Below are 84,279 nucleotides of genomic sequence, written 5' to 3'. Positions count from 1 at the left end.
GGGAGGGTGGGTGGTGCGGTGAGTCTGCGTCGGGGTGGGGGCGAGAGAGACTCACCGGTGGTGGGAGGGTGGGTGGTGCGGTGAGTCTGCGTCGGGGTGGGGGCGAGAGAGACTCACCGGATGGGGGTGGGCGCGGTGGGTGCCGGCCGATTGCGGGTCGGGGCACACGCGGTACGCTCGCTGCTCGTGCCATCTCCCGAGTCGCTTCCCCGCCCGTCGTTCAAGCGGATCCTCTTCAAGCCCTCGGGTGAGGCGTTGGCCGGCGGCTCGGGCAAGGGACTCGACGGTGACACCCTCGATGCGACGGCGACGGAGATCATCGACCTCCGGGCCAATCTCGGCGTGGATGTCGCGGTGGTCGTCGGCGGTGGCAACTTCTGGCGGGGCCGCGAAGGCTCGATGAAGGGGATGGACGCCACCCAGTCCGACCACATCGGCATGCTCGGAACGGTGATGAACGCACTCGCCCTCCAGGATGCGCTCGAACGTCAAGGTCAGGAGACCCGAGTCCAGTCGGCGATCGAGATGCCCCGGATCGCCGAGGGCTACATCCGTCGGCGTGCGGTGCGCCACCTCGAGAAGGGTCGGGTGGTGATCTTCGCAGCCGGCACCGGTAACCCGTTCTTCACGACCGACACCGCTGCCGCGCTGCGCGCAGCGGAGATCGAGGCCGATGTCGTCATCAAGGGCACCCACTCCGGGGTCGACGGGATCTACTCTGCGGACCCGCGCACCGACCCCACCGCCGTCAAGTACGACGAGGTGTCGTACATGGAGGTGATGACCAAGGACCTCAAGGTGATGGACACCACGGCCATCGCGTTCTGCCGGGAGAACGACATCCCGATCGTCGTGTTCGACATGTCCGTGGAGGGTTCCTTGCGCAGCATCGTCCAGGGTGGACCCGAGGGCACCCTGGTGCGGCGGTGACCAGGGACTAGCCTGCGATCTGTGATCGAAGACACCCTGCTCGAGACGATGGACAAGATGGAGAAGGCGGTGGAGCACACCCGTTCGCAGTTCTCCACCGTGCGCACGGGCCGCGCCACACCCGCCCTGGTCGACCGGCTCACGATCGACTACTTCGGAGCCCAGGTCCCGCTGCAGCAACTGGCGTCGATCTCCGTGCCCGAGGCTCGCCAACTGCTGATCAAGCCCCACGACCGGAGCACTCTCGAGGCGATCGAGAAGGCGATCCGCGAGAGCGACCTCGGCGTCAACCCCAACAACGACGGTATCGCGATCCGACTCTCGCTGCCGCAGTTGACCGAGGACCGTCGCAAGGAGTACGTCAAGGTCGCCAAGGCCATGGCAGAGGACGGCAAGATCACGCTGCGCAACCTGCGGCGCGACGCCCGCAAGTCGATGGAGGCCGAGGAGAAAGAGGGCGAGGTCTCCGAGGACGAGTTGGAGCGGGCGGAGAAGGAACTCGACAAGGTCACCACCGAGCACGTCGACCAGATCGACGCGGCGCTCGACAACAAGGAGCAGGAGCTGCTCGAGGTCTGACGACCGCCGATCGAGCGAGAGGAACCCATGAGTGACGACATCTGGCGCAACGACAGCACAGGGGATCAGAGCGAGGGCGGCCGACGGCCGGGCCGCTTCGAGTCCTCGATGGACGAGTTCGGTGACGACGAGTTCGGGGGACCGCTCTTCGGTGACGATTCCGGCGGTGTGATGAACCCCGACAGGTCCGCACCGCCAGGGGCGCCCGCCGAGCGCGAAGGGCTCAGTTTCGGTGACGATGCCACGGGCCCACTTCCGCACTGGACCGAGCCTGCGACGGGTGAGATGCCCAAGATCGATGCGGTCCAACAGGCCCCGGGCGAGAACGACGATCTCGATGTGTGGTCGACCTTCACGTCGGAGTCGCCGGTGTGGAAGGAGGGCGACAGCGTCGACCAGCCGTCGGGCACGCTCACCACTCCGGGCGCAACCGCACCCCGGGTCCCCGAGATCGCCGACCGACCGTCGGATCCGACCGGGGAGTTGAGCTGGGAGGACGATCCCGCCGAGTCCGACGTGGTCGAACCTCGGGTGATCGACGACGCATTCGCCGCCACGACCGTCACCGACGCGATCATCGCCGATCGTCCGCCGCGCGAACCGGGCCGGATCACGATCGGGACGGATCCCTCCGGGATGCCGCGCCGACCCGAACCGTCACGCCGCGGGGGAGCTCAGCAGCGGCCACCGTCGGCTGGGAACCCGGTCGCCGGTGGCGACAGTCGCAACCTCCCGGTGGCGATCGCCACCGGTGTGGGCCTGGCGGTCGTGTTCCTCGGGCTCACCATCTTCGTCGGACCGCTCGGAGCACTGCTGTTCGCCACCGTCGTGCTGGCGCTCGCCGGCATCGAGTACTTCGGCAAGGTCACGGAGAAGGGCTACCGCCCGGCGGTGGCACCCGGCGTCACGGCGATCGTCGTCGCCCCACTGGCGGGCTACTGGGTCGGAGAAGCGGGGGTCACGATGGTCGTGGCGTTCGCCTTCCTCGCCGGCGCACTCGGGTTCATCGGAGCGTCGTCGATCGAGTCGGGGCCGATGCCGAACATGGCCATCACCACGCTCGGCGTGGTGTGGATCGGCGTCCTGGGGGCCTACGTCGGCATGCTGCTCGACTACTCCAACCTCTCCTCGTCCCTGTACGCCGACGGCACGCCGTGGGGTACCGACACGCTGGTCCTCCTCGCCGTGGGCGTGGTCGCCAACGACGTCGGGGCCTATTTCCTCGGCTCGGCGTTCGGTCGTACGCCGCTGCGCGGCTGGATCAGCCCCGCCAAGTCGCTCGAAGGCGCTCTCGGTGGCACGATCCTCACGCTGTTGGTGATGGTCATCGTCGGGCTCCGCGACCTGAGCGACACCTGGAGTTCGATGAGCCACCTGCTGATGCTCGGCATGGTCATCTCGCTGCTCGCGCCGCTCGGCGACCTCACGGAGTCGATGTTCAAGCGGAACCTCGACGTGAAGGACTTCGGCACGATCGTCAAGGGCCACGGCGGTGTGCTCGACCGCTTCGACGGCTTCCTCTTCACCCTGCCCGGCGTGTACTACCTGTTCCTGGTCGTCACGCCGTGGACCGAGTTCGTCCCGGCCGTCGCCGGTACCTGAACGTGGCGTCCGCACTCGTGTCCGCCTGTGACGTGGACACGACTGTTCGATGACCACACGTGTGGCGATCGCCGGGTCGACCGGATCGATCGGCACGCAGACCGTCGAGGTCGTCGCGGCCGAGAACGAACGCGAGCCGGGTGCGTACGAGGTGACGGCGCTGAGTGCGGGCTCGTCGGTCGACGTCGTGGTGGCCCAGGTGGAGGCGTTGCGTCCTCGGTTGGTGGCGATGGCCGACGAAGCGGCACGACTCGAAGTGCAGCGGCGTTGTCCGGGCGTCGAGGTGGTCGCCGACTCGGCCGATCTCGTGGAGGTCGCCGACGTCGTGGTCAACGGTGTGGTGGGATTCGCCGGACTGACGGTCACCATCGAGACGCTGCGCGCCGGCAAACGGCTGGCGCTCGCGAACAAGGAGAGCCTGATCGCGGCCGGTCCGGTGGTGCAGCCGCTCCGGGCCACACCGGGCGCCGAACTCGTACCGGTCGACAGCGAGCACTGTGCGCTGCACCAATGTCTCCGCTCGTCGTACTCGCCCGATCGCGAGGTCAGCCGACTGCTGCTGACCGCCAGTGGGGGTCCGTTCCGCAACAGGACCGCCGACGAACTCGCGGAGGTGACGGTCGAGTCCGCGCTCGCTCATCCGACGTGGGCGATGGGCCCGAAGATCACGGTGGACTCCAGCACGTTGATGAACAAGGGCCTCGAAGTGATCGAGGCGCACGAGCTCTACGGCACTTCCTACGACCGGATCGACGTGGTCGTCCACCCGCAGTCCGTCGTCCACTCGATGGTCGAGTTCAGCGACGGTTCCACGATCGCTCAGTTGTCGATGCCCACGATGCACCTCCCGATCGGGTACGCACTCGGCTACCCGGACCGGATCGCCACGCCGTTCGGAACCATCGACTGGACCACCCTGTCGCGCCTCGACTTCGAACCACCTGATCGGACGACCTTCCGCTGCCTCGACCTCGCCTACCAGGCAGGACGCGCCGGCGGCACCGCTCCGGCCTGGCTGAGCGCTGCGAACGAGGTCGCCGTCGAAGCTTTTCTTTCCGGAAACGTCGCATGGAATGCCATTGCTGACGTCTGCGTTGACGTACTGGACCGCCATGATGGTGCAACCCCCACGTCCGTCGCCGACGTGATCGAAGCCGATCAAGTCGCCCGGAGAATTGCCGAAGAGATCGTCGAGAAGCGATGACAGATCAACTTTCACCAACCGACCGGGTCGAACCCCTCCCGCCACCCACGCCGTTGACGGCGCCGCCCGTCGCCGCGTCCCGGATGGACAGGATCCGCAGCGAGATCGTCGCCGGAGGCGCCGCCGAGGAGGTCGACGACGATGAACTCGCCGACGGGTGGCGCGGAAAGGTGGCGATGCTCGCCCTCGCCGGGTTGTTCGTGTGGCTGTACACGCTCAACGTGTGGTGGTTCGTCTTCGTCGTGGGCCTCGTCATCTCGATCTTCCTCCACGAGGCCGGGCACTTCCTCACCGCCAAGTGGACCGGCATGAAGGTCACTCAGTTCTTCATGTTCATGGGACCACGCCTCTGGAGCTTCCGCCGGGGCGAGACCGAGTACGGCGTACGACTCGTGCCGCTCGGCGCATTCGTCCGCATCGTCGGGATGCACAAGATGGACGCCGACGTCCCCGAGGCCGACGAAGAGCGCACGTACCGACAGAAGAGTTTCCCCCGACGCCTCCTCGTGATCTCGGGCGGCTCGCTGATGCACATGATCATCGCGATCTGCCTGCTGTTCGTCGTCTACGTCGGCCAGGGTGAACGATCGATCGCTCCCGAGGTGTTCATCAGCAACGCAGAGCAGGGTCTGCCTGCCGAGCAGGCGGGGCTGCGGGTGGACGATCAGGTCGTCTCGGTCGGCGGCATCGAGGTCTCGAGTTCGGTCGAACTCGGCGAAGCGGTCCGGTCCTTCGCACCCGGCGACGTCGTCGACATCGTGATCGTCCGTGACGGCACCGAGCAGACCGTTCCGGTGGGTCTCGCCGCTCGCACCGACGTCCCCGAGAACGACCCTGCGTTCGGTACCACCTACCTCGGAGTGGGTTCGGGGAGCCCGGTCGAATTCATCCAGCACAGCGTCCCCGCTGCGGCCCTCAACGCCGTCACCGACATCGTCCCCACGGCCTGGGAGTCGACGCAGGGTGTGTTCAAGGCGCTGAACCCGGTCAACCTGGTGACCCACGTCAACGGCTCCAACGACGACCTCGCCACTCGTCCGGTCACGCTGGTCGGAGTGACGGGACTCTCCGACGACGTCGGTGACTCCGAGGGGATCTTCGGCGTGCTGTGGCTGCTGGCCGTGCTGAACGTGTTCGTCGGTGTGTTCAACATGTTCCCGTTGCTCCCGCTCGACGGCGGCCACGCCCTGATCGCCGTCTACGAGCGGATCCGTGAAGGGATCCGAGGCGGCAAGCAGCGGTACTTCGCCGACGTCGAACGGCTCATGCCCTTCGCCATGGCGGTGGTCGTGTTCCTCTTCATGTTCATGTTCGCGGGCCTGTACCTCGACATCTCCGATCCTCTCTGACCCCACCGCCCGCCCTCGGCGCTCCAAGCCTCGCTGCGCTCGGCGTCGCTTTCAGACCCTGACGGACGTCGAGCGGGTGCTCGGGTGCGGGGGACCTTCTGCTGTGCGAGCGGCCACTCGGTTGGTGGGGTGGTTGACTGTTCTCATGGAAGTTGTTCCCGCTGCTGAACGCAAGGTCACGAACCAGATCACCGTCGGTGATGTGCCGGTGGGGGGCGATTCGCCGATCACGGTGCAGTCGATGACGATCACCAAGACCGCCGACGTCGAAGGCACCCTGCAGCAGATCTACGCGCTGGCGGCCGCCGGTGCCGACATCGTGCGCTGCACCTGCAACGAGATCGAGGCCGCCGAAGGGCTCGCCCAGATCGTGCCCCGGTCGCCGGTGCCGATCATCGCCGACATCCACCACCAGTACAAGATGGCGATGGCGGCGATGGAGGCCGGGGTCGACGGGCTGCGGCTGAATCCGGGCAACATCCGCAAGCCCGAGCACATCAAGGCAGTCGCGCGCGAAGCCAAGGATCGCAACCTGCCGATCCGGATCGGTGTCAACGCCGGGTCCCTCGACCCGAAGCTGTACGAGAAGTACGGTTCGGCCACGCCCGAGGCGATGGTCGAGTCGGCCCAGACCGAGATGCGGTACTTCGACGAGGTCGGCTTCGACCTGATCAAGATCTCGGTGAAGGCGTCGTCGGTGCCGCTGATGGTCGAGTCGTACCGGGCGCTGAGCGAGGTCACGAAGCATCCGCTGCACCTCGGGGTGACCGAGGCCGGTCCGCCCCCGGCAGGGCTGATCAAAGCCACCGCGGGCATCGCCACGCTGCTGATGGAGGGCATCGGTGACACGATCCGCTACTCGCTCACGGCCGACCCGGTGCAGGAGGCCAAGGCCGGACGTCAGCTGCTCGAGGCTCTCGGTCTGCGCGAACGCAAGAACGTCGACCTGATCGCATGCCCCTCGTGCGGCCGCGCCGAGGTCGACGTGATCAAGGTCGCCAACGAGGCCATGGAGGCCTTCGGCGAGCGTGAGTTGCCGTTGCAGGTCGCCGTGATGGGGTGTGTGGTGAACGGTCCTGGTGAAGCCCGCGACGCCGACATCGGCATCGCGGCGGGCAACAAGCGCGGTCACCTGTTCATCAAGGGTCAGAACGTCGCGGTCGTGCCCGAGGACGAGATGGTCGACCAACTCGTCGAATGGGCCGAGTTCATCAACGAGCACGGCATCGACGCCGCGTTGGAGCGCGCCGACTTGGACAAGGCGAAGCGCGAAGCCGACAAGGACCGGGCGAAACTGCTCGAGGAGCAGGGCGACGACGTCAACGCAGCGAACGAGAAGATCGTCGAGATCCGCAAGAAGTAGACGACCCGACGCCGCGCAGGGCGATCGTGACGAACGCCTGCGAGGTCGGTCCGGGGTTCAGGGGGTGGTCACGACGAACGTCGTGCTGTCGACGAACACCGAGGTGCCGGGGGACAGGTACAGCGTGGTGCCGTCGAGGCCGATCGCGAGTTCGTGACCGGTCGACCGATGCGACGCTCCCGGATCGAGGCGCACGAGGATCACGCCGGCCTCGGGGAGCGGGTATCGCCCGTCGGTGCCGGCCATGATCGGCCGTTCCAGCGGGGTGGGGTCGACGACGTCGAGGAGCAGATCGACGTCGACATGCTTCGAGGTGAATCCGCCGCGCACGACGTTGTCCGACGCAGCCATCAACTCGATGCCCGACCCACAGAGGTAGGCGTGGAGGTTGCCGGCGGTCAGGTGGAGCGCGTCTCCGGGCTGGAGGACCACGAGGTTGAGCAGCAAGCTGACCGCCACGCTCGCCTCACCCGGATACAGCTCCTCCAGCCGGTTCACCCAGACCGCCTCGGGCTCACTCCGGCCCGTACACGCTGCGATCGTGGACGCCGGGTCGATCGTCGAACGGTAGAGACCTCGCATCGCAGCACCCGATCCGTCGGAGGCGACGATGTCGGCGAGTTCGTCGGCACCGATGCCGCGCAGCAGCGCGACCGTCGCGGCCTCGGGGCGAACGCCGCACAGCGCCTCGAACTCGGTGAGCGCCACCAGGAGTTCGGGCTTGGCCTGGTCGTCGGCGAACTCCCCGGCGGCGAAGCCCGAACGGGCTTGCTCGGGGGTCGGGTGGGCCTGGAGGGACAGAGGTCGAGCGGCCGAGAGCACCTTGAGCAGGTAGGGGAGCGGCCCGCTCAGCGCGGAGAGCGGCGTCCCGTCGTCGAGCGTCGTCGGCCCGTTCGGATGCGTTCCGAGCCACAACTCGGCCCAGGGCTTGCCCCGACCGGCCAGTCCGAGCAGCTTCGGGATGAACTCCGTGTCGCCCCAGTCGTAGTGGTGGACCACTCCTTCGACGACCCGCGCCGGCATCAGCCCCGCCGCTTCGAACGCAGGTGTGTGCGTCGGATGAACCGGTTCATCCGAGGCCGAGTTCGGCGATGCGACCGACGACTCCCTGGCGTTCGGCGCCGATGGTGGTGCTGTCGCCGTGGCCGGTGTGGACGACGGTGTCGTCCGGGAGTTCGAGGAGGACGTCGCGAATGGTGGCGAGGATCGTCGGCTCGTCGGAGTACACGCGCCCTGTTGCTCCCGGACCCCCGCAGAACAACGTGTCGCCGCTCATCACTGCGCCGCTCGCGACGTCGTGGAAGCAACAGCAGCCAGGCGAATGGCCCGGGGTGTGGAGGATGCCGAGTTCGTGGCCCCCTGCTTTCACGGTGCGTCCCGGCTCGATCGGTCGGTCGAAGTCGTGGTCCGGATACACGACGTCCCACAGGAACCGGTCGAACTCGTGGAGCATGATCGGAGCGTCGACTGCGTCGCGCAACGCCACCGCAGCGTTGATGTGGTCGTTGTGACCGTGCGTGAGCACGATGGCCGCCACCCTCCGTCCGTTGACGGCGTCGACGATGGGCTGATGGTCGTGGGCCGCGTCGAAGATCAGGACCTCCTTGTCGTCGCCGACGAGCCAGATGTTGTTCTCGACCTCCCATTCGCCTCCGCCGAGGGCGAAGATGCCGTTGGTGGTGACCAGTTCGATGCTCACTGGCCGGACACCATGACGACGGACCGCAGCACTTCACCACGTTCCATCTTGTGGAACGCTTCCTCGACGTCGCCGAGACCGATCTTCTCCGACACGAAGCCGTCGAGGTCGAGGCGCCCCTGGAGGTAGAGGTCGATCAGCATCGGGAAGTCACGCTCGGGGAGGCAGTCGCCGTACCACGACGACTTGAGCGACCCCCCACGACCGAACACGTCGATGAACGGCAGTTCCAGCGTCATCTCGGGATTCGGCACGCCGACGAGCACGACCGTGCCGGCGAGGTCGCGGGCGTTGAAGCACTGCTTGTACACCTCGGGGTGGCCGATGGCATCGATGCAGACGTCGGCGCCGTTGCCGCCGGTGACCGAGCGGATGAACTCGACCGGGTCGCCGTTCTTCGAGTTGAAGGTGTGGGTGGCACCGAAGCCCGTGGCCCACTCGAGCTTGCGGTCGTCGATGTCGATGGCGATGATCGTGGACGCGCCGGCGAGTTGGGCGCCTGCGATCGCGGCGTCACCGACGCCGCCACAGCCGAACACGGCGACGCTCTGGCCGCGAGTGACGTTGCCCGTGTTCATCGCCGCGCCCAGGCCGGCCATGACGCCGCACCCGAGCAGTCCGGCGGCCTCGGCGGGAGCGGCAGGGTCGACCTTGGTGCACTGGCCCTCGTGGACGAGCGTCTTGTCGCAGAACGCTCCGATCCCGAGGGCGGGGGAGAGTTCGGTGCCGTCGGTGAGGGTCATCTTCTTGGACGCGTTGTGCGTGTCGAAGCAGTACTGGGGTTCGCCGCGCTTGCAGGCCCTGCACTCGCCGCACACCGCACGCCAGTTGAGGATGACGTAGTCGCCCACCTCGACGTGGGTGACCCGGTCACCGATCGACTCGACCTTGCCGGCGGCTTCGTGGCCGAGCAGGAACGGGAATTCGTCGTTGATGCCACCCTCGCGGTAGTGGAGGTCGGTGTGGCACACCCCGCAGGCGTCGATCGTGACCACGACGTCGTTGGGTCCGGGGTCGGGGATGACGATGGTCTCCATCGAGACCGGTTCACCCTTGGCTGTTGCGATGATGCCGCGTACTTCTTGACTCATGCGGGCCACCGTAATCGACACGTTGCGACCGGGCCCTTCTGACGAGGTCCAATCGGATGCATCCGACCGACGGGGGCTTTGTGTCCAGTTGGTTACATCCATCCGGGATGGATGTCACCACGGGATGGATGTCACCACCTCGTCCGCTTTTCCGCCGCTCATCGGGAACCGGTTGCCCTCTCCGTGCGTCCAACAGACATGGAATCAACTTTCCGACGTCGAACCTTCCTGGTCGCTGCCCTCGCAGCACCGGCTCTGGGCCTTCTGGCTGCATGCGGGAGCGACTCGACGGGCGACAGCGTGCAGAGTTCGAACACGACCGATTCTCCGCCCGGAACGAATGCCGGCCCGATCTCCGAATCGCCCGATGCTCCGCCCGAAACCGCACCGCCCACGCCACCGACGACCGAGCCGCCCGCCGACGCTGAGCAGCCCGCCCCGCCGATCCTCTCGTACACCACGCCCGGCGGATTCACGACCAGCCAGTTCGCCTTCCAGGATCCACCCATCGTCCTCGTCTCGGCCGATCGTACGCTGATCGGTCCGGGCGTCTCCACGGCGATCTTCCCCGGTCCGCTTCTGCCGGTGCACCAGGTGCAGACCGTGACCCCCGCCGGTGTCGATGCTCTGATCGCTGCGGCGGACGCAGCCGGGCTGCTCACCGATGCCGACTACTCGACCGACGCCGAGTTGGTCGTGGCGGACGCAGCGACGTCGGTCCTGACGATCACGGTGGACGGCACGACCTACCGGCACGAGGCGTATGCCCTGGGTATCGGTGGTGGCCCGGGCACCGAGCCGGCAGAGTCGACGCCGGAACGTCAGGCGCTGCTCGAATTCCTCACCACGATCCAAACCGACCCGTCATCGATCTTCGGTGACGACAACCTCGGCGGGGCGACAGTATACGAGCCGACGGCCTACCAGTTCATCGCGATGTCGATGGCGGGTGCCGACATCGTGGCCGACGCGACCGTCGTCGAATGGCCCTCCGACACGGGCATCGACCTGGCTTCGGCGACGGAGTGCGTGGAGCTCGACCGTGCCGTCATCGGCGACCTGTTCGAAGATGCGACGCAACTGACGTTCTTCGTGCAGGACGGTGAGAACTACGTGGTCACGCCCCGACCGGCCTATCCCGGGCGGAGCTGCTGACCCGAGGATCGCGATTGTATGACGTGCTGGTCTCCATCCAACTCGAGTTCGTGGGACCTCATGCCGGTCCGGGCTCAGACATGAAGCGCCGACATTGTCGATCTGCCCGTCCTGCGCTGAGGCCGACATTCGCTCTCATCCACTTGCGCGACGAGAGTGCGTCCATGAGGCACCACGGATTGGGATCACGTCACTGCAGCGTCGATCACTCGGAGACGGTCCCACGGAAGACCCGAGAGCGGGTCGTAGTCCCACCTGAACCCGATCATCTCGGCGACCGGCCCGATCTCACCGTTGCGTGCCTCGTCCTCGCGCTCGACGAACAGCGCGAGTTCCGACGCGCTCGAGTCGACGATGTAGCCGCCGTAGACCTGCAGGGCCTCGCCGACCATTCGCTCGGCGGTCGTGAGCGAAAGGGAGTCAAGATCTATCGAGGGATCGAGTTGGAGTCTGGAACCCATTTCGATGCAATCGTCAGATTCCGTGCGGCCGTCGGTCGTCCACGCGGGCGCACGCCAGGCTTGCGCACATGTCGCACTCGAAGCGATGGCGAGCGCATGAGGAATCGTTCCCGCTGCGAGTTCGTCGACCGTGATGACACCGCCGAGACGAGACACGCCCGAGCCCGAGCCCCCGTTCTCAGCGATCGCATCACCGTCGATGTCGTTGCTCGAACCCCACTGAGCGGTCCAAGAGCCATCGGCTTGCTCGGATGCACGCCACAGTTCGTGTGTCGTTCTCCCGATGGTGTCTACGATCACCAACGCACCGTCAGACCCGTCGTTCGGCGTTGCGCCGGCGGGCATCCTGATGGGGCTGAGCCGCTCAGGACCGCAGACACCACGGCCGGTGTCGGTACAGCTGATCTCGACGAGAGGTGTGTCAGGCCCAGCAACGTAGATCGGGATCCCGTAGTCGACGAGCATCGCCGATGCCGGATCGCCCGGCTGGTTCAGCCCTTCGATGATCTGCTTGCTGCGCAGATCGATCCGTGGATCGTCCGGGATGCGTTCCCGGAGGAAATCTGCCTTCGGGAACAGTTCGATCCGTCCCGAGCGATCGTCACGGCCGGTCTCGGTCGCAGGCGATTCGGCCACCTGCTCAGCCTGTTTGGTCGGCTTGAGCCCGGAGTCGATCTCGAGGCCGCTCTGTGTGTCGTTCCCGTCCGGCATGGCCGACCGGTCGATCACCGGCGAACATCCGGTGACCAGGAGGAGCGTCATTGCGACGACCGACACGATCAGACCGGAAGCGCTCGGTCTGGTCGGTCGAGAACTCATCCGGCATCCCGTGGCGAGGTCGCACGGTCGTAGATCTCCAGCAGGCGATCGACCTGGCCGCCCAGCGTGAAGAGGTGCGCGGCGCGTGCGCGTCCCGCTGCACCGTGCTCGTTGGCACTGTTCGGTTGTTCGAGGTAGGCCGCAATCGCCTCGACGAGTTGATCGGTTAGATCAGGGGTGACAAGGGTTCCGGTCGACCCATCGAGGACCAACTCGGGCACGCCACCTGTGTTGGACGCCACCACGGGCAGCTGCGATGCCATCGCCTCGATGATGACGGTCGGAAGGACATCCTGCAGGGTCGGATGGACGAATACATCGGCCGCCGGAAGGATCTCCATCACGTCAGTCCGCCGTCCGAGGAAGTGGACCCGTTCCGCGACACCCAACCTATCCGCAAGTCGCTCCAGTGCCGCTCGGTCAGGACCGTCACCGATCACCACGAGGTGTGCGTCGCCGAGAGCCGCCATCGCTTCCACCGCTCGTTGGATCCCCTTCGCCGGCCGAAGGACGGCGCAGCACATGATCACGCCGACAGTCGGCGCGAGCTCGAGCTGTTGTCGAGCAGCTCGCCGGTCTCGGGGTGAGGGAACAGGTGGAAGATCGATGCCGTTCGGGATGACCACCACGTTCTCGGGCCGGTGACCGCATGTTCTGATCAGGTGCTCACGCCCGGCGTTCGACACGGCGATGGTCCGGGCACCGAGATGTCTGAGGATCACGTGCTGCACTCGTGTTCGTGCGTCTGCGCGGCGTCCTGCATCGTCGCCGAAGACGTGTTGTGTGGACACAGCGGGGACGCCGAGGCGTCGGGCCAGGAGCGTTCCGACCACATCGGACGCTTCGAGCTGGGTGTGGATGATGCGCACCGGCCGACTTCGGAAGTAGCGGTCGAGTGCAACGAATCTGCGAGGATCGGCGATGCGGGCGAACCCGTGTGTCTCGACGGTGACTCCGCCCTCGCGGAGGATGGACGACAGTGATTTGTCGACGCGATCGGTGAGAACGTCGACGCGCACGGTGCGTCCGCGTGCGGCGATTGCGGGGGCCAGGCGCACGAGCATCTGTTCCGCCCCGCCGGATTCGAGCGAATCGATGACCAACGAGAGATCGGTCACCGCCTGCGTCACGAGGGTTACCGTAGTATGCAGCGGGTGCAGTCAGCCCGCAGCCGGAATGCTCCGTTCGATTCGAAGCTCGCTGCCCCACTGCGAGTCGCGGTGATCGAACCGGTCGGAGAGGGCGGATTGGCCCACTTCGCGGACCAGTATTGTGCTGCGCTCGCCGCTGCCGGACCCGAGGTCACACTCTTCACTTCGTCGAGATACGAATTCACGGGTGAGGAGCGTCCGTTCGCGGTCGACACCGGGATCGAGCTCTGGCCGGTTCATGAACGCCCGAGGTTGCACGCGGACCGTTCTCGTCAGTTCGTCGAGGTGTCGAGGCGGCGGCTCCGACGAGTGTTCCGTGCCGTCCGGTTGTCGCGAGCGTTGTGGAAGGCGGCGCAGAGCGCCGCACAGCTCTGTCCGGACGTGGTTCAGGTGACGAGATCGCAGCTCAACCCGGCCGGCCCGTTTGTCCGCCGGTCCCTCCGGCGTCGCGGCATCACGGTTGTGGAGCTCGTCCACGAGGTCAGTGACAGGGAACACCGCTTTTCGTCGTCGCTCTCGCTCGCGTTGACGCGTCTCGGAGACCGGATCGGTCGACTCGACGGCCACATCGCCCTGAGTCGGGTCGTCGCGGATCTGATGCTCGCTGATCGATCCATCGAGCCCGATCGCATCGCGATAGCGATCCACGGCACCGCCCCGATCGGCGAGCCAGACCAAGACGTTGTCGCTCGGCTCGCCGAGCACTTCGAACTCGACGGTCGCCTCTTGGTGCTCTTTTTCGGCGCAATCCGTCCGAGCAAGGGAATCCCGACACTGATCGACGCCGTTGCACTGTTGCCCCACGATCTCGACGTGCGAGTCGTCGTGGCCGGCCATCCCACCGCCAACGTTGATCCAGCGGCACTTGTCGCTCACGCGGAGCGACTCGGCATCACCGATCGCCTGCGGTTCGAATTCCGGTATCTGGAACAGGTGGAGGCCGCCTCGCTCCTGCGTTTGGCTTCGCTCGTCGTGCTGCCGTACCACTCCGCATCACAGAGCGGTGTTCTGCATCATGCCGCAGCGCAGGCGGTGCCAGTCCTCGCAACCCGTGTCGGATCGCTCGACAGCGAGGTTCGTGACGGCATCGACGGTCGACTCGTCCCTCCCCACGATCCTGTGGCACTCGCCTCCGTGCTCGACGAGATGGTCGTTGATCCGCAAGGGCTGGAGGCTATGGGAGAGGCGTTTCGCGACCATCTGATGGAGACAGCGAGCTGGGAGGCTGCGGGACGCACGGTGGCGGATGCAATGCTCAGGTGGGCGAGTCGGACCTGATCGACACGACCCGGTCGTACCAGCGTTCGAGCTCCGTCGAAAAGAGGCGGTCGGCCAATCGAACCCCGACTGCCCGTACCCGTCGACCCTGACCCATCGCCAGGTCGGTGCGGACGTCGGACCACTGATCGAGCATGATCGCCAGCTCGTCGAGCGCGAACAACCTCCGATCGTGGAGTCCGAAGCCCGCCATCAGAGCGCTGACGCGCCTTTCGACGCGCAGGCGGTTCGCGACGCCACCGGTCAGTGCCGCGCGCGACGTCCGAATACTCGTCGAGAGGTGCGCAACGTCGTGGATCGCAGGTGCGCGGACCAGCGCAGCGTCGACGAAAAGGGGGTCGAACGAACCGGTCATCAACACGTTGCCGAGGTGGAGGTCACCGTGGGTCGCCACGAGCGCGACGTCGAGGTCGTCCGGAACCAGTTCATCGAGTATCCCTGGCCACCATGTCGCCTTCATCGGACCGAGCCCGAAGTCGCCGAGTCTTGCTGCGTCGCCTCGGATCGCTGTGGTGATGTCGTCAGGGCTCATCACCACCGCTCCTTCGACGACGTCCGCATCGATCTCGTGCCACCGGCGACAGATCCGGCCGATTGCCACGAAGGCCCGGATGCGTTGGCGCTCGGGCACCCCCGACGACATGATCCGACGTTCCTCCACCCGCTCCATCACCAGCGCTCCGAACTCCTCCACGAGTCCATACGGTTTGGGCATCGGTATCTGGCGCGAACGCGCCAGGGTCAACGTCTCGAGTTCGAGCGAAAGGCGCTCGCGATGGTTGACTCCCTCAGCAGGTCGGACGTGGTGAGGTTCTCGAATCGACTTGACTGCGAGACGGATTCGTTCGCCAGAGCCACTCTCGACATCGACGGCGTAGATCACGCTCCACGGGCGTGCGGTCAGGAGAGTCGCAGACGTGACACGGGTACCGCCGTCGACCATTCCGGACGTGAGCACGCTCTCGCCGACTTCGTGCGGTGACGGCCAGCCACGAGGGATCGCGCGGTCGTTCATGTGCGCTGTGGACGAACGTTGCCGACGAGTCCGCGAACGAGCGTCCACATCGAACGGTCGGCGACGAATCCGACGGTGGCGGCGACCGTTCCGACGGCCACGATGATCGCAAGGCGCAACACCCCAGGTGACATCGCCGTGAGGAGCGGGACCGTCGTGATCGTGATGGCGGCGGCCGAGACCAGCGGTCCGCGCAGTGCGCCAGCAATGTCGCGGAACTGGAGCCCGACGATCCGGCGCGCGACCGTGAGATGTGTCAACGAGAAGATCGCTGTGGTGACCAAATGGACCCACGCCACGGCGACGACGCCCTCGCTGGAGGCGACGTAGAGCGCCACCAACTTCGGTACGACCATCGCCCCGATGATCCAGAGCGCGATCTCGGGCTTGTTGATCGCAAGGTAGAGATCGCCGACTGCGTAGCCGATCGACCCGATTCCGACCGAGACAGCGAGGATCGACATCGGGACGGCACTGGCCTCCCACTTCGATCCGAACAGCAGTCCAACGGTGTCCTGGGACACGATGGCGAGGCCGGCCCCGACCGTGAAACCGAACAGCGTGACAACGGTGAGGGCTTGGACGACGACTCGCCGGAGTTGGTCCTTCTCCATCGAGCGCGCCCGCGACAGGACCGGGAAAGCCACACTGCTGAAGACGTTCAAGACGTTCTCGATGAGCAGTTCGGGAAGTCGGAACGCAATCACGTAGAAACCGAGGAGCACGGCGCCGAGTTCGCGGCCGATGAAGATGTAGTCGGCGTCGGCGACGACTGCGGAGAGAAACTTCGTCAAGGTGACGAACGCACCGAACCTCATGAGCGACGCCAGCTCGATGCGCTGTATTCGGAGCCGGGGACGATACGGCACCACGATCCAGTACGCCACGGTTGCGATCGACGTACTGGCGAGGACTCCCCCGACCAGGGACCACGCCCCCGCGCCCGACACGGCGAGCGCAATCGAGACGGCCAGACGAACGATCGCCTGGACGAAACTGACCACGGTGCTCTGACGGAACATCAGGTCGCGCCGCATCAGTGCCTCGTGGATCTGGCCGAGCGATCTGAGCACTACCGACAGCGCCAGAATCTGCAGTATCTCGAAGTCGTCGGCGATACCGAGCGCCTCGGCGAGCCACGGCGACGACACGACAAGTCCACCTGTCGCGACGGTCGAGAGACACAGGTGAGTTGTGAACGCAGTGTCGACCCGACCGCCGTATCCCTCGGCCTGCTCCTGGACGATCGCCGCACCGAGACCGAGGTCGAGCACGACGTTGACGAAGCCGAGAACAACGAGCGCTGCTGCCACGGTGCCGAAGTCCTCCGGAACGAGGAGCCGGGCGAGGATGAGTGTCGTGACGAACACGACAGCGCGATTGCCGATCAATCCGAGGAACGCCCAGACGAACGACGTGACTGCCGCTCCCTTCAGGCCGCCGGTGGCGTCCCCGCTCGGTGCGTCCTGTGGAGAGACGTGCTGAGCGTCGGCCTGGTGCAGGCCGTGGTCGTTCATGACGGAATGTTACGAGACGGGCGCCGGAGTCGTTCGGGCGCCGGAACAGCGATCGATGTTTCGACCCGATGTCGTTGTCGCAGAATCTTTCGCTACCGTCCGCTCGGTGCCGACGACCCGGGGGGCCAGAACGTGAGCGTGCGGCCACCTCGCCGAGCCGTTGCCATGTACTCGTCGCTGGCCGGAGTGGCCTATGTGCTCGCCGGTTATCCGCTACTGGCGGCAATTTCGGCAAGAGTCCGCCCGCGCCCGGTCCGACGAACGGACGACACTCCGTCCGTCACACTCATTGTCCCCTGCCACGACGAAGTGGACGTCATCGCCACCAAGATCGAGAATCTTCTCCGACTCGACTACCCGTCCGATCGTCTCGAGATCGTCGTCGTCGACGACGGAAGCACAGATGGGACGGCCGATGCGGTTCGCCGTGCTCTCGATGGAGTGCGCTCCAACGTGCGCCTGCTCGAGCGTCCCGAGCGGGCAGGCAAGGCGGCTGCAATCAACGCAGCAATCGCAGAATCGTCCGGCGACGTGATCGCTCTCTCCGACGCAACCGCCGTGTGGGATCCGGGAGCACTGCGTGCGTTGGTGCAGTCGTTCGGCGACGAGGACGTCGGCGTCGTATCCGGTCGAATGAGCTACGGCGGCGACGGCGTCGGACGGGTGCTCGATCTGTACTGGAGGTACGAGGACAGCATCCGATCGTGGGAGTCGGCGAGTGGAACGACGGTCGGCGTCAACGGGAACATCTTCGCGATCCGTCGACGGGACGCCGAACCGCTCCCGGCCGGCACCGTCAACGACGAACTCACGCTGGCGCTGCGGGCCGCCATCGCCGGTCGGAGGATCGTGTTCGACCCGACCGCGTACGCCGCTGACCTTCCATCCCCCACCATGCGAGACGAGACGGCGCGCCGCTCTCGTATGACCGCCGGCCGACTACTCAGCACCATGGGCCCCGCGCGAGGGGTCTGGACGCGCCCCGGACTCGCCGTCCGCTTCGTGTCACACAAGCTCCTGCGACCGTTCGTTCCCGTGATGGGTGGTCTTGCAACGTTCGCAGCGCTGGCGACTCTGTTCACAACTCGGGCGCGGCCGATCGATCGGTTCATCGCGTCGCTGTTGACGGTTGGGACCGGGTCTGTGGCCGTCGCGTCCGGGCTGGGCCACCTCCTGGAGCGCACAGGGCGAGCAGTGCCGGTGGTCGTGCGCGGGGCGCATCTCGCCACATCGTCGGCGACTGCCTCCATCGTCGGGATCTTGCGCGCTCTGACGGGTCGGCAGCGGGCGACGTGGACCAAACGCCCGCCTTCGGCGGCGTCCGCGCTGTCACCGCAGGCGTCGTGCAGCTGAGGCGACGGGGCCGAGCATCAGGGCGAGGTGTGAGGCTTGCACCGAAGCCGTGACGTCGATTCGGTGAATGGACAGCAGGTCCTCGACGGGGAGCCGGTTCGAGCCCGGGGCTGTTGTGAAAGCCAGTTCGAATCCAGCGTCGACGATCATTCGTCGGACCGCCGGCGAGGACTGACCGGTCGGATATGCCAACGCGATCGGCGCGACCCCGAGACGACCGACGATGTCGGCGTACGACCCTGTGAGTTCGGTCTCGACCTCGCCGATCGGGAGTTGATCGAGTGCCGGATGCGTACGAGTGTGCGACTGCACGAAGTGTCCGTCGCCGAGGAAGAGCTCGAGTTGATTCCAATCCATCACCGCATTCCATGGATCCGTCTGCCCAGCATCGGCCACGACCTGATCGACGACCGAAATTGCGGCGAGGTGATCCAGCGTCTTGAGGTGGCGAGCGATCGAGTTCGACACCCACGACGCCCTCGTGGGCGAGCCATCGAGGACGAACGTTCCGATGGGAGTGGTGAGCGCCGACCGCGTCGAACAGAGAATCGACCGGTAGAGCCGATCCCACCAGAAGTCGAGCGCATCGGACCCGGGGTACGCCGTCGGGACGAAGACGGTCGCCTTGATGCCGTGACGTCGAAGGATGGGCGCAGCATGGTCGGCGAGGTCTCGGTACGCATCGTCGAACGTGACGAGCACCGCTCCGGCGGGAAGATCGTGGCCGTCGACCAACGCCGCTCGCACGTCGGCGAGCGTGACGGGCTCGTAGCGGCGGCGCAGAAGGGCCATCTGCTGTTCGAACATCTCGGGGGTCGCACTCTTCAGCACGGGGTCGAGGCAGCGGTCGTGCTCGTCCGTGGCGACGCGGTGGTAGGTCAGCACGCTCAGAACACGCGTCGGGCGGTCGATGAAGGGAGCGATGCGACGAACCACGTTGAACGTACGGTTGAACCCGACTCCGTCGGGTCGGATCATCCGGACGAGGTCGACTGGTCGGTGGGGGCCGTAGTACGCCGCCTCGGTCGCGATCGACATCTGTGCGGGTGGAAGTCGTTCGGCCACCCGTGAGCTGGCGGTCCGGGCAAGGCGGGCGCACAGGCGGTCGTCCCCGGCGAGGCGCATGATGGACCGGGCTGTTCCCTGGTGGTCGCCGACACCGACGAACTCGGCTCCCTCATCGCCCAGGAGGTCGACGAGTGCAGGCAAGCGGGACAGGATGAGCGGTCGATCGAGGGCGATCGCCTCGAGCACGACGTACGGGAGCCCCTCGCTGCTCGACACGAGAGCGACGCAGTCAGCGGCGGCAATGACGTCGACGACGTCGTGGCGATGACCGAGGAAACGTACGCGCTCGGCGAGGCCAAGGTCGGCGACGAGTTCCTCGAGGACCGGTCGTTGTGAGCCGTCACCAGCGACCACCAGATGCGCATGGGAGAGCGCCACCTCGTCTTCGGCGAACGCCCGCACGAGTGACTCGATCCGTTTCACCGGCTCGAGACGGCCGGCGAAGACCACCACGAACTCATTCGTGAGGCCGAGTTCACCCCGGATCGTGGGTCTCGCCCCAGGAGTGGCAACGGGCTGCACGGCGGCATTCGGGATGGTGACGATGTGACGAGCCGAGACGCCACAGGTCTCGATGAACCCTCCGACGCGGGACTCGACGGCGATGAACCGCGAACCGACCGCACCCGCCACGCGGATGACGCCGGAGTACAGCAGCGCTCGCGATGATCCTTCGTGCTCGCTCCGGTAGTCGCTGTGGACAGTGCAGAAGATGCGTGGCACTCGGGCCAGTCGTGCGGCGATCACGCTCCAAACTTGGGCCACGACATTGTGCGCGTCGACAACGGTCGCCTGCTCCTGGCGCATCAGGCGAAGCAGGTCGACGACGAGCCACGGATTCCAACGAGCTCGGCGCAGCGCACGTCGTCGACAGGTCGGGCTGTCGTCGAGGGCGGCCTCGAGTTCGGTCCCCGCGAGGTGGACGACGACGAGATCTCCGGGGCCACTCCATCGGCGGCACTGTTCGATGATCCGCCGCTGGGCGCCACCGGAGCGCCGTGACAGGTCCACGAGCATCACCGTGTCGTTCATGTCGACACCCGTGCGCGCTCGCCGGACGAGAGTTCGTCGGCGCCGTCGACCTCATCCGTGAGATCGAAACGTGCGACGGGTGCCCGTTCGAGCGTTCCGACCGTCGCGGAGAGCGCGACCATGATCCACAATGTGCGCGCGAAATCGGCATGGAGGAAGATCGACGTGACGGCCAGTCCCGCGCCACCGACGATCAACGACCTCGCAGACAGTCGTGTTCGTTCACCAAGGCTGCGGCTCGCCGTCCGCAACGATTGGACGGCGATGGCGGTGATGGCGGCGAAGGCGCTCAACCCGAGGAGTCCGGTCTCGCTGGCGATTTCCACGTACACGTTGTGGGACTTGCGATCCTGGCGTCGGGGATCGAGTCCGAGCTCACGCGAGTAGTCCTGATAGTTGACGGCATAGTTCCCTGCGCCGACTCCTACGAGCGGATGGTCGACGAACATCTGCAATCCGACGATCCCCTCACTCGCACGTCCGCGGACGGCCGAGTCAGCGATCGGCTGGTCACCGCCGACGAGCGGGAGCCCAGCGGTGGACTGCGTCACGCGACTGGTGAAGTCCGACGGGAGGGCAGCTGCTGACACGAGCACGATCGCAATCGCCGCCATCGTCCAGATCGGACGAGGTCGACGCAGTGCCACAACGCAGACGCACACCGCGAGCAGTGCCAGTGTGCCCCCGCGCGAGAAGGTCACCACCACGCCGAAACCGCTGACAACCGCACCAGCCAAGCCAGACATGCGAGCTCGCCGAGACTGCGAGAACACGGCACAAACGAGTGACAGTGAGAACGCAACGACGAGGACCTGGGCGAAGAAGTTCGGGTCGTCGAAGGGACCGCTCGCACGCCAGTCGTCGACTTCTCCGACGATCTGTTCGATCGTCGCTACAGCGAAGCCGCCGTACGGCGATGAGTAGCTGCCGGTGATGGCCTGGTGAACGCTCAAGGCGGCGAGAAAGACTCCGGCCGAGGCAATTCCACCGATCACCACCAGCAGGTCTCCCACGGATCCGATCGTCGCGACGACCACGAGTGCGATCAAGATGTCCCGAATGGTCCCGACGGTCACGCCGGTTGCGGCGACGGGATCATCGGCCCAGAAGATGCTGGCCAGCTGGACCGCAACATACCCGCCGAGCGCGAGAACGAGCGCTGGCTGCGGCAGCTGCACCGATATCGCAGATCGGATCGATGAGATGGCGATCGACAGAACGGCGAGAGCCATTAGCGGCTCGGTGATCGACGGGATGCCGTAGAACTCGGTGAGGACGCTTGCGGCATTTGCGACCGAGGTCGCAGCCAGCACTGCGCCGGCCACAGCAGGACGTGTCAGCATCGACGCAACGGCGGCGAAGGTCGTGAGCACGGCGACGGCGAGGAACGGCTCACCCAAACCGAGCAACGCGAACGTACCGGTGCCGATAAGAATCGAACCAGCGAGATATCGCTTCCGGATCCGCTTGTCCGCATTACGGTTCACGACCTGATGCGGCCGAGGAGAACCGCCAGGATCGTCCACAGCAGGAACGCCCCAACGAGAGCGAGGACGACCAGTTGAAGATAGGGGACTCCGACCGCGCCATCGGGGGCGGTCGGCTGATCGACGACCGTGACATCGATGATCGGGTATAGGTCCTCGAACCGCTCGATTGTGACATCGGCGAGAGCGTCGGTGAGGGCGGTCACAGAGTCGGACGACGGCGCGTGGACCATCACGGTGACGATGTTCGCCTCCAGAGCGATCGTTCCGTCCACTTCGACGTCGTCGATCAGTCGGGCGTCGAGCTGGGCCGCAGCGAGCGCGTCGACGAGCAGCGTCCGGCTCTCGGTGAGCTCGATGTAGGTTCCCTGAAGTACTCGATCGTTGAGGGTGTCGAGAGCGTCGACCTTCTCGTAAGTCTCGGGAAGGTCCGACGACGGTGCGAACACGAGGTTGACCTCCGACTGGAACACGTCGGGTCCCCTCTGGCCCACCGTCACCCCGAGACCGACGGCCACGACCGCCATAGGAAGGAGCAAGAGAAAGTAGCGCTTCAACGATCGTCCCACCTCGCTCCAATCGAGGGATGGAGAGCCGGAAACCGATGGCGGGTTCTCGTCGACGTGAGAATGCTTCATGTTGTCAGTGTTGTCCACGAGCGGAGAGAACGGCGGGGATCGTGAGCATGAGAATCTTGAAATCGAGCCACACCGAACGCTGCCTAGCGTACTGGATGTCGAGCCGAGCGCGATCGTTGAACGAGAGCTGACCGCGGTAGTACACCTGCCACAACCCGGTCAGCCCGGGTTTCACCGTCAACCGTTCGAGTTCCCACGGCAGGTGGGAGTCCACGAGATTGGATGACGGCCGCGGGCCGACCAACGCCATGTCGCCACGGACGACGTTCCAGAGCTGCGGCAGTTCGTCGATACTCGTCTGCCGCAGGAAGCGCCCGATCCGGGTGACCCGTGGGTCCTTCGACGACTTGAAGATGCCTTCGAGTTCATTCAGAGATGCGACTTCGGCGAGGCGATGCTCGGCCCCGACCGACATCGAGCGGAGCTTGTACAGCTTGAATGGTCGCCCGTTCAGGCCGGAGCGAGACTGCACGAACAGTGCGGGGCCTCCGTCGTGAAGGCGGATGACTGCTGCGGCAGCGAGGAGTACGGGGAGCGCAACGACGAGTGCCGCCGACGCGAGACCGAGTTCGAACACACGCCAGACTCCGGCGGCAACCGGTCCGCGCGCAGCTGTACGCCTTGACTGATCCGATGTCGGTTCGGCGTCATCGCCCGAAGGTTGAGCGAGCTGCGACCCGTCGGCTCGGCCGTACGGCGTCGCGGCCATGCGTTCCACAGCGAGGTCGACCAGGTGTTCCGGGGTCGCATGGTCGTGTGGAAACACGGCGGTACCGAAGCGCGCTACTTCGAGGTCGTCCTCGCTGAGCACTTGGGAGAGTCGGTTCAACGTCGTCGGCGCCGCAGCGCCGCGCGGAATCACGACCGCAGCGAGCACTACCCCCGGACGCGGGCCGAGGAGTGCGAGGTCCGTCTCGCGCACGCTCGACGCCAGGACGCGAACCGCGCGCTCCGCGGTGGTCGGCGCTCCCAGATCGAGAGCGAACACGGCAACGGATGTATCGAGTCGGGTCGCTCGCCCACATTCGCGTGTGAGCGTGGCCCACATCAATTGCTCCCGATCCTCGGAACCAATCACCGCAGTGGTAGAGACGAGATGGTGTGAACCCGAGCGGCGGGCGAGCGCTGCGAGCAGGACCGCCTGGGCGACGACGACACCCTTGATCCAGAAAGACACCGGCAGGAACAACGCCACGACGATGAAGACGGTCGCCACCGCAACAACCGGCGGTACACGGCGCACCACGTGCTTCGCCGCGCTCGACCTGGAATGAGAATTGTGGTCGGGTCGTTCGGACATCACCACTGTGATGCTCTCACCTTCGGTCGCACGTCAAACATGCGAGTTCTTTTCACCGGCGTTCATCGATCATCGATTCGACAGATGAAGACGATTACTTAAATCTCTCTTGCGAATGATTTTCGCCCGATCGCCGATCAGAACAGCTTGAGGTCGTCGGACTTCATGCCGCGCAGTTCGTCGTAGTCGACCTCGACCCAGGTGAAGCCGCGTGATTCGGCGAGCACCTTGGCCTGGGGCTTGATCGACTGAGCGACGTACACGCCGCGTACCTCGCCCAGCGACGAGTCCATGCTGAGCCGCTCGATGTAGCGCGCGAGCTGCTCCACACCGTCGATCTCGCCGCGTCGCTTGACCTCGATCGCCACGACCTGATCGGTGTGATCGCGGCAGAGGAGGTCGACCGGGCCGATCGCCGTGGGGTACTCGCGCCGCACCAGCCGCAGGCCCTCCTCGATCGTGGTCGGGTTGTCGGCGAGCAACTGCTGCAGGTGCGCTTCCACCCCGTCCTTCTGCAGACCGGGGTCGTCGCCGAGTTCGGCCGAGACGTCGCTGAGCACTTCGTGCAGCGTGATGGTCAGCGTCTCCTTCTTCGGGCTGGTGACGATCCACCGGGCCAGGCCGTCGTCGGAGACCGACGCATCGGTCTCGACGAGAGTGTTCGGAGCATTCATCCAGTTCAGCGGCTTGTACGCACCGCCATCGGCGTGGACGGCGACGCAACCGTCGGCCTTGACCATGATCAGTCGGTTTGCCTCGGGCAGGTGGGCGTCGAGCCGTCCGGCGTAGTCGACCGAGCATCGGGCGATCACCAACCGCATCAGTCGCGCCCCTCGACGTGATCCGACATCCGCTTCTGGATCAGCGCTCGCCGCTCCTGCAGTTCCCGGTAGGTCAGACCGCTCGCACTCGAGTCGAGGCCCACGCTGGCCTTGATGCCGTCCATGTCGAACTCGACGTCGTTCGGGTCGATCCCGAGTTCGCGGCCGAGGCGTTCACCGTGCTTCATCGCGAACATCATGGAGAGGTTCTGCACCTCGCCGATCAGGTCGAGGTCGGGCGCGAGCCGAGCGATGGCACCGTCGAGGAACACGAGGTTCTTCACGTACAGCATCAGTTCCTTGGGAAGCTTCGCGCCGTAGCCGAGCATCGCCTTGACGACGCGCTGCACCTCCTGCACCATCTCCTCGCCCGACAGTTGCGTGGGGTCGAGGACCTCCGTGCGGTCCAGACCGAGGTCGGACACGACGGCGGCGATGTCGGTGTCCATCGGCAGCGCCCCCAGGTCGCGCAGCGCCTCGACCTGGACCGTCGGATCGTTCGTGGTGGCTCCGAGCATCAGCCGCAGGAATGCGTTGCGGCGGCCGCCGTCCAGGCGGCCGACGATGCCGTAGTCGAGGAGGGCAGTGCGACCGTCGTCCATGACGAGCAGGTTGCCGCCGTGCAGATCGCCGTGGAAGATCCCCTCGACCACCGCGCCCTCCATGAACGCGATCATCGCGGTCCGCACCACGTCCTCGGTGTCGATCCCTGCGTCCTGCATCCCGACCACGTCGTCGAAGTTGAAGCCGTGGACGCGTTCCATCACGAGGGTGCGGCGCGTCACGAGCGACGGGTGCGGGCGAGGTGTGACGTAGCGCTCCTGCTCCAGTTCGTGGAGCATCCCCGCCACGTCGAGCATGTTCGCGGCCTCCATCCGGAAGTCGAGTTCCTCGACGATCGTCTCGGCGAACAGTTCGACCAGCGCCGGCGGGTTGGCCAGCGCTGCGACCGGGATGCGGCCGACGAGGAACGGGGCGAGCCAGGACATGACCTCGAGGTCCCTGCGGACCAGCGTCGACACCTGAGGCCGCTGCACCTTGACGACGACCTCCTCACCGGTACGCAGCCGTGCGACGTGGACCTGTGCGATCGACGCTGCGGCGAGCGCCGTGCGGTCGAACGACTCGAACACGTCGTCGAGTCGTGCGCCGAGATCCTGTTCGACAGTGAGACGGACGACGTCGAACGGTTCGGCGGGCACCTGGTCCCGACACTTCTTGAACTCCTCGACCAGTTCGGGCGGGAACAGGCCCTCGCCGGAGGAGATGATCTGGCCGAGCTTGATGTACGTCGGACCGAGCGCCTCGGCGGCTCGACGGAGCCGTCGGGAGATGTCGGCACGGCTCTCGGCGGCGTTCGCGTGGCGACCGAGCTTCTTGCGCACCATCCACGGGACGGCAGCGGCCGCGAGTCGTGCCGAGACGGTGAGGACGCGCAGTCCCGGCGGCACGCGCCGTGGCGCCGTCAGGGCAGGGACCTCGGCCTGCGCCTGGCGTCGAAGTGTGCGCGCGAGCGGCAACCAGCGTGCGTCGTCGCGTCGGATCTCCCATGGGCCGTGGTCGGTGAACGCCGCCCAGTCGTTGTCGCTCGACATCGGTGTGAGCACGTCTGCCGATTCGGTCATGACCCCATTCTGGCGGGCATGGGACCATCCCGGCGGGGGCCGCGGGCGAATCCAGAACGAATCGTGACGAATCTCTGAATCAAGTCGCGGCGGAGCCGCGCCGAAGCACTGCCATGTCCTCGATGATCCTCACCTCGGCCGAACTGGTCGTGCTCACCGTCATGCTCGCCGGCCTCGTTCGCGTCCGGTCGGCGCGCCCGGTGCCGGTTGCCGTGACCGTCGATCGCTGATCGGCGCACTACCGTCGGCCCATGAGCGCCGACCGCTGGATCACCGACCACGAGGTCTCGCCGCGGCACCCCTTCTACACGCGAGCCAACGCAGGCGAAGTACTGCCCGATCCGGCGTCGCCGCTGGGGTGGACCATCGTGTGGCAGGCGACCAACGACGGGTGGCGCGACGCGCAGATCAACGTCGGTACGTGCGAGCCCGACGAGGTCCGCTCCGACGAGGTGGTCGGCAGTTTCGGGGGGTATCTCTACATCAACGCCGCTCTCGCCCGACTCTTCGGTGTGCGTGCGCCCGGGCTCGCGCCGGAGATGATCGACTTCACGTACTTCGGTGACCATCCCGACGTGCCGCCGTACGTGGCCGAGCCGTGGCACGAGAGCGAGGCGAACACCGCAAAGGTCGGAGCGTGGATGCACCAGGTGCTCAGCGAACCGCTCGAGGTGCTGCTCGACGACCAGGTCGTGGCGAACGAGTTGCGCAGCACGCGTCCCGACCTGCGCGACCTCGCCGACCACGAACTCGTCGAGCGGGCGCGATCGATGCGGCCGCTCCTGCGTCTCTTGTTCGAGCGTCACCTCACGGTCACCGCCGGCGCGTCGATCGGACCGGGCATCATCTCCGCCGTCGCAGAAGCGCTGGGCGATCCGTCACTCGCTCTCGACCTGATCACGGGAATCGGTGACGTCGACTCTGCACTCCCGAGCCGGGCGATGTGGGCGCTCTCGCGGCTCGACGAGGAGTCCGACGAGTTCCGCGCGGGGTTCACTGCATTCCTCGCCGAGTTCGGCAGCCGCGGACCCAACGAGTGGGACATCGTCAGCGACGTCTGGGAGACGAAGCCCGAACTCGTTCTCAACCTCATCGCCGTCATGCGCAAGCAGGGCGCCGAGGGTGACCCGGCGACTCGCACCGACGCCGTCGCCGCCCAACGTGCTGCAGCCACCGACCGGGTACGAGATGCGCTCGCCGCGGACCCGGGGGCCTCGGGGCAGTTCGAGGCAGGTCTGGCATCGGCGCACCGCTACCTCGCCGGGCGCGAGCGGACCAAGACGAACATCATCAAGGTCGTCCACGAGGTGCGCGTCGCTCTGCGCGAACTCGCTCGCCGGCATCAGTACGAGGTGGTCGACTTCCACATGCTGCTCGACGAGGAACTCGAAGCGTTCCTCGCCGCCCCCGACGGCTTCCGGTCCCGACTGACCCAACGTGCGTCGGAGTACCGGGCGCTGTTCGAACTCGACCCGCCGTTCATCGTCGTCGACACGGTGCCGCCACTCTCGCAGTGGGCGAAGCGTGCCGACGCGACCGTGGCGTCGATCGCCGATGCCGGTGACGTGCTGACAGGCGTCCCCGGATGCCCGGGCACCGTGACCGGAGTCGCACGGGTCATCCTCGACCCGAGTGACCCGATGGCACTCGAACCCGGTGACATCCTCGTCGCACCGCACACCGACCCGGCGTGGACACCCCTGTTCGTCCCGGCCGCAGGTGTGGTCGTGAAGTCGGGGCGCAGGTGAGTCACGCGATCATCGTGAGCCGGGAGTTGGGGATCCCGTGCGTGGTGAGCGTGACGGGAGCGACCGACATCATTCCCGACGGGTCGACCATCACCGTCGACGGCTCGGCCGGCACCGTCACCATCCACTGACCGCTCGACCGATCACTGAGCCGATCGCTCGACTGCTGGCGATCCATCGTGTCCGTACCCGTGCCGGTGCGTCGACGTGAGCGTCGCACGGGGCGTTCATGAGCGGACGGACCGGACGCAGACGCCCACGCGACGAGGCTTGGGGGCGTCGTCGAGCGCGTGACAGGATCGAGGCATGACAGATCGACCGTTCAGGGTGCTCGGAATCCAGCAGGTGGCGATCGGTGGGTTGGACAAGGCGGCGCTGTCCGACCTGTGGACCGGCCTGCTCGGCGTCGAGAAGGTGGGTGACTACGTCGCCGAGTCCGAGAACGTCGACGAGGACATCCTCCGGCTCGGCAGCGGTCCCCATGCGGTCGAGATCGACCTGATGCAGCCGCTCGACCCCGACGTGTCACCCAAGGTCCACGTCCCGACGCTGAACCATCTCGGGCTGTGGATCGACGACCTGCACGCTGCGGTCGACTGGTTGACCGAGCAGGGAGTGCGCTTCACGCCCGGTGGAATCCGCACGGGGGCGTCCGGCCACGAGGTGTGTTTCATGCACCCGAAGGGCAACGAGGCCACACCCCGTTCCGGCGAGGGTGTGCTGATCGAACTCGTCCAGGCTCCGGCCGACGTCGTCGACGCCCTCGGCTGACCGCGAACCACACGGTGTCAGACACCGTGTGGTTGTCATTCCGTCATTCCGTGTCCGACTCCGTGTGGTTCGCATCGACGACGGACATCACGTCGAGGCCGCCGAAGTTGCCGTGGGGGTCGGGTTCCTCGACCACCCGGTCGTCGACGTCGTCGTACTCCAGGCGCAGTGCCTTGGTCATCGTCGCGTGCATCGCATAGGTACACGTGATGTACGTGAACTCGATGATCTCGACCTCGGAGAAGTGCGCCTTCAGGGAATCGAACAGCGCCTCGGGGACGCGACCGTGTTCGAGGACGAGGCAGTCGGTGTAGGCGAGGAGTGCTCGTTCCTCGACCGAGAAGCAATCCGTGCTCGACCAGGCGGGGATCGCTGCGACCTGTTCGTCGGTGAAGCCCACGTCGCGCATCGCCTTGCAGTGCTGGCTGAAGACGAACTTCGAACCGACCGCGTACCCGGCCCGGGTCTGACCCAGCTCGCGGTGCCTGGCCGACAGGACGCGGTCCGGTGACCGGTAGAACTGGAAACCGGCCGTCGTGTGGTCGAAGGCATCGGGCACCTGGGCGAACACGGTCCACCAGTCGCCCGGAGTTCCCGACGCCGTACCGGGTTCCGCGACCGGGTCGCGATCGCCGAAGATCATGGCGTAGAGGGCTTGGGCGAACGGGTGGGCGTCGACGCGGGACACCTGTCGGAGGCGTGGCATGAGTGCAGTCTCGACGAAGTCCGGCGTCGATCCGTCACGCTGGCGCGCGTCGTCGAGCCGCGGTGCGGTGTTGGCGTGACCGATGTCATCGGCCGCGTTCCGGAATGACTACGTTCCCACCATGGAGAGCACAGCGGGGCACGAAGAACTCGAGACGTTCATGGGTGGGCTGGAGAAACGGAACCCGGGGGAACCCGAGTTCCAGCAAGCGGTTCGGGAGGTCGCCGAGACGCTGATCCCGTTCACGCTCGACAACCCCAGGTATCGAGACGCCCAGATCCTCGAACGGATGACCGAGCCCGATCGGGTCATCATCTTCCGCGTCACCTGGCAGGACGACTCGGGGCAGATCCGGGCGAATCGGGCGTGGAGGGTGCAGTTCAACAACTCGATCGGCCCGTACAAGGGAGGGCTGCGCTTCCACCCCGACGTGACCCTCAGCGTGCTGAAGTTCCTCGGGTTCGAACAGATCTTCAAGAACTCCCTGACCGGCCTGCCGATGGGCGGTGCCAAGGGAGGGTCGAACTTCAACCCGAAGGGCAAGTCCGACAGCGAGGTGATGCGGTTCTGTCAGTCGCTGATGACCGAACTGCATCGATACATCGGCGACGACGTCGACGTGCCGGCAGGCGACATCGGGGTCGGTGCTCGCGAGATCAGCTACCTGTTCGGCCAGTACAAGCGGTTGGAGAACCGGTTCAACGGCATCCTCACCGGCAAGGGTCTCGCCTTCGGTGGCAGCCTGATCCGGACGGAGGCGACCGGGTACGGCGCGGTGTACTTCATGCAGAACATGCTCGAGCACGCCGGCGACTCGGTCGAGGGCAAGACGGCGGTGGTGTCCGGATCGGGCAACGTGGCCACGTATGCGATCGAGAAGCTGAACGAGTTCGGGGCGAAGGTCGTCACCGCATCGGATTCCGGCGGATTCATCCACGACCCGAACGGCATCGATGCCGAGAAGCTCGCATGGCTCAAGGACCTGAAGGAGGTCCGTCGCGGTCGGATCAGCGAATACGCCGACCACTTCGGCTGCGACTACCACGACGGCGAGCGTCCGTGGAACGTGCCGTGCGAGTTGGCGCTGCCGTGTGCGACTCAGAACGAGGTGTCGTCACGGGAGGCGCAGACGCTCGTCGACAACGGTGTTCGCGCCGTGTCAGAAGGTGCCAACATGCCGACCGAACTCGACGGCGTGCGGGCCTTCAAGCGCGCCGGGGTGCTGTTCGGTCCCGCAAAGGCGGCCAACGCCGGGGGAGTCGCGGTCTCGGGTCTGGAGCAGAGTCAGAACGCGTTGCGCATCTCGTGGTCGCGCCACGAGGTCGACACGAGACTCCAGACGATCATGCACGACATCCACGACAAGTGCGTCGAGTACGGCAGCCGGTACAGCCGGGACGGCGTCGTCGACTACGTGGCCGGCGCGAACATCGCCGGCTTCGTCAAGGTCGCCGACGCGATGCTGGCCTACGGAGCGGTCTGACACCGGCGGGTGTTCGCGCCCGAACCGCACACGGACGTCCGGGTCCGGTCGGGCGCATGGTCGGACGTCAGAAGTTCGGCGGGCGGCGCTGCGTGAACGCGGCGATGCCCTCGGCGTACTCGTCGGTGCCCATGGCTTGATCCATCAGCGCCAGTGATGCGACGACGCTGGCTTCGGGGGAGTTGCGGACCGCATCGGCGGCGAGCTGCTGCTTGGTCGTGGCGACCGCCGACGGCCCCGTCGTGGCGGCGAGGTTCGTCGCCCAGGACAGCGCGGACGCGTACGGATCCGGGGTGACACCGTTCCACAGACCCCAGTCGGCGGTTTCGGCGCCCGTGAAGACCCGCCCCGACAGGAGCAGGTCCGCGGCGCGCGTCGTGCCGACGAGGCGGGGGAGTGTCCACGACATCCCGTACTCCGCCGGCAGTCCGAGCTTGGGTGCAGCGGTCGTCATCCGTGCGTCGGGGGTGACGAATCGGAGGTCGCAGAACAGTGCAAGCGCCAGCCCGACGCCGGCGCACGCACCGTTGACCGCAGCGACGATCGGGTGCCGGTACCCCATCTGCCAGGCGAAGTCGGCATCGATACCCGACCCACCGCCGGGTCGGGCCGGGTCGGCCGGGAGGCCCGAGTCGTATCCGCCGTGTACGACGTGCGCCTCCAGTGCGGTCGAGTCGCCGCCGACGCAGAATCGGTCACCGGTCCCGGTGACGATCACCGCCCGCACGTCGTCACGATGCTCGAGCTCGGCCATGATCCAGCGGTACTCGGTGTGCATGGTGCCGGTCCAGGCGTTGGAGCGGTGCGGGCGGTCCAGCCACAGCGTGGCGATGCGATCGACGACGTCGAAGCGGGTGGCGGTGAGCTCCACGCCGGTCAGCCCCAGATCGAACGGAGCACGTCGTCGGCGAGTTCGGGACGGCACACGATGAAGTCGGGAAGCCACGGATCGCGTGCGTTGTAGACGAGTGCCGACCCGTCGAGGCGCGAGGCGTGGAATCCCGCCGCCATCGCCACGGCCGCAGGCGCAGCCGAGTCCCACTGGTACATCCCGCCGTCGTGGACGTAGATGTCGGCATGGCCCATCACGACCGCCATCGCCTTGGCTCCGGCGGAACCGAGTCGGACGGCGTCGCATCCGAGCCCTTCGGCGACGAGCACTGCCGAGTACGGCGCCCGACTGCGTGACGTGATGAGGCGCGGCCGCTCGCGCTCGACCTGGGGCAACGGCGGGGCCGGCTCGGTGGCGAACACGGCGTTGGCGGCCGGGAGGCTCACGGCGGCGGCTCCGAAGCGATCGCGCTCCCAGAGCGCCACGTGAACGGCCCAGTCCGTGCGGCCGGGTTCGCTGAACTCCCGTGTGCCGTCGAGGGGGTCGATGATCCACACCCTTTCGGCGTCGAAGCGGCGTTGGTCGGTCTGGCCCTCCTCCTCCGACAACACGGCGTCGTCGGGCCGGTGGGCGTGGAGTTCGGCGGCGAGGAACGCCTGTGCTGCGGCGTCTCCGGCGTCCTTGACCTCCCACTGGGGGGCACCGGAGGCGAACAGCGGCTCGCGGATCCCGACCAGGATCTGACCGGTCTGGACGGCGAGACGCGCCGCGAGTTCGGCGTCGGTCTCGGCAAACATTGCGGCCATCATCGCATTCGGTTCACGAAACACCTCCCTCCGACCGAAGAGCATGTATGGCTCGGCGAGCGCGACGACTGCGGTACGGCCACGCGCCGGGCCAGTTCGGTGTGCTCCACGAGCCGCACCCGTCTCGCACCGGCGGATGCGTGGTCGTCCTCGTCCACGGCGGATTCTGGCGCTGGCCGTTCAACCGGTGGGTGATGACGTTGCTCGTCCGCGACGCTCTACGTCTCGGGTACACGGTCTTCAACATCGAGTATCGCCGGCTCGGCCGATGGGGCGGCGGCGGGGGATATCCCGAGACCTTCGACGACGTCTCGGCCGCAGTCGACCTCGTCGTGCGACGGTTTCCGGATTCTGCGCGCTTCCTCGTGGGTCACTCCGCCGGCGGCCACCTGGCGCTCGTGGCTGCTGCCGGTCGCGGTGGTGAGGTCGACGGGGTCGTGGCGCTCGCGGCACCGTGCGATCTCCGACGCCTGTCCGAGGCTGGCTCGGAACGGGTCGACGAACTCGTTCGTCGCGCCCCGGTGACGCAGCGCTGGTCCCTCACGTCCCCGATCGAGATGGTGCCGATCGGCGTGCCGACCGTGTGTGTCCACGGAGCAGCCGACACGACCGTGCGTCCGCAGGGTGCCGCCCGGTTCGTGCGCGCAGCGTCGGACGCGGGCGACGACGCCCGCTTCGTCCTCGTGCCCGACGAGCGGCACCGCGACGCCCTGCGCCCGTCGTCGACATCGTGGACGACGACGATGGAGACCATCGACAGGTGGCACGAGATGGACGCCGCCTCGAGAAGTGCCCGCTCCGTGACGATGGACGGGTCGTGACCGTGGGTTCCCACAGAGCGCCTCTGATCGTGACGGGTGACCGCCTTCGTCCCGACTCGGTCGCCAACCGGATGTTCCCGAAGGTGCGGTCGTGGTTCGCGCTCGGAGCGCCGCTCGAACTCCTGAGCTCGCTGTCGGTCGCACGGATCCTGGTGCTCGTCGGGACCGCGACGTGGCTGCTCGGTGGCGCGATCGGAGCGCTCGACGCGTTCACCGGCATCGTGCTCACCGTCGTCGACGTGTGTGGGTGATCCGGTTGATGCGCCACAAGTGGCAACCGGTCGGATCGAACGTGATGCCGGCCGCCGAGACCGAACACCTCGTCCGGCATCTCTTCGCCGGCGACGACGGCCGGCGGATGGCGCATCGGATCGACCGGCGCATCGATCGCCTCCCGGGACTCGACGGACTCCGCCTGGTCGACGCCGTGCGTCGCACGGTCCACCCGCGGACGACTAGCGTCTCGCCGGGTGTCGCCCCCGTCCGCCTCAGCGCCTGACCCGCAGCCCGGGCTGCCCGTCGGCGTCGAATCCACGCTCGACTTCCGCGGTTCGCGGCGTCTCGTGGGGTGGGAGGAGTGGTTCTGGTATCTCGTCGCCGCAGTCAGCTACATCCTCCTCGGCATCTGGCACAAGTGGCTGCTCAACTGGTTCGTCGGACCGGCGTGGCTCGTCGCCTTCGTCGTGGTCGGCCCGTGGCTGACCGACCGGATCGGACTCACGAGTCGTCGAGGTGACCGATGAGTTGGGCGGCGCACCAGTTCGAGATCTACGCCGTGCAGTCGCATCTGCCGAAGAAGATGCGGGGCAAGGTCAGTTTCTGGGCGATCTTCCTCGGTGACTTCACGCCTGACTTCCTGTCCAAGTTCTGGGTCTACGGCTTCACGATCAACGGAACTCGCTACGGGTCCGACGTCCCCCATCAGTGGCATCGCGGGTTCCCCGGCATGGGTTTCACGCACACGTTGTTCTTCGGGGCGGTGCTCGCGCTGCTCGCATGGACGTGGAGGAAGAACCGCGCGTTCACGATCGGTTTCCTCCTCGGCTACGCGGCGCACGCGCTCACCGACATCAACGACTCGGTCGGTGTGATGCTCCTGTTTCCCCTGCTCACGATGAACTTCACGGCACAGACCTGGGCCTATGCGGCGACGATCGACGGAGGCAAGTACCTCGACGCCGCGGCGTACTACTCGTCGCTCGGCCTGGCGATGGACGTGTTCTGGCTGCTCGTCGTGCTGTTCTCGTGGAGGGTGCTGACCCGCGAGCACTGGCGCACGCAGATCGTGCCGGCCGACGCCCGGATCTGGGCGTGGCTGGGCCGGTGGCTCCCCGAGCGGGGACTGCTCGCCCTGTATCGGGCGACGTTCTTCTACGGCCTGTGCCGGATGATCTCGTGGAGCGCATGGGCCCGGTTGTTCGCCGATCCGGAGAAGTACGGCGAGTTCGACGTGACCTCGCGAGGTTTTCCGATGGACCTGTCGTGGACCGGCCCGTACTGGCTCGACGCCCGCTCGCTCGGACACGTCTCTCCGTGGATCGCCTACCCCGCTGCGCTGACGGTGCTCGCCGTGCTCTACGCCGTGATCGCCAGGCTGTGGGAGCCGATGGGCCGCAGACAGGCGGAGCATCGTGCGGAGCGGGCCGTCGCAACGGGGTCCCGCGGATCATCGGGGAACTCGGGACGGTCGGGCGACCCGGGACCATCGGGCGATTCCGACGTGTCGGCCCAGGCCTGAGTTCTCCACCGTTCGACGACGCGGCCCTGGCGGATCGCGGAGGAACGAGCCCGACGGGCGTCAGGAGAATGCGGTGCGGGCCGCCACGACACGATGCATGCGGTCACGGAACGGCACCCATGCGGTGTCGGGTGTCCACGCCTCGGCGGCCGCGACCGCCTCCACCCCGAGGGCCTCGACCGGATCGAGACCGACGGCCTGGAGAAATGCGACGGTCCGCACGTCGTGGGCGACCGGGTCGGGATCCGGAGCCAGGTCCAACCTCGCCAGCAGCGCGTGCACCGGTGGCTTCAGGAAGTACGTGGCAGCGATGGCCGCGACCCCGGCGGCTTCGGCGTTGCTCATGCAGTTCACGCACATGTCCACAACCTAGACCTCGTCGAGACGACGCGCGAGCACTCGAAGGACGTCACCGCCCTCCGTTGGTCACTCGACGTGGTCGGGTCGAGGGCTCGGCCGGCCTGCCCGGCGATCGGACCGGTGAGGACCGACTCAGGCGAGCTTCTTGTACTTGATGCGGTGAGGGGTGTTCGCGGCGGCGCCGAGTTCCTGCTTGCGACGTTCCTCGTACTCGCTGAAGTTGCCTTCGAACCAGCGGACCTGGCTGTCACCCTCGAAGGCCAGCACGTGGGTGGCGATGCGATCGAGGAACCAGCGATCGTGGGAGATCACGACCGCACAGCCCGGGAACGTCTCGAGTCCTGCCTCGAGTGCGCGGAGCGTGTCGACGTCGAGGTCGTTGGTCGGTTCGTCGAGCAGCAACACGTTGCCACCCGACTTCAGCAGCTTGGCCAGGTGGACGCGGTTGCGTTCGCCGCCGGACAGGTCGCCGACACGCTTGCCGTGGTCGGTGCCGCGGAAGTTGAAGCTCGACACGTACGTGCGGCCGTGGATCTCACGACCACCGATCTCGAGCACCTCGCCGCCGCCGGTGATCTCGTCGTAGACGGTGGCGTCGGGGTCGAGGTCGTCCCGATCCTGGTCCACGTAGCTGAGGTCGACCGTGTCACCGATCTTGATCGAGCCCGAATCGGGCTCCTCGCGCCCCGCGAGCATCTTGAACAGTGTCGACTTGCCGGCACCGTTCGGGCCGATGATCCCCACGATCCCTGCGGGCGGGAGCGTGAACGAGAGGTCGTCGATGAGCAGTTTGTCGCCGAATCCCTTCCGGAGGTTCTCGACCTCGATCACCTGGTCGCCCAGTCGACGACCGGACGGGATCGTGATCTGCAGTTCGGCGTTGCGGGTCTCGGCGGCCTTGGCCTCGGCGTGCAGCCTCTCGTAGGCGTTGAGGCGCGCCTTGCCCTTCGACTGGCGGGCCTTCGTGCCCATGCGCACCCATTCGAGTTCGCGGGCCAGGGTCTTGCGTCGGGCGTCGTTGCCGCGCTCTTCGCGCTCCAGGCGGTCGTGCTTCTGCTCCAACCAGGAGGAGTAGTTGCCCTCGAACGGCAGGCCCTTGCCGCGCTCGAGTTCGAGGATCCACTGGGCGACGTTGTCGAGGAAGTACCGGTCGTGGGTGATGGCCACGACGGTGCCGGCGTAGTCGCCGAGGAACCGTTCCAGCCAGTCCACCGATTCGGCATCCAGGTGGTTGGTGGGCTCGTCGAGCAGGAGCAGGTCGGGACGGCTGAGCAGGAGGCGGCACAGCGCGACTCGGCGACGTTCACCACCGGAGAGCACGGTGACGTCGGCGTCGTCGGGCGGGCAGCGCAACGCGTCCATGGCGATGTCGACGTTGCGTTCGAGTGACCAGGCGTCGGTGGCGGCGATCTTGTCCTCGAGGATCGCCTGCTGCTTGCCGATCTTGTCGTAGTCCGCATCGGGGTCGGCCCACTTGGCCATGACGGCGTTGTAGTCGTCGATGATGCCCTGGACCTCGGCCACGCCGTCCATGACGTTGCCCTTCACGTCCTTCTCCGGGTCGAGCTGAGGCTCTTGAGCCAGGTACCCGACGGTGAACCCGGCGGTGAGGCGTGCCTCGCCCTGGTAGCCGTCGTCGAGGCCCGCCATGATCTTGAGCAGCGACGACTTGCCCGCCCCGTTCGTTCCGAGGACGCCGATCTTCACCCCGGGGTAGAACGACAGCGAGATGTTCTCCAACACCGTCTTGTCGGGAGGGTAGATCCGGCTCAACTTGTAGGCCTGGTAGATGAATTCGTGCGCCATGGTGCGTGGATCGTACCGAGGTCGCCGACGCAGGGCGCTCGGCTACGGTCCGGAGATGCAGCGACCCGTCCGGTTCGGCGCCCAGATCCGGGCGAACGGCGAGCTCGATCCGATCGATGCCGCCCGACGAGCCGAGCAGGCCGGATTCGACGTGGTGCTCGTACCGGATCACGTCGGCCCGGGCCGGTCGCCGATCCCCGTCCTGTCCGCGATCGCGGCGGTCACCGACCGCATCCGAGTCGGCACGTTCGTCCTCAACGCCGACATGCGCAACCCCGTCCAGTTGGCATGGGAGGCAACGACGCTGGATCACCTGTCGCGCGGCCGATTCGAACTGGGCCTCGGCGCCGGTCACACGCCGCAGGAGTATGCGCGGACCGGGATCGAGCGGCGTCCGGCCGCGGAGCGCAAGGCGGCGTTGCGCGAGTACGTCCGGATCGTGCGGGGTCTGCTCGACGGCGAGACGGTGTCCTTCCACGGCGAGTACCACCGCGTCGAAGGTGCACACGTCGAACGGTCGCTGCAGGAGCGGTTGCCGATCCTCGTCGGCGGCAACGGTCGAGCCCTGCTGGAACACGCCGGCGCCCACGCCGACATCGTCGGCCTGCAGGGTCTCGGTCGGACACTCGCCGACGGGCACAGCCACGAGGTCCGATGGACGACCGACCACCTCGACGCCCAGATCGAGGAGGTCCGGGTCGGGGCCGCACATCGATTCGACGATGTCGAACTCAACGCACTCGTCCAGGTCGTGGCGATCACCGATGACCGGACATCAGCGTTGCGTGAGTTGTCCGACGAGGTGGACGGGGTCGACATCGACGAACTCGATGCGAGTCCGTACGTGCTCGTCGGCTCGGTCGACGAGATCGCCGACAAGATCCTGCGCTGCCGGGAACGCTGGGGGATCAGCTACTTCGCGGTGCGGACCATCGAAGGGTTCGACGACGTGATCCGCGCCGTACGCGACGCGAGCTCGGACTGACCCTCACGTGACCACGAGGGGGAACCGCGGATCGTCACCCAGTGGGCCGCCGACCGTGAGACCGTCCGCCGCGTAGGGCGGCGACACCTCCCAGGGGCGTTCCGCGAAGGTGGCGTCGTCGCCGATCCAGCGGAAACTGACGGCGCGGCGTCGAGTGTCGAGCACGTTGCCCGGTGCGTCGTGAAGCGTGCGGTAGTGGAAGGCGACCACGTCACCGGGCTCCACGTCGAAGCTCAGCACCGGCGCTCCGTCGGAGATCAACGCGTCGACGTCGGGCACCAGTTCGTAGCCGTCGTCGGCTGCTGCGTACGGGGTGTGGTCGACGAACTTGCGAGGCACGAACCAGCGGTCCCATCGGTGGGATCCGGCGAGGAATCGCATGCCGCTCGATGCCGGGACCCGGTCGAGAGCGACCCACAGACTCACGTTCTGGTCCCCGTTCACGCAGTAGTAGGGCTGGTCGTGGTGCCACGGCGTGCGTTCCGTCGCACCGGGCTCCTTGACCAGCACGTGCTCGTGGAAGAACCGCACGGTGTCCGATCCCATCAGCGTGCCTGCGGCAGCGGCGAGGGGGCTCTCGAACGCGACGCGTCGGTACTCCTCGACATCGGGCCACGTGACGTAGTCCGTCCAGAATCCGACCGCCGCGTCGGGCCGCGTGTACCAGTGCGACCACGGCGAGGGGTGCGCCGCGTTGTGTTCGACACCCGCCGCGATCATCTCCAACCACGTCGGTCCGAGCAGACCCCGCAGCACGGTGGCTCCGTGGGCTCGGAACTGTTCGAGTGCGCCCGGGTCCATGCCGCAGTGTCGCACGGACGTGCCCGCCGCACACGTCCGTAGCGTGGGCGACATGACGACCGCGCACGCCACCGATGTCGCACTCCGACGACACCTCCGCTCGTGGGTCGGTGGGTGGCCACCGCCGTCCCCGGGCATCCACGTCGTCGGTGACCCGGCCCGTCTGGAACCGACATGGGACGGCGCACGGCGCCCGCTGCAAGGCGTGGGCGACGGAACGGGCACCGTCCTGGCCGTTCCACCGGACTCCGTGGAGCGCGTGCGCGCCGCGCTGTCCGGCGGCCTCGACCGTCCGGGCCTCGGCGACGAACTCGGCGAGATCCTCGCCGTCGGTCCGTCGAGCTTCGGGACGGGGGTGTTCCGCACGGCGGTCCACGTCGCCGACGATCTGGACGACGTGGGGGAGTGGTTCGAGGAGTTCGACGAGCGACTCCCCGAATGGCTGCGACCGTTCAACGGCCCGCTCCTCGTCGCCTTCGACGACGACGGGGTGACACCGATCGCGGGGGTCGGCATCAAGGTCCACGACCGGTACGGGCAGGAACTGGCCGTGGTCACCGAGGAAGCGGCGCGCGGGCGTGGGCTGGCCCGTGGCCTCGTCGCCACGGCGGCGCGACGGATCCTGGCCGAGGGCTCGGCACCGACCTACCTGCACGAACGCTCGAACGCCGCCAGTGCGCGGGTGGCGGAGGCGGTTGGATTCCACGATCGGGGCTGGACCGTCCACGGTCTGTGGCCGCGGCGCTGACGACGGTCGATCGGTCGCGCCGAATCTCGCCGGTGCCACGCACGTGAGGCGCTCGGAGGGTCGCGGTGCGCGACGATGGGGGGATGTTGCCTCGCGCTCCCTTCGGTCGAACCGGCCACGATTCGACCCGTGTCATCTTCGGTGCCGCTGCCCTCGGAGGGATGAGCCAGGAGCGCGCCGACGCCACGATGGCGAACGTCGTCGAGTGGGGGATCGATCACATCGACACGGCGGCCTCCTACGGAGCGTCGGAGGACCGCCTCCGGCCGTTCCTCGCCGAACACCGAGCGTCGGTGTTCCTCGCGACCAAGACCGGCGAACGCACGGGAGCCGCCGCTCGCGCCGAACTCGAGAAGTCGTTGGAGCGGATGGACGTCGACCACGTCGACCTGATCCAACTGCACAACCTGGTCGACCCCGACGAGTGGGACACGGCGTTCTCCCCCGGGGGAGCCATCGAGTCGCTCGCCACCGCACGCGACGAGGGACTCGTCAAGCACATCGGCGTCACCGGGCACGGAGTGCCCATCGCCGGGATGCACGTGCGCAGCCTCGAACGCTTCGACTTCGCGTCGGTGCTGCTACCGATCAACTTCGTGATGCTCGACAACCCGGCCTATCGCTCCGACGTGGAGCGCCTCCTCGACGTGTGCGCCGACCGCAAGGTGGCGGTGCAGACCATCAAGTCGATCGCTCGAGGCATGTGGGCCGACGGCGACACGAACCGGTTCAGTTGGTACGAACCGCTGACCGACCCCGAACCGATCGGTCGCGCGGTGCGCTACGTCCTGTCGCACCCGCAGATGTTCCTGAACACCACGAGCGACGCGCGTCTGGTCCCGATGATCGTCGACGCAGCTCGGGGCGACCTGTCGGCGCCGACGGACGACGAGATGCGCGCCGACGTGGAACGCGAAGGGATCACGCCGTTGTTCGTCGACGGTGAACGCTCCCCGATCTGAATCCCGCCCGATCCGAGCGACTCGCCTCCGCCATGTCCGCGATCCCTCCGCCCGCCGGTGACACGGCAGCGACCTCGACCGTCCCGGATTCCACGGCGACGTCCCCGCCGCCGTTCGATCCGTGGGCGGAGCAGGTGCGACGTCAGGCTCTCCATCACGCACAGCGGCGACGGCGTCGTCGCAGGCAAGCGGCTCCCCTGATCGTCCTCGCGGTCCTCGTCGCCGGTGTCGCGGCCGCCTCCGTCGTGATCGACCGACGGTCCGACGATCGGTCCGACGACGCGTCGACGCCCGCCGATGTCGCGTCGACCGCCGTCGATGCCGTGGTGCCGGCCGCGCCCGGATCCAGCGCACCCGCACCCACGTCGGCGCCCGACGAACTCGTCGAGGTGGACGAGGTCTGGCTCGTCGACCGGGGTGACTCGACGTTCGACTGGGGTGTCAGCGTCCGCACACCACCGTCGGCTCCGAGGCGCAGCGGCGTGGTCATCGACGTGTGGCTGACCGACGCCGACGGTGCCGTCGTGCACACGGCGAGCGGGGAGGTCGACGGCATCGGGCCCGAGTCGACCGGCGCGGTCGCGGGCCGGCTGACAGCGCCCGTGAGCGATCCCGTGCGCATCGAGTTCGACGTGGCCGTCGGCGTGGAATCCAACGATCGAGGGATCGGGGAGGTGCTGTCGGTCCGGGCGCTCGAACGCACGCCCGACGGGGTCAGCGGTCGGATCGCGACGACCACGACCGAACCGATCGAGGACTTCACCATGGTGCTGCTCTGGTTCGACGAGGCGGGCGAGGTCGTGGCCGCCGTCCCGCAGCGGGTCGACCGGGTGCGGCCCGGGGTCGAAGCGCGCTTCGACATCGACCTGAGCACCGAGCCGGTCCCCGACGGAGACCCGGATTCGGTGGTCTGGACGAGGTAGGTCGCACATCGCTCGACGCATGGCGAATTGGAGGGTGCGGAATCCTGCGGTCCCTGGCAGAATGTTGCGCCCCGCTCCTCATATCCGAGCGGGTCGTGGTGGTCATAGCTCAATTGGCAGAGCACCAGGTTGTGATCCTGGCGGTTGGGGGTTCAAGTCCCCTTGGCCACCCTGCGCAGCAATGCGTTTCGGCGTCGAGGCCGGTAGCCTCGATCGCCGCATTGCTTCTCTAGCTCAATTGGCAGAGCAGTGGACTCTTAATCCATTGGTTCTGGGTTCAAGTCCCAGGGGAAGCACCAACAAAGAAGCACGAGCAACGAGCCACCCACGTGGTTCCACGACAGCCCGCTCCTCGGAGTGGGCTGTCGTCGTTCTCAGCTCCAGCTGCGCTGATCGCGGTATCGCGACGTGGCGAGGGGCGTGGAGCGCTGACGACGTTGGCGGCGACCGCTGGTGAGCAGGATCGTCGCCCCGCCGACGGCGACGAACGCGAACGCACCGATCAGGGTCGCCGAGAACCGGTGTTTCGCGAGTTGGGGGAACACGCCCATCCACGTGTCGTCGGAGATCGACGGGAGCACGAACGCCGGGACGAGGTATCCGAACAGGAAGAGCAACGCGCCGGTGGTCGCGGATCCGGCGCCGAAGGCGAAGGCCAGTTCACCCCGTTCGGGTCGCAGGATGATCCCGAGCAGCAGCGCGAGCACGCCGAGACCGAACGAGATCAACCAGAACCACGTGGTGACCGACGCGATCACGGCCACGGCACCCACCTGCTCGACGGGGAGTCGGATCGCCGGGAGCACGGCAGCACGTTCGGTCCGGGTGATCTGCACCTGTTCGGCGGGGGTGATGTCGACGGGTTCGTCGCGATCGCCGATCAGGCGCGCATGTGCGTCGGCGGTGAACTGGCGCATCTCGGTCGCCCCGTCGCGGATCCTCGTGATCGACACGACGAAGTCGCGCAGGTCGTTCGCCGACATGCCGAGATCGCTCGCGGTCGCGCCGGCGACGATGCTCGCCAACTGCAACCGGATGTCCTCGTCGCCCATGATCGAGTAGGTGGCGTCGGTGTCGACGTCGGGCGTGAACGCCACGCGATCGAGCCAGAACACGCTGATCGCCAGGGCGAACAGGGCGCCGGAGGCGAGCAGGATCAGGCCACCGACGGAACGACGCACCGGGAGAGTCTGCCAAACGCAGCCCTACGCTGCGAACATGACGCGATCGAGTCTCGCGAGGATGTTGCTTCGTGGGGCGATGCGTCGGTGCCCGTGGTGTGGTGGTCGCGGTGCTTTCTTCACCTCGTGGTTCTCGAAGGGACCCGCGTGTCGCACGTGCGGCTTGAAGTGGAGGCGCGGCGACGTGGGCTTCGAACTCGGTGCCGCTGCCATGGCGGCCGTCATCGTCCTGGGTCCGCTGATCCTGGCGCTCGGCGTCGTTCTGGCGTTCACGTGGCCCGAGGTGCGTGTCGTGCCGATGATGGTCGTGTTCCTCGCCGCCGGCATCGTCCTCCCCGTCGTGCTGTATCCGATGTCGTACACGATGTGGCAGGGCGTCGATCTCCTGATGCGCCCGGTGGAGCCGGAGCACTTCGTCCTCGAGCACCTGGAGCGATCGGGCGGTGCGGAGCTCGATTCCGGTGCGGTTCCCGACGCCGACTGACCCCGCGGCTCGCGTGCCCCTCGGCCCGTGTACGCCGTTCGTTCGATCGATACTTGCCCGAACGGCTGTTCGTTGTGTACGATCTCGAATCACACCGGTGAAGTTCCGCATCACCACGACGGCGTCCCACGGTCGGCCCCGGAGAAACTCTGGAGTACCCCTTCGCTTGAATGAGATGCACAACCCCTTCACCCACCGTGAACGCAACGAAAGAGAGACACGACATGGCCAAGCAGAACGACCGCTCCAAAGCACTCGACATGGCACTGCAGCAGATCGACAAGCAGTTCGGTACGGGGGCCATCATGAAGATGGGCGACCGCACCAACATGAACATCAAGGTCATCCCGACCGGGGCCTTGGCGCTCGACCTCGCGCTGGGGGTCGGAGGCCTGCCACGTGGCCGTGTCACCGAGATCTACGGCCCGGAGTCCTCCGGCAAGTCCACCCTCGCCATGCACGTCGTGGCCGAAGCGCAGCGCAACGGCGGTGTGTGTGCCTACATCGACGCCGAGCACGCCATGGACCCGGTGTACGCCGCAGCCATCGGTGTGGATGTCGATCAGCTCCTCATCTCGCAGCCCGACACGGGTGAACAGGCCTTGGAGATCTGCGACATGCTCACCCGCTCCGGTGCGATCGACGTGGTCGTGGTCGACTCCGTTGCAGCGCTCACGCCTCGCGCGGAGATCGAAGGTGAGATGGGTGACACCCACGTCGGGCTCCAGGCCCGCCTGATGAGCCAGGCACTGCGCAAGCTCACCGGCAACCTCTCCAAGACCGACACGATCTGCATCTTCATCAACCAGCTGCGGGAGAAGATCGGTGTGATGTTCGGGTCGCCCGAGACCACCCCCGGCGGCCGGGCGCTCAAGTTCTACTCGTCGGTGCGTCTCGACATCCGTCGCATCGAAACGCTCAAGGACGGCACCGATGCCGTCGGCAACCGCACTCGGGTCAAGGTCGTCAAGAACAAGGTGGCGCCGCCCTTCAAGCAGGCCGAGTTCGACATCATGTACGGCAAGGGCATCAGTCGCGAGGGCTCACTGCTCGATCTGTCGGTCGACCTGAGCATCGTCAAGAAGTCCGGTGCGTGGTTCACCTACGAAGGTGAACAACTGGGTCAGGGTCGGGAGAAGGCGAAGGACTACCTGCGCACCAACCCCGAGGTGATGATGGAGATCAGCGACAAGGTGCTGATCGCCGCCGGCCTCAAGAAGGATCCGAACGCCGTCGAAGAAGGCGTCGAGATCGACGAGGTCGAGGCCGACGATGTCTTCAGCGAGGCCGACGAGCAGCCCATCGCCCTCGACTGAGCACAAACGCTCCGGTGTGCGTGACGCTTGAGGCGGTCGGGACAGCCGAAGGCGTCACGCAGACCACAGCAAACGATCCCACGGAGCGAACGGCCCGGACATTCCGCCCAGGTGGAGTGACCGGGTCGTTGCGCGTCTGCGCTCACGCACGTCGAACGTGGGAAAGTCCGGATCGTCGACACCACGGCCGGACTCGCTGTGAGCCCCGGACCGCGATCTCGCGGTCGACAACTCACAGATGCTGGATCGAACGGGTTCGAGTTGGCGAAGTGTGAGACCGTGACCGCGAAATCGCGGTCCAGGGCTCACACTGATCCGAGGACCCAGCGCGGTCAGGTGTTGATGACGTAGGTGCCGTCGACGAACGGCTTGAAGATCATCAGCCAGAGGCTCGTCACGAAGACGAGGTGGGTGATCCCGATGCCCATCGACATCTTCTTCGTGGAGTCCTCCGACGAGTCGGCGATGGCCGGGCGGATCAGGAACCAGCTCACCGCCAGAGCCGCGAGCCACAGGACGATCGTGATCGTGATCCACCACATCTCGGCGAGGGCGAACTTGCCGACACCGGCCATGCCCATGCCGGCCACCCAGAGGACGACGAGGGCCGGGAAGACCAGCTTCATGTGGAGCGCTGCGATCGCCGACGTCTCTCCTGCGCGCTGCATCCGCGGATAGAGGAACAACGGCCCGAACGCCGCCACGATCGAGACGATGTGGACCAGGTAGAGGATCCGGTAGAGGGTGAAGTTCTCGGCTTGGAAGATGGCGATCACGAAGACGAACCATACCGGTGGGCCGAACCCGCTCGTTGCGACCGTCGGCTCCGGCGGCCAGGCCTACGATCGTGGTGTGAGTGAGTTCGCGCCACCCCCGGGTCCACCGCCGTCCGCGCCGAGCGTCGTTCCCGGGTGGTACTTCGACGGACGCGGTCAGCGCTGGTGGGATGGCACCGCGTGGGGGCCCGTGGCTCCCGACGGCAACGACCGGATGCTGGCGACGCTGTCTCACCTCGGCGCTCTGCTGGGTGGATTCATCCTGCCGCTCGTGCTGTACCTGATCAGCGATGACGAGAAGCGCCCCGAGACCCGTCACCATGCGCGTGAGGCGCTCAACTTCCAGATCACCTTCGCCATCGTCTACCTCGTCGGATTCGTTGCGATGTTCGTCGGTCTCGCCGCAGGCGGCCTGCTCGGCACTTCCGACGACACGGCCACGACCGGCGCCGGCTTCGGGCTCGGCATCAGTGTCTTCTTCGGGTTCTTCGCGTTGATCTTCGCCGTGTCGATCGGGTCCCTGGTGTTCGCGGTCATCGCGGCAGTCCGAGCCAACAAGGGGGAGCGGTACCGCTATCCCCTCTGCATCCGCTTCATCGGTTCCTAGCCTGGGTCCATGACCGACCGGCCACACGACGACCAGCTCGCCGGCGAGCGACCCGAGAGCGTGTCGCCCGGGGACGCGCGGCGCAGGTACGTCGTGCACACGTACGGCTGCCAGATGAACGAACACGACTCCGAACGGATCGCCGGCCTGCTCGAAGCCGACGGACTCGTCCGAGCCGATTCCGACTCCGATGCCGACGTCGTGGTCCTGAACACCTGCTGCATCCGCGAGAACGCCGACAACAAGCTGTACGGGAACCTCGGGCACCTCAAGACGTGGAAGGCCGAGAAGGACGGCCGTCAGATCGTCGTCTCGGGATGCCTCGCCCAGAAGGACCAGGACAAGGTCGCGGCTCGTGCCGGCCACGTCGACGTGGTCATGGGGACCCACAACGTCCACCGCGCCGCGGAACTGCTCGAGGCCGCTCGGTCGTCGGACGCGCCGATCACCGAGATCCTCGAGGCCGCGGTGGTCGACGACCACGCGATGTTCCCGTCGGCTCTGCCCGTGCAACGCCAGAAGGCGTACAACAGCTGGGTCACGATCCAGATCGGGTGCGACAACCATTGCGCGTTCTGCATCGTTCCGGCCGTGCGCGGTGAGGAGATGAGCCGCCCGTACGCCGACATCGTGGCCGAGGTCGAACAACTCGCGGCCGACGGAGTCACCGAGGTCACGCTGCTCGGCCAGAATGTCAACAGCTACGGCCGTGACCTGCAGCTCGCCGCACGCCAGGCCGGCGACGAGTCGGCGCGTCTGCGACCACTGTTCTCCGACCTGCTGCGCGACGTCGGACGGGTGGACGGGATCCGTCGCGTCCGGTACACCAGCCCGCACCCGAAGGACATGCGGCCCGACACGTTCGCGGCGATGGCCGAGACGGCGGCGGTCTGTGAGCACCTGCACTACCCGCTGCAGTCGGGCAGCGACCGGGTGTTGGCGCTGATGCATCGCGGGTACACCGCCGAGCGGTACCTGGAGCGCCTCGCCGAGGCGCGTGCGACGATCCCGGATCTCGCCGTGTCGACGGACATCATCGTCGGATTCCCGGGGGAGACGGACGACGACTTCGAGCGCACCCTGGAGGTCGCGGCGGCGGCGGAGTACGACTACGCCTACACCTTCCTGTTCTCGCCGCGCGAGGGCACCGAGGCCGCCGGAATGGAGTCCGACTTCGTCGATCCGGCCGTTGCGGGGGAACGATTCGAACGACTGCGGATCGTCGTCGAGCGGTCGGCGGTCGCCAAGCACCAGGCGCGTGTCGGTCGCATCGAGGAAGTGCTCGTGGAAGGTCCGTCGAAGAAGGACCCGGGTGTGTTGTCGGGCCGGACCCGCCAGAACAAGCTCGTCCACTTCGCACCGCCGGCCGACATGGAACGGCGCCTGCGGACGGGGAGTTACGCGACCGTCGAGGTGACCCGAGCCGCCGCACATCACCTGATCGGCCGATTCGTCGAGCACGTCGCCGACGCCCGACACACGGTGCGGATTCCCGTAGCCTCCGTCTGATGGCCGATCCCGTGACGCCCGATGCCGTGGCCGCCGAGGATCGGGTCGTGGGAGCCCGAGTCCGATGAGTGCCGACCAGCACGACGAGCAGCTCGCCGAGTACCGCTCGAGCATCGACAACATCGACGCGGCGCTCGTCCACCTGCTGGCCGAGCGGTTCAAGATCACCAAGGCGGTCGGGCGCTACAAGAAGCAGGCCGATCTGGCCGCCGCCGATCCCGGCCGCGAAGAACTCCAGATCGCCCGACTCCGGTCGCTCGCCGAGGAATCCGGTCTCGATCCGGTCTTCACCGAGAAGTTCCTCCGCTTCGTCGTCGCCGAGGTCATCCACCATCATCAGCGCATCGCCGAGGGTGAACAGCTCTGAGTTCGTCCTCACGTCCGCATCGGACCCGCCCCGACCGGAGCGCGCCGGACCGGAGCGGAACGGGACGGCGATGACCGACCTGACGGGGATCCGACGAGTCGCGATCGTCGGTTCGACGGCGTCGGGCAAGTCGGCGGTGGCGATGGAGGTCGCCCGACGTGGCGCACGCAGCGACACGCCGGTCGAAATCGTCTCGGTCGACAGCATGCAGGTGTACCGGGGGATGGACATCGGCACCGCCAAACCGACGCATGCCGAACAGGGCGAGGTCCGCCACCACTGCATCGACCTCGTCGACGCATCCGTGGACTTCACCGTCGGCGACTTCAAGGCGGCTCACGACGCGGCGGTCACCGACATCGGTTCGAAGAGCGCAGCAGCGTTGCTCGTGGGCGGAACCGGCCTGTACCACCGTGTGGTGATCGACGACTTCGACCTCCCCGGACAGTTCGACGACATCCGCATCGAACTCGAGGCGGACCCGGACACCGAGGGGCTGCACCGACGCCTCACCGAACTCGATCCGCTCGCCGCGAGCAGGATGGAGCCGGGCAACCGGCGGCGAGTGGTGCGTTCGCTCGAGGTCACACTCGGATCGGGACGCCCGTTCAGCTCCTTCGGTCCCGGCGTCGACACGTACCCACCGTCACCGGTCGAACAGATCGGAGTGCGCCGACCGCGTCCCCTGCTCGCCGAGCGAATCGCCGAGCGGGTCCGCGCGATGATCGGTGCGGGTCTCGTCGACGAGGTCGCTGTGCTGCACGAGGCCGGCATGTCGCGTTCGGCGGGCCAGGCGCTCGGGTACAAGGAAATCGTGGATCACCTGGAAGGACGGATCAGCAAGGATGAGGCGATCGACACGATCATCACCCGCACGCGACAGTTCGCGGTCCGTCAGGACCGATGGTTCCGGCGGGATCCACGCGTACGCTGGATCGATGTCGAGCACGACCCGATCGCCGAGGTCGTGCCCGTCGTGATGGAGGCCTTGACCCGATGACCGCACTCACGCTCACCAAGCACCACGGTCTGGGCAACGATTTCCTGGTGGTGTTCCATCCGGGCCAGCAGGGGGTCACGGATCTGCCTGCGTTCGCACGTCGGCTCTGTGACCGCCGAACGGGGATCGGAGCGGACGGGCTGCTCGTCGCCGACACCGAGGACGGCTACGCCGCCAGGATGACGCTGTACAACGGCGACGGTTCGACCGCGGAGATGAGCGGCAACGGCATCCGATGTTTCGCACAGGCGGTCGCCGCCCGGCGCGGCGACCTCGGCCCACAGCTGATCCTCACCGACGCCGGTGAGAAGGTCGTCACGCTCTCGGCGACCGACGACCCCGCCACGATCATGGCGCAGGTGGAGATGGGGCCGGTCGAGCCGCTGGCCGAACCATCTGGCTGGGCCGCGGTCGAGTGCCACCCGGACCGACCGGTCGCTCACCTCAGCCTCGGCAACCCGCACTCGGTCGTGGGCGTCGACGAGGTCGCGATGGTCGATCTCCACGACCTCGGCGGCCGCATCCCGCACGTGAATCTGGAGATCGTCGAGCCCGGCCCCGAGTCCAACGCCATCACGATGCGGGTCCACGAGCGTGGCGCCGGCATCACCGCAGCGTGCGGCACCGGAGCCTGTGCGTCGGCGTTCGCAGCTCGGTCGTGGGGACTCGTTCCGCCGATCGAGCCGGAAGTGATCGTCCACATGGACGGCGGAGACGCCGTCGTGACGTTCGACGAGAGCACCCCGCCCCGGGCGATCCTGACCGGGCCGGCCACCCACATCGCAACCATCGAGGTCGAACACGCGTGACGGACACCAACGCCCAGAGCCCCGGCTCACCGAACACCCCGTACAACGAGGCGCTCGCCGGAACGCTGATCGACCGCACGATCAGGGAGAAGATCGTGCTCGTCGCCGTGGCACTGCCCGGCGACTCCGACGAGTCCGTCGATGCGAGCCTCGACGAACTGGCGCTGCTGGTCGACACCGCAGGAGCCGACGAGGTGGCCCGCCTCGTCCAACGGCGCGACGCACCCGACCACACGTGGTACATCGGCAAGGGCAAGGTCGAGGAACTGAAAGAACTGTGCCTGGCGCTCGACGCGGACACGGTCGTGTTCGACAACGAACTCGCACCGTCCCAACAGTTCAAACTGGAGAAGCTGCTCGGGCGAACCGCGCTCGATCGCACGGCGGTGATCCTCGACATCTTCGGCCAGAACGCCCACACCATGGAGGGCAAGGCCCAGGTCGAACTGGCACTGCTGCGCTATCGCCTGCCCCGTCTGCGTCGAGGGGCCAACGCCAAGATGTCGCAGCAACGCGGCGGCGTGGGCGGCCGGTTCGGTTCGGGTGAGACGAAGCTCGAGACCGACCGACGCAGGATCATGCGGCGCATCACGAAGCTCGAGCGTGACCTCGCCGCCCTCTCCGAGACGCGAGCTCTGCAGCGCCAGGGGCGCGGCCGCAGCGGACTCGCCTCGGTGGCGATCGTCGGCTACACCAACGCCGGCAAGTCGACGTTGCTCAACCGGCTCACCGACTCCGGTGTGCTCAGCGAGGACCGTCTGTTCGCCACCCTCGACCCGACGACGCGTCGACTCGCGCTTCCCGGAGGCGAGCCGGTGCTGCTCACCGACACCGTCGGGTTCATCAGTCGGCTGCCGCACGGGCTCGTGGAATCGTTCAAGGGCACCCTCGAGGTCGCCGCCCAGGCCGACTACCTGGTCCACGTCGTCGACGCGAGCGCTCCCGACCCACACGGTCAGATCGACGCCGTCCACGAGGTGCTGCGCGAGATCGACGCAGCCGAGGTACCCGAACTCCTCGTGATCAACAAGGCCGACCTGGATCCGGCGGCGGCCAAGGACCTGCTCGCGGAGTTCACCGACTCCGTGGTGGTGAGTGCAGCGACGGGGGAGGGCCTCGACGACTTCCTCCGTGCGATCGGCGACCGTCTGCGTGCCCTCGCCGTCGTCTACGACCTGTTCGTCCCGTACGACCGTGGCGACGTCATGGCATCCGTGCACCGCGAGGGCGAGATCGTGTCGACCACCGACGACGAGACGGGGTGGACCGTGCGAGCTCGTCTGTCCGATGCCTCGGCCGGACGTCTCGGCGAGTTCGTCGTGTCGACGCAGGAGGCCACTGCGTGACCGGCTTCGTTCCGCCCCCGTACCCCTACGCACGGCTCGACGACCTCAAGGTGCAGATCCTCGAACGTCACGACACGATCGTCGACCTCTCGATCGGGACCCCCTTCGATGCGCCCCCGGATGCCGTCGTCACGGCTCTGGCCACGAGCAATGCCGAGCGTTCCTACCCGCCGAGCATGGGCACACCCGCCTACCGCGCCGCGGCGTCACGCTGGTTCGCGCGACGCTTCGACGTCGACGTTCCGGCCGACAACGTCGCCGCCACCGTCGGTTCGAAGGAATTCGTCGCGCTCCTCCCGCAGTTCATGTCGCTGCGGACACCCGAGCGCGACACCGTGCTGTTCCCTGCGATCTCCTACCCGAGCTACGAGATGGGTGCCACGCTCGCCGGGTGTCGGGCCGTGCCGGTGCCCTTCCGCGCCGACGGTGCGATGGATCTCGACGCGATCGATCCGACCGATGCCGAACGCGCACTGCTGCTGTGGACCAACAGCCCCGGCAACCCGACGGGCCGACTCGACGACCTCGGTGCAGCGGCCCGCTGGGGTCGCGCCCACGACGTGCCGGTGTTCTCCGACGAGTGCTACATCGAGTTCACGTGGGCGTCGCGAGGGCGCACGATCCTCGAACACGGACTCGACGGCGTGGTCGCCGTCCACTCGCTCTCGAAGCGCTCGAACTTCGCAGGGGCCCGGGCGGGTTTCTACGCGGGCGACACCGAGATCGTCCACTACCTCCGATCCGTGCGTCAGCACGCCGGTCTCATGGTGCCGGGCCCGGTGCAGACGGCGGCCGTGGTCGCCCTCGACGACGACGAGCACGTCGAGGTCCAGCGAGACCGCTACCGACGTCGCATGGACCTCATGGCCGGTGTGCTGAGCGACTGGTCCGGCGAAGAGGTCCGAACGCCCGACGGCGGGTTCTACCTCTGGATCCCCACCGACGACGGCTGGGACTACGCCTCGCGACTCGGCCATGCCTCGGGCGCCGTGGTGAGTCCCGGCGAGTTCTACGGATCCGCGGGTGCGCGCCACGTTCGCGTGGCCGTGGTACAACCAGACGATCAGATCGAACTCGTCGCGGAACGGCTGCGGCGGCACACGAGGAACGAGTCGACATGAGCGGATCATCGTCACGGCGCGGCGTCTGGATTGCGCTCGGTGCGATCTCGATCGTCGCAGGACTGGTGGGAGCAGTTCTGCTGTGGAACGGTGCATCGCAGCGCCGCAGCAACACCGTCGAGAGCTTCGCACGCGCTCCGATCGGCTGCGACACCACCCTCGACTTCATCGAGCCCGGCGAGTATCTGCTCTTCCTCGAGACGGCGGGAACGCTCGACGGCGTCCGTGGCACCTGCGACGTCGAAGGCGCGTTCGACAACTCCGACGGTGACGCTCCCGACGTCGACATCATGCTCTTCGACCCCGACAGCAACGAGATCGACTTCGACAGCATCTCCGGTGACGTCGAGTACGACGAGGGGAACTTCCGTGGGGTGGCCATCGGGAGTGTCGAGATCGAGGACACCGACGACCACGTGATCCGAGTCGAGGCCGAGGGTGTCGACGACGTGTTCGCCGTCGCAGTCGGGCGCGACCCGAACGACGGTGTGGCGGCGCTCCGGATCGGTGCGGTCGCGGCGGGCCTGATCGGTCTGCTGGTCGGGCTGGCGTTGGTCCTGAACGGATCGCGCAAGACGTCGGCCACGGTCGCTGCCGGCCAGTGGAACCCCGCTGCGCATCAACAGCCGGGCGTGTTCGTGCCCGGAGCCGTCCCGCAGGGTCCACCGGTCTACGGGCAACAGAGTGGCCCCCCGCAGTACGGCGGTCCTCCCGTGTCACCGCAGCCGCAGTACGGCGGTCCTGCCGTGCCACCACAGCCGCAGTACGGTCAGGCCGGTACCCCGGCGGGTCCTCCGGTGTACGGCCAGCCGCAGTTCCCTCAGCAGGGCCCGCCGCAGCAGGCGTCGGTGCCGCAACAGCCGTGGGTCACGCCGCGGCAACCCGAGTATCGCCAGCCGTCCGCAGCGCCCCCGCCTCGGCCCGACATCCCGGGACAGCCGACGTTCCCTGCCGCTCCCATCGACCCGGCCGGAAGCGCACAGCCGATCGAATGGGCCCCCCAGGATTCGGCGCCGCGGCACCAACCCTCGGAGACAGCACCCCCCGACGCCGAGTTCCTGGCGCGCCTCCGACAGGACCGCGCCACTCAGGAACGTCCGCCGCCCGCTCCTCCGGAGTAGCTCGAAGACGCGACGCACTGTCGGCGGCGGCGAGTGTCGGTCGGGCGACGCCGGCCGGCAGCGGTCAGTAGCGGCGCATCACGGTGACGACCTTGCCGTAGAGCTCGACTTCGTCGGCGTGGAACGTCATGGGCTCCATCGACGGGTTGGCCGGGACGAGCGTCACCATTGCGCCCGACCGCTCGTAGGTCTTGACCGTGGCCTCGCCGCCGGGGATGCCGGCCACCACGATGTCACCGTTGTTCGGGTGGTCGACCTGCGTGGCGACCACGTAGTCGCCGTGCATGATCCCGACCTCGATCATCGATTCGCCACGGACGCGCAACATGAACAGCTCGCCCTCTCCGGTGAAGTCGACCGGAACCGGCAACAGTTCCTCCACGTTCTCCTCGGCGAGCACGTCGGTGCCGGCTGCGACGTCGCCGACGAGCGGGACGTAACGCGCGGGCCGACGGTCCATCACCGCGCCGCTGTTCGGGTCGAAGCGAACCTCGATGGCGCGAGGCTTGTCGGGGTCCCGGCGGAGGTAGCCCAGTCGCTGGAGCGTGTTGAGGTGGCTGTGGACGGTGGACGGGGACGTCAGCCCGACGGCATCGCCGATCTCCCGGACCGACGGCGGGAAGCCTCGATCGCGCATCTGTTGTTCGATGAAGTCGAGGATCGAACGTTGACGCTTGCTGATTCGTGGGGCCATCCGAACACGATACGGCTCGACGCAGGCGGAGTCAAACATCTGTACTGGCAACAGGTGTTCGAGAAATGTGGTCGAACAGGTTGACGTCGCCGTTCGATCGGGTGTTGAATGTCGAACAGTTGTTTGATCCGGTTCGCCTAATCGAACAGCACCGTTCGACGTCCGTCTCTGTTGGGGAGCACCATGACCACTGATCTCACCGGCGTCCTGCGGACGACGGAAACCCTCGATCATCGCACCGGCGACACGTTGGTGGGCGGGCCTGCCAGCCGCTACCGGCGTGTCGTGCGGTGCGATGGCCGATCGGGTGGGTTCGCCTGGCCGGTCTCGGAGCACTCCGTCGGTGTTCGACGTCGGACGGATCCGTCAGCCGCTCGGACGAGCCGTTCGATCGGGAGGCGACCGAACTACGCCGCGCGCCGACTGGCGGCACTCCTGGTGGTGACGTGCGGAATCGTCGCGGGTGGATGGCTGGTCGGTCAGGTCGCCACGGGGTTCGCGGGCCGACCGGCGTCGGCGGCTGCACCCGGCTCGGCCGAGGTGCTCGACGGTGCGGGCGTCGACACGGCCCGAGATGCGACCGTCCGCTCCGACGTGCACGTCGCTCGTCCAGGCGACACGCTCTGGTCGATCGCAGATGCCCATCGCGGCGACGTCGCCCGGGAACGGTACGTGGACGCCCTCGTCATGATCAACGGCGGCACCGTCGTCGACGTCGGCCAGGCGATCCATCTGCCTCCCGCTCCACGCTGAACAGGCGGTCGCACTGGGGTCGGGTGGCGGACCGAACGTGCGGTCCGGCGCAAGGCTCGTCCGTCCGCCGGAGGTCGCTGCGCCCTCAACAATCGCCAACACGGGTATCCTCGGCACGTGCAGTGTCCCATGTGTCGTGCCGATGACACCCGGGTGGTCGACTCGAGACTGGCCGAGGACGCCACGGCAATCCGTCGACGTCGAGAGTGCCTGACCTGTGCCGACCGCTTCACCACGTTCGAACGTGTCGACCACGCGCCTCTCCGCGTGAACAAGACCACGGGGGCGACCGAGCCGTTCGACCGTTCGAAGCTGGTTGCCGGGATCGCAGCGGCCACGAAGGGCCGTGAGGTCTCCGACGCCGACCTCGACCGGATGGCGACGCGCATCGAGGACGCTCTGCGGCTGCACGGTAACGAGGTGAGCTCAGCGGTGGTCGGGTTGGCCGTGCTCGAAGAGCTCCGAGCGGTCGACGACGTGAGCTATCTGCGCTTCGCGAGCGTCTACAAGCACTTCGATGCCGCCGCCGACTTCCACCGTGAGCTCGAGCTCATGGAGAAGCAGGCGCCACGCCCCGGCGTCGGCGCCAACGGCTGAACACGAACGCCTCGTCGTCGACGATCATCTGGACCAGCTCGAAGACAGCGGACAGGTCGCCCGCTCCGCTCACGAGGCGTGGTCCGTCACCGCCGACGAGGGCAGGTGAGGTGGTGAGGTTCAATTCGTCGAACAGGTCTGCGTCGGCGAATGCGCCGTTGAGGGAGGGTCCTCCCTCCACCTGCACGTACCGGGCTCCCGGGGCGACGTCGTCGAGGAGCACCATCGCAGCGGCGAGGTCGACCTCGTCGCCGCCGGCGCGCACCACGTCGACCCCGCGCTCGTCGAACGTCGTCGTGGAGGTCGTGATCACGAATCCAGCGCCCGACGTGAACAATTCGCTCGAGGTGTCGACCGAGCCGCTGCGTGTCACCACGCCGATGCGCTGCCCCGGCTTCGAGGGAGGGCCGTAGCCCTCGCCGCGTGCCGTTCCGGCTCCGACCACGAGCACATCGGCCAGCGCACGAAGCCGCAGCAGGACACCGGAGTCGTTCTCGCTGGACAATCCGGCGGAGGCGCCGTCGACGACGGTCGAGCCGTCGAGCGACGCCACCATGCACAGACCGACCCACGGCCGATCCTCGCGAGTTCCCAGGGGGCCGGTGTACGCCTGCTCGATGGTCGAGGTTTCGGACGGGGAGGGCAGGATCCGGTGCATCGACGCGATGTTGCCAGATCGATCACAATCCACACCGGTCCACAGGACTCCATCGCAATTCACAGGGCAATTCACAGGCTTGTCCCTCTTCCATTCCACAGCGCGCGTTCTCTATCTTGAAGCGCCTGGCCGATCGCGGCCGAGACACGGCATGCGCCAGCGACCCGTCGTTGCGCCTGGGGTCCGAAGCGGATCCTGAACCTGTGATGCTCGCCCGCGATCGGCCACTGCTCGCTGTCGCGACGGTCCGACGCCCTGGCGGATCCGGGTTGGCCTAGCATCTGCTCATGGAGCCGGAGTTCACCGACGAGGAGTTGACGGCCCTGGCTCTCGCCACCGACCCCGACGACGTGGTGATCGACGACGACGCCGTCCCGTTCGGGGGTCTCGATCGCGGAGCCGCACTGCTGCCGGCCTGGTACATGCCCGCACCACTCGGAGCGGGGAGTGGACCCCGTGGACGCAGGGCGGTCGTCGTGTCGACCTTGGTGCTGGCGATGCTGGTGGTCAACGCCGCCGGTCTGTGCGTCACCTACGGCATTCCCGAGGTCGGCGACCGGGTCACCTCACTGTTCCGCTGACGAGCTCGACACGCACACCCGCTCCGATCGAACAGGTGTGCGGGTTTCGAGGGCCTTCGCTACAGTGCCGTCGATGGCGATCTCGTGTGCGTACTGCGGCGGCGAACATGCTCGGCCGGCCGATGTCCGTTCCTGCTGGATCGAGCACGGTGAGCAGAGCATCGAAGCCACCACGGTCGACGCGGGCGACGACGTCCCGCCCCCCTCCGATGCGCATGCTCCGCCGTCATCGGAGGGTGGACGCACAGCGGCTGGGGGGTCGGCGCCGTCCGACATCGCTCCCGGCGCGTCCTTCGTCCGTCGGTCGGTCGGGTCGTCGCCGCGGCGCGCTCCGGTCGTCACAGCCGCCGAGTCGATCGTCCGCGGTGCGGCGCCGGCGCACGCCGGTCCCGACGCGCTGGGTCGCCATGGTGTGGTGGTCGCCGGAGCCGATGTACCCGAGCCGTGGAGCACGGTGCCGCGGGTGGGGCTCACCGCCGACTCCCGTGCCGATCCGGCATCGCTGATCGAGCGTCTGCGGGCCGCAGCGGCCGGGCGCGAGCGGCTGGTGATCGAGGTCGACCCGGAGATCTCCGCCAAGGTCGACGCCGGGCGCATCCCGATGCTCGCGACCACAGCGGAACCGTACGCGGTCGGCGCCGATTTCGAGTTCCTCGGCGACGAACTCCACCATCTCCTCTGGTCGAACTCGATCGACCTGCGCGGGCAGCCGACCTGGGACGCACTCGACGTCGCCCTCGCCGCCGGGCTGGCTCCGGTGCCGCCGGGTGAGGTCGGTGACGTCCTGCTGGCCGACGGAACGGCGGTCTGGCTCGACGCCGGCCCCATCGGATACGGCGACCCGATCGACGGTGTCCCGGTCGTCCACGTGGTCTCGGTCGAGCACGGCGCACCTGCTGTCGCCACCACCAACGTCTGCGAGGCCGATCTGGCGCCCGACCAGTTGGCCGCGGTCACGCATCCCGGCGGCGCCGCGCGGATCATCGCACCCGCAGGGTCGGGCAAGACCCGCGTCCTCACCGAGCGCGCCCGTCACCTGCTCGGCAACTGGAACCTGCCGCCCTCGGCGGTCAGTCTCGTGGCGTTCAACAAGCGGGCGCAGGAGGAGATGCGTGAACGCACGCCCGATCTGCCCGATCTCCACGTGCGCACGCTCAACGCCATCGCTCTCGCCATCGTCAACGGTTCGGCTCCCTTCGCTCCCCAGCCCACACAGTGGCGCACGATCAACGAGGTCGACGTGCGTCGGATCATCGGTGATGCGGTGTCGTTCCCGAAGCGTCGCAACAGTGACCCGATCGCCCCCTGGATCGAGGCACTCAGCCTGGTGCGGCTCGGTCTGGTGTCACCCGCGGACGCCGAAGCCCGCTACGACGGCGACGTCGACGGGTTCGCCGCCTTCTGGCCCGCCTATCGCGCTGCGCTCGAACGTCGCGGTGCGGTCGACTTCGACGACCAGGTGTACCGAGCACTCATGGTCCTGCTCTCGGACCCCACTGCGCGTCGCGCTGCTCAGCGAGCGTGTCGCACGATGCTCGTCGACGAGTTCCAGGACCTCACACCGGCCCACCTGCTGATGATCCGGCTGCTGTCGGCTCCCGGTGGAGCCGTGTTCGGCGTAGGCGACGACGACCAGACGATCTACGGCTACAACGGCGCCGATCCGGGCTGGCTGATCGACTTCGCCGAGTTGTTCCCCGGCGCCGGTGCCCACCCGCTCGAGGTCAACTACCGATGCCCGGGTGGCATCGTCGACGCCGCGGATCGGCTCCTGCGTCACAATCGGCGTCGCGTCGACAAGGTCATCCGTGCCCACTCCGCCGACCCAGGTGGATGGTCGGTCGCGACGAGCGCCGATCCGGTCGGAGACGCGATGGACGCCGTCCGAGGCGCACTCGCATCCGGGGCATCCCCTCGCGACGTGGCCGTTCTCGCCCGCGTCAATGCAGTGCTCGCCCCGGTCCAGGTCGCGCTCGTCGGCGAGGGCATCCCCGTCAGTGGCGGCGTCGGAGCGGAGTTCTGCGATCGCACCTCGGTGCGCAGCGTCCTCGCGTGGCTGCGGATCGCGTCGACCGACGAACGGGGGCGGTTCCTCCCCGGCGACATCACGGAGTCACTGCGTCGCCCGTCGCGGTCGTTCCACCCGCGGATCACGTCGTGGATCTCCGAGCAGGGGACCGTGGTCGACATGTTCAAGCTGGCCGGTCGCCTCAACAACGATCGTGACGTGGACCGGTTGATGGAGTACGCCGCGGACATCCAGACCATGCAGAAGCTGGTGCAGAGCGGAGCACCCACCTCCGACGTGGTGATCGCACTGGTCGACGAGATCGGCCTCGCCGGCTCGGTGGCCGGTCTCGACGTCACCCGCCGTGGCATGAACCGGTCGGCGCAGGGCGACGATCTCACCGCGCTGAAGCACCTGGCCGCGCTCCACGACGACGTGGCCAGCTTCGAATCGTGGCTGCGGACCGCACTCACATCCACCCGATCGTCCGACGGCATCACGCTGTCGACCGTGCACCGGGTCAAGGGCCAGGAGTGGCCCCACGTCGTCGTGCACCATGCCGACGCCGAGCAGTACCCGCACCGCCTCGCCGAAGACGTCGAGGAGGAGCGCCGCCTGTTCCACGTCGCGATCACCCGGGCGAGCCGCCACGCCACCGTCGTCACGGGGCCGACACCGAGCCCGTTCGTGGAGGAACTCACGAACGAGCCGTCGCCCGAGCGGGTCATCTCGTCGCACCGGCCCGACCCGGTCGCGTCCTCGTCGGCCACGGCAGCGAGGAAGACCGACCCCACTGCGGACCTCGACGCATCAGCATCCGCCAGGTTCGAACGCCTCAAGTCCCTGCGCACGGAACTGGCGGCAGGCAAGCCGGCCTACGTGGTGTTCGACAACAAGACCCTCGCCGCCATCGCCCGCACCGCACCCACGACCAAGCAGGAACTCGCACGCATCTCCGGTGTCGGCCCCGCGAAGCTCGACAGGTACGGCGACGCATTCGTCGAACTCATCGCCACGCTCGACTGACGACGACCCATGCGTGGCGCATCGATGTTCGAGCGGATCGTCGTCGTGGACTGGAGCGCCAGTTCGACGCCCACGACCGGCAAGGACTCGATCTGGATCGCCGAACTGCACGTTGCGTCGGGTCACCTGAGCACGGTGAACCCTCCGACACGCACCGCAGCCTGCGACCTGCTGATGCACCTCGCGTCGGGTTCCGGCCGCTGCCTGGTCGGCGTGGACTTCTCGCTCGGGTTCCCCGCCGGGACGGCCGACGCCGTGGGGCTGACCGGGGTGCCGTGGGCGGTGACGTGGGAGCTCCTGGCCGCGACGATCGTGGACGACGAGCGCAATGCCAACAACCGATTCGAGGTCGCACGCGAACTGAACGAGACGATGTCCTCCGGCCCGGGACCGTTCTGGGGGTGTCATCCGTCGAGGGCATCGAGCCACCTCACGTCGACGAAGGTCCCCTGCGATCCGCTGCCCGAGTGGCGCACGGTCGAGGCCGAGTTGCGGCGACGCGGCATGCGGCCGTTCTCCGCCTGGCAGCTGCTCGGGGCCGGTGCAGTCGGGAGCCAGAGCCTGGTCGGCATCGCCGCGATGTCGCGACTCCTGGACCGGCTCGTCACCTCGGGACGTTCGGTCGACGTCTGGCCCTTCACCTGCGGCCTCCGTCCCCCGGAGGCCGACGTCGTGCTCGTCGAGGTGTGGCCGACCCTCGTCGACTCCACGACCCGCCCGGGCGACGATGCGCGCAACGGGTGGGAGGCGAGGGTCCGCGACGAACGCCAGGTGATGGCGGTCGCCCGGCACCTGAGGTCGATCGACCTGGCGGCGGGCTTCTCGCCACAGGTTCCGATCGGAACCGAGGAGACCATCGTGAGCGAGGAAGGGTGGGTTCTGGGAGCGTGAGAGACTGAGCGGGCGATGGCTGCGGTGTCTCTCCACGACCTCACGACGACCGTCGGTCGCCGCACGGTGCTCGACGGCGTGGACGCGAAGATCCCCGACGGCGGTTTCGCTGCGGTGATCGGCCCGTCCGGTACGGGGAAGTCCACGCTCCTCCGCACGATCGCCGGGCTCGAGACCCCGTCGCGCGGTCGGGTCGAGTTCGATGGCGTCGACATGTCGCCGAGGAGGACCGCTGAACGTGACGTGGGCATGGTCTTCCAATCGGCGGCCCTGCTCCCGACGCGCAACGTGCGGCGCAACGTGCAGTTCCCCCTCGAACTCCGACGGCAGGCGGCAGCGGCGATCCGTGAGAGGGTGGGCGCCGAGGCGCGAGCCATGCACATCGACCACCTCCTGGAACGGAACCCGGCGACCTTGTCGCGCGGCGAGGAGCAACTGGTGCAGATCGCACGGACGATGGTGCGCACCCCGCGCGTGCTGTTGCTCGACGAGCCGTTCGCCCCGCTCGACGAACACCTCCGCCAGCGGATGCGACGAGAGATCCGCATGCTGCAGGCGGGGTATCGGGTGACGACCCTGATGGCCACCAACGAACCGGTGGACGCGATGTCACTCGCGTCGCTGTTGATCGTCCTCGACGGATCGCCGGCGTCGGTGGTGCAGACGGGAACTCCCGCCGAGGTCCACGACGAACCTGCCTCGGTCGCGATCGCCACGGCCACGGGGCCGCTGTGGCGGCTCCGCGTCGAGGTCACCGCCGACGGCGGTGGCTATTGGCTGTCGGCACACGAAGCGGTACACCTGCGCGTCTGGTCTCCAGCGCTGGCTGCCCACGTCGGGCGGATGGTCACGCTGGGTGTGCGTACCGCCGGCCTGGTTCGTGACGATCGAGGGGAGGCCGAGGCGACGTTGCTGCGGATCGTTCCGGGGGCGACCGGTGGTCTGCTGTGCCGATGGGCCGGCGAGCTCGTCACCGCCGAGGGGACGGCGACGGCCGAGGAGATCGACTCGTCGATGCGCCTGCGTGTCGACCGCCCCCAGATCTTCGATCCGTCGAGTGGCGCCCGCATCGCCTGAACCGTCGACGATTCCGCGTCGTGGCGGCGTGTCCGGGCCGGGCTCGGGCGGTGGGGCAGCCGGTCCGCCGACTCCCGTCGACGGTCGCACGGGTCGGGTCAGGTGACGGTCCAGGTGCCGTTGGAGGCGAGGAGATCGTGCAGGTCGCCGGGCCCCTTGGCATCGCTGGCGGCCACGACCTGGTCGCTCACCGCCTGGGCGTACTCGGATCGTTCCACGTCACGGAAGACGCCGAACGGCGTGGGCGAGTGGTCGTCGTCGCTGAGGCGGGCGAGTGCGAATGCGAGCGACGGGCGATCCGCCCGTGCATCGTGGACCAGGATGTTCTCCGATCCCACGTCGGCGACGTCGACGAGTTTGAGGAATCCGTCGCTGCCCTGCATCACGCCGCGCGACCGGTCGACTCCGAAGGTGATCGGTTCGCCGTGCACGAGATCGATCATCATCGCCTCGCGGCTGTCCTTCTTCGTGACGTCGTTGAACTGACCGTCGTTGAAGACGTTGCAGTTCTGGTAGATCTCGACGAACGACGCCCCCTGGTGAGCGTGAGCGGCCCGGAAGACCTCCTGCATGTGTTTGCGGTCCAGGTCGTGGGTCCGTGCGACGAAGGTGGCCTCGGCGCCGAGGGCGACCGACAGCGGGTTGAACGGCGCATCGACCGACCCCATCGGTGTGGACTTGGTGACCTTGCCGACCTGCGAGGTGGGTGAGTACTGACCTTTCGTCAGGCCGTAGATCCGGTTGTTGAACATGAGGATGTTCAGGTTGACGTTGCGTCGCAGCGCGTGGATGAGGTGGTTGCCACCGATCGACAGTCCGTCGCCGTCGCCGGTGATCACCCAGACGTCGAGGTCGGGCCGTGCGGTCTTGATGCCGGTGGCGATGGCCGGTGCACGCCCGTGGATGGAGTGCATGCCGTAGGTGTTCATGTAGTACGGGAACCGGCTGGAGCAGCCGATCCCGGAGACGAACACGGTGTTCTCGGGAGCGACGCCGAGCGATGGCATCAACTGCTGGACCGCCAACAGGATGCCGTAGTCGCCGCAGCCCGGGCACCAGCGCACCTCCTGGTCGCTGGTCCAGTCCTTCTTCGTGGTGACGGCCACCTGTGCAGTGCTCATGACACTCCTCCGTTCTGCTCGTGCTGTTCCGCGGATCGGAGACTCGCCACGGCATCGTCGATGGCCGCCTCGATCTCTCGCGACTTGAACGGCAGACCCTGGACCTTCGTCACGGGTGTGATGTCGACGAGGAACGTGCCGCGCAGATGATGGGCGAGTTGACCGCGGTTGAGTTCGGGCAGGATCACCCGCTTGTACCTCCTCAGCAGGTCGCCGAGGTCGGGTGGGAGTGGGCTGAGGTGGACGATGTGGGCTTTGGCGACCTTCACGCCTGCTCGCCGCCGGCGTTGCACGGCGGCATCGATCGCCGCCCACGTGGATCCCCATCCGAGCACCAGCACGTCGGCGTCCTCGTCACCCTCGACCACGGTCGCAGGGATGTCCTGAGCGACCATGGCGACCTTGGCCGCTCGCAACTCCGTCATCAGTTCGTGGTTCTCGGGCGTGTAGTCGATGTTGCCCGTTCCGTCCTTCTTCTCGAGCCCACCGACCCGGTGCATCAACCCGGGCGTGCCGGGGATCGCCCACGGACGGGCCAGGTTCTCGTCGCGCAGGTACGGCCAGAACTCGTCGACGGGTTCGCCGTCGCCGTCGGTTCCGACGTGGTTCATCTCGGTGGCGAACGGCACCGAGATGTCCGGCAGCGTCTCGATGTCGGGCAGCTTCCACGGCTCGGAGCCGTTGGCGAGGTACCCGTCGGAGAGCAGGATCACCGGCGTGCGGTACTTCAGAGCGATACGTGCTGCTTCGATCGCAGCGTGGAAGCAGTGGGCGGGGGAGTAGGACGCGACCACGGGGAGCGGAGACTCGCCGTGGCGTCCGTAGAGCGCCATGTTCAGGTCGGATGCCTCGGTCTTGGTCGGCAGCCCGGTCGACGGTCCGCCACGCTGGATGTCGATGATCAGCAACGGCAGTTCGATCGCCACGCCGAGCGAGATCGTCTCGCTCTTGAGTGCCACGCCCGGGCCGCTGGTGGTGGTGATGCCGAGGTGACCGGCGAACGCAGCACCGAGTGCGACGCCGACCGCTGCGATCTCGTCCTCGGCCTGCACGGTGCGCACGCCGAACTGCTTGTGCTTGGAGAGCTCGTGGAGAATGTCGGACGCCGGGGTGATCGGATACGACCCGAGGGTGATCGGCAGCTTCGCGAGTTGACCGGCGGCGATGAGGCCCCAGGCGAGCGCCGTGTTGCCGGTGATGCTCGTGTACTCGCCCGCCGGCAACGTGGCCGGTCGGACCTCGTATCGATGGCCGACCGCTTCGGTGGTCTCACCGAAGTTGAAGCCGGCACGGAACGCCGCCTTGTTCGCCGCGGCGACCTGTTCGTTCTTCGAGAACTTCTCCTCGATCCACTCCTCGGTCGGCTCGATCGGGCGGGTGTACATCCACGACACGAGACCGAGGGCGAAGAAGTTCTTCGATCTCTCGGCGTCGCGGGCCTTGACGCCGAGCGGCTCGCACACCTCGAGGGTCAGTGTGGTCATCGGCACCTCGATCACCCGGTAGCCGTCGAGCGAACCGTCGTCGAGCGGGCTGACCAGCTCCCCGTTGGGGCCCGAGTCGGTGGCGTACCCGGCCTTCTCCAGGTCGCGTTCGCCGAAGGAGTCCTTGTTGACGATCAGCGTCCCTCCCGGCTGGAGTCGGTGGAGGTCGGCCTTGAGCGCCGCTGCGTTCATCGCCACGAGCACCGTGGGTTCGTCGCCCGGTGTGGTGATGTCGTGGTCGGCGATGTTCACCTGGAACGCCGAGACGCCGTTGACCGTGCCGGCGGGGGCGCGGATCTCGGCAGGGAAGTCGGGCAGCGTCGAGAGGTCGTTCCCGAACGACGCGCTCACCGAGGTGAAGCGGTCGCCGGTCAGTTGCATCCCGTCGCCGGAGTCGCCTGCGAAGCGGACGACGAGGTGGTCGAGGATCCGATCCCCGTCCGTCGTGTCGGGTCGATCGATCGTGTCGGTCATGTGATGTTTCCCCCAGGGAACATGTCGTGTCGCCGACGCATCCCCCGATGCCTCGACACGCCTGGCACCGTTGCCGGGCGACACGCTTCACCGTAGTCAGCCGGGTGCGGTCGATGCGGACACGGGCGGTTCGCGAATCGCACGACCGGGGCAGACTGCACGACGTGCTGTTCGATGAACTGGCCGCCGCGTCCGATGCGGTGGGAGCGACCTCCAAGCGGAACGAGAAGGTGGCGATCCTGGCCGAGGTCCTCCGGCGGCTGCGACCCGACGAGATCGTCCCTGCCGCGTCGTTTCTCGTCGGCACCACGCCGCTCGGGCGGATCGGGGTCGGCTGGGCGACGCTCGTCGAGGTCCGGGCGACACCCGCGGTCGAGGCGACGTTGCAGATCGCCGAAGTGGACGACGCACTGCGACGCGTCGCCGCGATGGCCGGCGACGGGGTCGGCGCTGCCCGGCGGTCGGCGCTCGTCGACGTCCTCGGACGGGCGACCGACCGTGAGCAGCAACTCGTGCGGGGTGTCCTCGGGGGAGAACTGCGCCGAGGTGCACTCGGTGGAGTGCTGACCACGGCGATCGCCGCCGCTGCCGGGGTGCCGGTTGCAGCGGTCCGTCGCGCGGCGATGATGGCAGGGGATCTCGGCGCGGCGGCGCATGCTGCTCTCACGGGTGGAGCATCCGCACTCGATGCGGTCGCTCTCGTGCCGTCGCGTCCCGTCCAACCGATGTTGGCCAGCCCGGGCAGCTCCGTCGCCGAAGCGATGGCCGCTGCCGGCACGGCGCAGGTCGACTGGAAGCTCGACGGCGTCCGCCTCCAGGCCCACCGCAGCGGGGGAGCGGTGTCATTGTTCACCCGGAACCTGAACGACGTGACCGGTCGACTGCCCGGTGTGGTCGAGGTCGTCCGGTCGTTGCCCGGTGGTGACCTCGTGCTCGACGGCGAGGCGATGGGGTTGACGGACGACGGGTCGCCGCGACGCTTCCAGGACACGGCGGGAGATTTCGGTGCCGGCCGCGCCGACGGTGTGGAGTTCGGAGCGGGGCGAGGCGACGGCCTGGCTGCGTTCTTCTTCGACATCCTCCACGTCGACGGCTCCCCGGTCCACGACGAACCGCTGAGCGTCCGACGCCAGCTCCTCGCGGACACCGTGCCCGAGGTCCATCGCCTCGCGTCGATCGTGACCGCCGACGTGGCCGAGGCCGAGGCGTTCCTCGACCGGGCCATCCGCGCCGGGCACGAAGGCGTGATGGTCAAGGACCTGGATCAACCGTACGAGGCCGGTCGTCGCGGCAAGGGGTGGCGCAAGGTGAAGCCGGTGTACACCCTCGACCTCGTCGTGCTGGCGGTCGAGTGGGGGCACGGTCGTCGGCGGGGATTCCTGTCCAACATCCACCTCGGTGCGCGAGCCGCCGACGACAGCGCGAACGAGTTCGTGATGGTCGGCAAGACGTTCAAGGGGATGACCGACGAGATGCTGCGCTGGCAGACCGAACGGTTCGGTCGGCTGAAGATCGGGGAGGGAACCGGTCGGGAGCGCCACGTCGTGCACGTCGAACCGGTGCAGGTCGTCGAGATCGCGGTCGACGGCGTGCAGGTGTCGACCACCTATCCCGGCGGCGTCGCTCTGCGCTTCGCCAGAGTGAAGCGATACCGCCAGGACAAGACCTCCGACGACGCCGACACGATCGACGCCGTACGCGCCCTCCTCTGACCAACCTCTGTTGTTCGTTCCGGGACGGATCAACAGAGGTTGCGTAGGCTCGGGCGGATGAGAGTTGCGTTGGTCGGTGTCCTGTTGCTGTGCGCCGCATGCAGCGGTGGGAGCGACGAGCCCACCGACGAGATCACACGGATCGACGGCCCTGCGGTCGTCGACCCGGATCAGGGCGGAGCGAACCAGGATGGCGACGAGGGTGGCGGCGACGCGGGTGGCGGATGACCCGCCCCCTGTGTCATCGCGGGTAGCTTCGCGAGCGGCATGGCGACGCTGCGATTCAACTTCGGCACGATGGGTTCGGGCAAGAGCACCGTGGCACTGCAGATCCACCACAACCTCGCCAACCGCCAACTCTTCGGGTTGTTGCTCACCAGCATGGACCGCGAAGGCCGCCAGGTCACGAGCCGCCTCGGGGTGGCTGCACCGGCCATCGAAGTGGCTGCCGAGTCCGACCTGTACGCACTGGCCGTGGCGAACTGGCCGATCCACTACATGATCTGTGACGAGGTGCAGTTCTACTCCAAGGAGCAGTGCGAGGATCTGGCGCGGGTCGTCGACGACCTCGAGGTCGACGTGTACGCGTTCGGTCTGCTCACGGACTTCCGCGGGGAACTGTTCGAGGGGACGAAACGGATGCTCGAACTCGCCGACGAACACAGCGCGCTGCAGGTCGAGGCCCGTTGCTGGTGCGGGCACCGAGCCACCCACAACGGCCGTGTCGTCAACGGCATCGTCGTCTACGAAGGTGACACGGTGATGGTCGGCGACACCGACGAGCACGACCAGCCGCTGTTCGGCGATTCGATCCGCTACGAGCTGCTGTGCCGGAGCCACTTCCGCAGCGGCGACCTCGGCGGCTGACGATCAACCGGTCGAGAGTTCGAGTGCGCGAAGGTGCCGTCAGCCACCTGGCGCGTTGCGCCCGGCCTCACGGCACAGCATCGAGATCGCGAGTGCGCCGATCCCACCCGATGCCCTGAACGCAATCGTGCCGACCTCGTCGAGACCGCCCGACACGCCGAAGATCGCGAACGCCGCGTTCGCGGCTGCGACCACGATCAGGGCGTTGGCGGTCCAGCGGGTGAGGCGGAGCAGGATCGCGAGTTCCAGTTGCTGCATCGGGCCGGCGATCCAGGTCGCGACCGAGGCTGCCACGGCGACGAGCGCGAGCCACGGGAGGTTCGGCAGGAAGCCGATGAACGCGAGGTCCTCGACCCGTTGCTCCCACAGGCCGGCACTCACCCCTCCGGCGACCTGCGTGACCCGGTACATGACCTGGAACAGCCAGAACACCCAGGCGAGGTAGAGCACCATTCCCACGCGTGTGAGAGTCCGGATGATCGTCGTCTCGCGGTTGCCGTCGCGGCGGGTCGGGACCGGCGCGTCGTCACCGGCCACGAATCAGTCCCAACTGCACTGGAGGCGCTTGATGCCGTTGATGAAGTTCGACTGCAGGTACTCGGGCTCGCCGGTGATGCGCAGCGACGGGAGGCGGCGCTGGATCTCGTCGAACATCACCGTCATCTCGCGGCGTGCGAGGTTCGCACCGAGGCAGAAGTGCGGTCCGCCGGCGCCGAAGCCGACCTGGGCGGGCTGCAGCGGACGGGTGATGTCGAACGCATGGGGGTTCTGGAAGACGCGCTCGTCGCGGTTGCCCGAGTTGTAGAACATCACGACCTTCTCGCCCTGCTTCACCGGGAAGCCGTTGATCTCGGTGTCCTCGGTGGCGGTCCGCCGGAAGTGGATGACCGGTGTGGCGAAGCGGACCATCTCCTCGACCGCCGACTTGGCGTGGGTCGCGTAGTCGCCGAACAGGAGATCACGCTGGGCGGGGTTGTCGGTCAGTGCCTTCATCCCGTGGCTGATCGCGTTGCGGGTGGTCTCGTTGCCGGCGACGACGAGGAGGATGAAGAAGGATCCGAACTCCTGGGGGGTCAACTGCTCGCCGTCCACGTCTGCGGCCATCATCACCGACGTGATGTCGTCCTGCGGGTTCGCTCGTCGGTCCTCCCCGAGCGCCTGCGCGTAGGTGAACATCTCGAGCGAGTGGTTCATCAGGTCCTCGTAGGACGTGACGAAGTCCGGGTCGCCGACGCCGAGGATGGTGTTGGTCCACCCGAAGATCTTCGAGTAGTCGGTGGCCGGGATCCCCATCATGTCGCAGATGATCTCGAGCGGGAGCGCTGCGGCGACGTGCTCGACGAAGTCGCACGTCCGGTCGGGGAACTGCTCCTGGATCCGGTCGACGATGACCTTCGCCTTGTCGACCACGAACTCCTCGACCCGGCTGACCTCCTTGGGTGTGAAGCCCTTCGACACGATCGACCGGAGTCGGAAGTGCTTCGGGTCGTCCATGTTGATCATCGACCCGAAGAACTCGTTCATCTCCTGGCCGAGGTCACCGATGTTCGACCCGTGACCCGAGCAGAACAGTTTCGGATTGCGGCTGACGTGCCAGATGTCCTCGTGGCGTGCGAGCGCGTAGTAGCCGTCACCCGGTGGGAACGGGTACCCCTCGATGACGCGTTCGTCGAAGTGGACGAGGCCCGGCGCGTCACGCAGTGCCCTGAACGCGGCCTCGCGTTCGTCACGGGGTCCTGCCCAGAACTCCATGTCGGACAGGTCGATCTGGTCGAGTGTGATGTCGGGCAGCGTTGGGTCACCGGTCGTCATTCCCCGACTGTAGAGAAGTCGTACCGACGTCGACCGAATCCGGTGCGCACGACTCGACTCGTCCCCGGTGGAGGCAGACTGTCGTGATGCTGCAGCCCGACGAGATCGAACGAGCACTGGTCGTGATGGCGCACCCCGACGACGTCGACTTCGGCGCGGCCGGAACGGTGGCGAACCTGACCGACGCAGGCGTGGAGGTGGTCTACTGCCTGGTCACCGATGGGCAGGCCGGAGGCTTCGATCGCTCGATCCCACGCACGGAGATGGCGACGATCCGACGTCGGGAGCAGACGGAGGCGGCCGCCAGGGTCGGCGTGACCGATCTCCGGTTCCTCGGTCACATGGACGGATCGGTCGTCGCGGACCTCGACCTGCGCCACGACATCAGCGCGGTCATCCGCGATGTGCGCCCCCAGGTGGTCATCACGCAGAATCCGATCCGCAGCCTCGACTCCACCTACGGGTCCCACCCGGACCACATCGCCACGGCCGAGGCGACCTTCTCGGCGGTCTATCCCGACGCCCGCAACCCGTTCGCCTTCGCCGACCGACCGATCACCGGAGTGGCCGACTGGTCGGTCGACGAGATCTGGGTCGCCTTCGGACCGTCGGCGGACGGAGTCGTCGACATCACCGCCCAACTCGATCGCAAGATCGAGGCGCTGATGTGCCACGCCAGTCAGCACCGGGACCCGGACGGGATGCAGATCCGTGTGCGAACGTGGTGGCAGGGGATCGCCGAGGAACACGGACTGCCGCCGGGCTCCAGCGCCGAGGCGTTCCGCGTCGTCGACACCCGCTGACGCTCACGGTCGCCCGCACCGGTCTCGGCTCGATGCGACACCGGACCCGTCGGCCGAGATCGGACGCGGCCGGACACCGAGAGGGTCGACCGACCACGCAGCATGAGGTCAGGCTCAAGTTCTGTGCAAGATCGGTCGATGACCTCGCATGACTTTCAGATTTCGACGGGGTCGCAAACAGGACGACGTCATCGTCGACCGCGTGACCGGCGCGTTCAATCGCCGCCAACTCGACGCCTATGTCGCCCAGGGGATCGACACCTCGGACCAGCCCACGGCGACCCTGATGATCGACGTCGACGACTTCTCGGTCTACAACGGCAAGAAGGGTGTGGCGTCCGGTGACCGAGTCCTGGAGCGCGTGTCGTGGGTGATCATGGCCACGGTCCGTACGACCGACGTCGTCTACCGACACGGACCGTCCAGCTTCTGCGTGCTGCTCCCGGCGACGAGCGACGACGACGCACTCGCCGTGGCGGACCGCATCCGCGGCAACGTGCAGCAGATGCCGCTGCTCGCAGAATCCCGTGTGACGGTGTCGGTGGGAGTCGCCACGGGTTCGGGTCGCGATCTGGCGACCACGATCGAGCGCGCCGATGCGGCGCTCGCGGCCGGCGGCCGTTCCGGGCCGAACCAGGTGTTCGCCGAGGACTCGATGACCTCGTCTCGTCCAGCGCCTCGGCCGGCCACTTCCCAGGATTCGGGGCTCACACCTTCGCCGGTGCTGTCGCGACCGACCCCTCAGATGCCGCCTCCGCAGTCGTCGACCGAGGCGATCAGCCCGCCACCGAGCACTCCGTTCGCACCTCCGAGCGTCTGACACGTCACGGCGCTGCACTCACCGGTTCGGTGCCGCCACGTGGTTCGTGCGACCCGGATCCGGCGTGAGTTCGACTCGGTCTAGAACAGCCAGCGATTCGGACGCGTCGCGGAGATCAGGACGGCGTCCTCGCTGACGCACCGTGTGGCTCGGAGCATGTAGTGCTCGCCGGCGGCCGTCAACTCCGCCAGGGCGAATCCCTCGCTGCTGTCCCGTACACCGAGGCCGCTGCGGACCGGATGGATGGCAACGATCTGGAGCCCCGCGTCCTCGGCCTCGGCATGCCACAGCTCGACGAGCCCCTGGCGGAGCTCGGGATCGTCGAGCAGATCCGAGCCCTCGAGCTTGAGGGTGACGTTGGAGATGCTCACCGGCTGGATCGCGTCGAGGTCGACGACGTCGCCGCCCAGCTCCCCGTCGAGCATCACCACGACCGGACCGCAGTGATGGGTCTGACCTCCGACGAAGCCATAGCGCACGAGCGGGAAACCATCCTCTCCCACCGTCTCGTACCGCACCCGGTCCCCGGGGTCGAAGTGATGGTCGAGGGCGGCCATCAGGTTGCCGGTGCGCCCTGCGTCAGCTCGCCGATGACGGCGTCGGACAGTTCGGGCCAGAGTCGCAGGGCGTCGGCCGACCACTCGTCGAAGGCGCGGTCGGTCAGTGCGACGACACCGACGTGGTGACCCTGCACCGAGTCCGGGTCGATCCACATGAAGGTGCCGGAGCCACCGAAGTGACCACAAGTCGCCGCAGAGTTGAGCGAGCCCGTCCAGTGAGGAGACTTGTCCCCTCGGACTTCGAAACCCAATCCCCACGGGCACGTATCGAAACGTCCCACGCCGGGAACGATACCCCCGAGCGATGCGAAGTGCGGACGGATCGCTGCGGCTCCCATCGGCTCGGACACCAGCGACGGTGACATCACCTCGCGCATGAACGTGGCGACATCGGCCACGCCCGACCACATCGCATGCGCGGGTGACCCGCGCAACTCGGTCGTGGCCATGCCCAGCGGTTCGAGGACTCCGAGGCGGAGGTACTCCTCGAACGGCATCTCGGCCGCCGCTGCAACGGCCGCCGCGGCGACCTCGATGCCGGTGTTCGAATAGATCCGTCTGCGTTCGATCGGGGCGATCGGGTCGGGTCCGTCGAACCCGTACCCGCCGGCATGCGCGAGCAGGTGACGCAGCGTCGCGTCGTTCACCTCGGGTGCGACGACGGTGTCGAGTCCGATGATGCCTTCCTCCACGGCGACCAACGCCGCCCAGGACGTGATGGTCTTGGAGATCGACGCGAGCCGGAACACGTGGTCGGTGGCGCCGTGCGACGCCACGACTCGCCCGTCGACGACGATGGCGGCGGCCACTTTGTCGACCGGCCAGTCGTCGACGAGTCCGAGCACGCCGGTCGGGTTCGAGGTCACTGCGACGTCTCGGTCTCCGTGTCGTCCACCCGCATCGTCTGGCGTCGCGCTTCGATGGCCGTTGCTCTGGTGGGACGACTCAGGTGAACTGCGAGATCAGTTCGGCGACCCGGAACGCGAGGTCGACGCTCTGGCGCCCGTTGAGCCGCGGGTCGCACACGGTCTCGTAGCGATCGTCGAGCTGGCTGTCGTTCAACTGCTCGGCGCCGCCCAGACATTCGGTCACGTCGTCGCCGGTCAACTCCACGTGGATCCCGCCGGGCCACGTGCCCTCGGCGCGGTGCGCCCGGACGAAGCCGCCGATCTCGGCGACGATGTCGTCGAAGTCGCGGGTCTTGCGTCCGCTCGGCGCGGTGAAGGTGTTGCCGTGCATCGGGTCGCACGCCCACACGACGGGGTGGCCGGCGTCGGTGACCGCGCGGAGCAGGGGACGCAGTCCGTCCTCGATCTTGTCCGCGCCCATGCGGGTGATCAGTGTGAGACGTCCCGGGATGCGTGACGGGTTGAGCACTTCGCAGAGTTCGAGGAGGTACTGGGCGGTCGTGGTGGGGCCGACCTTGCAGCCGACCGGGTTGCCGACGCCCCGCAGGAACTCGATGTGCGCCCCGTCGAGATCGCGGGTGCGTTCGCCGATCCACAGCATGTGGGCCGAGCAGTCGTACCACCCGCCGGTGAGGGAGTCCTTGCGGGTGAGTGCTTCCTCGTACCCGAGGAGGAGGGCTTCGTGGGAGGTGTAGACGTCGACCTCGGAGAGGCTGGCGTTCTGTTCGGTCTCGATGCCGCAGGCCCGCATGAACGACAGGGCGCGTTCGATCTCCGACGCGAGCTTCCCGTAGCGCTGACCCGCCGGACTCGCCGCGACGAACTCCTGTGTCCACGAGTGGACCCTCGACAGATCGGCGAAGCCGCCCTTGGTGAACGCCCGCAGCAGGTTGAGAGTGGAGGCCGACTGGTGGTACGCCTGCACGAGTCGCTCGGGGTTCGGCATCCGTGCTGCCTCGGTCGAGGTCGGGTCGTTCACGATGTGGCCCCGGAACGAGGGGATCTCGATGTCGCCGATCTGCTCCATGTCCGACGATCGCGGTTTGGCGAACTGACCGGCGATCCGGCCGACCTTCACCGTCGGCACGCCCACGGAGTAGGTGAGGATGATCGCCATCTGCAGGATCACCCGCAGCTTCTCGCGGATGTTGTCGGCGGAGAACTCCTCGAAGCTCTCCGCGCAGTCGCCGGCCTGGAGGAGGAAGGCGTTGCCGGCTGCGACCTGGCCGAGGTGGGCCTGCAGCGAGCGGGCCTCCTCGGCGAAGATCAGGGGCGGCATCTGCGAGATGGTCTTCAGCGAGCCTTCGAGTGCACCGACGTCGGGCCAGTTCGGCTGTTGGCCGGCGACTCGTTCCTGCCAGGAACCGGGCGACCACTGCTCACGAGACGACATGGCAGCAAGGCTAGCGATTGTGCCGATCAGACCAGCGACGGGTTGCTGCCCCGAAAACGGCCGAAGCCGCCGGACCGAGGTCCGGCGGCTCCGTTCAACTGTCGAGTCGGACGGACGTCAGACTGCGAGGATCCGTTCGGCGTCGTCGCGGAGTCCGGCGACGGCCCGGCTGACGAGGCGACGGGCGGCTTCTGCGGTGACGCCGAGTTGCTCGCCGACCTCGCGGAAGCTCTTGCGCTCGCCGTCGACGAGACCGAACCGGGCTTCGACGGCGAAGCGGGCGCGGGCGTCGAGCGTGTCGAGCAGTTCGTCGAGCAGGTCGCTCTCGACGAGCGCCATGACGGCGTCCTCCGGAGTGGTGTCACCGTTCGCCATCAGGTCGCCGAGCGTGGCATCGCCGTCGTCGCCGACGGTCTTGTCGAGGCTGACCGGCGTGGTCAGACGGTGCAGTTCGGCGTTCTGCTGGTCGAGGGTCTCGCCGTCGCCGCTGGCCTGACGCAGGGCGGCGCGGAGGCTGGCCGAGCGGTCGCCCGGGATGCGGATGAGGCTGGCCTTCTGGTCGAGTGCACGACCGATCGCCTGGCGGATCCAGAACGTGGCGTAGGTGGAGAACTTGAACCCGCGCCGCCAGTCGAACTTGTCGACTGCGTGCTCGAGACCGAGGTTGCCTTCCTGGATCAGGTCGAGGAGATCCATTCCCTGGGGGAGGGGGTAGCGGCGGGCGATCGAGACGACGAGGCGCAGGTTGGAGCGGATGAACCGATCCTTGGCCTTGGCGGCCTCACGGACCTGACGCTTGAGCGCAACGCCGCGCTTGCCGCTGTCGAGCGCCTCTTGGGCGTCACGGCCGGCCTCGATGACGCGCGACAGTTCCCGTTCGTCCTCCGCGGTGAGGAGGGGAACCTTGCCGATGTCGTTGAGGTAGAGACCGATGGAGTCATTCATGATGCTTCGTACAACCATTCGTGGTGTTGGTGATTCCGGCGGGGTGCTGTGCCGTCAGGCACAGTCCCAGAGTTCGGCTGGATCGTGGACTCGGACGCTGTGTGGGCGTCCATCTTTCGAGTGATCGGAGCGACGAACGCTGACGAGTGGGGGACTTCCCTTGTGAAATCCGACTCAAACCGGTAGTGGGGGGTTATTGGGGGCCCATTGAAAGTAACAGACGTGTCAACCCCTCATGGGGTCGGATTGTCCAGGTGCGCCCGCAGACTCGCGGTCGGCGGCCTCTAGAATCAGCGATCGTGCCCGTCGCCCCTGCTCAGACGCCTTCCGGCGCGCACGAGCTCCGGGTCGGTGTGTTCGGTGGCACATTCGATCCACCCCACGTCGGGCATCTCGTCACGGCTGTCAACGTCCGCCACGCACTGGATCTCGACGTCGTGGTGTTGATGGTGGCCAACGTGCCGTGGCAGAAGGACGGCACGCGACCGATCACGCCCGCCGAGGATCGTCTCGCCATGGTGGCAGCGGCCGTCGAGAGCGTCCCGGGGCTGATCCCCGGGCGTCACGAACTCGATCTGGGTGGGAACAGCTACACGGCCGACACGTTGCGGGTGCTGGCCGACGAGTACCCGCGTGCCCGTCTCTTCACGATCGTCGGCGACGACGCCGCCGCCAAGCTCCACACGTGGGAGCGCAGTGACGAGGTGGTGAGTCGGAGCGACCTGGTCGTCGTCGATCGACCGGGCGCTCCGGTCGTGCTCGATCCCGACGTCGACTGGATTCGGGTCGAAGTCCCGCGCCTCGACGTGTCGAGCACCGATCTGCGTGCCCGGTTCGTCGACGGCCGCCCACTCGACTACCTCCTCACCGACGCCACGCTCGACGTCATCGAACGGCGCAGACTGTACGGTTCGGACGACGAGTCGATCGTCTCGGCATCCGATCTGTCGCAGGTGGGCCGATGACCGCGAGCGCCGAACGTCGGCGACGAAGCACCCTGTGGGGCGGCGTCGTCGGACTGGTTGCCGTGATCGCCGTCGTCGCGGTCGGTGTCGTCTCGTTCACCACGTTGCGTTCCTCGGAGGAGGGCACCGCACCCGAGGTCGATGTCCGGGACAGCGTCGTCTTTCCGTCCACACCCAACGCGGTCGTGGCGGTGGTGGACGACCTCGATCGACTCACCTCGATCGCCGTCTTCACGCTCGACCCGTCAGGCGCCGGGGGCAGCATCGTCGCGGTCCCGGTGAACGCCGACCAGACGAACAGCTTCGGACCCGAACGGCGCCCGATCAGCCGCCAGCCCTACACGCCGGGAGACGAGGCCCAACAGGAGCAGTTGCTGTCCGAGATCGAGCCGCTCCTGACGCTCACCATCGAACGTGCGGTGGTGGCGGGTCCCGCCGAGCTCACTGCCCTGCTGGAGCCCCTCGGCGACGTCGTCGTCGATCTTCCCCAGAACGTGGTCGATTCCGACACGCCGGGCTCGGGCCGAGTGGCCGTCGAGGGCGAGCGTGAACTCGACACGGAGGAACTCGTCGAGGCGTTCACTGCGATCGATGCCGACGGTCCGTCCTACAGCCACCACGAGGTGGACGCCGCGCTGTGGGCAGGGGTCGCGTCGGCAGCGGGGGTCGAGGCGGCAACGGTTCCACTCGACGACCTCGGTCGCCCCGACGACCCAGTCGACTTCGACGACTTCTGGTCGCGCCTGCTCGGTGGCGAGGTGTCGTTCCGCGACATCGCGATCGACGTCGATGCGGCGCGACGCGCCGAGAACTCCACCGACTCCGACTTCGTGCTCGTCGATCGACGAGATGCGCTGCTGGTGTTCGGGTCGGTGTCGCCGGGGCAGGTGTCCAAGCCGAACGAGTCGCTCAGCTTCTCCCTCGTGGTCGGGTTCACGGACGACCAGGTCGCTGTGCTCGGCGAGGATCTCTCGGGACGGACGATCACGAAGGCGTCGATGACGCGGAGCTTCATCGGCGAGATGCTGTTCGCGCAGGCCAACGTCGTGTCCGTCGCCCTGGCCGACGATCCGGCCTCGATCCCCGACGTGACGCGCATCGAGATCGCCGATGCCCGGTTCGAGGCCGACGTGCGGGCGGTGTCCGAGCGGTTCTTCGGCGACGCCGAGGTCGTCGTGGCGACGACGCTCACCGATGGGATCGACGCGGTCGTGATCCTCGGTGCCGACTTCCTCGAGCAACGCGCCGACCTCCTGCGCATCGAGCGCGAGGCGGCGGCGACCGCCGACGCATCCACCGACGAGGACGACGGTGGGGCCGACTTCGACGTGAGTGACGAGTTCGCGGATCCGCTGGCCGAGGACGGTGACGTGCCGTCGAGCGACGCCCCGACGGGAGACGACGGCGCAGCCCTCGATGGCGACGACTCGCCGTCGAACGACGACGAGAGCATCTCGACCGATACGGTCACCGACGATGAGTGACGCCGACGCGACCGAGAGTGCCGCCCCCGTGACCACACCGGACGACGGGCGGACCCTCGCGTTGCTCGCCGCACGTACCGCGGACGACAAGAAGGGTGACGACGTCCTCGTTCTCGATGTCGGCGACGTACTGGCCATCGCGGGATGGTTCGTCATCGTGAGTGCATCGAACTCCCGACTGGTGGAGTCGTTGGCCGAGGACATCGAACGGGCGGCCAAGTCCGAACTCGGGATCAGCCCGGTGCGTACCGAGGGCCACCGCGAGAGGCAGTGGGTGCTGATCGACTACGGCGACGTCGTCGTTCACGTGTTCCACAAGGAGATGCGTGACTTCTACGAGATCGAACGCCTCTACGGAGACGTGCCCCGTCTCGACTGGGCGAAGACCGGCGGTTGAGGCGGCCGCCGAAGCGGTTTGAAGTCGAGCGAGTGGCGCTATCATCTCCGTTCGCAGAAATGCGGGGCTTTAGCTCAGTTGGTAGAGCGCTTCCATGGCATGGAAGAGGTCAGGAGTTCAATTCTCCTAAGCTCCACGAAGAAGCCCCAGGTCACCGACCTGGGGCTCTTTTCGTTTCCGGGTTCGCCACCGCCCTGACACCTTCCTTGACACCGTCAACTGGTCGTCCTCGAGTCGCCGACCGCACGTCGGCCGGCGCAGCGCGCAGCGGACCGATGTCGGGGCGATCGGGTGTTCCTCGGTGGAGAGGACACGACAGATCGGCTCGACCCCGTGATGCGGAAACGCTCTGACGAACTCACTCACTTGCGTGATCGACGGTCGAGCGCCGCCCCGAAGAAAGTCGCCGCGTCCTGCAGGATCTGATTCGCCCGAGCAAGCTCGCGGTTCTCCTTGCGGATCTCAGCGAGTTGCGCCGTCAGATCCTCCACCGAGCCGGCCACCGCTGCGGGTTTGGGTGGCTTCGGGGTGGCTTCGGGGTGGCGATCTTGACCCAGTTGTAGAGCGTCACCGCCTTCACGTTCAGCTTCGGGCCGAGGCGCTGACACGCCGCGTACCGCGACTCGTCGACCTCGATGTGCTCGAACAACAGACCGACTGCTCGTTGAACTCGGCTGTGTACTCCTTCTTCGCAGGCATCTCTGAATCCCCTCGGGATCGTTGATGACCTGACGCAAAACCCCGGCCGATTCATCCAGCGTGGCCCCTCGGTCTGGGTTGCGAGTTGTTCATCGGGAGTTCCGACATCGGTTGCACGTCGGCGGTGTGGCGTTCACCCGGGCTTTCTACGGTCGAAGCGAACGACCACACACCCCATGCCAAGGAGACACACATGACCACACACTCGAACCCGCTGCAACGCCGATCGTTTCTGAAAGCCGCAGCGGGAGTCGGCGCAGCCGCTGCAGTCGCGAGCCCGTTCCGTGCGATGGGTGCTCGCGCCGCGAGTCCCGATCGAGCCCAGAACCCGGGCGGCGGGAGTGGCAAGCCATCGGGCGTCGGGTACGGGCCGCTCGCTCCGGTGAGGGACGAGACCAGTGGACTCGAGTTGTTGATGCTGCCGAAGGGCTTCGAGTACATCAGCTACGGCTGGACCAACGATGCGATGACCGACGGGAGAGCAACCCCTGGCGCACACGACGGAATGGCCGCATTCCGCACCAACGACGGTGTGCGACTCGTTCGCAACCACGAGCAGGGGCTCGGGGCCCCGTTCGCGCCCGCCGCCAACACCTACGACCCGGCTGCGGGGGGCGGCACGACGACCATGTTGTTCGACCCCGACGCAGGCCAATGGCGCGAAAGCTACGCAAGCCTCTCGGGCACCATCCGGAACTGTGCGGGTGGGCCGACCCCGCACGGCACGTGGATCTCGTGCGAGGAAAACCTCACGATCCCGGGGCCCGGAAACACTGCCACCCGGCTGCACGGTTACAACTTCGAGGTGCCGGCCAACGGCATGGCTTCAGGCGAGGCGCTCGTTGCGATGGGACGATTCAACCACGAGGCGACCGCCACCGATCCGACGACCGGATACGTCTACCAGACCGAGGACACCGGAGATTCGGTGCTGTACCGCTTCCGTCCCAACGACCCCGTCAACCTCGCCGCCGGCGGTGTCCTCGAGGCAATGGCGCTCGCAGGCACGACCGACACTCGCCAGTGGATGACCGGGCAGTCGGACACTGCGTCCTGGGTCGTGGTCGACGACCCCGACCCGCAGACCAACGACTACGCGATGAGCACACGGGGCCAAGCGGCAGCCAAGGGTGCAGCACTGATCACGCGCGGTGAGGGCGCATGGTTCGGGAATGGTGTGGTCTACATCGTGGCCAGCAACGGTGGGCCGCTCCGGCTCGGGCAGGTATTCGCGTACGACCCGATCACCAACGACTTCAGTTGCGTGTTCGCATCCACGAGCGCCGAACTTCTTGGCGCTCCTGACAACATCTGTGTCAGCCCTCGTGGGGGCATCGTGTTGTGCGAGGACGGAAGCGGACTCGAGTACATGCACGGCCTCACGCCCGACGGCCAGATCTTCCGATTCGCCCAGAACAATGTCGTCCTGCCTGCCGACGTGATGGCGGCGAAGGGATACAGCGGGTCAGGTGACTACACCGGCTCGGAGTGGGCGGGAGCAACCTTCGAACCGAAGAACGGCAACTGGATGTTCGCCAACCTGCAGAGCCCAGGCATCACGTTCGCGATCACGGGCCCGTGGCGCAAGGGCACCCTCTAGAACACTCGCTGCGATAGCCGGCGTCGCAAATGAACTGACCAACGGTGCGGGTTCGATCCTCGAGCCCGCACCGTTCGCGTCGTGCGGAAGCAGATGCTCGGAAGGCGTGCTGGCGATGCAGCTTGAAGCGCAGACGTGAGTGTCCTCCTTGGTGAGACGAGTGGTATCGCCCGACAAGAGGTACTGACGCCGAGACGCGTTCGGGATTCGACATTGGCGAGCGGGTCAGGCGAACGCTGATGTGCCTCGATCGCGGTCAGTGTGCAGACGTTGGCGCGACCTCCTGTTCGCTCACCGAGGTCGCCTCAGGCTCAGGAGCTGTGGCCACAGGTGGTCCAGACATGGTTCTCATCGAGACGCTCCATGGTGCCCACGGCGCGACGCCAACACCCACCGATTCCTGAAGATGTGCATCATCGAGCGACATCGAAGCGCTCGCGCACACGCGAGAGCAGTCGCCGTCGATGTCGTCGGACCGCTGGCAATCTGGAGCGGGTCGTCGCTCGAAGAAGTTCCGCACCTGAGCGGGAAGGTGCCTTCGCGTGGAGCGCCGAGATGGGCGCGGTGGGGACCGGTTCGATGCCGAGCTATCGGTCTTGTTCGCGCATTGCATTCGAGGTTTCGATCGCGCCGTGGTTCTGTGACCTGGCGAGTCCGTCGATCACACCGAGGCGGTCCTGCTCGGGCTGGTTCTGGCTCAGCCTCTGTTTCGCTTCGACGCGTTCGACACGACCTTCGATCCCGACGATCGCCTTGAGTTGTCCATCGATGAACGACGCCGATGCGTCGGACATCACCCCACACGGTTCAACCAGCTCCGGGTCATCGACCCGACCCTCGTTCTCCCGGGTCAGATCTTCGACGACCTTCCGCTTCCAATCGGCATCGTGGTGGACCTCGACGACTCCGTGGAGATGGATCAACTCCTAGTTCGACGTGGGCACGACCTTGCCGTGTTGTGCCTTCGACGGGTACCAGCGTGGCGACACGTACGCATCGACGATCGGGACGATCAGAAGAGCGTGGCGGCCATCGATGTCTCGCCAGTGGGGTACTGTCGCGTCGCGGGCCGGTGGGTCGTTGATCTCGGTGGCTTTCGATGTGCTGCTTGCTGCACGTCGCGAGTCGTTCGACGTTGGTCGAGCGCACGGTGTCGGGCGGCGGGGATCGTGTGTGGGGTGCATGGGTCCGAAAGGGTTCAGCTGAGGAGCGCGGCGGCGGTGACGGCGAGCGCGAGGCCGAGGGCTTGTCTGCGGTCGAGGCGTTCGTTGAGGAAGATGACGGCGAGGAGGACGGTCGTGGCGGGGAAGAGGCTGACGAGCGCGCCGACGATGGCCAGGTCGCCGTCGAGTGTGGACCACAGGAAGAGACCGTTCGCAGCCATGTCGAGTGCGCCTGCGACGGCGGCGATGCCGACGGTCGATCGGCTTGGTGTCGGCGGTCGAGTGACGAGGGTGGCGGCGAGGAGCACGGTGACCGAGGTGGCTCTTGCCATGAGCAGCGGCACGGCCCCGGCGTCGTCGGGGGTCTGGGCGAGGAGCACGAAGAACGTGCCGAATCCCAACCCGGCTCCGACGCCGAGCGCGAGTGGTCGACGGGACGCGCCGGCAGATGCGATGTCGCCGCCGGCGACGAGCCACACAGCGATCGGGACCACACAGATCCCGACGATCGCGATCGTCGCCGGGCGATCGCCGAGCACTACGCCGACGATCACCGGAACAGCTGCGGCGACCACTGCGCTCAGCGGGCTCACCAGTCGGTTCGGTCCCTCGGCCAGACCCTGGTAGAGAAGCAAGAGCCCGGCGAGGCCCGCGAGACCTCCGGCTGCACCCCATGCGACCGTCTCGAAGGACCAGGCCCCGTCGATCACGACGACGAGCACGACGGCGAGGGCAGCACCTGCGAGGTTCGTGATCAACGTGACCGCGACGACGGCTGCTCTGCGGGTGGCGAGTCCGCCGATGAAGTCGGCGACACCGAACGTGCACGCCGATGCAATGGCGAGCAGAGCAGGCATCAGCGGCCGGCAGGGTTGTCGATGGGATCGAACACGGCCAGGTGGAACTCCGCAGCGCCGTCGGCGACACTGCGGTATCCGTGGTCGACGTCGGCTGCGAAGATCAGTGACTGGCCAGCATCGACGGTGTGGCTTTCGCCGCCCTCGATGTCGACTTCGACCCGACCGGCGTTCACGATCAGCGCTTCGAGGCTGCCGGCGCTGTGGGCGTCGGATCGTTTCGACTCACCGGGTTCGAGGCGCCAGACCCACATCTCGAGCGGCCCCATCCCCACGACGAGTCGCGCCGCGCTTCCCGCATCGGTGGACCACAGCAACGCAGCGGATCCGTTGTCCGGCTGCAGCACGGCATCGACTGCGCCCGGGGTCTTCGCGATCAGGCTGGTCAGATCGATTCCGAACCCGTTCGCAATCGACAACAACGTTGACAGCGACGGGTTCGCCGATCCCGACTCGATCTGCGTCAACAGACGCCGACTCACCCCCAGCCGGGTCGCGGCGCGGTCGAGCGACCAACCCCGCTCCTTGCGATGCGCCCGCACCGCTGCACCCACCGTGGCACTCATCTCCATAGCGGGCACTATAATGCCCGCTATGGTGCAACACGTGTGGTCGGTGAATGAACTCGGCGAGTGGCTCGCAGCGGTCCGCATCGACCCGGCGATCTTCGATCTCCGTCCCGACTACTGCGCCGGGCTGATGGTCGTGGCGGGTATCAGTTCCGGTCCCTCCGACACCGACAGCGACCAGTGGCTTCAAGCGGCCGATTCGTGTGACATCGATCTCGACGACGTACACCTCGAACACTGGCGAGACGCGTACCGCTCCTTCGGCGCCAAGCCGAACCGGACACGACCGAGCGCCGACGCCCTCTCCCGGCGTGCCGAGAAGAACGGGCTCCCGCGGATCAACAAGATCACCGACACCTACAACGCGATCTCGGTCCTCCAACGGATCCCGATCGGCGTCGAGAACCTCGACGCCTTCGTCGGCCCGGCTCGACTCGTACGCGCCGACGGCACCGAACAGTTCGACACGACCAACGACGGGCTCGGTGTGGCGGAGCATCCCGAGCCCGGCGAACCGGTCTGGCGCGACGACACCGGCGTCACCTGCAGGCGATGGAACTGGCGCCAGACCCCACGCACCGCCATCACTGACACCACGGCCAACGCACTCTTCATCGTCGACGCCCTCGGCCCCGACGCACACCAACGCGCCGCCGTCGCCATCGACACCCTCCGAACCGCACTGGCAACAGGCACGCCGTCCGCAACCCGATACATCGATACCGCCGACTGACCACAGTTTCAGCGCAGAACAAGTCGCCCGGCTCACCGAGCACCGACGTGCCGATCTGAGTGGTCTCGGCCGCCCTTGGGCATGTGATGATCGAGTGGCCGCGTCGGTCGGACGGAGTGCGACTTCGCCGGGAGCGAGGGGGGCGTTCTGTGGATGGCTGCGATGACCGAGTGCGTTCGAGTAGATCTCGGACGTCTGCCTGGGCCACGTAGATCGGCAGTTACGGGCGTGCGACCAGCATGTAGCGCTCGTCGTCGACGGATCGTCCCCAGAGAGGCTCGTCTGCGAGTTGTCGCACCTCGCATTGTCCGAGAATCGGCCGGACGGCTCCCTCGAGGTCGTGCGCCCGTATTCCCGCGCCGGTCGACCAGAACCCTTCGATCAGGACGAGTGGACCTCCATCGCGAAGAAGTGATGCCCAGCGGCGAATTGCATCACTGGGGTCGGGGAGCACCCATGTGACGTGGCGCACCACGATTGCATCCAGAGTTCCGCGCCCAAGGTCGGGATCGGAAGCATCTCCGCGCCGGAACGTCACGGGGACGCTGGAGGCTGCTGCTTTCGACGCAGCCGTGGAGATCATCTCCGCTGAAAGGTCGATGCCGGTCACCCGGTAGCCCTCCGATGCGAGCAAGAGTGAGAGCGAACCCGTTCCGCAACCCAGGTCGGCGACTTCGGCTGGGGGCTCAGGAAACACCGAACGCAACAGGGTTCGCCAGGCCTCGCGGACGGCCGGGTCGCGCAGACCGTGGTCCGGTTGATCGTCGAACGTCGCGGCCTGGGCGTCCCAGTACATCGATGGCTGCTCGATCGACATGCGCGCCGGGACTGTCAGATCCGCGGTGTAACTGGTCTGGCCTGAAACGCTGAGCGACTCGCTCGGCTGGAAGGACAGACAACCATGACAGACCATGATGTGGCGGTGGCGACACCGTCGGATGAGACGAGCGAGGAGCGGCCCGAT

At 67.2% G+C, this 84,279-nt stretch carries 84 protein-coding genes, 3 tRNA genes and 1 pseudogene; 50 read left to right on the top strand and 38 right to left on the bottom strand.

From position 1 onward, the window contains the following. The first annotated feature begins 186 nt into the window (after positions 1–186). The 6 genes from pyrH (at position 187) to ispG (ending at position 7,027) form a co-directional block, all read left to right on the top strand. On the top strand, positions 187–930 hold the full coding sequence (pyrH, locus tag ABJK40_RS03955; protein ID WP_348477926.1) for a UMP kinase: 744 nt from the start codon (positions 187–189) through the stop codon (positions 928–930). 21 nt (positions 931–951) lie between these two features. Further along, a complete protein-coding gene (gene frr / locus ABJK40_RS03950; RefSeq protein ID WP_348477927.1) occupies positions 952–1,509 on the top strand; it encodes a ribosome recycling factor in 558 nt (185 codons plus the stop codon). A gap of 27 nt (positions 1,510–1,536) precedes the next feature. Continuing rightward, the gene (locus ABJK40_RS03945; protein ID WP_348477928.1) at positions 1,537–3,111 is read left to right on the top strand and encodes a phosphatidate cytidylyltransferase; all 1,575 of its coding nucleotides are present in this window, start codon (positions 1,537–1,539) and stop codon (positions 3,109–3,111) included. Between the two features lie 49 nt (positions 3,112–3,160). Then, the gene (gene dxr / locus ABJK40_RS03940; protein ID WP_348477929.1) at positions 3,161–4,315 is read left to right on the top strand and encodes a 1-deoxy-D-xylulose-5-phosphate reductoisomerase; all 1,155 of its coding nucleotides are present in this window, start codon (positions 3,161–3,163) and stop codon (positions 4,313–4,315) included. Then, positions 4,312–5,664, top strand: a complete 1,353-nt coding sequence (locus ABJK40_RS03935) for a M50 family metallopeptidase (protein WP_348477930.1) — start codon at positions 4,312–4,314, stop codon at positions 5,662–5,664. The genes dxr and ABJK40_RS03935 overlap by 4 nt, the downstream gene beginning before the upstream one ends. Before the next feature lie 145 nt (positions 5,665–5,809). After that, positions 5,810–7,027 carry a flavodoxin-dependent (E)-4-hydroxy-3-methylbut-2-enyl-diphosphate synthase gene (gene ispG / locus ABJK40_RS03930; protein ID WP_348477931.1) on the top strand — a complete coding sequence of 406 codons (1,218 nt, stop codon included), beginning with the start codon at positions 5,810–5,812 and terminating at the stop codon, positions 7,025–7,027. Positions 7,028–7,084: 57 nt separating this feature from the next. Here ispG and manA read toward each other — a convergent pair whose 3' ends face one another. Genes manA through ABJK40_RS03915 form a run of 3 tightly spaced genes read right to left on the bottom strand, consistent with a single transcriptional unit; the run spans position 7,085 to position 9,817 of the window. Next, positions 7,085–8,050 carry a mannose-6-phosphate isomerase, class I gene (manA, locus tag ABJK40_RS03925; RefSeq protein ID WP_348477932.1) on the bottom strand — a complete coding sequence of 322 codons (966 nt, stop codon included), beginning with the start codon at positions 8,048–8,050 and terminating at the stop codon, positions 7,085–7,087. 46 nt (positions 8,051–8,096) lie between these two features. After that, complete coding sequence (locus ABJK40_RS03920; RefSeq protein ID WP_348477933.1) at positions 8,097–8,726, bottom strand: MBL fold metallo-hydrolase; 630 nt, start codon at positions 8,724–8,726, stop codon at positions 8,097–8,099. Then, positions 8,723–9,817, bottom strand: coding sequence for an S-(hydroxymethyl)mycothiol dehydrogenase (locus ABJK40_RS03915; RefSeq protein ID WP_348477934.1), 1,095 nt, complete (start codon positions 9,815–9,817; stop codon positions 8,723–8,725). Before ABJK40_RS03915 ends, ABJK40_RS03920 begins: the two co-directional genes overlap by 4 nt. Positions 9,818–10,015: 198 nt before the next feature. On the opposite strand from ABJK40_RS03915, the gene ABJK40_RS03910 reads away from it, so the two are divergent. Next, positions 10,016–10,972, top strand: coding sequence for a hypothetical protein (locus ABJK40_RS03910; RefSeq protein WP_348477935.1), 957 nt, complete (start codon positions 10,016–10,018; stop codon positions 10,970–10,972). A gap of 185 nt (positions 10,973–11,157) precedes the next feature. Here the strand turns inward: ABJK40_RS03910 and ABJK40_RS03905 are convergent, their stop codons facing one another. Genes ABJK40_RS03905 through ABJK40_RS03895 form a run of 3 tightly spaced genes read right to left on the bottom strand, consistent with a single transcriptional unit; the run spans position 11,158 to position 14,240 of the window. Then, on the bottom strand, positions 11,158–12,210 hold the full coding sequence (locus ABJK40_RS03905; protein ID WP_348510160.1) for a hypothetical protein: 1,053 nt from the start codon (positions 12,208–12,210) through the stop codon (positions 11,158–11,160). Positions 12,211–12,248: 38 nt separating this feature from the next. Beyond that, on the bottom strand, positions 12,249–13,382 hold the full coding sequence (locus ABJK40_RS03900) for a glycosyltransferase (RefSeq protein WP_348477937.1): 1,134 nt from the start codon (positions 13,380–13,382) through the stop codon (positions 12,249–12,251). Between the two features lie 30 nt (positions 13,383–13,412). Then, the gene (locus tag ABJK40_RS03895; protein ID WP_348510162.1) at positions 13,413–14,240 is read right to left on the bottom strand and encodes a hypothetical protein; all 828 of its coding nucleotides are present in this window, start codon (positions 14,238–14,240) and stop codon (positions 13,413–13,415) included. Between ABJK40_RS03895 and ABJK40_RS03890 the strand changes: the two genes are divergently transcribed. Continuing rightward, a complete protein-coding gene (locus tag ABJK40_RS03890; protein WP_348510161.1) occupies positions 14,133–14,681 on the top strand; it encodes a glycosyltransferase in 549 nt (182 codons plus the stop codon). The two genes, ABJK40_RS03895 and ABJK40_RS03890, sit on opposite strands and share 108 nt — an antisense overlap. Here ABJK40_RS03890 and ABJK40_RS03885 read toward each other — a convergent pair. Both ABJK40_RS03885 and ABJK40_RS03880 read right to left on the bottom strand, forming a co-directional pair. Beyond that, a complete protein-coding gene (locus ABJK40_RS03885; RefSeq protein ID WP_348510159.1) occupies positions 14,659–15,375 on the bottom strand; it encodes a phosphotransferase in 717 nt (238 codons plus the stop codon). The two genes, ABJK40_RS03890 and ABJK40_RS03885, sit on opposite strands and share 23 nt — an antisense overlap. Positions 15,376–15,692: 317 nt before the next feature. Then, complete coding sequence (locus ABJK40_RS03880) at positions 15,693–17,213, bottom strand: lipopolysaccharide biosynthesis protein (protein ID WP_348477939.1); 1,521 nt, start codon at positions 17,211–17,213, stop codon at positions 15,693–15,695. A gap of 6 nt (positions 17,214–17,219) precedes the next feature. Between ABJK40_RS03880 and ABJK40_RS03875 the strand changes: the two genes are divergently transcribed. Continuing rightward, a complete protein-coding gene (locus ABJK40_RS03875) occupies positions 17,220–18,566 on the top strand; it encodes a glycosyltransferase family 2 protein (RefSeq protein WP_348510158.1) in 1,347 nt (448 codons plus the stop codon). Here ABJK40_RS03875 and ABJK40_RS03870 read toward each other — a convergent pair. From ABJK40_RS03870 to ABJK40_RS03845, 6 genes are all read right to left on the bottom strand, one after another. Continuing rightward, positions 18,543–20,666 carry a glycosyltransferase gene (locus ABJK40_RS03870; protein WP_348510157.1) on the bottom strand — a complete coding sequence of 708 codons (2,124 nt, stop codon included), beginning with the start codon at positions 20,664–20,666 and terminating at the stop codon, positions 18,543–18,545. The genes ABJK40_RS03875 and ABJK40_RS03870 overlap by 24 nt on opposite strands. Next, the gene (locus tag ABJK40_RS03865) at positions 20,663–22,153 is read right to left on the bottom strand and encodes an O-antigen ligase family protein (protein ID WP_348479594.1); all 1,491 of its coding nucleotides are present in this window, start codon (positions 22,151–22,153) and stop codon (positions 20,663–20,665) included. The genes ABJK40_RS03870 and ABJK40_RS03865 overlap by 4 nt, the downstream gene beginning before the upstream one ends. Beyond that, positions 22,150–22,791, bottom strand: coding sequence for a hypothetical protein (locus ABJK40_RS03860; RefSeq protein ID WP_348510156.1), 642 nt, complete (start codon positions 22,789–22,791; stop codon positions 22,150–22,152). The genes ABJK40_RS03865 and ABJK40_RS03860 overlap by 4 nt, the downstream gene beginning before the upstream one ends. Before the next feature lie 4 nt (positions 22,792–22,795). Next, positions 22,796–24,007: a sugar transferase gene (locus ABJK40_RS03855; RefSeq protein ID WP_348479596.1), complete on the bottom strand. Its 1,212-nt coding sequence runs from the start codon at positions 24,005–24,007 to the stop codon at positions 22,796–22,798. 221 nt (positions 24,008–24,228) lie between these two features. Further along, positions 24,229–24,912, bottom strand: coding sequence for an endonuclease NucS (nucS, locus tag ABJK40_RS03850; RefSeq protein ID WP_348479597.1), 684 nt, complete (start codon positions 24,910–24,912; stop codon positions 24,229–24,231). Further along, complete coding sequence (locus tag ABJK40_RS03845; protein WP_348479598.1) at positions 24,912–26,537, bottom strand: AarF/UbiB family protein; 1,626 nt, start codon at positions 26,535–26,537, stop codon at positions 24,912–24,914. Before ABJK40_RS03845 ends, nucS begins: the two co-directional genes overlap by 1 nt. A gap of 251 nt (positions 26,538–26,788) precedes the next feature. Here ABJK40_RS03845 and ABJK40_RS03840 point away from each other — a divergent pair, with 251 nt between their 5' ends. Continuing rightward, positions 26,789–28,285 carry a phosphoenolpyruvate-utilizing protein gene (locus ABJK40_RS03840; RefSeq protein ID WP_348510155.1) on the top strand — a complete coding sequence of 499 codons (1,497 nt, stop codon included), beginning with the start codon at positions 26,789–26,791 and terminating at the stop codon, positions 28,283–28,285. 1 nt (position 28,286) lies between these two features. Here the strand turns inward: ABJK40_RS03840 and ABJK40_RS03835 are convergent, their stop codons facing one another. Then, entirely contained in the window at positions 28,287–28,463 is a 177-nt protein-coding gene (locus tag ABJK40_RS03835; RefSeq protein ID WP_348510154.1) for a hypothetical protein, read from the bottom strand. A 128-nt stretch (positions 28,464–28,591) separates the two neighbouring features. On the opposite strand from ABJK40_RS03835, the gene ABJK40_RS03830 reads away from it, so the two are divergent. Further along, a complete protein-coding gene (locus ABJK40_RS03830) occupies positions 28,592–29,056 on the top strand; it encodes a VOC family protein (protein ID WP_348478829.1) in 465 nt (154 codons plus the stop codon). Positions 29,057–29,099: 43 nt separating this feature from the next. Here ABJK40_RS03830 and ABJK40_RS03825 read toward each other — a convergent pair whose 3' ends face one another. Beyond that, positions 29,100–29,762: a carboxymuconolactone decarboxylase family protein gene (locus ABJK40_RS03825; RefSeq protein WP_348478828.1), complete on the bottom strand. Its 663-nt coding sequence runs from the start codon at positions 29,760–29,762 to the stop codon at positions 29,100–29,102. 121 nt (positions 29,763–29,883) lie between these two features. Here ABJK40_RS03825 and gdhA point away from each other — a divergent pair, with 121 nt between their 5' ends. Further along, a complete protein-coding gene (gdhA, locus tag ABJK40_RS03820; RefSeq protein WP_348478827.1) occupies positions 29,884–31,245 on the top strand; it encodes an NADP-specific glutamate dehydrogenase in 1,362 nt (453 codons plus the stop codon). Between the two features lie 67 nt (positions 31,246–31,312). Here the strand turns inward: gdhA and ABJK40_RS03815 are convergent, their stop codons facing one another. After that, positions 31,313–32,116 carry an enoyl-CoA hydratase-related protein gene (locus ABJK40_RS03815; protein ID WP_348478826.1) on the bottom strand — a complete coding sequence of 268 codons (804 nt, stop codon included), beginning with the start codon at positions 32,114–32,116 and terminating at the stop codon, positions 31,313–31,315. 5 nt (positions 32,117–32,121) lie between these two features. Beyond that, positions 32,122–32,874 carry an inositol monophosphatase family protein gene (locus tag ABJK40_RS03810; RefSeq protein ID WP_348510153.1) on the bottom strand — a complete coding sequence of 251 codons (753 nt, stop codon included), beginning with the start codon at positions 32,872–32,874 and terminating at the stop codon, positions 32,122–32,124. A gap of 56 nt (positions 32,875–32,930) precedes the next feature. Here ABJK40_RS03810 and ABJK40_RS03805 point away from each other — a divergent pair, with 56 nt between their 5' ends. The 5 genes from ABJK40_RS03805 to ABJK40_RS03785 are packed head-to-tail and all read left to right on the top strand — an operon-like array spanning position 32,931 to position 35,442. Then, entirely contained in the window at positions 32,931–33,704 is a 774-nt protein-coding gene (locus ABJK40_RS03805) for an alpha/beta fold hydrolase (RefSeq protein WP_348478824.1), read from the top strand. A gap of 29 nt (positions 33,705–33,733) precedes the next feature. Then, entirely contained in the window at positions 33,734–33,955 is a 222-nt protein-coding gene (locus tag ABJK40_RS03800; RefSeq protein ID WP_348478823.1) for a hypothetical protein, read from the top strand. Between the two features lie 8 nt (positions 33,956–33,963). Continuing rightward, entirely contained in the window at positions 33,964–34,203 is a 240-nt protein-coding gene (locus tag ABJK40_RS03795) for a hypothetical protein (protein WP_348478822.1), read from the top strand. Then, positions 34,175–34,447 carry a hypothetical protein gene (locus ABJK40_RS03790; RefSeq protein WP_348478821.1) on the top strand — a complete coding sequence of 91 codons (273 nt, stop codon included), beginning with the start codon at positions 34,175–34,177 and terminating at the stop codon, positions 34,445–34,447. The genes ABJK40_RS03795 and ABJK40_RS03790 overlap by 29 nt, the downstream gene beginning before the upstream one ends. After that, entirely contained in the window at positions 34,444–35,442 is a 999-nt protein-coding gene (locus ABJK40_RS03785; protein WP_348478820.1) for a metal-dependent hydrolase, read from the top strand. Before ABJK40_RS03790 ends, ABJK40_RS03785 begins: the two co-directional genes overlap by 4 nt. A 60-nt stretch (positions 35,443–35,502) precedes the next feature. On the opposite strand, the gene ABJK40_RS03780 is transcribed toward ABJK40_RS03785, so the two are convergent. Next, on the bottom strand, positions 35,503–35,787 hold the full coding sequence (locus ABJK40_RS03780) for a hypothetical protein (protein ID WP_348478819.1): 285 nt from the start codon (positions 35,785–35,787) through the stop codon (positions 35,503–35,505). 147 nt (positions 35,788–35,934) lie between these two features. Further along, positions 35,935–37,608 (bottom strand): energy-dependent translational throttle protein EttA, encoded by a 1,674-nt coding sequence (gene ettA / locus ABJK40_RS03775; RefSeq protein ID WP_348478818.1) that lies wholly within the window; start codon positions 37,606–37,608, stop codon positions 35,935–35,937. A gap of 55 nt (positions 37,609–37,663) precedes the next feature. On the opposite strand from ettA, the gene ABJK40_RS03770 reads away from it, so the two are divergent. Next, complete coding sequence (locus ABJK40_RS03770; RefSeq protein WP_348478817.1) at positions 37,664–38,593, top strand: TIGR03621 family F420-dependent LLM class oxidoreductase; 930 nt, start codon at positions 37,664–37,666, stop codon at positions 38,591–38,593. Between the two features lie 3 nt (positions 38,594–38,596). On the opposite strand, the gene ABJK40_RS03765 is transcribed toward ABJK40_RS03770, so the two are convergent. Continuing rightward, the gene (locus ABJK40_RS03765) at positions 38,597–39,394 is read right to left on the bottom strand and encodes a phytanoyl-CoA dioxygenase family protein (protein WP_348478816.1); all 798 of its coding nucleotides are present in this window, start codon (positions 39,392–39,394) and stop codon (positions 38,597–38,599) included. Positions 39,395–39,446: 52 nt separating this feature from the next. Between ABJK40_RS03765 and ABJK40_RS03760 the strand changes: the two genes are divergently transcribed. From ABJK40_RS03760 to ABJK40_RS03740, 5 genes are all read left to right on the top strand, one after another. Beyond that, positions 39,447–40,142 (top strand): GNAT family N-acetyltransferase, encoded by a 696-nt coding sequence (locus tag ABJK40_RS03760; RefSeq protein WP_348478815.1) that lies wholly within the window; start codon positions 39,447–39,449, stop codon positions 40,140–40,142. An 83-nt stretch (positions 40,143–40,225) separates the two neighbouring features. Beyond that, entirely contained in the window at positions 40,226–41,104 is an 879-nt protein-coding gene (locus ABJK40_RS03755) for an aldo/keto reductase (protein ID WP_348478814.1), read from the top strand. Between the two features lie 32 nt (positions 41,105–41,136). Further along, positions 41,137–42,027 carry a hypothetical protein gene (locus ABJK40_RS03750; protein ID WP_348478813.1) on the top strand — a complete coding sequence of 297 codons (891 nt, stop codon included), beginning with the start codon at positions 41,137–41,139 and terminating at the stop codon, positions 42,025–42,027. 98 nt (positions 42,028–42,125) lie between these two features. After that, positions 42,126–42,198: transfer RNA gene (locus tag ABJK40_RS03745), tRNA-His, on the top strand. A gap of 52 nt (positions 42,199–42,250) precedes the next feature. Further along, a tRNA-Lys gene (locus ABJK40_RS03740) sits at positions 42,251–42,326 on the top strand. 75 nt (positions 42,327–42,401) lie between these two features. Here the strand turns inward: ABJK40_RS03740 and ABJK40_RS03735 are convergent. Then, positions 42,402–43,208 carry a hypothetical protein gene (locus ABJK40_RS03735; RefSeq protein ID WP_348478812.1) on the bottom strand — a complete coding sequence of 269 codons (807 nt, stop codon included), beginning with the start codon at positions 43,206–43,208 and terminating at the stop codon, positions 42,402–42,404. Positions 43,209–43,245: 37 nt separating this feature from the next. Between ABJK40_RS03735 and ABJK40_RS03730 the strand changes: the two genes are divergently transcribed. Next, positions 43,246–43,692 carry a DUF983 domain-containing protein gene (locus ABJK40_RS03730; protein WP_348478811.1) on the top strand — a complete coding sequence of 149 codons (447 nt, stop codon included), beginning with the start codon at positions 43,246–43,248 and terminating at the stop codon, positions 43,690–43,692. A gap of 224 nt (positions 43,693–43,916) precedes the next feature. Then, complete coding sequence (gene recA, locus ABJK40_RS03725; protein ID WP_348478810.1) at positions 43,917–45,008, top strand: recombinase RecA; 1,092 nt, start codon at positions 43,917–43,919, stop codon at positions 45,006–45,008. 332 nt (positions 45,009–45,340) lie between these two features. Here the strand turns inward: recA and ABJK40_RS03720 are convergent, their stop codons facing one another. After that, positions 45,341–45,784, bottom strand: a complete 444-nt coding sequence (locus tag ABJK40_RS03720; RefSeq protein ID WP_348478809.1) for a hypothetical protein — start codon at positions 45,782–45,784, stop codon at positions 45,341–45,343. 76 nt (positions 45,785–45,860) lie between these two features. Between ABJK40_RS03720 and ABJK40_RS03715 the strand changes: the two genes are divergently transcribed. The 8 genes from ABJK40_RS03715 (at position 45,861) to ABJK40_RS03680 (ending at position 53,664) form a co-directional block, all read left to right on the top strand. Beyond that, the gene (locus tag ABJK40_RS03715) at positions 45,861–46,391 is read left to right on the top strand and encodes a DUF4870 domain-containing protein (protein WP_348478808.1); all 531 of its coding nucleotides are present in this window, start codon (positions 45,861–45,863) and stop codon (positions 46,389–46,391) included. A 9-nt stretch (positions 46,392–46,400) separates the two neighbouring features. Continuing rightward, the gene (miaB, locus tag ABJK40_RS03710; protein WP_348478807.1) at positions 46,401–47,900 is read left to right on the top strand and encodes a tRNA (N6-isopentenyl adenosine(37)-C2)-methylthiotransferase MiaB; all 1,500 of its coding nucleotides are present in this window, start codon (positions 46,401–46,403) and stop codon (positions 47,898–47,900) included. 64 nt (positions 47,901–47,964) lie between these two features. Then, the gene (locus tag ABJK40_RS03705; protein ID WP_348478806.1) at positions 47,965–48,267 is read left to right on the top strand and encodes a chorismate mutase; all 303 of its coding nucleotides are present in this window, start codon (positions 47,965–47,967) and stop codon (positions 48,265–48,267) included. A 70-nt stretch (positions 48,268–48,337) separates the two neighbouring features. Next, the gene (gene miaA / locus ABJK40_RS03700; protein ID WP_348478805.1) at positions 48,338–49,267 is read left to right on the top strand and encodes a tRNA (adenosine(37)-N6)-dimethylallyltransferase MiaA; all 930 of its coding nucleotides are present in this window, start codon (positions 48,338–48,340) and stop codon (positions 49,265–49,267) included. Next, entirely contained in the window at positions 49,264–50,076 is an 813-nt protein-coding gene (gene dapF, locus ABJK40_RS03695; RefSeq protein ID WP_348478804.1) for a diaminopimelate epimerase, read from the top strand. The genes miaA and dapF overlap by 4 nt, the downstream gene beginning before the upstream one ends. After that, positions 50,073–51,422: a GTPase HflX gene (hflX, locus tag ABJK40_RS03690; RefSeq protein WP_348478803.1), complete on the top strand. Its 1,350-nt coding sequence runs from the start codon at positions 50,073–50,075 to the stop codon at positions 51,420–51,422. The genes dapF and hflX overlap by 4 nt, the downstream gene beginning before the upstream one ends. Further along, complete coding sequence (locus tag ABJK40_RS03685; RefSeq protein WP_348478802.1) at positions 51,419–52,543, top strand: aminotransferase class I/II-fold pyridoxal phosphate-dependent enzyme; 1,125 nt, start codon at positions 51,419–51,421, stop codon at positions 52,541–52,543. Before hflX ends, ABJK40_RS03685 begins: the two co-directional genes overlap by 4 nt. Next, entirely contained in the window at positions 52,540–53,664 is a 1,125-nt protein-coding gene (locus ABJK40_RS03680) for a hypothetical protein (RefSeq protein ID WP_348478801.1), read from the top strand. The genes ABJK40_RS03685 and ABJK40_RS03680 overlap by 4 nt, the downstream gene beginning before the upstream one ends. A 64-nt stretch (positions 53,665–53,728) precedes the next feature. Here ABJK40_RS03680 and lexA read toward each other — a convergent pair whose 3' ends face one another. Next, positions 53,729–54,358, bottom strand: coding sequence for a transcriptional repressor LexA (gene lexA, locus ABJK40_RS03675; protein WP_348478800.1), 630 nt, complete (start codon positions 54,356–54,358; stop codon positions 53,729–53,731). A gap of 183 nt (positions 54,359–54,541) precedes the next feature. Between lexA and ABJK40_RS03670 the strand changes: the two genes are divergently transcribed. Then, a complete protein-coding gene (locus tag ABJK40_RS03670) occupies positions 54,542–55,111 on the top strand; it encodes a LysM domain-containing protein (protein WP_348478799.1) in 570 nt (189 codons plus the stop codon). Between the two features lie 117 nt (positions 55,112–55,228). Beyond that, positions 55,229–55,708 carry a transcriptional regulator NrdR gene (nrdR, locus tag ABJK40_RS03665; RefSeq protein ID WP_348478798.1) on the top strand — a complete coding sequence of 160 codons (480 nt, stop codon included), beginning with the start codon at positions 55,229–55,231 and terminating at the stop codon, positions 55,706–55,708. Here the strand turns inward: nrdR and ABJK40_RS03660 are convergent. Then, positions 55,662–56,366 (bottom strand): dihydrofolate reductase family protein, encoded by a 705-nt coding sequence (locus tag ABJK40_RS03660; protein ID WP_348478797.1) that lies wholly within the window; start codon positions 56,364–56,366, stop codon positions 55,662–55,664. The genes nrdR and ABJK40_RS03660 overlap by 47 nt on opposite strands. A gap of 287 nt (positions 56,367–56,653) precedes the next feature. Here ABJK40_RS03660 and ABJK40_RS03655 point away from each other — a divergent pair, with 287 nt between their 5' ends. The 4 genes from ABJK40_RS03655 (at position 56,654) to ABJK40_RS03640 (ending at position 61,949) form a co-directional block, all read left to right on the top strand. Continuing rightward, complete coding sequence (locus ABJK40_RS03655; RefSeq protein WP_348478796.1) at positions 56,654–56,947, top strand: hypothetical protein; 294 nt, start codon at positions 56,654–56,656, stop codon at positions 56,945–56,947. 73 nt (positions 56,948–57,020) lie between these two features. Further along, positions 57,021–59,981 (top strand): ATP-dependent DNA helicase UvrD2, encoded by a 2,961-nt coding sequence (locus ABJK40_RS03650; RefSeq protein WP_348478795.1) that lies wholly within the window; start codon positions 57,021–57,023, stop codon positions 59,979–59,981. Between the two features lie 9 nt (positions 59,982–59,990). Beyond that, positions 59,991–60,872, top strand: a complete 882-nt coding sequence (locus ABJK40_RS03645) for a hypothetical protein (protein ID WP_348478794.1) — start codon at positions 59,991–59,993, stop codon at positions 60,870–60,872. A 15-nt stretch (positions 60,873–60,887) separates the two neighbouring features. Beyond that, the gene (locus ABJK40_RS03640; protein WP_348478793.1) at positions 60,888–61,949 is read left to right on the top strand and encodes an ABC transporter ATP-binding protein; all 1,062 of its coding nucleotides are present in this window, start codon (positions 60,888–60,890) and stop codon (positions 61,947–61,949) included. Positions 61,950–62,047: 98 nt separating this feature from the next. Here the strand turns inward: ABJK40_RS03640 and ABJK40_RS03635 are convergent, their stop codons facing one another. Continuing rightward, on the bottom strand, positions 62,048–63,070 hold the full coding sequence (locus ABJK40_RS03635; RefSeq protein WP_348478792.1) for a 2-oxoacid:ferredoxin oxidoreductase subunit beta: 1,023 nt from the start codon (positions 63,068–63,070) through the stop codon (positions 62,048–62,050). Then, positions 63,067–65,028, bottom strand: a complete 1,962-nt coding sequence (locus ABJK40_RS03630) for a 2-oxoacid:acceptor oxidoreductase subunit alpha (RefSeq protein WP_348478791.1) — start codon at positions 65,026–65,028, stop codon at positions 63,067–63,069. Before ABJK40_RS03630 ends, ABJK40_RS03635 begins: the two co-directional genes overlap by 4 nt. Before the next feature lie 164 nt (positions 65,029–65,192). Here ABJK40_RS03630 and ABJK40_RS03625 point away from each other — a divergent pair, with 164 nt between their 5' ends. From ABJK40_RS03625 to ABJK40_RS03615, 3 genes are read left to right on the top strand one after another with little or no spacing between them, the layout of a single operon-like run. Further along, on the top strand, positions 65,193–66,740 hold the full coding sequence (locus ABJK40_RS03625) for an ATP-dependent DNA ligase (RefSeq protein WP_348478790.1): 1,548 nt from the start codon (positions 65,193–65,195) through the stop codon (positions 66,738–66,740). 57 nt (positions 66,741–66,797) lie between these two features. Beyond that, a complete protein-coding gene (locus ABJK40_RS03620; protein ID WP_348478789.1) occupies positions 66,798–66,968 on the top strand; it encodes a hypothetical protein in 171 nt (56 codons plus the stop codon). Positions 66,969–67,007: 39 nt separating this feature from the next. Next, positions 67,008–67,607: a thymidine kinase gene (locus tag ABJK40_RS03615; RefSeq protein WP_348478788.1), complete on the top strand. Its 600-nt coding sequence runs from the start codon at positions 67,008–67,010 to the stop codon at positions 67,605–67,607. A gap of 39 nt (positions 67,608–67,646) precedes the next feature. Here the strand turns inward: ABJK40_RS03615 and ABJK40_RS03610 are convergent, their stop codons facing one another. After that, entirely contained in the window at positions 67,647–68,144 is a 498-nt protein-coding gene (locus tag ABJK40_RS03610) for a hypothetical protein (RefSeq protein ID WP_348478787.1), read from the bottom strand. A gap of 3 nt (positions 68,145–68,147) precedes the next feature. Further along, positions 68,148–69,419 (bottom strand): cytochrome P450, encoded by a 1,272-nt coding sequence (locus tag ABJK40_RS03605; RefSeq protein WP_348478786.1) that lies wholly within the window; start codon positions 69,417–69,419, stop codon positions 68,148–68,150. A gap of 86 nt (positions 69,420–69,505) precedes the next feature. Between ABJK40_RS03605 and ABJK40_RS03600 the strand changes: the two genes are divergently transcribed. Next, complete coding sequence (locus tag ABJK40_RS03600; RefSeq protein WP_348478785.1) at positions 69,506–70,222, top strand: PIG-L deacetylase family protein; 717 nt, start codon at positions 69,506–69,508, stop codon at positions 70,220–70,222. Between the two features lie 148 nt (positions 70,223–70,370). Next, a complete protein-coding gene (locus ABJK40_RS03595) occupies positions 70,371–71,042 on the top strand; it encodes a GGDEF domain-containing protein (protein WP_348478784.1) in 672 nt (223 codons plus the stop codon). An 80-nt stretch (positions 71,043–71,122) separates the two neighbouring features. Here ABJK40_RS03595 and ABJK40_RS03590 read toward each other — a convergent pair whose 3' ends face one another. The 4 genes from ABJK40_RS03590 to ABJK40_RS03575 form a co-directional block, all read right to left on the bottom strand. Next, on the bottom strand, positions 71,123–71,599 hold the full coding sequence (locus ABJK40_RS03590; protein ID WP_348478783.1) for a hypothetical protein: 477 nt from the start codon (positions 71,597–71,599) through the stop codon (positions 71,123–71,125). Continuing rightward, on the bottom strand, positions 71,599–72,468 hold the full coding sequence (locus ABJK40_RS03585) for a serine hydrolase domain-containing protein (RefSeq protein WP_348478782.1): 870 nt from the start codon (positions 72,466–72,468) through the stop codon (positions 71,599–71,601). Before ABJK40_RS03585 ends, ABJK40_RS03590 begins: the two co-directional genes overlap by 1 nt. Positions 72,469–72,547: 79 nt before the next feature. Next, positions 72,548–73,903 carry a 3-deoxy-7-phosphoheptulonate synthase class II gene (locus ABJK40_RS03580; RefSeq protein WP_348478781.1) on the bottom strand — a complete coding sequence of 452 codons (1,356 nt, stop codon included), beginning with the start codon at positions 73,901–73,903 and terminating at the stop codon, positions 72,548–72,550. 117 nt (positions 73,904–74,020) lie between these two features. Beyond that, a complete protein-coding gene (locus ABJK40_RS03575; RefSeq protein ID WP_348510152.1) occupies positions 74,021–74,848 on the bottom strand; it encodes a sigma-70 family RNA polymerase sigma factor in 828 nt (275 codons plus the stop codon). A gap of 299 nt (positions 74,849–75,147) precedes the next feature. Here ABJK40_RS03575 and nadD point away from each other — a divergent pair, with 299 nt between their 5' ends. The 4 genes from nadD to ABJK40_RS03555 all read left to right on the top strand — a co-directional run bounded on the left by nadD (position 75,148) and on the right by ABJK40_RS03555 (position 77,830). Continuing rightward, positions 75,148–75,813 (top strand): nicotinate-nucleotide adenylyltransferase, encoded by a 666-nt coding sequence (gene nadD, locus ABJK40_RS03570; protein ID WP_348479689.1) that lies wholly within the window; start codon positions 75,148–75,150, stop codon positions 75,811–75,813. After that, positions 75,810–77,297 (top strand): hypothetical protein, encoded by a 1,488-nt coding sequence (locus ABJK40_RS03565; protein ID WP_348479690.1) that lies wholly within the window; start codon positions 75,810–75,812, stop codon positions 77,295–77,297. Before nadD ends, ABJK40_RS03565 begins: the two co-directional genes overlap by 4 nt. Then, positions 77,290–77,694 (top strand): ribosome silencing factor, encoded by a 405-nt coding sequence (rsfS, locus tag ABJK40_RS03560; RefSeq protein WP_348416385.1) that lies wholly within the window; start codon positions 77,290–77,292, stop codon positions 77,692–77,694. Before ABJK40_RS03565 ends, rsfS begins: the two co-directional genes overlap by 8 nt. Positions 77,695–77,757: 63 nt before the next feature. Further along, positions 77,758–77,830, top strand: a tRNA-Ala gene (locus ABJK40_RS03555). Between the two features lie 226 nt (positions 77,831–78,056). On the opposite strand, the gene ABJK40_RS03550 is transcribed toward ABJK40_RS03555, so the two are convergent. After that, positions 78,057–78,302 carry a hypothetical protein gene (locus tag ABJK40_RS03550; protein ID WP_348510151.1) on the bottom strand — a complete coding sequence of 82 codons (246 nt, stop codon included), beginning with the start codon at positions 78,300–78,302 and terminating at the stop codon, positions 78,057–78,059. Between the two features lie 284 nt (positions 78,303–78,586). Here ABJK40_RS03550 and ABJK40_RS03545 point away from each other — a divergent pair, with 284 nt between their 5' ends. Beyond that, entirely contained in the window at positions 78,587–79,993 is a 1,407-nt protein-coding gene (locus ABJK40_RS03545) for an alkaline phosphatase PhoX (protein WP_348479692.1), read from the top strand. 587 nt (positions 79,994–80,580) lie between these two features. Here the strand turns inward: ABJK40_RS03545 and ABJK40_RS03540 are convergent. The 3 genes and pseudogenes from ABJK40_RS03540 to ABJK40_RS03530 form a co-directional block, all read right to left on the bottom strand. Beyond that, positions 80,581–81,177: pseudogene (locus ABJK40_RS03540) on the bottom strand (FMN-binding negative transcriptional regulator). Between the two features lie 14 nt (positions 81,178–81,191). Beyond that, the gene (locus tag ABJK40_RS03535; RefSeq protein ID WP_348479693.1) at positions 81,192–82,013 is read right to left on the bottom strand and encodes an EamA family transporter; all 822 of its coding nucleotides are present in this window, start codon (positions 82,011–82,013) and stop codon (positions 81,192–81,194) included. Beyond that, on the bottom strand, positions 82,013–82,585 hold the full coding sequence (locus ABJK40_RS03530; RefSeq protein ID WP_348510150.1) for a helix-turn-helix domain-containing protein: 573 nt from the start codon (positions 82,583–82,585) through the stop codon (positions 82,013–82,015). The genes ABJK40_RS03535 and ABJK40_RS03530 overlap by 1 nt, the downstream gene beginning before the upstream one ends. A 22-nt stretch (positions 82,586–82,607) precedes the next feature. Between ABJK40_RS03530 and ABJK40_RS03525 the strand changes: the two genes are divergently transcribed. Beyond that, a complete protein-coding gene (locus ABJK40_RS03525) occupies positions 82,608–83,315 on the top strand; it encodes a phenylalanine--tRNA ligase beta subunit-related protein (RefSeq protein ID WP_348479695.1) in 708 nt (235 codons plus the stop codon). Positions 83,316–83,535: 220 nt separating this feature from the next. Here ABJK40_RS03525 and ABJK40_RS03520 read toward each other — a convergent pair. Next, positions 83,536–84,279: class I SAM-dependent methyltransferase (locus tag ABJK40_RS03520; RefSeq protein WP_348510149.1), on the bottom strand; the 744-nt coding region annotated here is incomplete at its 5' end.

Source organism: Ilumatobacter sp. (genome assembly GCF_039969435.1).
Classification (GTDB): Bacteria; Actinomycetota; Acidimicrobiia; order Acidimicrobiales; family Ilumatobacteraceae; genus Ilumatobacter_A.
The sequence above is the reverse complement of the archived record's forward strand: the minus strand, read 5'-3'. Positions and strand labels throughout refer to the sequence as shown.

Bases quoted from the DNA above. Each gene is read 5' to 3' on its own strand.
- ABJK40_RS03590 (WP_348478783.1), bottom strand. From the start codon at position 71,599: ATGGCCGCCCTCGACCATCACTTCGACCCCGGGGACCGGGTGCGGTAC.
- ABJK40_RS03620 (WP_348478789.1), top strand. From the start codon at position 66,798: ATGAGAGTTGCGTTGGTCGGTGTCCTGTTGCTGTGCGCCGCATGCAGC.
- miaB (WP_348478807.1), top strand. From the start codon at position 46,401: ATGACCGACCGGCCACACGACGACCAGCTCGCCGGCGAGCGACCCGAG.
- ispG (WP_348477931.1), top strand. From the start codon at position 5,810: ATGGAAGTTGTTCCCGCTGCTGAACGCAAGGTCACGAACCAGATCACC.
- ABJK40_RS03810 (WP_348510153.1), bottom strand. From the start codon at position 32,874: ATGTTTGCCGAGACCGACGCCGAACTCGCGGCGCGTCTCGCCGTCCAG.
- lexA (WP_348478800.1), bottom strand. From the start codon at position 54,358: ATGGCCCCACGAATCAGCAAGCGTCAACGTTCGATCCTCGACTTCATC.
- ABJK40_RS03835 (WP_348510154.1), bottom strand. From the start codon at position 28,463: ATGGATCGCCAGCAGTCGAGCGATCGGCTCAGTGATCGGTCGAGCGGT.
- ABJK40_RS03595 (WP_348478784.1), top strand. From the start codon at position 70,371: ATGACTTTCAGATTTCGACGGGGTCGCAAACAGGACGACGTCATCGTC.
- miaA (WP_348478805.1), top strand. From the start codon at position 48,338: ATGACCGACCTGACGGGGATCCGACGAGTCGCGATCGTCGGTTCGACG.
- ABJK40_RS03565 (WP_348479690.1), top strand. From the start codon at position 75,810: ATGACCGCGAGCGCCGAACGTCGGCGACGAAGCACCCTGTGGGGCGGC.
- ABJK40_RS03650 (WP_348478795.1), top strand. From the start codon at position 57,021: ATGGCGATCTCGTGTGCGTACTGCGGCGGCGAACATGCTCGGCCGGCC.
- ABJK40_RS03795 (WP_348478822.1), top strand. From the start codon at position 33,964: ATGCGCCACAAGTGGCAACCGGTCGGATCGAACGTGATGCCGGCCGCC.
- ABJK40_RS03615 (WP_348478788.1), top strand. From the start codon at position 67,008: ATGGCGACGCTGCGATTCAACTTCGGCACGATGGGTTCGGGCAAGAGC.
- ABJK40_RS03910 (WP_348477935.1), top strand. From the start codon at position 10,016: ATGGAATCAACTTTCCGACGTCGAACCTTCCTGGTCGCTGCCCTCGCA.
- ABJK40_RS03860 (WP_348510156.1), bottom strand. From the start codon at position 22,791: ATGAAGCATTCTCACGTCGACGAGAACCCGCCATCGGTTTCCGGCTCT.
- ABJK40_RS03845 (WP_348479598.1), bottom strand. From the start codon at position 26,537: ATGACCGAATCGGCAGACGTGCTCACACCGATGTCGAGCGACAACGAC.
- ABJK40_RS03770 (WP_348478817.1), top strand. From the start codon at position 37,664: ATGCAGCGACCCGTCCGGTTCGGCGCCCAGATCCGGGCGAACGGCGAG.
- ABJK40_RS03785 (WP_348478820.1), top strand. From the start codon at position 34,444: ATGAGTTGGGCGGCGCACCAGTTCGAGATCTACGCCGTGCAGTCGCAT.
- rsfS (WP_348416385.1), top strand. From the start codon at position 77,290: ATGAGTGACGCCGACGCGACCGAGAGTGCCGCCCCCGTGACCACACCG.
- ABJK40_RS03670 (WP_348478799.1), top strand. From the start codon at position 54,542: ATGACCACTGATCTCACCGGCGTCCTGCGGACGACGGAAACCCTCGAT.
- nucS (WP_348479597.1), bottom strand. From the start codon at position 24,912: ATGCGGTTGGTGATCGCCCGATGCTCGGTCGACTACGCCGGACGGCTC.
- gdhA (WP_348478827.1), top strand. From the start codon at position 29,884: ATGGAGAGCACAGCGGGGCACGAAGAACTCGAGACGTTCATGGGTGGG.
- ABJK40_RS03825 (WP_348478828.1), bottom strand. From the start codon at position 29,762: ATGCCACGCCTCCGACAGGTGTCCCGCGTCGACGCCCACCCGTTCGCC.
- recA (WP_348478810.1), top strand. From the start codon at position 43,917: ATGGCCAAGCAGAACGACCGCTCCAAAGCACTCGACATGGCACTGCAG.
- ABJK40_RS03705 (WP_348478806.1), top strand. From the start codon at position 47,965: ATGAGTGCCGACCAGCACGACGAGCAGCTCGCCGAGTACCGCTCGAGC.
- ABJK40_RS03945 (WP_348477928.1), top strand. From the start codon at position 1,537: ATGAGTGACGACATCTGGCGCAACGACAGCACAGGGGATCAGAGCGAG.
- ABJK40_RS03635 (WP_348478792.1), bottom strand. From the start codon at position 63,070: ATGAGCACTGCACAGGTGGCCGTCACCACGAAGAAGGACTGGACCAGC.
- ABJK40_RS03640 (WP_348478793.1), top strand. From the start codon at position 60,888: ATGGCTGCGGTGTCTCTCCACGACCTCACGACGACCGTCGGTCGCCGC.
- ABJK40_RS03895 (WP_348510162.1), bottom strand. From the start codon at position 14,240: ATGGCCGGCCACGACGACTCGCACGTCGAGATCGTGGGGCAACAGTGC.
- ABJK40_RS03545 (WP_348479692.1), top strand. From the start codon at position 78,587: ATGACCACACACTCGAACCCGCTGCAACGCCGATCGTTTCTGAAAGCC.
- ABJK40_RS03750 (WP_348478813.1), top strand. From the start codon at position 41,137: ATGTCCGCGATCCCTCCGCCCGCCGGTGACACGGCAGCGACCTCGACC.
- ABJK40_RS03875 (WP_348510158.1), top strand. From the start codon at position 17,220: ATGTTACGAGACGGGCGCCGGAGTCGTTCGGGCGCCGGAACAGCGATC.
- ABJK40_RS03605 (WP_348478786.1), bottom strand. From the start codon at position 69,419: ATGACGACCGGTGACCCAACGCTGCCCGACATCACACTCGACCAGATC.
- dapF (WP_348478804.1), top strand. From the start codon at position 49,264: ATGACCGCACTCACGCTCACCAAGCACCACGGTCTGGGCAACGATTTC.
- ABJK40_RS03525 (WP_348479695.1), top strand. From the start codon at position 82,608: ATGGTGCAACACGTGTGGTCGGTGAATGAACTCGGCGAGTGGCTCGCA.
- ABJK40_RS03805 (WP_348478824.1), top strand. From the start codon at position 32,931: ATGGCTCGGCGAGCGCGACGACTGCGGTACGGCCACGCGCCGGGCCAG.
- dxr (WP_348477929.1), top strand. From the start codon at position 3,161: ATGACCACACGTGTGGCGATCGCCGGGTCGACCGGATCGATCGGCACG.
- ABJK40_RS03780 (WP_348478819.1), bottom strand. From the start codon at position 35,787: ATGAGCAACGCCGAAGCCGCCGGGGTCGCGGCCATCGCTGCCACGTAC.
- ABJK40_RS03915 (WP_348477934.1), bottom strand. From the start codon at position 9,817: ATGAGTCAAGAAGTACGCGGCATCATCGCAACAGCCAAGGGTGAACCG.
- ABJK40_RS03765 (WP_348478816.1), bottom strand. From the start codon at position 39,394: ATGGACCCGGGCGCACTCGAACAGTTCCGAGCCCACGGAGCCACCGTG.
- ABJK40_RS03535 (WP_348479693.1), bottom strand. From the start codon at position 82,013: ATGCCTGCTCTGCTCGCCATTGCATCGGCGTGCACGTTCGGTGTCGCC.
- ABJK40_RS03600 (WP_348478785.1), top strand. From the start codon at position 69,506: ATGCTGCAGCCCGACGAGATCGAACGAGCACTGGTCGTGATGGCGCAC.
- ABJK40_RS03840 (WP_348510155.1), top strand. From the start codon at position 26,789: ATGAGCGCCGACCGCTGGATCACCGACCACGAGGTCTCGCCGCGGCAC.
- ABJK40_RS03935 (WP_348477930.1), top strand. From the start codon at position 4,312: ATGACAGATCAACTTTCACCAACCGACCGGGTCGAACCCCTCCCGCCA.
- ABJK40_RS03645 (WP_348478794.1), top strand. From the start codon at position 59,991: ATGCGTGGCGCATCGATGTTCGAGCGGATCGTCGTCGTGGACTGGAGC.
- ABJK40_RS03630 (WP_348478791.1), bottom strand. From the start codon at position 65,028: ATGACCGACACGATCGATCGACCCGACACGACGGACGGGGATCGGATC.
- ABJK40_RS03730 (WP_348478811.1), top strand. From the start codon at position 43,246: ATGACGCGATCGAGTCTCGCGAGGATGTTGCTTCGTGGGGCGATGCGT.
- ABJK40_RS03530 (WP_348510150.1), bottom strand. From the start codon at position 82,585: ATGGAGATGAGTGCCACGGTGGGTGCAGCGGTGCGGGCGCATCGCAAG.
- ABJK40_RS03680 (WP_348478801.1), top strand. From the start codon at position 52,540: ATGAGCGGATCATCGTCACGGCGCGGCGTCTGGATTGCGCTCGGTGCG.
- ABJK40_RS03660 (WP_348478797.1), bottom strand. From the start codon at position 56,366: ATGCACCGGATCCTGCCCTCCCCGTCCGAAACCTCGACCATCGAGCAG.
- ABJK40_RS03575 (WP_348510152.1), bottom strand. From the start codon at position 74,848: ATGAATGACTCCATCGGTCTCTACCTCAACGACATCGGCAAGGTTCCC.
- ABJK40_RS03870 (WP_348510157.1), bottom strand. From the start codon at position 20,666: ATGAACGACACGGTGATGCTCGTGGACCTGTCACGGCGCTCCGGTGGC.
- ABJK40_RS03755 (WP_348478814.1), top strand. From the start codon at position 40,226: ATGTTGCCTCGCGCTCCCTTCGGTCGAACCGGCCACGATTCGACCCGT.
- ettA (WP_348478818.1), bottom strand. From the start codon at position 37,608: ATGGCGCACGAATTCATCTACCAGGCCTACAAGTTGAGCCGGATCTAC.
- ABJK40_RS03580 (WP_348478781.1), bottom strand. From the start codon at position 73,903: ATGTCGTCTCGTGAGCAGTGGTCGCCCGGTTCCTGGCAGGAACGAGTC.
- ABJK40_RS03880 (WP_348477939.1), bottom strand. From the start codon at position 17,213: ATGAACGACCACGGCCTGCACCAGGCCGACGCTCAGCACGTCTCTCCA.
- manA (WP_348477932.1), bottom strand. From the start codon at position 8,050: ATGCCGGCGCGGGTCGTCGAAGGAGTGGTCCACCACTACGACTGGGGC.
- ABJK40_RS03655 (WP_348478796.1), top strand. From the start codon at position 56,654: ATGGAGCCGGAGTTCACCGACGAGGAGTTGACGGCCCTGGCTCTCGCC.
- ABJK40_RS03830 (WP_348478829.1), top strand. From the start codon at position 28,592: ATGACAGATCGACCGTTCAGGGTGCTCGGAATCCAGCAGGTGGCGATC.
- ABJK40_RS03760 (WP_348478815.1), top strand. From the start codon at position 39,447: ATGACGACCGCGCACGCCACCGATGTCGCACTCCGACGACACCTCCGC.